The sequence below is a fragment of the Sinomicrobium endophyticum genome, assembly GCF_052983315.1.
This window is the reverse complement of the sequence record NZ_JBRKIS010000002.1, coordinates 1-115,343: the sequence shown is the minus strand read 5'-3', so window position 1 is coordinate 115,343 and position 115,343 is coordinate 1. Positions and strand designations below refer to the sequence as shown.

Here is a 115,343-nt window from a genome sequence, read left to right as displayed (position 1 = left end):
AAGGACATCCCGGAAGAAGCTATAAACATGATCCTTTACGGGGGAAACGAAAAATTCTCTGTCGTTTCCAAAACCCTGGGAATCACACGCGATTACAGAATAGACTTCGAGGGTATTTTAAACTTTATTCAGAACCAGTACAAGGAAAACCCTTCGGCTTCTGTAAAACGATGGGCCAAGGAATACATGGACAAAGTTGTTTGCCCGGAATGTGAAGGATCGCGTCTGCGCAAAGAATCCCTCTATTTCAAAATAAACGAAAAAAATATAGCGGAACTTGCTTCCATGGATATTTCCGACCTCGCGAAATGGTTTGAAGAACTCCCCGGACAGCTCTCCGAAAAACAATTTAAAATTGCGGAGGAGGTCATAAAAGAGATCCGATCCAGGTTACAATTCCTCCTGGATGTGGGACTTAATTACCTTACGCTCCATCGTGGTTCCAAATCCCTTTCGGGTGGGGAAGCCCAACGTATCCGTCTGGCCACACAAATAGGCTCACAACTGGTAGGTGTACTATACATACTCGATGAACCCAGTATAGGATTGCATCAACGGGACAATGAACGGCTTATAAACTCCCTGGAATCGCTTCGGGATATTGGCAACTCTGTTATTGTGGTAGAGCACGATAAAGATATGATTGAAAGGGCTGACCATGTTATCGATATAGGTCCGAGGGCAGGAAGACATGGCGGAGAGATCATTTCACAAGGGCATCCGGACGAAGTGAAAAAACACCACACCCTCACAGCCGACTATCTGAATGGCTCCCGAAAAATAGAAATTCCGAAAAAAAGGAGAAAGGGCAACGGTAATACAATTGTTCTGAAAGGATGTACCGGGAACAACCTCAAAAATGTGGATGCGGAATTCCCCCTAGGTAAAATGATCGGGGTAACCGGCGTATCCGGAAGCGGAAAATCTACTCTCATCAACGAAACCTTGTACCCCATTCTTAACGCGCATTTTTTCAATGCTGTTAAAAAGCCAATGCCATACAAAAGTATTCAAGGGCTGGAGCACATAGACAAAGTCATAGACATCAACCAATCACCCATAGGAAGGACCCCTAGATCCAATCCGGCTACCTATACCGGTGTTTTCAGCGAAATACGCAGCCTGTTTGCCAAAACACCGGAGGCAATGATCAGAGGGTACAAACCGGGCCGCTTCAGCTTTAATGTTGCAGGCGGAAGATGCGAAACCTGCCAGGGAGCCGGGGTAAAAGTTATTGAAATGAACTTTCTGCCGGATGTATATGTAGAGTGTGAAACCTGCCAGGGCAAACGGTTCAACCGGGAAACCCTGGAAATAAGGTACAAAGGAAAATCCATTTCGGATGTCCTGAATATGACCATCAACGAATCTGTTGCGTTTTTTGAGAATATCCCCAAGATATACCGGAAATTAAAGACCATCCAGGATGTGGGCCTCGGTTACATTACCCTCGGGCAACAGTCCACCACACTTTCCGGAGGTGAAGCACAACGTATTAAACTGGCTACCGAACTTTCCAAAAGAGACACCGGAAATACCTTTTATATCCTGGACGAGCCTACAACAGGTTTGCATTTCGAAGATATCAGGGTATTGATGGAAGTACTGAACCGACTGGTAAACAAGGGAAATACCGTTCTTATCATTGAACACAACCTGGATGTGATAAAAATAGCAGACCACCTTATCGATATCGGTTATGAAGGAGGAAAAGGAGGAGGAGAGGTAATAACCACCGGAACTCCCGAAGAAGTGAGCAAACACCCCAAAAGCTACACGGCAAAATTCCTGAAAAAAGAGCTGGAATAAAAAATCTTTGAAAAAGACCGGAAACCCTGTCTTTTCCGGAGATATCCGCTACCTCTCCAAACAGTTATGGGACCCCGAAAAAAAACCGGCAGACTACCTCCTGTCCCCACAACATCGTTTTCGGATGGTAAATTTTAATTCCATTATACTATAGATAAAAGTAAAATTATCTATGTTTACAATCCGAAATACAAGTCGCAAAGTGACGGCCTGAAAAATAAATACCGGGAAAACCGGTATTGGAATAAAAAAACAGAATATTATTTAATATGAGTCAAAAGCACCACCACAAAAGTTGGAATGAAATAAAAGCCAATGATTCCTGGGCAATTTTTAAAATCATGGGGGAATTCGTCGGCGGATTTGAAAAAATGAGCCAGATAGGCCCCTGTGTATCCATCTTCGGATCCGCCCGAACAAAACCGGGAGAAAAATATTACGACCTCGCACAAAAAGTTGCCTTTAAAATAGTCAATCACGGTTACGGCGTTATCACAGGGGGAGGCCCAGGTATTATGGAAGCCGGAAACAAAGGAGCCCACCTAGCGGGCGGCACCTCGGTAGGCCTGAATATTGACCTGCCATTCGAACAACACGACAACCCGTATATAGACAGCGATAAAAACCTTCATTTTGATTACTTCTTCGTACGAAAGGTAATGTTCGTTAAATACGCCCAGGGATTTGTAGTTATGCCCGGTGGTTTCGGCACGCTGGACGAACTTTTTGAAGCCATCACCCTGATACAAACAAAAAAAATCGGTAAATTCCCCATTATACTCGTAGGTTCCGAGTTCTGGAACGGACTCTTCGAATGGGTTCGCACCTCTCTCCTGGAACAACACGGAAACATCAGTGCCCCCGATATGGACCTTGTAAAAATTGTGGATACCGAAGACGAAGTGCTGGAAATCCTGGACTCCTTTTATAAAGAATCCAACCTCAGTCCAAATTTTTAAGACCGATATGCCGCAACCTAATAAAAACATTAAATATCCGGGAACAAGGTGTGTCCGGTACATACCTTTGCGATATTTTGCCCGGCCCTGCGGCTTTTTCTTTCTGTTTCTACTGGCAACAACGCTACAAAGTCTCCGGGCGCAAAACAGCCAGACCATTGTAGCAAGGTTTCTGCCGGAAAGCAAAACCATTAACATACAACAGGAAATTGTTTTCCGAAACCGCTCCCAGGACACCCTTAACACCATTTACCTAACGGACTGGAACAATGCCTATTCCGGAAAAAACACGGCATTGGCCAAAAGGTTCGGGGAGGAATTCGACAAAGGTCTTCACCTGGCCAAAAGCAGGGTACGCGGAAACACCAAGGTGATCTCCATTGTAGACAAAAACTTCACCCCCATCCAATGGGAACGGATGAAATCCAAAGACATTATTAAAGTCCAGCTTAATTTCCCCGTCTATCCCGGTAAAGACCTGCTGCTGAAACTCTCCTATTCCGTTAAGATTCCTTCGGCGGAGTTTACCCGGTACGGCTTTGAAGAAAATGGAAATTTTACCCTGCGGTACTGGTACATTACGCCTGCCGTCTATAATGACGACTGGGTTTTATACAGCAATAAGAACCTGGATGATCTCTATACGGACAAAACGGATTATAAAGTGGTTTTCAATTACCCTGAAAACTATGTCCTGAATACCGACCTGGATGTCACCGAAACCAAAAAAGTAGGAGATTTGCAACAGGTTGTACTCACCGGTAATGAAAGAAATGACGTAAAACTATACCTGGAAAAGCAAAATTCTTTCCAAACCTATACCAATACACAACTCTCTCTGACCACCAATATTGCCTTTAAGGAGATTGGCCCGGAAATAAGAAAAATAGCTGCGGACAGGGTTATACATTATATATACGAACACCTGGGGACATACCCGCATTCTAAACTCCTGGCCACCGAAACCGAATACAGGAAAAGTCCGCTTTACGGACTCAACCAGCTCCCCTCTTTCCTCCGGCCGTTCCCGGAAGAGTTCCAGTATGAACTGAAGCTACTGAAAACCACCCTCAACAATTACCTGGAAAACACCCTGTTCCTGGACACCAGAAAAGATCGCTGGATTACCGATGCCATACAAACCTACCTGATGATAAAGTATGTAGAGGAGTTTTATCCGGACATGAAACTGATGGGTAAGCTTTCCGATTTATGGCTGGTAAGAAGTTTTCACATCGCACAGAAAAGTTTTAACGACCAATACCCGCTTCTGTTTATGCTTATGGCCAGCAGAAACCTTGACCAGTCTCTTGCCACCCCAAAAGACGAACTTATTAAATTCAACGAAAAAATAGCAGGAAAATACAAAGCCGGGCTGGGACTTGTTTACCTGGAAAACTATCTGGAAGATAGCAGTATTCCCGAAAAGATAAAAGGTTTCTACCGGGACAACTCCCTCCGATATGTCAATGCCCTCGATTTTGAACAAGCACTCAAAAAAGACGTACCCAAAGAGATAGACTGGTTTTTTGATGAATATGTAAGCACCAGGCACAAAATAGACTTTACCATAAAAAAGGTAAAAAAGACAGAAGATTCCATCTACGTGACTATAAAAAACAAACGACGGACGAACGTTCCTATTTCCCTGTTCGGAGTACGTAATGACAGTATTCTTTCCAAATACTGGTTTGAAAATATCACCGGGGAAAAAACCTTTCGCATTCCGTATAACCAGGAAAAAAGACTGGTGCTGAATTACGACAAGATAATCCCGGAATTCAATCAGCGGGACAACTGGAAGTCCCTGAATGGTTTTTTCTCGCAAAACCGGCGGATAAAGCTGCAATTCTTTAAAGATGCGGAAAACCCTTACTACAACCAGGTATTCTTTGTTCCCACCGCCTCATACAACTATTATGACGGTGTTGTACTGGGAATGCGCCTGCACAACAAGACCATTACAACACAGCCGTTTTTATACGACATAGTGCCTTCTCTGGCCACCAAAGGAAAATCCCTCGTTGGTTCCGGGCTCTTCGCCTACCGGAATTATATGGACCAGGACAACCTGTATTTAAGCACTTTTTCCGTAAGCGGATCCAGTTATCACTACGCTCCGAATCTCAGATACAGCACCATAACCCCGGCAGTAAGTCTCGGTTTCCGTACCGATGATTTCCGGTCGAATAAAAGAGAATCCCTTACCTTTCGTTTCGTCAATGTTATCCGGGAGAAAGATGAAACCATAGACCCGGATAATACCAATCCCGATTACAGTGTTTTCAACACCAGGTATTCGTATTCCAATAACGGTATAATCAATTATTTTTCCTGGTTTACCGACTTTCAACTGGCCAATAATTTCTCCAAATTATCCATTGACCTGGAATACCGGAAACTCTACCAGAACAACAGGCAGCTCAACCTCCGCCTGTTTGCGGGAAAATTCATCTACAACGATACCAGTTCCGATTATTTCAGCTTTGCCCTGGACCGTCCTACAGATTACCTGTTTGATTTCGGCTACCTGGGAAGATCGGAAACCTCCGGGATACTGAGCCAGCAGATCATCATTGCCGAAGGAGGATTCAAATCCAAATTCAAAGACCCCTACGCCAATAACTGGATGGTAACGGCCAATGCCAGTTTCAACGTCTGGAAATGGGTAGAACTCTATGGGGATGTAGGCTGGGTAAAAAGTAAACTGGAGCCGGAACGCTTTGTTTATGACTCCGGCGTCCGGCTGAATCTGGTAACCGATTATTTCGAATTATACTTTCCCCTATACTCCAATAACGGATGGGAAATCGGACAACCCCAGTACAATGAAAAAATACGTTTTATCGTAACCCTGTCTCCCAAAACTCTGGTTAAGCTGTTTACCAGAAAATGGTTTTGACCCATACCTGTTTTCTTTCCGGAAATCCCCCAAAACAGAAATATCTGTTAGTTCCTATAAAGTCGGGACTTTCCTTATCCGAAACTTTAATTCTTCTATATTTGCTCTGAAAAAAAAGAACAATGAATATAGAAGAACAACTACGTAAGAGAAGTGGCTCTGTATGCGAGTTAAGCGGAGTTACGGAAAATCTGAAAGTCTACCAGGTACCTGGCTCCCCTTCGGAAGGAGCGGAAGCGCACATACTGATAAGCGATACCTGCCTGCAACAGATAGAAAATCCCGAAACCGTTGATCCCAATCACTGGCGGTGCCTGAACGACAGCATGTGGAGTACCGTCCCGGCAGTCCAGGTTATGGCATGGCGTATGCTCAACAGGTTAAAAACCGAAGGCTGGCCCCAGGATCTGCTGGATATGATGTACCTGGACGACGAAACTTTGAAATGGGCCGGGGCTACAAATGAAGCCAACGAAGAAAATACCCTGAAACACGTAGATAGCAACGGTACTGTCCTCGAAGCCGGAGATACCGTAGTACTTATTAAGGACCTCAATGTAAAAGGCTCGTCCCTGACAGCAAAAAGAGGTACTGCCGTCCGGCGAATTTCCCTTGTACATGACAACCCCGACCAAATAGAAGGCAAAGTAGAAGGGCAACAAATCGTTATATTGACAAAATTTGTAAAGAAGGTATAATATTTCCATGCAGAAAATTTCAATGCCTTTTCTTTAGAAGAAACGCAATAAAAACCTTAATAATAAAGATTATTTGATTTTTCATTAAAAAAATGCGTTTCAAATTATCAATACAACACCTAAAGACCCCTTTGCGGTCTTGCAAAAGCGGAATGTTTTACCTAATTTTGTAAACCTTAAAACAACAACATGCATACCGAAACAGATTCTCAAAAAGATATTACTTTCAACGATTTCAAAGACCAGGTCCTGCACGACTATAAGATAGCCGTAACAAGCAGGGAATGCAGTTTGCTCGGAAGAAGGGAAGTCTTGACGGGAAAAGCTAAGTTCGGTATATTCGGTGACGGAAAAGAAGCTCCTCAGCTCGCTATGGCCAGGGCCTTTAAAAACGGTGACTTCCGCAGTGGCTATTACCGCGATCAGACCTTTATGATGGCTATAGGAACCCTTAGCCCGAAACATTTCTTTGCAGGCCTGTACGCCCACACAGACATAGAAAAAGAACCCATGAGTGCCGGAAGGCAAATGGGAGGCCACTTCCTGAGCCACAATCTGAACGAAGACGGAAGCTGGAAAAACCTTACCCAACAGAAAAACAGCAGTAGTGACATTTCCCCTACCGCAGCACAAATGCCACGGTTACTGGGACTTGCACAGGCATCCAAAATCTACCGGCAATCCGGTGACATGGACAGCACTAATTTCTCCGATAACGGAAATGAAGTGGCCTGGGGCACTATCGGGAATGCCAGCACCAGTGAAGGCTTGTTTTTTGAGACTATAAATGCCGCAGGAGTACTACAGGTTCCCATGGTGATCAGTATCTGGGACGATATGTACGGAATATCCGTACATGCAAAACACCAGACAACCAAAGAAAACATATCCGAAGTACTGAAGGGCTTTCAGAGAGATGATAAGCCCGGCTTCGAAATTATAGTGGTAAAAGGATGGGATTACCCCGCCCTCGTAGAGGCTTACGAGAGCGCCGGAAAACTGGCCCGGGAAGAACATGTACCTGTTCTTATCCACGTAACGGAACTCACCCAGCCACAAGGACATTCGACTTCCGGTTCCCACGAAAGATATAAAGACAAAGAGAGGCTGGATTGGGAAAAAGCATATGACTGCAACCTAAAAATGAGAGAATGGCTTCTGGAGAACGGCTTTGCAACCGAAGAAGAGCTCACTGTACTTGAAAAAGAAGTAAAAAAAGAGATTCGTGAAGCGAAAAAAGAAGCCTGGACCGAATTTACATCGCCTGTAAAAAGTAAAAAGAAGGAAGCTGTTGCTCTTTTGGACAACCTGGCCAATAAAAGTGCGAGCAAGTCTTTTGTAAACAAACTGAAAAACGATCTTATAGCTATAGACGAACCGGCTAAAAAAGATATCCTCTCATTGGGCAGGCGTGCATTGCGCTATGTAATACACGAAACTTCCGAAGAAAAAGACAAACTCATTGCCTGGATAGATACTTACCTGGCGGAAGAACAACTAAAATACAGTTCTCACCTGTATAGCGAACTCCCCGGAAAAGCCACTGCCATAACGGAAATACCACCGCAATACGGTGAAAACCCGGAATTGGTGGATGGACGTATTGTGATCCGGGATAATTTTGACAAACTTTTCTCCAAATACTCCAACGCCCTTGTTTTCGGGGAGGACAGCGGTAATATCGGTGACGTAAACCAGGGGCTCGAAGGGCTTCAGAAAAAATATGGAGAAATCCGGGTAGCCGATACCGGAATACGGGAAGCCACAATTTTGGGCCAGGGTATAGGACTCGCCCTCAGAGGGCTCCGTCCTATAGCCGAAATACAATATCTCGACTACATACTATATGCCCTGCAGACCATGAGTGATGATCTTGCATCCTTACATTACCGAACCCTAGGAAAACAAAAGGCTCCGGTAATCGTAAGAACCCGCGGACATCGCCTGGAAGGCATATGGCATGCAGGATCGCAGATGGGCGGACTCATACACCTGCTCCGGGGTATATACATCCTCACCCCTAGAAACATGACCAAAGCCGCCGGGTTCTACAACACCCTTATGGAAAGTGATGAACCCGCCCTTATCATAGAAAGCCTTAACGGTTATCGCCTGAAGGAACGCCTGCCGGAAAACCTGGGGGAACTCCGGACTCCAATCGGAAAAGTAGAAGTAGTAAAAGAAGGAAAAGATATCACCCTGCTGTCTTACGGCTCCACTTTCCGAATTGTGGAACAGGTAGCCAAAGACCTTCTCGAAGCAGGCATCGACGCAGAAGTTATAGATGCCCAGACACTTTTACCTTTTGACATCTACCACGAAAGCGTAGAAAGCGTAAAAAAAACAAACCGACTACTTATTATAGACGAAGATGTCCCGGGAGCAGCTTCGGCTTACCTGATGCAGGAAGTAGTGGAAAAACAAGGAGCATACAAATACCTGGACAGCGCTCCGCAAACCCTCACCGCACAACCACACAGACCGGCCTACGGCACTGATGGAGATTACTTATCCAAACCGAACGCAGAAGATATTTTTGAAAGGGTTTACGACATTATGCACGAAACCGATCCTGTAAAATATCCGAAACTAAGGTAATTTTGTTCCCCCTATTATTCTTAATAAACTATAACCGAAAAAAATTACCGGAGTAATCGTATTGTGCGACAAAAAAATCATATCCCGCATAGGATTTTTTGGCCATTATTCTTTTCTTTATTAAAAATTAAGGAAAGGTACCTGTCATGCGAATAGAAAGCGATATAAAACTGGGATTTAAAGATGTAATGATACGCCCTAAACGGTCCACCCTGAATTCCAGGGCGGCTGTTAGCCTGGAAAGGGAATTCAAATTTATGCATACGGGTAAAACGTGGAACGGAGTTCCCATTATTGCCGCGAACATGGATACCGTAGGAACCTTTGAAATGGCTTTTGCCCTTGCCCCTCACAAACTCATAACCGCCATCCACAAGCATTACAGTTCAACGCAATGGGAAGACTTTATGACAAACGGCGGAAAGAAGATCGCAGATCACATTGCAATAAGCACCGGTACCGGGGATAAAGACGCCCGGAAATTGCATACACTCCTCGGGAAATTCCCTCAGATTTCTTTCATATGCATCGATGTAGCGAATGGTTATTCCGAACACTTTGTCTCTTTTGTCAAAAAGACCAGGGAACAATTCCCCGATAAGGTTATTATTGCCGGAAATGTGGTTACCGGAGAAATAGTAGAAGAACTTCTGCTGTCCGGGGCCGATATTATCAAGGTTGGCATAGGCCCGGGAAGTGTTTGTACCACAAGGATAAAAACAGGGGTTGGTTACCCGCAGTTATCCGCTATTATAGAATGTGCTGATGCCGCTCACGGCCTTGGAGGCCAGATCATTTCGGACGGTGGATGTAAAATACCGGGAGATATAGCCAAAGCATTCGGCGGAGGAGCCGATTTTGTAATGCTAGGAGGCATGCTGGCCGGACACTCCGAAAGTGGCGGGGAAACCGTAGAACGAGATGGGAAGAAGTACAAGCTATTTTATGGCATGAGCTCCGAAACCGCAATGACAAAACACACCGGGGGCATGGCCGAATATCGTGCCAGCGAAGGCAAAACCGTGGAAATTCCGTATAAAGGAGGGGTAAAGGATACGGTGAAGGACATTCTCGGAAGCCTTAGGTCCACCTGCACCTACGTAGGCGCCCAACGTCTTAAGGAACTCACCAAAAGAACTACTTTTATCCGCGTTGCCGAACAACATAACGAAGTTTTCGAATAGATGCCAATTATACCGGGAATGGAATTCCGTTCCTTACATTCAGACAATTAACAATTATGAATATAACTACCGAAAACATTTTACTCATAGGCTCTGCCCTGCTCTTTATAAGTATAATTGCCGGAAAAACCTCCTATCGCGTTGGGCTCCCCACCCTTATCCTATTCCTTGCCATAGGAATGCTGGCCGGCTCCGAAGGCATCGGGGGAATTCACTTTGATGATCTGGGAACAGCGCAGTTCATCGGTATTGTTTCTTTGAATTTCATTCTTTTCTCGGGGGGACTGGACACCAGCTGGAAATCCATTAAACCCGTCTTCTGGCAAGGGATATCATTGTCTACCCTCGGGGTGCTTCTTACTGCTACATCCCTGGGCTTGTTTGTATGGGCCATCACTGATTTTACGATCTACGAAGGGATGTTACTTGGTGCGATCGTTTCATCAACGGACGCCGCAGCGGTTTTTTCCATTCTCAGGTCCAAAAACATAGCCCTCAAAACCAACATACGCCCCACACTGGAACTGGAAAGTGGTAGTAATGACCCTATGGCATATTTCCTGACTATTGCGTTTCTGAGCCTGGTTATAAACCAGGATGAAGGCATATGGTCCGTCGTACCGATGTTCCTGAAACAGATTTCCCTGGGCCTGCTATTGGGTTTTTTCTTTGGTAAAGCAGGTAAATTTGTCATTAACAAGATCAATATCGATTTTGAAGGACTATACCCGGTATTGGCAATAGCCCTCATGTTTTTTACGTTTTCGGCAACCGACTTCATAGGAGGCAACGGGTTTCTTGCGGTGTACCTGTGCGCCGTATATCTCGGTAACCAGGATATCATTCACAAGAAGACCATTATGCGAATGTTTGACGGACTGGCCTGGCTTATGCAGATAGCCCTGTTCCTGACGCTGGGGCTTCTGGTTTATCCCAGTCACATTCCACCTATCTTCGGCATAGGCATCCTTATTTCACTCTTTCTGATCTTTATTGCACGCCCATTCAGTGTGTTTTTAAGCCTCGTATTCTTCAGGATGAAACTTCGCAGACGCTGGTATATTTCCTGGGTAGGACTACGGGGGGCCGTTCCGATCGTATTTGCTACGTATCCCCTACTAGCCGGTATAGACAAAGCAGGTATAATTTTCAATATTGTGTTCTTTGTTTCCGTAACCTCCGTACTCGTACAAGGGACCACTTTATCGGTTGTGGCCAAATTGCTTCATGTAGCACTTCCGGAAAAAGCCAAACGGAAAACGCCGGTAGACCTCTTTTTGTCTGACAGTGCTAAATCCGCATTAGAAGAAATACACCTGGAAACGGACAATCCTTCCGTAGGCAAAAAAATCGTAGACCTGCATTTTCCGAAGAACGCGATCATTGCCATGATAAAAAGAAACGGGAAGTATATAACACCAAACGGGGCTACCGTATTGGAAAACGGCGATTTTCTGGTGGTCCTGGCCGAAAATAAAGACGGACTGGAACAGGTATATGACTCCCTTCAAATACGTGATACAGAGCATAAATACGAAATGGACTAGATCACTACGGATTAAGGGATACTATTAACGTGTATTTGTGACTAGAAAACTTCAGTGATCCCTGGTAAAAACGGGAACTTGCTGTTTAGCGCGCACTCCTGCCTGAAACAATAGTATGTACAATCTTTACCGGGTGGCCCCACCTTACCGGTTGAGTTCCGTATCCGCGAAGTGGTGTATCGCCTTTTGCAAAAATTCTGCAAAACAAGGATTGGGTTTACCGTTTACCTTCGTATACCTGTTATCCTGTACATAAAGATCTCCTAATCCTTTATACGCTTCCGCCTTGGTAGCTTTGGGACTCCCCCAGAAGCGCATGATATACCCATAGTGTCTCCGGATCTCCGACTGTACTTCTGCCTCCGCCGGATTCCTGTCACTAAGCTGTAACAACTTTTCGGTATTCGCTTTGAAGCCGTCCTGCAATGCCTGAAAACTCTCTTTGTCCATTTTCAGCAGTTGTTTTTCCGCATGCTCTACCTGGCCCGGCCATTTTTCCATGGCTTCTTTTCGCCAGATCCCGGCCTGCTCCCTCGGCAGGCCCTTGTATAAATCTTCCGGTTTTATCATTTTTTTGTTTTTTAAATTTGTGATGGTTTGCTGTAACGTAGACATCATAGTATGTATCCGTTTTTTTTCGGCAACAAGCCGTTTTCTGTGATCTTCCAACGTCTTCAAAATATCAAATTCCGGATCATCCAGCAGCTCCTTTATATCCTTTAAAGGAAATCCCAGTTCCCTGTAAAAAAGTATCTGTTGTAAGCGAAGGAGATCCTTTTCACCATACTCTCTGTATCCCGCAGCAGTACGGACCAATGGTTTCAGCAAGCCGATATGATCGTAATAGTGTAAGGTACGTACACTCACTCCTGCTATTTTGGCCAGCTTTTTTACCGAATGATACTTCATGACTGTACTTTTAAGATTAACAGGGACAAAAATAGGCTATGACGTAAGGTAAGGGTCAAGGATTTTTTGTTCTTTTTCGGGAAATAAAACATAAAACATTTATATACAATATTTTAAAATCATATTTTTCATTCCTATTTATCCCCGGGCCCAGCATAAAAACAAAAACTGTCTACGTTTTATCCCAACAAGCGAACCTTGGTTCATTTCAATGCAGAGCCCTTCGATATCCCGATAATATCAGGATATCCTGTCCCGTTTTCTCTGTGCATAATAGATTTTTTCGGTCCTTCCGTCGTGAAAGAAACCTGGTAAGGTCACGGTGTACCCTTATCAGGTTTTGTCTCCCTGCACGCAACCTTTGTTTCCTTTATCGATCTATCCATAAACCCTAAAATTTACTGTTATGGTATCAAAATTCAAATGCTATGTCTGGCTTATTCTTGGTCTTCTTTTCTTTCCTGGCTGTTCTGATGACGACAACGGAAATGACAAACCCCAAACCTTCGATTTCTATTTTTCCCAGGATGCGGAGGGATGGAGCGGTGATTTTGCCGATTACCCGGAAGGAGAGGAAGATTTCTACGAGCTGGGGTTCGATTATGCAACCCTTCCCGATCCTCTTGACGATTCTGAGGGAGCTCTCAGGCAAACAGGGAATAACCACAGCGACGACCTGTTCATGTTTATAAAACGGAAAATAACAGGGCTCGATCCCAACCGGGAATACCGTATTTATTTTGATATCCGCATAGCCTCCAATGCTCCGCAAAGGTCAGTTGGAATAGGTGGAAGTCCCGCAGAATCCGTATTTATAAAGGCCGGTGCTGTAAAAGAGGAGCCGAAAAAAAAGGTAGGTGAAAACGACTATTACGAGATGAATATAGACAAGGGAAACCAGTCACAACCGGGAAAAGACATGATCAACATAGGTGATTTCTCCAATGAAACAGACGAGGATACCTATGCCATCGTACAAAGAGGCAATTCCGAAGCCTATACGGCAACGAGCAATGCAAACGGCGAATTATGGCTGGTATTAGGTACGGATTCCGGCTTTGAAGGGATCACTACCATCTATTACGATAGTATATCGGTGACATTCGAATAAAAAACAAAAACCTGGCGGGATCATAATGATCTGCCAGGTTTTTATCCTACTATTATGAACAAAAAAGTTATTTATTCTCTTTATCCATTTTCTCTTTAAGTTCTGCAAGAGCATCCAGGTCACCGAGAGTTGTTTTCTCTACATTGGTGTTGGTAGCAGACTTAACATTCTTCTCTTCCTGTTCTTTGAAGATAGCTGTATGAGAAGCTACAACCCTTTTGAATTCTTTGTTGAACTCAATCACTTTGAATTCGGCTGTTTCTCCTTTTTTCAGTTTTTTACCATCTTCTTTTTCCAGGTGACGGGAAGGAACGAAAGCAACGATATCCTCATTGAGGTTTATAGTAGCTCCTTTGTCTACGATCTCACTTACTTCTGTAGTGTGAACCGTACCTACACCGAACTCGGTTTCATATTTATCCCACGGGTTTTCCGTAGTTTGTTTGTGACCGAGACTCAGTTTACGTCCTTCAACATCCAGTTCCAGCACTTCTACTTCCAGTTTGTCCCCAACGGTAACGAACTCAGACGGGTGCTTGATCTTTTTGGTCCAAGAAAGGTCTGAGATATAGATAAGACCGTCGATACCTTCTTCCAGTTCTACGAATACACCAAAGTTGGTGAAGTTACGTACGATACCTTCGTGTTTGGAACCAACAGGATATTTGCTGGTGATATCTGTCCACGGATCCGGGGTCAGTTGTTTGATACCGAGCGACATTTTGCGCTCCTCTCTGTCGAGAGTAAGTACAACTGCTTCTACTTCGTCTCCTACGGAAACGAAATCCTGAGCGGAACGCAGGTGTGTAGACCAGGACATTTCAGAAACGTGAATAAGTCCTTCCACGCCTTCCGCTACCTCGATAAAGGCACCGTAATCGGCGATAACAACTACTCTTCCTTTTACTTTGTCTCCAACTTTAATTTCATCGCTAAGGGCTTCCCAAGGATGCTTCTGAAGTTGTTTCAGACCAAGTTGAATTCTTGATTTATTGTCGTCGAAGTCCAGGATTACCACGTTCAGTTTCTGATCCAGTTCCACAACCTCGCTCGGATGGTTGATCCTGCTCCAGGAAAGATCGGTAATATGGATAAGACCGTCAACACCTCCAAGGTCGATGAACACACCGTAAGAAGTAATGTTTTTAACCACTCCTTCCAGTACCTGACCTTTTTCAAGCTGACCGATAATCTCTTTTTTCTGTTCTTCGATATCTGCTTCGATAAGCGCCTTGTGCGATACCACAACGTTCTTGAATTCGTGGTTGATCTTTACCACTTTGAACTCCATGGTCTTGCTTACGTACTGATCGTAATCACGGATAGGTTTTACATCTATCTGTGACCCCGGCAAGAATGCTTCGATACCGAATACATCCACGATCATACCACCTTTAGTTCTGCATTTTACAAAACCGTTTACGATTTCACCGTTGTCGTAAGCAGCATTTACTCTATCCCAAGCTTTTATCGTACGGGCTTTTCTGTGCGAAAGCACCAACTGTCCGCTTCTGTCTTCACGAACATCGATAAGTACTTCTACTTTATCACCAACTTTCAGGTTGGGATTGTAACGGAATTCGTTAAGAGAAACAACCCCTTCGGATTTAGCGTTGATGTCAATGATAGCTTCCCTGTCTGTAAGGTGCGCCACAACTCCTTCTACTACTTCCTCATCGGCAGTATCTACGAAATTCTCCTCAACGAGTTTTTCAAACTCTTTCAGCTTATTATCTTCAACTTTTTCAATACCTTCTTCGTAGTTGTGCCAGTCAAAGTTCGCTAAAAATTCCTCAGGACTCTTTACATCCTGTTCTGTTTTTGTTTGTGTGTCAGCCATTGCTGATTTAAAATTTGTATTCCGAATCCGTACAAGAGGTGCAGCAATAGGAATTCAGAAGAATTAATAATTTAGTTTTTACACGCCTTTCCCTCCTGGGTCTGCTTAAAAGGAGTGCAAAATTACAATTATATTTTTGATTTTCAAAAGTTTGTACCGTAATAATTTACACATTAACGTAACGGACAGCATGGTTTTCTCTAAAATTGTGACAAACAAGGAAAATATTGTGTTTAAAACGTCCGTATCTCGCTCCGCTCCTGACATTTTTAATACCTTTGTGCCAAAATTACACGGTTTAAATTATATGGCAATGCTGCAACCTATTTCCTGCAACGGTTATAACATCTATTTCAATGAAAACGGATACGGGAAACTCCGGGAGTACCTCGAAGACAAAAAACATTCCAAGGTTTTTATCCTTACCGACGAAAATACACATCAGTACTGCCTTTCCCGTTTTATGAGCAAAATGCCGGAAAATTTCACAGCAGAGGTCATTGAAATAGAAGCCGGGGAAATACATAAAAACATAGAGACCTGTAGCCAGGTATGGCAGGTACTTTCGGATATGGGGGCCGACAGAAAAAGTGTTGTGATCAACCTGGGGGGCGGTGTGGTTACCGACCTCGGCGGCTTTGTTGCTTCTACTTTTATGCGGGGCATAGATTTTGTGAATGTCCCCACCTCCCTTCTGGCCATGGTAGACGCTTCCGTAGGCGGGAAAACCGGTGTAGACCTGGGGCCGCTCAAAAACCAGGTAGGGGTAATCAATGTTCCCGATATACTTATCGTAGATACCGACATCCTCGAAACCCTTCCGGCGGAACAAATGCGCAGCGGCCTGGCCGAAATGCTTAAACACGGGCTTATCTATGACGAGAATTACTGGAAAGAATTCCTGGACCTCTCTTCCCTGGACCTGAATGACCTGGACGTCCTGATAAGGGATTCCATACTTATAAAAAACAACATAGTAATGCAGGACCCCCGTGAAGCCGGTCTTCGCAAAACCCTGAACTTCGGCCATACACTCGGCCATGCCATAGAATCGTATTTTCTGCAAAACCCGGAAAAACCTACATTACTGCATGGAGAAGCCATTGCCATAGGCATGATACTGGAGACTTTTCTTTCCGTCGAACTGGAGCAATTCCCGCAGGAAAAACTGGATCAGGTAACTTCGGTTATCCTTTCCTACTTCCGGAAAGTAGATATAGAAGAAGCAGACATAGAACACATCATATCTTATCTGAAATACGACAAAAAGAATTCCCACGGGAATATCAATTTTGTATTACTCAAGGACATAGGAACTCCTGTTATAGACATCCGGGCTGATAACGAAAAAATAATCCGTTCATTCGCTTATTATAAGGTACAGAAAATTTAGAAGGGTTTAATCCATTTTTTCATAGCGGTACAGGCACGTCTCTATACAGAAAACAGGACCTAAAGGACTAAACACAAGATCCCCGCCTTTGAAATAGAATCGCATAATCTGCGGTTCAACCTCATAATTGCAATTGAAATCCAGTTGTAAGGAATCCCCTTTCACTGAAAACTTTCCCTCCTGGCAATCCGTTGCATTCGAGGTAAAAGTACTATCCGCTTTAAATTGATAGATTCCCCCATCTTTCACGGTCTCCCATCGAACATTGTCACCTCCCGGGCTAACATATCTCCGGGTCATTTGCCATTTCCCGATAACAGAAACCTCGTTAATGTCCGTATCCTCCGAACACCCCAGGGCCAGGGACACCACGAAGAACATACTTAAAATAGTTTTCATTTTTGTTTTTGGCAGTTTGTACATTATACGACTCTTTAAGGTGTGTGCTTGTTTTTAAGATACCCTGTCCCGGTAAAGGTTGCGTGTTCCGGTATTAATCCGTCTTACGAAAAGTGTATTTTTCACCCTTTATACGGATAAAAACCACGCCTCATTTTTTACCGCAAAACCTTTACGAAAACGTTTGAAATACATATTTTTGCCCCCGAACACTAAACTTAGGATATCCTTCCGGATAAAAACGGGCGGTATTACACAAAACACAGAAAAATGAGTTTTACAAAAACTTACGAAAAGGAACTCGCTTTTCAGGCAGACCGCCGGAAAGCTTCCGTGGAATTCAGTAAAATCGTGAGCGATCTATGGTATGACAAAGCCATTGAGCTTGTTCTCTTCCGAAACCAGCTTATAGACCGCAATGTCAGTGAGATCATTAACCTTCATGAGTACGCCGGGGAATTCGTACAGAAGCCTATCTCTATTTTTGATACGGTAGAAATAGCGCAGGCCATTAAACAAATGACACTCCCCCCTGCCAAACTGGATATCGGTAAGCTCACCTACGAATACCACCTGGAAGATGATAAATACACCAATGCCACCGCTTTTATTTACGACAAACTCCGGGATGCGCAAAACAGCAAGGAAATACAGCCGAAAGATGTTATATTATACGGTTTCGGGAGAATAGGAAGGTTACTGGCCAGGGAACTTATGGCCAAAACCGGGAAAGGGAACCAGCTTCGCCTTCGCGCTGTAGTCACGCGGGGAAAATCCGATACGGAAACGCTTGAAAAAAGGGCTTCCCTGCTCCGTAACGATTCGGTACACGGCAATTTTCCCGGGACCGTAGCCACAGATCCGGAAAACAACGCACTTATTATTAATGGCACCACCGTTCATATGATATCTGCCAATGCCCCCGAAGAAATAAACTATACGACTTATGGTATAGACAACGCCCTGGTCATGGATAACACAGGGGCTTTCCGCGATAAGGAACAACTTAGCCGTCATTTGCTATCCAAAGGAGTAAGCAATGTTTTACTTACCGCTCCCGGAAAGGGCATCCCCAATATCGTTCACGGGGTGAACCACAGGGAATACGACCCGGAGAACATACAGATATTTTCCGCCGCTTCCTGTACCACCAATGCCATTACCCCGGTTCTTAAAGTTATCGAAGATTCCCTCGGTGTGGTAAAAGGGCACCTCGAAACCATACATGCCTATACCAACGACCAGAACCTCGTAGACAACATGCACAACAAATATCGGCGGGGAAGGGCCGCTGCGCTGAACATGGTTATCACCGAAACCGGTGCAGGCAGTGCCGTTGCCAAAGCACTGCCTTCGCTTGAAGGAAAACTCACTTCCAATGCCATTCGTGTTCCCGTCCCTAACGGGTCATTGGTCGTACTGAATCTCGAAGTGGAAAAAACCACATCAAAAGAAGGGCTCAATACCATCATGAAAAAATATGCACTGGAAGGGGAACTTGTAGAACAGATAAAATACTCCCTCAGTAACGAGCTCGTCTCATCGGATATTATAGGCACCTCTGCCCCGTCCATATATGACAGCAAAGCCACTATTGTTTCCCCGGACGGCAAAAATGTTGTACTCTATATCTGGTATGATAACGAATACGGCTACAGCCATCAGGTTATACGACTGGCCAAATATATTGCCAAGGTCAGAAGATACACCTACTACTAATTTTTAAACAAATCCGGATAATTATAATTACAAATATTATGTATCCATTCTCTCTCTTCAGATACATTAAAAAAATAACAAAAGGTTAGATTATTGTCTTTCAATTTGTTATAAACTCATAATATTCTATATATTTGCAGCCTCACTTACTGTAGTGAGGCTTTGCCTTTTTTCACCTCTGGCTACAATAAGTAGGTTATCTAAACGTTACGAACCATAAACAACTATAACAAATATCAAGTACAGTCCGAAATGAAAATGAAAAACGTATACCTTACGTGTATTGCACTTACCCTTATTCAGCTTTTTACCAATGTCATATATGGGCAGCAAACTACAGACGAGGAAGACCCCGGAAACAAATTATCACTTACCGAAGGCAACATCGACAACCAGTTTGAATTTGTCATACAGCGTTCCAACAATTACCAGGATTATAAAGTAGTTAAAAAGAACTGGCTCCATACGCTTAAGAAGAACACCCTCGATTCCCTGGCACGGGTAGAAAAAGAACTGGCCGAAGCCATAAATCTCACCAAAACCCAGAACACGGAAATCGAATCTTTAAAAGGGGAACTGGAAGAAAGTAACGATCACGTATCTACTCTTACCAACGAAAGGGACAGCATTTCCTTTTTCGGGGCACTTATCGATAAAACCACCTATAAAGCTACCATGTGGGGAATCGTAGGTCTGCTGGCCGTGGTGCTTTTCTTCTTTATCTACAAGTTCAGAAACAGCAATGCCGTGACACAAAGCGCCAGGAAAGCCCTTTCCGAACTGGAGGAAGAATACGAAGACCATCGCAAAAAAGCATTGGAAAGAGAACAAAAAGTAAGGAGACAGTTACAGGACGAGATCAATAAACAAAAAATTTCCAAGACAAAATAGGTTCGGGAAAAATTCCGGATTACGATGTAAAAACGACAAAGGTTCAGGGCCGGTATACAACTATTGGCTCTGAACCTTTAACTTTGCAGTCTAAAATTTACCGAAAAACAATGCGCATTGATATTATAACCGTACTCCCCGAACTGCTAAAAAGCCCTTTTGAAGCCTCTATTCTCAAGCGGGCCATAGACAAAGGACTAGTAGAGGTACACACACACAACCTTCGCGATTATACTACGGACAATTACAAGACCGTAGACGACTACCAGTTTGGCGGCGGTGCCGGAATGGTAATGATGATAGAACCTATCGATAAATGTATTTCCCGGTTACTATCGGAAAGGGATTACGACGAAGTCATTTATATGACACCGGACGGGGAAACCCTCAACCAAAAGACCGCTAACTATCTTTCTCTTAAGGAAAATATCATCATACTGTGCGGCCATTATAAAGGCGTAGATCAAAGAGTGAGAGATCAGTTTATCACCCGGGAGATATCCATAGGAGATTATGTACTTTCGGGCGGAGAACTTAGTGCTGCCGTATTGTGCGATACCATCATCCGTCTAATCCCCGGTGTTCTCAATGACGAAACGTCAGCCCTCACCGACTCTTTCCAGGACAACCTCCTCGCCCCTCCCGTTTACACCCGGCCTGCGGAATACAAAGGATGGAAAGTCCCGGATATCCTGCTCAGCGGCAACTTTCCCGAAATTGAGAAATGGCGCGAAGAACAGGCGTACCTGAGAACTACGGAAAGAAGACCGGACCTGTTGAACGATTAAAGCGGTAAAAAGGAATCCCGGACAGGGATTTTCCCGATCAAAACCCTTAACTTTGAACGTATATTCACACCTTCGTCATATATAAAAAAATGAACAGACGGGATTTCATACAGCACACTGCAGCCTCCTCAGCTCTTCTGTCCCTCGGTGGACTTTCTTTATCCTCCTGCAATACCACAACGAAAAAAAAACACATCACTATACTGCACACCAATGATGTGCATAGCCATATTGATGTATTTGCGCAAGACGACCCGCGGAACCCCGGCCAGGGAGGAATAGCGAGAAGAGCCACCCTCGTGGAAAACATACGCCGTGAAAATCCCAATACCCTGCTTCTGGATGCCGGCGATATATTTCAGGGCACTCCTTACTTCAACTATTACGGCGGAGAACTGGAATTCAAGCTGATGAGCATGCTCAAATACGACGCGGCAACACTGGGCAATCACGATTTCGATAACGGTATTGACGGCCTGTATGCCCAATTGCCGAATGCAAAATTTGATTTTCTCATAGCCAACTACGATTTTTCCAATACGGTTATGGACACACACACCAGGCCGTACAAGGTATTTGTAAAAGACGGGGTTAAAATCGGTGTCTTTGGTCTGGGGATCCGTTTAAAGGGACTGGTTAATGACAATCTTTACAAAGAAACCAGGTACCTGGACCCGATTGAGATAGCCCAGGATATGTCGGCTACACTCCGCGAACAGGAAGGGTGTCATGTGGTTATCTGCCTGTCACATATTGGTTATCAATACCGGGATCCTGAAACTACCTGCGACATCAAACTGGCTGAAAACACCGAAAACATAGACCTCATCATAGGCGGGCATACACATACTTTTATGGACAAACCCGCCATACACCGCAACCGCAAAGGAGAAGAGGTCCTGGTAAACCAGGTAGGTTGCTTTGGTATTAACCTGGGCCGCATAGATTTTTACCTGGACAACCAGAACAACCTTGTGAAGCAGGGAGGCAGGTCTATAATAGTCTGATAAACTTACTCTTTAATCTGTTCCGTTTGCCTCATCTGTCAGATCAGGTATTCTATATTGCGCCTGTCCTAAAAACGGAATGAGTACTACACAATGGCAGGTGCCGACCCCGGTCATTTTTTCCCGTTGGAAAAACAAAAGTCCTTCATTTTCCCTATCTTTGATATGAAAGTACCGCTTTTTAACAAAGTAAAGCTTCCTCGATTTTAAACGAAAAATAACAAACACCCAAAACCATGTATACCAAGCCCTTATTCTTGCTAGGCATTTTATTGCTATTCATCGCTCCGGGTAAAACCGTAGCACAGTCCGAAACTATTTCCGTAGATTCTTTTGACAAGGTTATTATAAACCCGCACATACAGGTTACCTTCCGGGAAGGCAACTCGGAATCCGTAGCCGTGGAAATGATAAGCGAACCGTTAGAAAAATTACATGTGGAAGTAAAAAACAAAGTATTGCATATGTATCTGGACGGTGCCAGGGTGGTTACCAAAACGGAAAAAATCAAGGGAGAAGGCCGGAAAGAAAAAAAGCCCATTTACAAAGGTACGGTAGTAAAAGCCGTGGTTACGTATAAAAAAGCCGGCACCTTCTCACTGAGGGGCGATGAAACCATCGTTTTCGAGAGCCCGATACACCTAGATAAAATGAGACTTAATATCTACGGGGAATCCGAAGTATTTCTCAATGAAGCCGTCATAAAAAATCTCAGGGCAACTATTTACGGGGAATGCCACCTGGAAATCAAAAAAGGAGATATCGCAGAACAAAAGTTCACCACCTACGGAGAAAGTGAGGTCAACACCCTTAAGGTCAGCAACAGATCTACAAAGATCGTAGCCTATGGTGACAGCAATTTTGAATGCAGTGTTTCCGAAAGACTCAAAGTAACTTCTTATGGTGAAGCTACCGTGAAGTACAAAGGAAACCCCGAAGTTCGCAAAGGTATTGTCATCGGGGATACTACAATATCTTCGCTCCCCTGACCTGCCATTTGTAGGGCGGCACGAGAACTTTCTGGACTGAAGACAAAGAAATACGAGAAAAACAAAGTATAAATTTGGCTGGCAAGATAAGGCTAAGTAATTTTAAACTTTAAATAAATCATCTTATGAGAAAAGTAGCATTATTAACATTATCCGTTTTGTTCTTGTCTGTTTCCTGTAAAGACAAGGCAAAAAAAGAAAAGGAAAATGTACTGGACAAAGAACCGGCTCCGACAGAGACTAAAACAGAAACTTCCAATGAACTTACTGTTGTCATGGAGCCCAAAAGTGAGTCGAACGTAAAAGGAACCGTAATATTCAAAGAAGAAAACGGCGAGATTACCATGACCGCTACCTTTGAAGGTATGGCTCCCGGAGAACACGCCATTCACCTGCACGAAAAAGCAGATTGCTCTGCTGCAGACGGTACTTCTACCGGCGGACACTGGAACCCTACCTTTGAAAAACACGGTAAATGGGGAGATGCCGAAGGATACCACAAAGGAGATATCGGTAACTTCACCGCAGATCAAGACGGTAAGGGGTCTATCACTTTCTCCACCGATAAATGGTGTATGGACTGTGATGACGACACCAAAAACATTGTGGGTAAAGCAGTAATTGTTCACCAGGGTGTAGACGATTTCACTACACAACCGACAGGTGATGCAGGCGGACGAATAAGCTGCGGCGGTATCATACAGTAGACTCTATTACAAAATCCAATCCGTTATCAAGGGCCCGGGCCATATTGAACTACTATTTACATAACGCACATTTATCACTATGAACCCTTCGGCTGTAGGTTGGATAGGTAAGTTGAACACTGTTTTAAGTAAATCTGATGTCTTTCCTGTAGAGAATAATCTTCTGTACGACAAACTCAGGGATTCGGGTTTTATTTACGGTACCAACGTAAAACTGGCCTTCCCCCTCGACATCGACAATAAGCTTACAGAGGAAGAACTGTCCAAAACCCATTTGTACATTTCTCTCCTCACCGCAAATTATACCTATAAGAAAACTCTCGTTTACGAGAAAGCCATAGATTCCATCATTGCTTTCTACACAGAAATGGAAAGCAATGATGTTTCTTTCTTTCACAAACTACTCTCCGGTAAAAAACCATCTTCCAAACTGGAAAAGATCATAGGTAACCGGATACAGTTTGACGAAAACATACTCACCAAGAATTTTAACCGTATCCTTACTAATGTATTGCTGTATACAGATGTACTCACGTACCTGCAATTTCTCGAAGGCAATACCGACTGTATAACCTATGCCAGAAACCTGGAAACTTTTGTCATTAATACCATGTACCGTGCGCTGGAAATTAAACCGGAAAAAAACGAATTCGACATGCAGTTGGTAAAACTTTTCGAATCGTCCGCAAGGTACACCGGTTCTTTTGATAAAGAAATGATTATCTCTTCCGGAGAAGAGCAACATTCTTTTACTTCCGGACTGGAGAAAAAGTATCTCCTGGACCTGGCCTGCCTTACCGTCTGGAATGATAAGGTGATAGATAAAGAAGAAAAACAATTTGTTTTTGACTTTGGCCGTACCCTGGATCTCGGAAAAGAAGAAATCGAAAAGTCCATTGTCCTTGTCCGCGACTTTTTCCGGGCGCATAAGGATGAAATTTCCATCCTCAACTTTTCTAATCCGGTAAAGCATTTTTACGACAATTCTTCGCGAATGGTAAGCAACCTGATCCTAAGAAATAAAAAACGTCTGCAACAGGAACTTCTGCTGAGCAGGGAACTGGTAGTACTCCTATCCAAATCTACCGTAAAGGAACTCACTAAAGAGGAAAAACAAAAAGTAAAAATCCAGTTACTGGACATCTGTAAATCCATCCCCTCCCTGGCCATTTTTCTTCTTCCCGGCGGAGGTATATTACTCCCCCTGCTGGTAAAATTTATTCCTCAGCTATTACCTTCGGCTTTTGATGACAATAAAATCTCCTGATGTACGGATATCCCCATAATCCCCCTCCGTCTGCCCCTTTCAATCCGGATCCGATAATCTTTTTAAACAATCTTTCTCTTTCTATCTTCAAATCGTCTCATCCTGCCCCCGGAAACAGTATATATACCCTTCAAAACACCCCCGATTCTCTCCTGAAAAACAGTATTGTATTTCTCGTAACTACCGTATTTCCTGCCATCAGCAACTTAAGCTGTGTTTTTTTAACGATTTCGTTATATTACACACAACATTCTTTCATAAATAAAAAAAATCTGTACTTTTAAGCGGCCATTGGCATCCAGGATAGATTCTTACCGGGTCTCTTAATTTATAAGAGGTAAAATCTATCTTTTTTTTGTGCAATATCAATCTGAACCCAATATGAATTTTTCAACTGTAGACATCGTTATTTTTATCGGTTATCTGATCGTATTATGTGCCATCGGGCTTTGGCTTTCCTTTAAAGATAAACAGGAAGGCGCCGAAGATTACTTTCTGGCGAGTAAGTCATTGCCGTGGTGGGCTGTGGGAGGCTCTCTGATAGCTTCCAATATCTCCGCGGAACAATTCATCGGAATGTCCGGCTCCGGCTATGTGGTAGGAATGGCCATAGCATCTTACGAGCTTATGGCAGCCATTACCCTGATCATCGTAGCCAAATATTTCCTTCCCATTTTCATTAAAAAAGGGATTTATACCATGCCCCAGTTCCTGGAAGAACGTTTTGACAAACGGGTACACACCGGGCTGGCCATTTTCTGGGTCCTCCTTTTCATCTTTGTAAACATAACCTCCGTGCTTTATCTCGGCGCACTGGCACTGAAAACCATCATGGGTATCGACATGATCTACGGTATCATAGGACTGGTGATCTTTGCTTCCACTTTTTCCATTTTCGGAGGTTTGAAAGCCGTAGTGTGGACAGATGTCATACAGGTAGCAGTACTTATTTTCGGCGGCCTGCTGGCCAGTGTCCTGGTATTGAGTGCCATCGGGGGAAGCACCTGGGAAGGTTTTTCCACCCTGCTCGAAAGGGCCCCGGAAAAATTTGACATGATCCTCGACAAAACGCATGAAGAATACAAAAACCTCCCGGGAATAAGTGTCCTTGTGGGAGGCATGTGGATAGCCAACCTTTACTACTGGGGAAATAACCAGTATATCATACAGCGTGCCCTCGGTGCAAAAAGTCTTAAGGAAGCACAAAAAGGAACCGCTTTTGCCGCCTTCTTAAAAGTCTTGTTACCCTTAATCGTGGTTATACCCGGCATTGCCGCTTTTGTACTGGATGCGGACATCAGCAAACCGGACGAAGCATACCCCTGGATCCTCGATAATTATGTACTTACCGGTTTTAAAGGTCTCGCTTTTGCCGCATTGATCTCTGCCATTGGCTCTTCTTTAAGCTCTATGGTAAACAGTACGTCTACCATATTTACAATGGACATATACAGGCCACTGGATAAAAAGGCAAGTAATAAGAAAATAGTAACCATAGGGCGTATTGTGGCAGCAGTGTCTCTTGTCATTGGAGCTATAGTAGCCCCTCTTTTAGGGAACCTGGACCAGGCTTTCCAGTTTATCCAGGAATATACCGGGTTCATAAGCCCCGGCGTGGTGGTAATTTTCCTTTTCGGGATGTTCTGGAAAAGAACATCGGCAAACGCGGCTTTCTGGGTTGTACTTCTGTCTATTCCACTGTCCGTAGCCTTAAAATACTTTACCCCGGAAATCCCGTTCATGAACCGTATGGGATTGTGCTTCCTGATTCTTTCGGCTATTATCATTGCCATATCTCTCATTGAAAATAAAACCGATGACAAAAAAGCGATCTACCTGGAGAAAGGCCTGTTCAAAACCTCGCCTGTATTCAATACGGCAGCGATCCTGATTATGGGAATACTCGCTGTTATTTATGCCGCCTGGTGGTAAAATGGCTGAAAACTGAAATAATAATACCTAACAAACTTTATCCTTATACCGGGAATAAAACCTATGACAACAGAAGCATTAACGAATAAAATACGATCACTTTTCACCGAAAAACACAATACTACACCTGTTGTGGTACAGTCCCCCGGACGTATCAATATAATAGGAGAACACACCGATTATAACGATGGTTTTGTGCTTCCCGGTGCCATAGACCGCTATATCATCTGTGCTGTTGCCAAAAATGACAGCACGGACAAATGCTCTGTCTATGCCGCTGACATGGAAGAAAACTGTACTTTCAGTCTCACCGATGTGAAACCTTCCGAAAAAGGAAGCTGGAAGAATTATGTACTCGGTGTCGTGGCAGAAATACAAAAGCTGGGCAGCAAACTAACCGGTTTCGATATCGTGTTCGGGGGAAATATCCCCAATGGCTCAGGCCTGTCCTCTTCTGCCGCCCTGGAAAACAGTATTATATACAGCCTGAACGAATTGTTCGGCTTGCAACTGTCCCGAAAAGAAATGATGCTGCTTTCCCAGAAGGCAGAACACAATTTCGTCGGGGTACAATGCGGTATTATGGACCAGTTTGCCAGCATGCAGGGGAAAGAGGATCATGTGCTGTTCCTGGACTGCCGCACCCTCGATTTCACCCCGGTTCAGATCGATTTCGGAGATTACGAGTTACTCCTTATTAATTCCAACGTAAAACACAGCCTTGCCGATTCGGCTTATAACGACAGGAGAAATGCCTGCGAAACCGGGGTAAAAGTATTACAGGAAAAGTTCCCGGAAATCAAGGCCCTGCGCGATGCTACGGAAAAAGATCTCCTTCAGGTGAAAAACCTGCTGCCCGGATATATATATACCCAGTGCCTGTATGTCATACAGGAGAACAACCGGGTTAAGCAGGCTATTGAAGCTATAGAACAAAATGATATTGGTAAACTGGGCGAATTGCTTTTTGCATCCCACAACGGTTTGCAGCATCAATACCAGGTCAGTTGCCCGGAATTGGATTTCCTGGTGGAAAAAGCCCGGGAAACCCCCGGTATACTCGGTAGCAGAATGATGGGGGGCGGCTTCGGCGGATGTACCATAAACATTATCCGAAAAGGAGAAGCCGATACCTTTGTAGAATCCGTGAGACAGGAGTACACCCGTACGTTCGGCAAGGAACCGGATACGTATCGCGTTTCGTTAACGGACGGGACCAACCTCAGGGTCTCCTGACGGGCTTATAAGGCTTCCCTCCTACTAAAAATACTCAGGAAAATCTCATGGCGGCATCAGTCCTCCGGAAACTAATAAAAAGTCCGTACACATTATGAAAGATGGTGTTTTATACTGGAACATGGACCCGGTTATTATTCAAATAACCGATACTTTTCCGTTGAAGTACTACGGACTGCTCTTCATATCCGGTCTTTTCCTGGGATACCTGGTGGTAAAAAGAATTTACCAAAGGGAAAATATCCCGGTAACGCAACTGGACAAATTGCTCACCTACATTGTAATAGGTACGGTAGCAGGTGCCAGACTGGGACACTGTTTCTTTTATGAACCCGGATATTACCTGCATCACCCGATTGAAATATTTTTACCCGTACAGGAAATTAACGGTTCGTACAGGTTTACCGGATACCAGGGGCTTGCCAGTCATGGCGGGGCTATCGGAGTACTTTTGGCCATTATGCTCTATTGCAGGAAATATAAAATACGGCTCTTATGGGTGCTGGACAGGATTGCCATAGCCGTTCCGCTTACCGGGGCATTTATCCGCTTCGGTAATTTTATGAATTCCGAAATATACGGTAAACCTACCAATGGTAACTGGGGCGTGGTATTTATGAGAGACGACCTCCTTGCCCGGCATCCCACGCAGCTTTACGAGGCCCTGGCCTATTTATCCATTTTCGCAATACTCACCCTGCTCTACCGATCGCAAAACGTACGGCAAAAAAACGGTTATCTATTTGGGCTGTTTCTCGTTTTATTATTTGCGACAAGGTTCCTTATCGAATTCTTTAAGGAAAACCAGGTAGGATTTGAAGATAATATGACTATTAATATGGGACAGATATTGAGTATTCCTTTTATTTTACTGGGAATATTCTTTATTTTCCGCAACCGCATGCAAAGCGTGAAAACAACAAATTAAAACAGTAAACACACCATGATCCAGAAAGAAGTTTTGCAAAATCAATCTCATAAGAGATTTAACATACTAACCGGGGAATGGATACTGGTCTCACCCCATCGGACCAAACGTCCCTGGCAGGGACAACAGGAAAAACAACCGGCAGCGGACAGGCCTTCGTATGACGAAAGTTGCTATCTATGCCCCGGAAACAAAAGGGCAAGTGGCGATATAAACCCGGAATATACGGATACCTATGCTTTTACCAATGATTTTGCCGCCCTGCAAAACGAATCCGACCCCTTTGTTATAAACGACGGGTTGCTCCGGGCGGAGAGTGAACAGGGCACGTGCAGGGTTATCTGTTTTTCCCCCGATCACTCCAAGAGCCTCGCAGATATGGAAACCCCCGATATAGAAAAGGTAGTTTCCTTATGGCAGGAAGAATACAGGCATCTCGGCCAGCAAAAAGACATCCGTTACATACAAATATTCGAAAACAAAGGGGCTGTGATGGGATGCAGCAATCCGCACCCGCACGGACAGATCTGGGCCCAGAGCTCCATCCCGAATGAAGTGATCAAAAAAGACAAGAGGCAAAAGGAATATTACCAGAGCAACCGGAAGAGCCTGCTGTCTGATTATATACTACAGGAAATAAGCAATAAGGAAAGACTGGTATACGAAAACGACCATTTTGTAATACTTATCCCTTTCTGGGCGGTATGGCCTTTTGAAACGATGATATTGCCCAAAAAGCACCAATCCAGCATCAGGCAATTGTCCGGAGCAGAAAAAACAGCTTTTGCAGATGCCATCCATTTTATAACCGCTACTTACGATAAACTCTTTGATTGCTCCTTTCCGTATTCCGCAGGTATCCACCAGGCGCCAACGGACGGAAAAGACTATGACCACTGGCACTGGCACATGAGTTTTTATCCGCCGTTACTCCGCTCGGCAACCGTAAAGAAATTTATGGTCGGTTACGAAATGTTTGCCATGCCACAACGGGATATTACTGCCGAAAGTGCGGCACAGCGGTTACGCGAATTAGCCTAACCAGTCTTTAAAATCTTTAACCCGTTCCCGGCTTACGATGATTTCCTGCCCGTTATACCGATGCAGTTTCACCTGGAGCCGGGCATTGGTATATGCTATAATATCGCGTATAGCTGATACATTGATATAGAATTTACGGCTCACCCGATAAAAGGAATCTGGGGGTAATTCGCTTTCCAGGGAATCCAGCGTAGTGTCCAGAAGGTAATCCCTTCCTTCGGAAGTGTGTATATAGGTACCTTTATTCTCACTGTAAATGCACTCTATCTCCTCTATTGGAACCATTTTCAGACGTTGGCCTACCTTCACCGTAAAACGTTTTTTGTACTGGCGGTCCAGTGGGTTTACGAGCATTTTTCGCACCTCTTCGAAATCCAGTTGTATACGGCTGGACGGAATGCGGTCGCGATACTTTTTCATGGCTTCTTCCAGTTCTTCATCGTCTATGGGCTTTAACAGGTAGTCTATGCTATTCAGTTTAAACGCCCTCAGGGCGTATTCATCATAAGCCGTGGTAAAGATCACTGCGCTCTTTACCTCTATAGCTTCAAAAATCTCAAAAGACAGGCCGTCCGATAATTGTATATCGAGGAATATGAGATCAGGATGCTCGTTCTTCCCGAACCACTCCATGGCTTCCTCTACGGAATGAAGCATGTCACTAACTGGTATTCCCAGTTTTTCCACCATACGTTGTAACCGTCTCGCCGCGGGTTTTTCGTCTTCTATGATAATAACTTTCATGTATATGAGCTACAAATGTTGATATATTTTTCCTTATTCCCAGCGTTGTCTCTTTCGTTCCTCTTTTTCCATATAGCGCCGTATCTGTCGTTTTTCCCATTCCTTGCTGAGAAAAAGGTTAGGTATAAAAACAGACATACCGTGTATAACCACCCCTATACCCCAGAATATAGCCGTAGAAAAGGTGCCGAAAGTCCAGAACTCTTCTCCGTCCTTGTATGTTTCCACTCCTATAAATCCTATGAGAAACAGGTTTATGACCGAATACCAAAGTAAATGCCTGTAAAATGCCTTTTCTCTGTCCAGCCTTTTCTTTGCCCGGAGGTATTTCTCTTCTTTTGTGTAGATTTCCATAGTCGAGTTCTTTTAGAATTACGTGATGAAAGCTACTCCCACCTGGTACTTTCTTCTTCCTCCCTCATATATTCCCGTATCTTTTTCTCCTCCCACTGTGCTCCGAAGAAACCATTGACCAGGAACACTCTTGTTGCATGAAAGGCCAGGCCTACGCCCCAGCCCACGGCCGGAAAAAAGAACCATTTAACGCCCCAGAACGTCCAGTAATTAATCAGGAGCAGTATCAGGTTTACAACCACATAACAAAATAAATGCCTGTAAAACCGCTTTTCTCTATCCAGTCTTTTCCTGGCACGAAGGTATTTTTCGTCTTTTGTCATATTCATAGTTGGTTTCTTTAAAAATTGGAAACAAAATTACTTACTGCCACCGGGTACCTTTTTCTTCCTCCCGCATGTATTCCCGGATCTTTCTTTCCTCCCACTGCCTGCCGAAAAACCCCCTGTCCAGGAATACCCGGGCAGCGTGAAAAGTCAAACCTATTCCCCAGCCAAAAGCCGGGAACCAGAACCACTTATATTCCCAGGAAGTCCTGTAGTTTATGAAGATCAGAAAAGGGATTACAATGCAGTAAGACATTAAATTCCAGTAAAACTCCTTAAGTTCTTCCACCCGCCTTTTAGCAGCCATGTATTTTTCATCCATTTCCTCATTTTCTGTTTGTATCATTTCTATTTGTTTGGTTAGCATTGGTATTTTTACTTCAAAAGAAGTTGCATTTTCGTATACTTCCACTTTCCTTTCGGTAAGCAGCTTATAGCGTTGTTTTATATTCGCCAGGCCTACGCCACTACCTTTTTTTATGACTTGTTTGCGTTGTACGTTATTGCGTATGACGAGATCTCTCCCTTCTTCACAGATAGTTATACGCAAAGGGTTCTTTGCCGTCACCGTATTGTGCTTTACGGCATTTTCCAGTAACAATTGCAGGGACAGGGGCACTACTTTTGCTTCCGGATTACCGGATTTCTCCGGCATTTCGAATTCTATGCTGTCCTCAAAGCGCATCTTTAAAAGGCTCACATAAATCCGGGCAAATTGTAACTCTTCATCCACGGACACCAGTTCTTTGTTTTTCTGTTCCAGTACATAACGGTAGATCTTGGACAGGGAAGTCGTAAACTTCTGGGCAGACTCTGGTTTTTCATCAATAAGACTGGTCAGTACATTAAGGCTATTGAACAAAAAGTGCGGATCGAGCTGATTTTTAAGCGCGTCGAACTGTGCGGATGCCGTACCTGCAATGATCTTCTGTTCCTTTACCCGTTTTTCCTGGAATGCCCGATAAAAAAAGAAGGCGTGAAAAAACAGGGATATAAGCAGGGTAATGATGATCACCCCGAAATAAAATCCGCCGTTCTCCGACATCAAAAAATCCCGGAAAGACAATCCGTCCAGGTAGACCCGGTGAAAAATCCGAAGGGCAAAAACACAGGGAAGCGTTACCAGTACCGTTCCGAGTATTCCCGTAACCAGGTTGTACTTTTTTCGTTTCCTTTTATATATATTACTGATATACTTTACGATAAAGGAATTAACAAAAGTAAGCGGTATCCCATATAATGCGTAATAGCCATAAGACAAGAGGATATCCCCGTTAAAGGCCGTAGAAAAGCCGGATAAAAACCTATAGGTCTGTTCCACCAGAAAAAGTACGGCGCTTATCAGTGCTCCTATAAGTACCAATCGGAAATATTCTTTCATGAATTCGTTTTTATCATTAATTTCGTGTCTCTCTTTTGCTGGGGCGGGAAGCCAAAACATAACCAAAACCGGCTTTCCCTGACTGTTAAAGTTACAATTTTCCTCGGCATATCCATTTACACAGGAACAAATTTCCGCTTTGTATCTGTCTTCCGGAAAAGCAACTGTCCGAATTGTAAAAATCACCGGATGAACTGTCTTTTATACCGCAAAAAGAGATCATCCGAAAGGCTTTTTACGTTATTTTTCCTGATCTTATCCGGATGAGATGAAGGAGACCTTCTCCTGCCCTGTGGTCTATCGTCAGCCGGTAAGGTAAGGTCATATACGGGTATCCGGAGGGTACAAAAAATCCCATCTCCCTGTTCCGAAGTGCAGGAAAACGGGATATCCGGGAAAGATTCCCTTATTCTTTAATAAAACGTTTCGTAACCTTTTCTGTATCCGAAAGTAACCGGATAAGATATACTCCTGGCCTTAACCTGTCCGTACGTACGGCATTCCCGCTAAGCACCCCTTTATCTACCTGTCTGCCGGAAAGATCTATAATAATATAGTTCATCATTTTCCCGGGATTTTCAATATATAAAAGGCTTTCCCGTACCGGGTTGGGATATAGTTTTATTTCGGGGACATCCCGGGCTTCTCCTCTTCCCATATCGGAAAAAGCAGGTAAAGACGTTTGAGCAGCGCCGGCACTTCCTATACAAAAAGCAGTAGATTCCGAAGCGTTGAAGTCCCCTCCGGAAGCCAATACCGCCCCGGTTTCCGTATTGGTGAGAGTATACGAGCCATTGCCATAAGAACAGCAAATGCCATCGCCATAACTGTCGCGTATAATAAAAGTATAGCAACCGTCTTCCAGAGTTTCGTTCAGCAACAGGGTAGTTCCTCCGGTTTCCCCGTTATACGTACCGCCCTGGGCTATTATATCGTTACCGTCATCCAGTATTTCCCAGCTCGTCTCTGCCGGGTAATTGTCAAACGTAAGGGCCAGTTCCACATCGGCCGAACCGGTCGGGGGTGTAGTAGTACCCATGCAAAAATCCGTAGATTCTTCATTGTTAAACGATCCGCCGGAAGCAAGGGTATCGCCGGTGGTTATATCGGTTAGTGTATAGGAACCGTTGCCATAGGAACAGCAAATACCGTCTCCATAGACATCTTTAATCACAAAAGCGTAACACCCGTCCGGCAGGAATTCTTCGATTACCAGCGTAGAACCGTCCGGCTGGCTGCCGTATGTACCCCCGGAGAGAACAACCTGCCCTGTTCCGTCCAGAACTTCCCAGCTGGTCTCTTCGGGGTAATTGTCAAAGGTGATACTCAAGCGGATATTGTTGTCGTCTCCGCCGCCCGGTTCATCGGAAATGGTGAAATTCGTATTGGAGATGTCATAGAAAATATTGCCGGCCGCTTCCACTTTTATCCGGTTCTGGTTACCGGGACTATCCGGTACGGTAATATCTGCCGAACCGGTATTCGGGACACCGGAAGCGAGAACGGAAAACGTATTGCCACCGTCGGCAGACAGCAGTATGTTTACATTCTGGCAATTCACCGGTGTGCTGTTGCTCCCTGCAACATCCCATGTCACGGTTTGTGTTGTTCCGATCTCCCAGTTCACATTACTGTTTGGGGAAGTAACGGCAAACGGACCGGAATTACCGTCTACGGTCACTGACATGTCATCGCTGTTATTCGCTGCTCCCCCGGCGCGGTTATCCCTGACGGTCAGCCTGAAATTCATTGTTCTCCCTACATTGGGAACTACTTCCCATTGCGAAGAGGTGCTCCCGGTCAGAACCGTACTTAGTGCGGGAAAATACCTTTCTCCGGAGGCAGAGGGTATTACGGAGCGAAAAGCAACCCCTGAAGTGGCTGTAGCGGTCGGGAAGGTGTGCACGGCATTATTTTCATCCATTTGTTCCCAGCAATAGGTAAGTACATCTCCTGCATCGGCATCCGTTCCGGCCCCGGTAAGTACAAAGGGCGTCCCTTTAGGTATGGTATAGTTTGCCCCGGCATCGGCCGTAGGGACATTGTTGCCCGTAGTTGTCTCACCCTGGCAACTGGTAGATTTCACATAATTGGTGATCTGTTCTATGGTAAACGCGTGAAAATAGGGATCGCTGTGTGGCTGTACATCCGTACTGCCGGTAATTCCGGCATATCCCATGATAGTAGATCCGCTTCCCGGTTCGAAATGTGCATCCGTACCCTCGTTACGTATGGTAAATGTGTGATTCCCGCCGAACTGGTGCCCTATTTCATGGGCTACATAATCCACATCAAAATTATCTCCCTCCGGGGTGGAATGGGAACTGAAGCCGCTTCCTTTCCGGTTATTCACACAAACGCAACCTATACATCCCGCGTTACCATTATTTCCTCCCCGTTGCAACAGGTGTCCCACATCATAATTGGCTTCTCCTATAACACTGCTCAGTGTAGATTGTAACTGGCTGTTGTAGCTTCCTGTATACGGATCGGAAGAAGCATTGGTATAGATAACATCATCCGTATTGGCTATAAGTTGCATGGTAACGCCAAAGTCGTTTTCAAAAAGACCGTTAACCCGGGTCATCGTTGCATTGATAGCCGCAAGGGCATCTGCCTTTGTTCCTCCGAAATACTGGGTGTATTCCCCCGGGACGGAAACTGCCAGCCTGAAGGTACGCAGTATACCGTCATCTGCATTGGGCCTGGCCTGAACAGTAGCAGTTTTCTTTGTCACCTGGTCTTTTACCATACATTCGAAAGGCTCCGGGGCCGTATCCCTGTCTTTTCTGTCGTATACCGTATAATATGTACGGTCCGAAGTATACGGTTCTATAAATACCGTTCCGTTTCCCGCGGAAAGCCGCATACTCTGCAAACCCAGATGAGATACACTGAAACGGATCACCATGGACGGATCGTCTATACCTTGTCCGGCATAAGAATGTATCCCGGGATACCTTGCCGCAAGGTCCGGATGCATGACAGAAGCTTCCGTTACCCGGAAACTTTCCAGTTCGCCTTCGGCATTGGGGAAACGAACGACAATTCCGGAAGACACGGCACGTCCCCTTTGCGGGGCCGTCTGCAGTGCCTGTTGCAATCCGTTTACATCCAGCTTGTAAATTTTCCCGTAAGAGAGTGGTTCTTTGGCAGGCATTACCTGCGATTTTCCTGTTCCCCCGGCCAATGACCAGAAAGAATCCTGTCCGTAACCATACCACAGGCTACACAGAAACGTAAAAAAAAGTAGTTTTTTTCTCATAATAAGTTAAGTTTAAGATTATGGGCAATACGTTAAAATTAACAATTTTTAAGAAAAAATACATGAATTATAACACATAAAATTCTTCAAACCTTAAAACATAACTGTATATATTCGAAATCCAGAAGAAACAATCGTTCTTTTATAAAGGTTCCCAGAAAACAAAAAACCGGAAGAAGATCATCTCCGGAAGGCTCTTTATTATCTGGTTAAAGATTAAAATCCTGCTCCCGATGATCTCTATCGGGAGCAGTTTTTATAAATTTTAGCCACGGACACACAAATGATTATACATCGGTGTATCCGTGGCTAAAAAGGTTTTGTAATCCGGGTATTTAGTTGAAAACAACCTGTTTGTCCGAACGCGGAAGTTCTGCAAAAATAAACGGGTTGGTAATGGCCATACTGGTCATATCCCCTTCTGCGGGTTGTATGTTCCGTACATATACCTGCACGGCACCCCCGGCTTCTTCTATCTTTTCTATTTCTACCCGGTTTCCTCCGGACGACCGTTGCCCCATAAACATCGCAACGACCATGCTTTTGGTGAAATCCACCTTCGGGACTTCTATTCCGGGTCTCCGGGTACGGTTTATAATGCCATATACTTTTTCCAGTTCCTCCTGGCTGGTTATCACCCGATTTTCTGCTGTATCCGTACCGCCATAACTGTCTTCAAGGAGGATTTTATAATCCAGTGATTTTTCTCCGGTATCGCCGCTTTGTGCCTTACCATCCTGTTTTGCCCCCATACAGGCACAAAATAATATGATTACACCGATAAGTAATACGTTTTTTTTCATGTTTCTCAGGGCTTAAATATATAATTAGTTCAAAATCGTGCTAATGGCAACGGGTTATCTCATTCCTGTTTTTCTTTGTCCGTTTCTTCTTCTTTACCTGTTTGTTTTTCTTTTTTCCTATCGTAATAATTATCGCGAAAACTCTTCCCCTTGCGATTCTTCCACTTTCGCACACTCCTTCGGTTGTTCCACATGACCAAGAGGAATAAAATAACAATCACTATTACCCAGCCGATACTTTTCATACCAATAATCAGACAAATATGGTTTATAATATATTATGAATCTTTCGATTGATGCTCCCAGACTGATTTTCAGATCAATTCTTTATTTCTTATAAAGTTACGTTTTTAAGGGCGAATTACGAAATGTTCCCTGGCCTGCCCTTCCCGAAAGAATACTACTCCCACATAAAAAAGGTCTACGGTAACGGTCACCTGCTCGTTTTTTTTTATTTCCTCCCAGGCCATTTCAGATGTAGTATTTCTATGTATACCCTTAATTATCAACACATCATCAATTCCAACTTTTTCCTCTTTCAGAAAATATTTCACAGCATCCGGCCGGAGTTCCTTGTTGTAATAAGTGATTTTTTCTTTGGTATCGTATGCGGATATAACCGGAAAGTAATTCCGTAACGCATCGGTTAACTCCTTATCCGGCCGCAGAATACGCACACTATCCGCATGGAAATACGCAATGGTACGAAGCAGCAATTGTTGCGCTTTGGTCCCCCGGAATTTTTGTTTTCCGTACAGCCCCCTGGTGACATAAGCATACACAAAAGGCGAATGTATCCCGTGTTGATTGGTAGATTTAAGCAGAAATTTCAGGTACCTGAGCATACATGTGCTTTAGTCTTTATACGAAAGTTCCAGCCAACGGTTGGTCTTATCCTCTATTTCCGACAAAACCTTTTTGAGCCGTACGGAAAGTTCGTCAATACGTCCTCCCCTCATACTTTCATCGGCAAACATAACCTCTATTTCTTTCTTTTCTTCTTCCAGTTTACGTATATCCTTTTCCAGTCGGTTGTACTCCTTCTGTTCATTATAGGAAAGTCCCTTATTAGCATCTTTACGCCAGGTGTTCTTTTCCTTACCGGAATTGGTATCTGTAGTTTTAGTGTCGTTCGCCACTGTCGGTATGCTATCTTCGTAAATCCTGTAATTCGTATAATTACCAGGAAAATCCTCTATTTCAGCATCTCCTTTGAACACCAACAGGTGGTCTACTATCTTATCCATAAAATACCTGTCGTGCGACACTACGACAAGACAACCGGGGAAATCCAGCAAAAACTCTTCCAGGACGTTGAGGGTAATAATATCGAGATCGTTCGTAGGCTCATCGAGAATAAGAAAATTAGGGTTGCGGATAAGTACGGTACACAGGTAAAGGCGTTTTAATTCACCTCCACTCAGTTTCTCAACAAAGTCGTATTGCTTTTTCCGGTCGAACAGAAAGCGCTCCAGGAGTTGAGCAGCAGAAATCTGTTTGCCTTTCATTAAAGGAATGTAATCTCCGAAGGCGCGGATAACGTCTATTACTTTCTGTTCCGGCTTTACTTCTATTCCGGACTGGGTATAGTACCCGAATTTCACGGTTTCGCCGATAACGACCTTACCCCCGTCGGGAGCAATATCCCCGGTAAGCAGGTTCAGAAAGGTAGATTTCCCGGTACCGTTTTTACCGATAATCCCTACGCGCTCTCCTTTCCGGAATACATACTGGAACTTTTGAAGTATTTTTTTCTCTCCATACACTTTGGACACATTGTGCAACTCTACGATCTTGCTTCCCAGCCGTTCCATGTTGATCTCCAGTTGCACCTGGTGGTCTTTACGGCGCTGATGTGCTTTTTCCTTGATGTCGTGAAAATCATCTATCCTGGATTTGGATTTGGATGTCCTCGCTTTCGGTTGACGGCGCATCCAGTCCAGTTCCTTAACATAGAGGTTCTTCGCTTTTTCTACGGAAGCTTTCTCCGCTTCTACCCTGGCTTCCTTTTTTTCGAGGTAGTAGGAATAATTTCCTTTGTACGTATACAACTTACCATCTTCCAGCTCCACGATCTCGTTACACACCCGTTCCAGGAAGTACCTGTCGTGAGTGACCATAAAGAGCGTGATGTTCTCTTTGGCAAAATAGGACTCTAACCACTCTATCATTTCCAGGTCCAGGTGGTTGGTAGGTTCGTCCAGAATTAGCAGGTCCGGACTATTGAGCAATACAGTAGCCAGTGCAAGTCTCTTTTTTTGTCCGCCCGAAAGCGAAGACACCTTTTGAGAAAGGTCATCGAGTTTCAGCTTGGAAAGTATTTGTTTATACCTGGTTTCGAAATCCCATGCCCGGTGCAACTCCATTTGTTCAAAGGCACGCTGGTATGCCTCTGCTTCCTCCGGGTTTTGCAATGCGTCTTCATAGGCTCGGATAACTTTCAATATCTTGTTTTCGGAAGCAAAGATCGTTTCTTCTACGGTAAGTCCGGATTTCAGATCCGATTCCTGGGGCAGAAACCCTATATATATCCCATTCCTGGAAACTACCTGCCCGCTATCCGGTATGTCTTTTCCCGTTATAATGTTCAACAGGGAAGTTTTCCCGGTGCCGTTTCTGGCTATGAACGCAATTTTCTGATCTTTGTTTATCCCGAAAGATATATCGGTAAACAGTACGCGTTCTCCGAAAGATTTGGATATATTTTCTACTGACAGATAATTCATTGTATCTCTTTTAGATTTGAGATATTAGATCTGAGATTTTAGACTCTATACACTAATAACTCCTTAACTCCGGGATTTCTGATGCCTAAACGCCTGCGTCCAGTATCTGGGCCGCGTGGTCTTTGGTTTTCACTTTCTCTATGACCCGTTCCACTTTTCCTTTTTCGTCAATAATAAAAGTCATGCGGTGTATTCCGTCATAGGTTTTACCCATAAATTTCTTTTGTCCCCAAACACCGAAAGCTTCGATCACTTTCTTATCCACATCGGCGAGTAAAGGAAAAGGAAATTCGTATTTTTCCTTAAAGTTGGACTGTCTTTTTTCGGAATCTGCACTTACACCCAGCAACTCATATCCTTTCTTTTTCAGTTCCTGGTAATTGTCCCGCAGGTTACATGCTTCGGCAGTACATCCCGGGGTACTTGCTTTCGGATAAAAGAATACGATCCATTTTTTGCCCAGGTAATCGGAAGAGGAAACTGCATTTCCATCCTGGTCGGTGACTGTAAATTCCGGTACTTTATCTCCTGGTTTCAGTGTTTTCATTTTTGATATAGATTTTAGATTCGAGATTTTAGATGTTAGATTTGGGATATTGGATTATGACTTCGTACTTCGTACTTTTTTACATATTTTAGTCGGCCAAAAGTAATGTAAAAATGACCAAAACCCAAAAAGTGGCGTTTGTCATGGAAACGCTGGAAAAGATATACCCGGAAATCCCGATACCTCTTGACCATAAAGACCCTTATACCCTGCTTATTGCCGTATTGCTGTCGGCACAAAGTACGGATGTCCGGGTCAATCAGATCACCCCTTTGTTATTTGAAAAGGCCGATAATCCTTATGCCATGATACGGCTTACCCGCGAAGAAATCCAGGATATAATCCGTCCCGTAGGCCTTTCTCCCATGAAATCCAAGGGGATCTACGAACTGTCGCATATCCTCATAGACAAATATAACGGCGAGGTCCCTGCGGATATGGATGCTTTGGAAACCCTTCCGGCGGTAGGTCACAAAACGGCCAGTGTTGTGGTTTCGCAGGCTTTCGGTATTCCTGCTTTTCCGGTAGACACCCATATTCACCGGCTTATGTACCGTTGGGGGCTCAGTAACGGCAAAAACGTTATCCAAACGGAAAAGGATGCAAAACGATTGTTTCCTAAAAAAAAATGGAACAAACTGCACCTCCAGATCATCTGGTATGGCAGGGAATACTCTCCGGCCCGGGGGTGGGACCTGGAAAAAGATATTATTACCCGAACCGTAGGAAGAAAAACGGTAATAGACGAGTATTATAAAAAGAAGAAACCGTCTTCTAAGCTATAACCTGTCCGGGAAACATCACCCCACGGGGGTGAAGGGCAGTATCGCCGGAAGAGGTTTTCTTTAAAAAACGGTTTCTCTATAACTACGTGTTCAGTTCAGCAGAGTCTCGAACTGTATTTCCTCATAATCCACAACACGAAGTGCTTTGGAATAATTGAGCAGGAAATTAATGGTTTCCCGCTTAGGTCCGATTTTCTTATAATCCGCTGATTTCTTGGTGTAAAGATTTGCCATGCCGTTTATAAAATTTCAGGGTTGTTTTTTTAAAAACGTGGCAAAACCTCTAATATTGCATTACTGGTTTGTTAAAACTATGTTATTTTTTTCCACGATTTTCCGGAGATTGATAATCGCATAGCGCATTCTCCCCAAAGCAGTGTTTATACTTACCCCGGTGATCTCGGAAATTTCCTTAAAGCTCATATCCTTGTACATACGCATGATCAGTACCTCCTGCTGGTCTGTCGGAAGTTCTTTTATAAGGTTCCGCACATCGTCTTCCACCTGGTCTTTGATGATCTGCCTTTCCACATTCAGTGTGTTATCGCTTATCACTGAAAAGATGTTAAAATCATCATTCCCCTCAAATTTGGGCATTCGCATATTTTTCCTGAAATGGTCTATAATCAGGTTATGCGCTATACGCATTACCCAGGGAAGAAACTTTCCTTCCTCATTATACGCTCCTCTTTTCAGGGTTCGTATCACTTTTATGAAAGTATCCTGGAAAATATCCTCTGCGATATCCTTATCGAATACTTTGGAAAAAATAAAACTGTAAACTCTTTGGGAATGACGGTTGATAAGTGCCTCTAACGCCTTTTCATCACCACACAAATATTGTTCTACCAAAGCAGAATCCTGAAGAAGTTGCTCCATAATTTATTACTTTTTAATCGAAAGTGATGCACTTCCCATAAGGGAAAATGCCATATTCTATTTTTCAGTTCTCAAAAGTAATTTTATGGCCTATGCGATGTTTTTTTAACGTTTAGCTGGCCAAATATAATAACATTCCTTAATTAAATGCAAATATTAAATTGAATTTTCTACAAATTGCCAAACGTGCAACATGGTTTCAAAGTGGCTTAAATCCCATTAAACCGGGTAATATGCCAGGATAACAGTCAAAAAGTAAAACAGGCTTTTCAGTTGTTTTATTATCCTTTATCTTTGTATTTTTCCTTTTTAAGCTATGACGGACATATCCCTATTAAGCCCTAAACAGAATATACTTATTAAAGGTGCCCGGCTCCACAACCTGAAGAACCTGGATGCCGCTATTCCCCGAAATAAGCTGGTTGTCATAACCGGACTTTCCGGTTCCGGTAAGTCCAGCCTTGCTTTTGATACCCTTTATGCCGAAGGGCAGCGCAGATATGTGGAAAGCCTTTCCTCCTATGCCCGGCAATTTCTGGGCAGGCTGGACAAACCTAAAGTCGATTATATCCGTGGGATAGCCCCGGCCATAGCCATCGAACAAAAAGTAAATTCCACCAATCCGCGTTCTACCGTAGGTACCACTACGGAGATATACGACTACCTGAAACTGCTTTATGCCCGTATAGGCAGAACATTTTCTCCCGTATCCGGGGAAGAAGTAAAAAAGAACACCGTTACTGATGTAGTGGATTTCGTAAACAGCTACGAACCCGGCAGCAGACTATTGCTTTTATCTCCGGTACATATACCGGACCACCGCAGTGCATTGGAAAACGTCAAAATACTGGCACAACAGGGCTACGCACGTATAAAATACCGCGGTGAGATAATCCGTATCGATGAAATCGAGGAAGAAATAGAGCCGGATTTTTACCTGGTGGTAGACAGGATCATAACCAGGCCGGATGACGAAGATTTCATAAACCGTCTCTCCGATGCTGTGGAAACTTCTTTTTTCGAAGGAAAAGGCCAGTGTATTATTGAAGAAATAGCAACCGGAGAGCAAACGAATTTCAGCAACAAATTCGAAAGGGACAATATTCAGTTCCTAGAACCTAACATACACCTGTTCAGTTTTAACAACCCTTTCGGCGCCTGCCCGAAATGTGAAGGGTACGGAGACATAATAGGTATAGACGAAGACCTGGTGATACCCAATTCGGGCTTATCCGTATACGAGAATGCCATCTTCCCCTGGAGAGGTGAAAGCATGGGCTGGTACAGGGATCAACTGGTCAACAATGCCTATAAGTTCGATTTTCCCATCCACAAACCCTGGTTTGAACTTACCGAGGAACAAAAACAATTGGTTTGGGACGGAAATTCCTATTTTACCGGACTCCATGATTTTTTTGCGGAACTGGAAGAAAAGAATTATAAAATACAAAACCGGGTGATGCTCTCCAGGTATCGCGGAAAAACAAAATGCCCGGAATGCAAAGGGAAAAGACTGCGAAAAGAGGCCGATTATGTAAAAGTAGATGATAAAACCATATCCGAACTGGTGGAAATACCTCTGCACCGCCTTGCGGATTTCTTCAAAGATATAACCCTTACGGAATACGAACAGAAAGTAGCCGGAAGATTGCTTAAAGAAATAAACAACCGCTTGCTGTTCCTTTCGAATGTTGGATTGGAATACCTTACCCTCAACCGTAAATCCAATTCCCTTTCCGGTGGGGAATCGCAGCGTATCAACCTGGCCACTTCCCTGGGGAGTAGCCTGGTAGGGTCTATGTATATCCTGGATGAGCCCAGTATAGGACTGCACCCCAAAGATACCGAAAAGCTCATATCCGTACTGCAATCGCTCCGCGACCTGGGCAATACGGTTATTGTGGTGGAACATGACGAGGATATTATGAAAGCCGCCGACACTATTCTGGATATCGGTCCGGAAGCCGGTACACTCGGAGGAGAAGTCGTGGCCACGGGTACTTATGACGAAATACTTAAAGCCCATACGCTTACCGGCGATTACCTCAGCGAAAGAAAACAGATAGAAGTCCCTAAAAAAAGACGGACTTCCAAAAATTATGTCCATATCAAAGGGGCCAGGGAAAACAATCTCAAAAATATAGATGTCACTTTTCCACTGAACATGCTTACCGTGGTTACCGGGGTATCCGGAAGCGGAAAAAGCTCGCTGGTAAAGAAAATCCTCTACCCGGTGATCCTTAAAGAAACCGGCGGATACGGAGAAAAAGCCGGGAAATATACTGCTGTTGAGGGAAATTACAGTTCCCTGAAGTCCGTAGAATTTGTCAACCAGAACCCCATAGGGAGATCTTCCAGGTCCAACCCGGTTACTTATATCAAGGCCTATGACGATATCCGGGCCCTGTTCACTTCCCAGAAATTGGCCAAAATGAGGGGATATCAGCCCAAACACTTCTCTTTTAACGTGGATGGCGGACGTTGTGAAACCTGTAAAGGAGAAGGCGAAGTAACCATAGAAATGCAGTTTATGGCCGATGTGGTATTGCCCTGTGAAACCTGTAAAGGCAAACGCTTCAAAAAAGAAATACTCGAAGTGACCTTCGAAGGAAAAAATATCAATGATGTGCTGACCCTTACCATAGATGACGCCATCGACTTTTTCGGGGAACACAAACAGAAAAAGATCATCAATAAACTACAGCCTTTACAGGATGTGGGACTGGGGTATGTTACCCTGGGACAATCTTCCTCCACACTTTCCGGGGGAGAAGCGCAACGGATAAAGCTGGCTTCGTTTCTCTCTAAAGGCAACACCGATGAAAAAACCCTGTTTATATTTGACGAACCTACCACGGGACTGCATTTTCACGATATCAAAAAACTGCTCGCTTCCTTTAATGCGCTTATAGAAAAGGGACATTCCGTAGTTGTGGTAGAACACAACCTGGAACTGATAAAATGTGCGGACTATATTATTGATCTCGGTCCGGGCGGTGGAGAAAAAGGTGGTACCGTCATTGCCGAAGGTATCCCGGAAGAGATCGCCAAAAACAAAGAATCGTTTACGGCACAATACCTAAGGGAGAAATTATCCCTGAGGGTTGATGATCTTTCCTGAAACCGCAATATTCATATTTTCAATATAGAGACGCACGGCCGTGCGTCTCATTTATTTATCCCGTTAACAGGAATTTAACCCTTTCCATATTCTCTTTTACCGAATTTGGCACGCTATTTGAAATTAATCAAACAGATTAAACGGTTAGTTAGTTTTTTTCATATTTTGGTTGGTTAGTTGAAAGACCCTGTATCACTTGATGGTACAGGGTTTTATTTTGGCGTTTCATGTATATGACAATGAACCCGTCTAAACTTTTGTCATTTTTGTCACTCATATACCTTTTTACGAAACCGAAAAACCTGCCCGGATTTTTTTCCTGTCACAAGCAATAGCATGAAAGAAATAAAGGACATCAGGAATATCAGCAGTACCATAGGAAACTTTGTGCCGTCATGCATCACTCCCATCAGCGCGGAAACAGCGGCTCCCGCTCCCATTTTAAGACTGCCATTCATCGCCGATGCCGATCCTATATTATTTGAAAAGGGTCTGAGAGACAATGCGGTGGAATTGGGATTTATAAAGCCCAGGAGGAATAGTATACAGAACAAAAGTCCGGCAAAGACCGGTAACGGGAGTTCAAACCGCCATACTCCTATGAGAAAGATCACCGTAAGGATAAGCTGTATGAAAGAAGTTTTCCGGGTCAGTTCCACCACGTCAAAACGGTTCAGAAGATACCTGTTGCACTGGCTCCCCGCAATAAAACCGCAGGCATTCATCCCGAACATCCATCCGAAAGTAGATTCGGATACCCCGTAGAGTTTCATCAACACAAACGGTATCCCGGAAACATAGGCAAACATTATGGCCATAGCAATACTACCGGAAAGGCCGTAGAGAATAAAATCGTTATTGCTCAGTACCGAAATATAATTACCTGCTATTTTTTCCGGTCTTAACGACACTTCTGTATCCTGTCCTTTGCTCTCTTCCAGAAAGAAACGGATAACTACCATAAGGATGACGGCAATAACAAAGAGAAAAACAAAAATGGAGCGCCATCCGAAAGCCCCTGTAAAAATTCCTCCCAGGGTCGGGGCCAGTACGGGAGCCACTCCCATTACCAGCAATATGGAAGAAAAGGCCTTAGCTACTTCATCCAACGGAAAACGATCGCGGATAATGGCACTATAAGCCACCATACCCGCACATCCGCCGAGTGCCAGAATAAGCCGCATCCCTATAAGCCACCAGATATTCTGCGACAACGCACAACCTATAGCGGCAAATGCATAGATCGCAAGACCTATCAGTAAAGGTTTCTTGCGTCCGAAACGGTCCAGCAACGGGCCATATATGAGTTGCCCCACCGATATACCTATAAAATAGGTGGTCAGTGTCAGGGATACATGTGCATCATCCGTCTTCAGATCCTCCGCAATAGCCGGAAAGCCCGGAAGGTACATATCTATGGAAAAAGGCCCTAAAGCAGCAATAAAGCCCAGTATAACAATTAAAACCTGCTGTTGTTTCTTTGTCATTTCAGAAATAAATTGTGGATGAACCGGAATTTTGTAACGGGAAGGTGCAAAAGTATATATAATAGGCACGTTTCTTTCCCTTAGCCGATGCTTTAACATCATATTTACATTTCCACAAAAAAGGGATGATCTATTATGATAAAAAAATAACAGCCAACCTGCGGACAGTCTTAATCTGACAAATTATATTTTCCTCCCTGAAAAATATAAAAGAAGCATTTTTAATACAAATTTCTGCCTGATCCGTAAAAAGTAACATTTTTGCAGGCCGGGCGATGAACTTTGGGGAAAAAAGGCTATTTTCGTTTATATGCATGCCACTCAGGGGCAAGAAAAAACAGTTAAACAAACATGAATATCTACCGGCTTTTCTCCCGCTTTACGCACTTCTGCCTTTTTGTCCTCTTTTCCTCCCTAAGCACCGCACAGGAACTGAAATCTCCCGCGGAATTCCTGGGCTATGAACCCGGAACCCGCTTTACCCGTCATTCTCGGGTGGTGGAATATTACAGGCACCTGGCGGAAGCTGCCCCCGACAGGATAAAACTGCAGACCTACGGCGAAACTTATGAACACCGGGAGCTCATTCTTTGCTATATTTCTTCCCCTGCCAATATCAATAACCTGGAGTCTATCCGTACCGAACATTACAAATCTCTGGAAGGAAAATCGGGAAATGACAAAGCTATCGTATGGCTCAGCTACAACGTACACGGTAATGAAAGTGTAAGTACCGAAGCCTCCATGCAAACTACTTATGATCTCATTACCCAAAAGCAGGAATTACTGAACAATACGGTGGTTATCCTCGACCCTTGTGTGAATCCGGACGGAAGGGACCGTTATGTGAACTGGTATAATCAGAATGTAAACTTTCCCAATAATGTAAACCCGGACAGCAAGGAACATCACGAGCCCTGGCTCAACGGGCGGCCCAATCATTATATGTTCGACCTCAACAGGGACTGGGCATGGCTCACCCAAAAAGAGAGCAGGCAACGGGTTGCCATCTTCAATCAATGGCTTCCGCACGTACATGCCGATTTTCACGAACAGGGAATGGACGCCCCCTATTACTTCGCACCGGGAGCAGAGCCTCTGCACGAGGTTATTACGGACTGGCAAAAGGATTTCCAGGTAGCCATAGGAAAAAATCACGCCGCTTATTTCGATGCGGAGGGATGGCTTTATTTCACCAAAGAAGTATTTGACCTGCTCTATCCCAGTTACGGGGACACCTACCCTATGTACAACGGCAGCATAGGCATGACCTATGAACAGGGAGGCAGCGGCAGGGCCGGACTGGGTGTCATTACTTCCAACAAAGATACCCTGACCCTCAAAGACCGGCTGGTACATCATTACACTACCGGAATATCTACGGTAGAGATAGCTTCCGAAAACGCCCGAAAATTAAATGACGAATTCGAAAAATTCTATGCCCGTCGTGATTATAAATACCGCAACTATGTCCTTAGCGGTAACAGCGACCGCATAAATACCCTAACCGGCTTGCTGGATCAGCACAATATAAAATATCACTTCACCGGTCAGACAACAGTTAAAGGTTATGATTATACCACGGGAAAACAAGGAAGTCTGAAAACCAATGAGGGTGACCTTGTTGTACCCTCAGACCAACCCAAAAGCACCCTGGTAAAAGTATTGTTTGAACCCAGGACCAAGCTTAACGATTCCCTTACCTACGATATCACTGCCTGGGCTCTCCCTTATGCGTACGGACTTGATGCTATCGCTACGGAAAGCGGCACGGTTTCCGTCAATGACAAAACCTCCGAAACAAAAACTCCTTCCCTTTCTCCCGATCCAGCTGCGTATGCGTATGTCTGCGACTGGAAAAGTATGGAAGATGCCCGGTTTCTCACGGCACTACTGAAAACAGGCATCCGGGTAAGGTATAGTGAAGAACCTTTTACGGTTTCCGGAAAAGATTTTAAAAGAGGAAGCCTGATCATTGCGAGAAGGGACAATACCAGAGACAAAGACTTCTTCCGGAAATTAACCTCCGCGGCCGGCCAATACAACCGGAAACTCACTGCTACGCCCACAGGTTTCGTAACCAAAGGAAAAGATCTCGGTTCCTCATATGTACGCCCGGTTCCCGACGTAAAGGCAGCACTTTTATCCGGATCTCCCGCTTCTACGCTGAATGTCGGAGAAATATGGCATTTCTTTGAGGAGCAACTGGGATATCCCTTAACCATAATCGATACGGATTATTTTGACCGGATCAACCTTTCGTCCTATGATGTACTGATACTTCCCGAAGGAAAGTATGACAAATATCTGGACGAAAACAGAATAAACCGGTTAAAAGAATGGGTAAAAAACGGTGGAAAACTGATAGCAATAGGAAGTGCGATCCATTCCCTTAAAGAAGAAAAGGAATTCGGGATCAAAGAAAAAGAAGCAGAAGATAAAGAAGATTCGTCTTTTATGCCTGTTCCTTACAATTCCTGGGAAAGGAACCACGTAAAAAACAATATTACCGGGGCCGTTTACAAAGTTAAGACAGATACTACCCACCCCCTGGCTTTCGGTTATCCCGGCACTTATTTTTCCCTGAAACAAAGTAGCAGTGCATTTGATCTGCTGGAAAGCGGTAATGCTTTTTACCTCGAAAAAGACGGGACCCCGCTATCTGGTTTTGCCGGCAGCGAAGCACAGAAAAACATAGCGAACACCCTTGTTTTCGGCGTGCATTCCTGCGGTAAAGGGAATATTGTGTACCTGGTAGACAATCCCCTGTTCCGGGGATTCTGGGAAAACGGTAAGCTATTGTTTGTAAATGCGCTCTTTATGGTGCAATAGTAAGGTTGTGGGGTGGAGGTTTTCACTTACAAGTTCCAGAGCGAAGCCAAAGGACAGTTACAGACAGACAGATCAGACATGCAATTATAACCAGACGATAACTCATCAACTCCAAAACCTTACAACTGCCCCACTAAAAGGACTCCCAACTCCGGAACTAAAAAAAGGGCCCGATATCGGAGCCCTTTTTGTGCGTTTTTACGCCTGCATCTTCTTAGCTTTTTTAGCCTCGCGTTTTTCTTTGATCATCTCCATGATCGCTCCGCTTATCCAGTAAGGAATTGCAAAAGCAGTAAGGAATACCATCAACCAGAATCCCAGAAGGGCTATACCCGCGAATGCTAAAAAGCCTAAATACTGGTCAAATTCAAACATAATTTCCGGAAATTTTCGAATTCAGTGCAAAAGTACCGTTTTTAATTGAAACTCCGAAGGCTTTTCGGAACTAAATCCAAAAACTTCCTGTATAAAAAATCAAAAATCACCAGGTATTACACGGCAAAATAGTAATTTTGTAGATAGTGTAAAATCTTAATAAACATCATGGAATACAGAATAGAAAAAGATACGATGGGAGAGGTTAAAGTTCCTGCGGATAAGCTATGGGGAGCCCAGACCGAACGTTCCAGAAACAATTTTAAAATAGGTCCTTCGGCCTCCATGCCACTGGAAATCATCTACGGGTTTGCTTACCTGAAAAAAGCAGCGGCCTACACCAACTGTGAACTGGGTGTACTCCCGGAAGAAAAAAGGGACCTTATTGCCCGGGCATGTAACGAAATTCTGGAAGGTAAGCACGACGACCAGTTTCCCCTGGTCATCTGGCAAACGGGTTCCGGTACCCAGAGTAATATGAATGTCAATGAAGTGGTTGCCAACCGTGCACACCAGATTGCCGGGAAAACTATAGGTGAAGGCGAAAAAACTCTTCAGCCCAACGACGATGTAAATAAATCGCAATCTTCCAACGACACCTTCCCTACCGGGATGCACATTGCCATTTACAAAAAAATTATTGAAGTTACCATTCCGGGAGTGACCAGGCTCCGCGATACGCTGAAGAAAAAATCGGCCGAATTCCGGGATGTGGTAAAAATAGGACGTACACACCTTATGGACGCCACGCCACTGACTCTCGGGCAGGAATTTTCCGGATACGTATCGCAACTCGACCACGGACTGAAGGCCCTGAACAACACTCTTGATCACCTTTCGGAACTGGCACTCGGAGGTACCGCGGTGGGAACCGGGATAAATACACCCCAGGGATATGCGGAAAAAGTAGCGGAATATATAGCGAAATTTACCGAAATTCCGTTTAAGTCTGCCGAAAACAAATTCGAGGCCCTGGCTTCGCACGATGCCCTGGTGGAAACACACGGTGCACTGAAACAACTGGCCGTTTCCCTGAATAAAATAGCAAACGACATACGCATGATGGCTTCCGGACCGCGCTCCGGTATCGGGGAGATACTCATACCTGCCAACGAACCGGGAAGTTCCATCATGCCCGGGAAAGTAAATCCTACACAGTGTGAAGCGCTAACCATGGTTTGCGCACAGGTTATCGGTAACGATGTTGTCGTATCTGTAGGTGGAACCCAGGGACATTACGAACTGAATGTTTTCAAACCGGTAATGGCGGCAAACCTCCTGCAATCCGCACAACTCATTGGTGATGCCTGTGTAAGCTTTGAAGAACACTGTGCTTCGGGGATAGAGCCAAACCACACCAGGATCAAGGAACTGGTGAACAACTCCCTCATGCTGGTTACCGCTCTCAACCCCAAAATAGGATACTATAAAGCGGCGGAAATCGCCAACACCGCTCATAAAAACGGAACTACCCTCAAAGAAGAAGCCGTCAACCTCGGGTACCTCACCCCCGCGGAATTTGACGAGTGGGTAAAACCGGAAGATATGGTGGGCTCCCTGAAGTAGTCCTCTGCAAGTAAAGATGCACCCCATGCATCTCAACCGGATAAAAGCCGTGTATCTCCCTAAGATCCCGTTACGTAAGGATCTCCAAAGAAAGAGTACACGGCTTTTATCACACAAAAAACAGACTCGTGAACATACTCATCAAAAATATTAAACAACTTCTCCAGGTAAGGGACACCCCCGTTAGGAAAGTATCCGGACCGGAAATGAAAGACCTTCCCGTAATAGAAGACGCCTTTCTTCTTATAGAAAACGGCAACATAGCGGACTACGGAAAAATGAAGGACCTTCCGGATTTGGCAACAGGCAGGATTATCGATGCATCTGGTAAAGTGGTCCTGCCGGCATGGTGCGACAGCCACACGCATATTGTATACGCCGGAAACCGGGAACAGGAATTCGCAGACCGTATCAACGGACTTTCTTATGAAGAAATAGCTAACCGTGGTGGTGGTATCCTCAACTCTGCAAAAAAACTGGAAGAAACTTCCGAAGACGATCTTTACCGGCAATCAGCAAAACGACTGGAAGAAGTAATCGCCATGGGTACCGGTGCCGTTGAAATAAAAAGCGGTTACGGGCTCAGCACGGATGCCGAGTTGAAAATACTGCGGGTCATAAAAAGGCTTCGGGAAAACTATGACATTCCCGTTAAATCCACTTTTCTTGGAGCTCATGCGATTCCGGCAGCGTACAAATCGGACAGGAAAGGCTATATAGACCTCATCATCAATGAAATGATCCCTGCCATAGCGGAAAAAGGTCTCGCAGAATATGTAGATGTATTTTGCGAAAAGGGATATTTCACCACAGAAGAGACCGAAAGTATTCTCGAAGCGGGAAAAGCTTTTGGTATGATACCCAAGATACATGTCAACCAGTTTAATGCCATAGGTGGTGTCCAGGTTGGGGTAAAACACAACGCGCTCTCCGTGGATCACCTGGAAGTAATGCGGGATGAAGACATAGAAGCATTGAAAGGATCGGAGACCATGCCTGTAGCACTGCCTTCGTGTTCTTATTTTTTGAGTATCCCTTACACTCCCGGCCGTAAAATAATAGATGCCGGGCTTCCCCTAGCCCTGGCCACCGATTATAACCCGGGATCAACTCCCAGTGGCAATATGAATTTTGTTGTTGCCACCGCATGTATCAAGATGAAGATAACCCCCGAAGAAGCCATTAATGCCGCTACGATAAACGGGGCTTATGCTATGGGATTGTCGGATACTCACGGAAGTATTACACGAGGAAAAAAAGCCAACCTGATCATTACGCGGGAAGTGCCGAGTTATTCTTTCCTTCCCTATTCCTTCGGGAGTAATTCCATAGAACAGGTACTTGTTAACGGTAAGACTTTTACCTGTAATTGATTGATATAAGGATTTCGGTGGTTACACAAAATTATACGGCACAGTATCCTTTGTTATGCTTTGAGCCCACTCCGTGTGTCCTGTGTCTTCCCTGCGGGTCTCTGTGTAATGATTTTTTCACCCCGACGATGCGAAAGAGATCTGCCCAGCAGGTTAAAATCCATAAAAAAACCACTATCCGAAATACAGATAGTGGTTTTTTGATAAATTTTATCAGGATGCTATTTCAACTCGAAAGATGAAGATCCTAACTCCCGCAGCTTACTGTCAAAAATTTTAACCTCGTAATTACCTCCTTCAAAGCCATCACCTTCCTTATCTAGGTAATCGCATACATCAAGAGCGGCATTTTCGTAGTAAAAGTTAGATATTTTACTATACGTTAAATTCCTGGAAGCGGACTCCTGTACAGATTCTATTTCTTCCGCTACTTCTTCCGCAATAACGGAATCGCCATCTATGGATGCAACCCCATCGGCTACTGCATTTTTGGCTTCAGACATACTTTTCACCGCCGGAGGTGTGTAACTGGCTACGGCATTTTCTCCCATAACAGACCCGCCAGGTCCGGTTACCTGCACATAAAACTGGGTATCTCCGGCAGATGCTATCCGGTTTGCAGCAACAGTATAACATATTTTAAGCTTATCTGCTCTTCGGTGACGGTTTACGGAAACCAGTTTTCCGCTGTTGCGTTCTTTCACGGCTTCCACAGAAAATTTTGAAAGGCTGAGTGCCGATCCCGCGTCTACTACTTTTGCCAGCTGAACGTTCTGTGTCAGGATAGAATCGGCATATTCCGCTTGCCTCTCCAATGTCGTCCTAGTGCTGTCTCTCTGCATGGTCAGCACTTCATTGGATCGACGGAGGGAGTCGTTCTGAGCCAGGAGAAATTCTCTTTCCTTGGTGAGAACATTTACCTGCCTTCTGTAACGATACAACGCAGAAATATCCGCCTTCATACTTTTCACGGAATCTATATACTGGTCTATCCTTGTTCTGGCATCCAGTAACTCCTGATTTGTAGAATCACCCTCCTGGATCGCTCTGTCATAATCCGCTTTCAGATTATTCAAATCTTCGACCACCAGGTTTTTCTGATTGGTGAGTTCATTTTTAGTCTTTTTACTATCGCTATACAAACTTGAAGTATAGATAATTGTCCCTATGAGGGCCACCCCAAGTAACGCAGCTATTACTTTTAAACCGTTATTACTCTTTGATTCAGTCATAATGATTTCTTTTTAACTGTTAACGCCTGATTTTAATTTTTGTTATATGGCCAGTGAATATATATACGAATAAATTTAACAAATAGATTTTTTATTTTCATATTTGCTTTTAGATTTAAACCTGGTATATGCGAAATTTTTTGTGTTTATACACCCTCAGGGATATGGAAAAAATCGTTTCCCGAAGAAAAGGAGAAGTTAAATTCGGGGAACGGATAAGGCTGCTTAACGAAGGACAGGAACTGGAAGAACAACTCCTGGAATCCAAGGCCAAATATGTTCTTTTCGGAATTCCGGAAGATATTGGTATCGTTGGTAATCACGGTCGTAAAGGAGCCCGGTACGCATGGAATGCCGCACTGCAACAGCTTCTGAACACACAAAACAGCATGCACAACAAGGCAAAAAGAATTTTATTGCTGGGACATCTGGATTTTTCGGAAGAGATGAAAGAGCTCGACGCTATGGACTCTTCAAAAACCACATATACGGAAAGAGCCAGGGAGCTCACCGCACAAATAGACGCAGAGGTAACCGACCTGGTCCGGAAAATTGTACTGGCAGGTAAAAAACCTATCGTAGTTGGCGGAGGACATAACAACTGTTACGGTCTACTAAAAGGTTGTGCCCTTGCCCTGGGTAAACCCGTGAACAGCATTAATATAGATGCGCATACCGATTTCCGTCCGCCGGAAGGAAGACATAGCGGCAATGGTTTTTCTTACGCCTTCCGGGAAGGTTTTTTGCAGCGCTACTTTATTTTCGGACTGCACAAAAACTATACTTCGAAATCCATTTATAAAAAGCTGGAAGAACAAACAGAGCATATACGGTTTGCCACCGCGGAAGACCTTTTACTCTCTTCCGAAAACAGTTTGGACTACCAGATGGAACAGGCTCTTAATTTTATAAAAAGAGAGCCTTACGGTATAGAAATAGACTGTGATGCCATCAGTAATGTTGCCAGCAGTGCCATAAGTCCTTCGGGGTTTACCCCGGAACAGGTACGAAGGCTTATACATCACTGGAAAAACAATAAAAACGTACAGTACCTGCATATATGCGAAGCAGCACCGCAGCCGGAAGATGAAAAGGAAACACGCTTAACCGGTAAACTCATCTCTTACCTTATTACCGATTTTATCCGGAAATAAACCACTTCGGGCTAGAAATCCATAGGTTTCCGGGAGACGCAAAGTCTGTTTTGCCACGGATACACGGAAAATTTTAAGGTAATTCTTAATATATCTCCGTACATATACAGGTTCGGAAACCGGTTCGGAATCTTTTCGTAATTTTAGAAATCGTATAACCTGTAATCTATAAATTCATGAAAAGATATATTGTCTTACTCGGCTTTACCGCTCTTGGCTGTTTATTCACCTGTAGCGTATTTTCCCAGGTAAATCCGGATACTCTTATTACAGAAAAGGGAAATAACATTGTTATCCGACCCGTATTCCACGGCACTCTTGCCCTGCAATGGAAAGACATCTCCATCTATTCCGATCCTTATGGCGGTGCTGAAAAGTTTTCCGGTATAAAGGCTCCGGATATCGTTTTCATTTCGGATATCCACGGGGATCACCTGGACAAAAATACTTTGGGGGATCTGGATACCTCCAGGACTACCTTTATAGTACCACAGGCCGTTGCAGATCAGCTTCCGGAAAGCTATAAAAGCAAGATGATAATCATGAAAAACGGGGAAAAGAAAAAAATATCGGGTATTACCGTGGAGGCCTTACCCATGTATAATCTTCCGGAGAGCAAAGAGGCCCCACATGTAAAGGGACGGGGAAACGGTTATGTACTTACCCTGGATGATAAAAGGATATATATAAGTGGCGACACGGAAGATATTCCTGAAATGAGGGCCCTTAAAAATATCGATGTCGCTTTTGTATGTATGAACCTCCCCTACACCATGACGGTGGAACAGGCAGCCGATGCCGTTCTGGATTTTAAGCCCGTCATCGTATACCCTTATCACTATCGTGGCCGGCCGGATATGAGCGATACGGAAAAGTTTAAAAGACTGGTAGATGCGGGAAATAAAGGTATTGAAGTCAGACTGCGAGACTGGTATCGGTAAAAGCCTGGTTTCCCGGATAAAAATAGTTGCCCGGGCATATACTGCTTTTCCGTATACACCCGGGCAATTTTATTATGGCTTGCACCACTGATAATTATTTACTGAGGTACATCTTTCTTCTGGTGTACAGTTCATAGAACTGATCGTCCTTAAGACTGTCTATAAACAGGATGCCCTCTCCCGTACTTTTCATTTCAGGCCCCAGGTTCTTGTTCACATTAGGGAATTTATTGAAAGAGAAGACCGGTTGTTTTATAGCATATCCGCTCAGTTTCGGGTTAAAATCAAAGTCCGTAACCTTATTTTCCCCCAGCATTACCTTAGTTGCATAATTCACATAAGGTTCTCCGTAGGCCTTGGCGATAAACGGTACCGTCCTGGACGCTCTCGGGTTAGCCTCAATGATAAACACCACATCGTCCTTGATAGCGAACTGTATATTGATAAGTCCGACGGTATTGAGCGCCAGCGCTATTTTATGGGTGTGGTCTTTAATCTGTTGTAAAACAAATTCTCCGAGGTTAAACGGTGGCAATGTTGCATTGGAGTCGCCGGAGTGAATACCACAGGGTTCTATATGCTCCATTATACCTATGATATAGACATTCTCCCCGTCGCATATAGCATCTGCTTCGGCTTCTATGGCACCATCCAGGTAGTGGTCCAGCAATAATTTGTTGTTAGGTATCTTACGGAGCAGGTCTACAACATGCTCTTCCAGTTCTTCTTTATTGATCACGATTTTCATTCCCTGTCCTCCGAGTACATACGAAGGTCTCACCAGGATAGGGAAATTCAGTTCGTCCGATAGCTTAAGTGCTTCTTCCGCTGTCTCCGCAACACCAAATTCCGGGTAAGGAATATCGTTGTCTTTAAGCAGTGTGGAAAAACTTCCCCTGTCTTCCGCCAGGTCGAGGGACTCAAAACTGGTACCGATGATCTTAATACCGTACTTATCGAGTTTTTCCGCAAGTTTAAGTGCGGTTTGCCCCCCTAACTGCACGATTACCCCTTCCGGGTTCTCGTGGCGGATGATATCGTAAATATGTTCCCAGAAAACCGGTTCAAAATAGAGTTTGTCTGCCGTATCAAAATCCGTGGACACCGTCTCCGGGTTACAGTTTATCATAATAGTCTCGTATCCGCATTCCGCAGCTGCCAGAACACCGTGTACGCAACAGTAATCAAATTCAATACCCTGCCCTATACGGTTGGGTCCGGAACCGAGCACCACTATTTTTTTCTTCGGGGTAACTTCGCTTTCGTTATCGACAAAACGTTGCCCGTCCGCAGTTTCTATTTCATCTTCGAAAGTAGAGTAATAATAAGGTGTCTGTGCCTTAAATTCGGCAGCACAGGTATCTACCAGTTTATAAATACGTTTTACACCGAGTTCTTCTCTTCTTTTATACACTTCGCTTTCCCAGCAATCCAGCATATGTGCTATCTGCCTGTCGGCAAAACCTTTTTGCTTGGCTTCGAGCAACAGTTCTTTGGACAGGGATTCTATGGTATAGGTGGATATTTCCTTTTCCAGATGGTGCAGCTCTTCGTATTGCTTGAGGAACCACATATCTATTTTAGTAATTTCATGTATCCTGCTAAGCGGTATCCCCATTTGAATGGCATCGTAAATAACAAACACCCTGTCCCAACTGGCATAAGTCAGTTTTTCGATGATCTGATCGTAATTCTTATACCCTTTCCCGTCGGCACCAAGTCCGTTTCTCTTAATCTCCAGAGACTGCGTAGCCTTGTGAAGCGCTTCCTGAAACGAACGTCCTATCCCCATTACCTCTCCTACGGATTTCATTTGCAGCCCCAGGGTTCTGTCGGAACCTTCGAACTTGTCGAAGTTCCATCTCGGTATCTTTACAATAACATAGTCGAGGGTTGGCTCAAACAGGGCCGAAGTGGATTTGGTAATCTGGTTATCCAGTTCGTCCAGGGTATATCCAAGGGCCAGCTTGGTAGCAATCTTTGCAATAGGATACCCGGTAGCCTTGGAAGCCAGGGCAGAAGAACGGGATACCCTCGGATTTATTTCAATGGCAATTATATCTTCTTTCTCATCAGGGCTCACGGCAAACTGTACATTACAACCGCCAGCAAAGTCCCCGATGCTACACATCATTTTAATGGCCATATCCCGCATTTTCTGGAATGTGGTATCCGAAAGTGTCATGGCGGGCGCCACGGTTATGGAGTCTCCCGTATGGATGCCCATAGGATCCATATTTTCTATAGTACAGATGATAACCACGTTATCATTTCTATCCCGGAGCAGTTCCAGTTCATATTCTTTCCATCCCAGAAGGGCTTTATCTATGAGCACTTCATGTATCGGGGATGCTTCGAGCCCCCTGGTAAGCAATTCGTCAAAGTCTTCTTTTCTGTGCACAAAAGAGGCCCCGGTACCTCCCAGGGTAAAGGAAGGCCGGATAACCAGCGGAAATCCGAATTCCTGTGCTATCTCTTTTCCTTTCAGATAGGAAGTAGCCGTTCTGGAGGGAGCTACGGGAATATCTATCTGCTCCAGTAATACGCGGAATTTCTCCCTGTCTTCTGTAATATTAATGGCATCGATATCTACTCCGATGATTTCCACATTAAAGTCTTTCCAAATTCCTTTTTCGTCAGCTTCTATACAAAGGTTCAATGCTGTCTGCCCTCCCATAGTGGGCAGTACGGCATCTATATTCGGGTGCGCCTTGAGTATGTCTATAATGGATTTTGTAGTGAGCGGCTTCAGGTATACGTGATCTGCCATGGACGGGTCTGTCATAATGGTAGCCGGATTACTGTTTATCAAAACAGTTTCCACTCCGTCTTCTCTCAGCGAACGCAGGGATTGCGAACCGGCATAGTCAAACTCACACGCCTGTCCTATGATGATAGGCCCCGAACCGATAATCAGAATACATTTTAGATCTTTTCTTTTTGGCATTTCTTTGGTATTGTGTTATTTAAACGAATTATGAGCAGATCAGGTATAAAAAAAGGTGTCACTCTTTAAAGTAACACCTTTATATGAATAGAATTTCAATAGCATTATTTCTTATGCCTTGGTTCGGAAGATACGGTTAATTTCTTTCTTCCTTTTGCCCTTCTTCGGGCAAGCACTTTTCTACCGTCCACAGACGCCATTCTCTCTCTAAAACCGTGCTTGTTCCTTCTCTTTCTCTTTGAGGGTTGAAATGTTCTTTTCATTGTCTAATATCTTAAAACTTCTTTAAAAATACCTAATTCATTATGCACGAGATTCCTCCACAAAAGTGCGGCGCAAATATACGAAGAGTTTTTATTTAGACAAACCATTTAAAAAAAATATTTTCCGTCACTACCTTTCGCTCCTGATGCCGGCAACCGTTTGATATTCCGTATATCCGAAACCCGACAATTCCGCTCATAGAATCCGAATGTGATGTTTCCGGTATTTATTACATGGAAATTTGATATATACGATACGTGCTCCATGACTTTTTTTTAACTTTGCATCCTTGTTCGCCACAGTGCATTCTTAAAAAACTATAACATGTTCAATAAAAATCTAAAATTAGTTATCGCGGCGCTTATCATTGGCTATGCAGTTTATCAGTTTATCGAAAGTAATATAGGTAACGGTATATTCCTGATATTACTTTCGCTGGTGTTCATTTTCCTTTACTTCCGAAATGAAATGATACTTCTTGCCTTTCTTCGCATGCGTAAACAGGATTTCGAAGGGACTGCCAAATGGCTGAACAAGATCAAAAACCCCGAAGCAGCCCTCATCCGAAAGCAGCAGGGGTATTACAATTACCTCCATGGTATCATGGCTTCTCAAAATAATCTTACCCAGGCAGAAAAACACTTCAAAAGGGCTCTGAAACTAGGGCTTTCCATGAACTATGATGTTGCCATGGCCAAACTGAGCCTTGCAGGAATAGCCATGCAAAAACGCAGAAAGCGCGAAGCTACCACCCTGCTCAATGAAGCCAAAAAACTGGACAAACAGAACATGCTTGCCGATCAGATAAAGATGATGCAACAGCAAATGAAAAAGATTTAAGTTTGAAGTTCGAAGCCCGAAGTTCGAAGTTTTTTCATCTTCGTGCTCCGAACTCTTTTCTAACTTCGTACATTATAGTATCCTTTCTCAGGGATCTCTATAAAGTATTTCTTTCCGGATTTATTATTGAGTTTGGTTTCCCGGAGCCACGGATTGTGTATTTTAAGTATTTTGTAGTTGATCCCCTGTTTTTTGGCAAAATCTGCAAGATCTGCTATTTCATAATTCACTTCCACTTTACGTGTGGGGATATGGGTATACATGTGTTTGGGTTCTATATTAAATCCGTATTTCTGCGGATTGGACAGTATTTCTTTAATAGCGAGTATTCGAAAAAGATATCTGCCGGTTTCCTCGCCCAGTAAAATATCGTAATAATCGCTTTCGTTTTGTCTTTCCAGTTGCCTGGATACTCCGGTTCTTCCGGCATTGTATGCCGCCGCCGCCAGCGTCCAGCTTCCGAATAAATTCTTTGCTTTCTTAAGGTAATCGCAGGCCACTTCGGTAGATTTCTCCAGGTTATAACGTTCATCCACATTCCCGTTCACCTCCAGCCCGTGTTCCTTACCTGTAGCACTCATGATCTGCCAGAACCCGGTAGCTCTTGCAGGTGATACCGCATTCTGCAGTCCGCTTTCAATAACCGCAAGGTATTTAAAATCGTCCGGTATGCCGTGTTTCGCCAGTATAGGCTCGATAACCGGAAAATATTTATGTGCTCTTTTTATAAGCAACAGTCCGTTAGATTGCCAGTAAGTATTCACCAGTATTTCCCGGTCCATACGTTCCCGTATATCGGGTTCATCCAAAGGCACTACCTCCCCGGCAAAATTCATATTATCCATGAAATCGATAGCGTATACGTTGTAATCACCTACAGCTTTATCACTTACCTCCGGAGCTTTTTCCACTTCCATGGCATCTTTCCCTTCTCCTTGCACCGAACTCAGAAAAAAACCTGCCAGCGCTACAATCCCTATGGCCATAAGACCTTTTTTCAACCATTCCATAACTTTCATTTTGATCTCTGTTACTCGTTAACACTAACGCAGATATTTCCGCAATCATATAAAAACAACTACGGATATCCCCATAAACACACTGTAAAGGTAAAAAAAATCCCTGTTACAAAATCCGAACAAACAATTGTTTTTAATTCGCAATGAGCGAAGGAAGATGCTCATTAAACCATTTATACCGATTTATAATCATAATATGCGTACCCCGTTCAATACGGATACAATCTTTGATCCTGCCAATAGGAAATACAGGATCTTTATCCCCGTTAATATGGATAATCCCCGGAAGAATGTCTTCCCTGTCCCAACGGACAATGGCATCAATAGCCCAATCGATGTATTTTTTGTTGCGGACAGATAAATATTTCTCATAGAGTTGCAATCTTTTGGTTACCGCTTCACCAAAAGCGTACCTGGCCAAAAGTTCCACATTGTTAACCAAGCCCGTAGGGAGCAGTTTATACGCCTTGGTATACCGTGCAAATAACATCCTGGCCGGCAGTTCTTCCCTGCACTTGACACTAGATATGACAATTACTTTTCGCGGTTTCACATATGCCGCCATCTCCTGTACCAGCATACCACCGAATGACACGCCTACAAGCACCGGTGCTTCGTGTTTTATATTGGCACTCATCCTCAGGGCATAATCTTGTAATGATTCGTTTTCCAGGGGTAATATCCATTCCAGGTAATACACATCAAAACGGTCTGCCGGCAACCGGATATTCTCAAATATAAGCGGACTTGCGGCCATGCCGGGCATAAAGTAAACAGGTATTCTGGGCGTATCCATCAATTTGTTATTTGTTTGTATAATAGACTCTTAGTATTTTTTCGTATCTTTGTACCCGCAAATCATGAATACCATGGTTTCCTTCCGTTTTTCAGAACGGTTTCGGGAAACGACAATCCAGCGTAAAGTCTGAGGTTTTTCGTAGTTCTCTACAAATTTAGACTTTACGGAAGAAAAAGAAACATTTCTCCTACAATTCTTGCACAGAGAAAAATTTAAGATGAAAAACAAAGGTGTATATCTCATGCACAATAAAACCCGGATCGTCCGGTACCCGGATACTCCCGGATTCCGCTTACGCTTATACTATAATTCCAGTAAATAAAACCAAAAACGATGAGTGAAGTAGCTGTTAAAGACAATGACTTTTTGCGCCAGTTCGAAACCCGTATAAACGGTAAACTGGCCAAAATAGAGTACTCTTCCCAGGATAAAAAGATATTCCTGACCAAACTGGTTCTTCCGGAGAACTTCGACGAGCACCTGAAAGACGACTTTATCGAGTCCGTATTACAAATCGTAGAGGAACGCAATCTCAGAGTAGTCCCTACAAGCCCGGAAATAGCGGGATTTCTGCGAAAACACAAAGAATACAAGGACCTGCTTCCGGTAGGTATACGAATTTGAGATAAAAATCAGACTCCCTGTGCTTTTTCAGTACCGTTGCAAGGATCGGATGGCGTGAAAATACTATACGGACTCGGCTAAAACCAAAAAAGTTTACGGCCGGAATAAGTCTATGGTGTAGTTCAGCAATTCCTTACCTCCCGGGTTACCATGTCCCGGGATAACCTTTTTTAAGCCGGGATATTTTGCCTTTATTTTCCGGATTGTTTCCGGCCACGCAATAACATTGGCATCTTCAAGATTCCCTTTATTTGCCCCGGTAGCTTTGACCAGGCAACCTCCGAATAATACACCGTCATCCGGGAGGTACCCCGTTATATTATCTTTCGTATGCCCTTCTCCCGGGTATTCCACAACTATTTCCTTACTTCCCACCCGGAATGTTCCGGAAAGAAGACCTAAACCATTCTGAGGAACCGGGGAAGCATTAGACGCTGCCAACGCAATAGTTGCATTGCCCGCATAAGAAGGTATACCCCGGCGATGGAATGCTTCCAGTCCGCCAAGACAATCTTTATGAAAATGTGTAGGGATAACTGCTTTGATCTTACAATGCAAGGAATCTTTCACCCAAAAGATCAGCTCTTCCGAGACGTTGTCATCTCCGGGAGTATCGAAGACAATGGCTTCTCCCCTGTCAAAAAATACGGCCCCGTTACAGGCAACCCTGCCAAAACCTTCCACATCCATATAAGATGTATGTATATAGGCATGATCGGAAATCCGGCGTACATCCAGACTATCTGAACTGTAGTTTTTATCGGCGATCACCGATTTTCCGGTACCACACCCTAACAATACCAAAGTAAAAAAGGAAAGCAAGCTATATCTCATCATAGTTACCGGGAAAATGTTTTTTTAACAGCTACAATTCAGGAAGCATAAACTTCTTCGTTGACAAAATCAAAACGGACCAATCCGTCTTCATCTATATCTTTAAGCACGATCGTATGCAGGGTATTCACCAATTCCGGGTTCCAGGGAGCCTTGACCTTTACGTAGTTCTCCGTAAATCCATGTATATACCCTGCCTTGTTCTCCCCTTCGAAAAGTACAGTCCGGGTAGTTCCCAGTTGACTTTCATAAAACGCACGGCGTTTTTTCACGGACAAACCCCTTAGCATTTTACTTCTTTTGGCCCTGACTTTTTTAGGCACCACACCGTCCATTTCCACCGCGAAGGTATTATCCCTTTCGGAATAAGTAAATACATGGAGATACGATATGTCCAGTTCATTTAAAAAGTGATAGGTTTCCAGGAAATGGTCGTTCGTTTCTCCGGGAAATCCTACGATAACATCCACCCCGATACACGCATGCGGCATCACTTCTTTTATTTTCCGTACCCGCTCCACATAAAGTTCGCGAAGATACCTGCGTCGCATTTTTTTCAGGATATTGTTACTTCCGGATTGCAGGGGAATATGAAAGTGCGGAACAAAAGTCCTGCTGTCCGCTACAAATTCTATAGTTTCGTTCTTCAGCAGGTTGGGCTCTATCGAAGAAATACGAAGGCGTTCTATGCCTTCTACTTTATCCAGCGCCTGCACCAGGTCCAGAAAGGTGTGTTCGTGTTTCTTGTTTCCGAACTCTCCTTTGCCGTAATCCCCTATATTGACCCCGGTAAGAACGATCTCCCGGATATTCTTCCGGGATATTTCCCTAGCATTGTGTAACACATTTTCCAGCGTATCGCTTCGGGATATTCCCCGTGCCAGCGGAATGGTACAATACGTACACTTATAATCACAACCATCCTGTACTTTTAGAAAAGCACGGGTACGGTCGCCTATAGAGTAACTTCCTACATAAAAATCCGCTTCCTCTATTTCACAGGAGTGCACCTGTCCGAAGTCATTTTTGGACAGGTCGTTTATATAATCGGTGATCTTGAATTTTTCCGTAGCTCCCAATACCAGGTCTACACCATCCACAGCAGCGAGCTCTTCCGGCTTCAACTGGGCATAGCAGCCCACAGCGGCCACAAAAGCGTTTTCGTTATTTTTCAGGGCTTTCTTTACTACCTGTTTAAACTGCCGATCGGCATTTTCCGTCACCGAACAGGTGTTTATAACATAAATATCCGCTGTTTCTTCAAAATCAACACGGTCAAACCCTCTATCCCCGAAATCCCGGGCAATGGTAGATGTTTCCGAAAAATTCAGTTTGCATCCCAATGTATAAAAAGCCACCTTTTTCCTTTGATCCATGTTCCTGCCTGATTATAAATTCCACGCTTCCCCGAAAACACTAGAAATGAATCGTTTGTGCTTATTTCGGGAGTGCAAAGTTACTTAAAGTATTTAGAACCAAGTTAAAAAAAATCTGTAGATTCGTGGACTGCGTTTAAAACTGTTTACTCATGTTACAAAAAATTACCTTGCCATTCCTTTTTATTTGTATTTCCTGCTTCGTTAGCGCACAGACAAGCAGTCTCAGTGTCGAAAAGATCATGCAGGACCCCCGCTGGATGGGCACTTTCCCTTCGGACGTACGATGGGACGAACACGGTGAAACACTCTATTTTAAATACAACCGGGATAACGACCCTTCGGACTCTCTTTACCGAATAAAGATAAAGTCGCCCAAAACCATCGAAAAAGTCCACGCCAAAGAAGCTAAGGCCCTGATCCCGGAAAACGGAAGCTACAATAAAACCCGGACAAAAAAATTATTCATTAAGGACAAAAGTCTCTTTATCTACGACTTAAAAAAGAGACAACAAACCGAACTTTTACAAATGGAGAGCCCTGTAGGATTTCCGGAATTTCTTGCTGACGAAAGCAAAATAGCCTTTTATGCCGGCAGTAATCTTTTCACCTACTCCCTGGCAACGGGACAAACAAGACAGGTAACCAACATTAAAGAAGGGGAAGCGGACAACAAAAAAGAAAAAGGAGTTTCTCCCAAAGAAAAATGGCTTCGGGATGACAACCTGGAATTGCTTCGGGTGGTACGCGAAAGAGAAGAGAAGAAAGAAGAAACCAAAGCATACCGGGAAATGATCACGGAAAAAGAACCTTACACATTCTATTCGGGCGACAAACAAGTCTTAAACCTGAAATTGTCCCCCGATGAACGATTCGCCGTTTTCAGCCTTCGTGCCCGCGGGGATTCCAAAAGCACCATTGTTCCCAACTACATTGATGCTTCCGGGTATACCACCGATCTGAATACCCGTACCAAGGTAGGTGAAGAAAATACAAAGACGGAACTGGCAGTATACAACCTGCAAAAAGACACCGTATACCTGGTAAAAACAGGAGACCTTCCGGGCATCGGGGATTTACCGGATTATGTAAAGGATTACCCCGACAAAGACCGGGAATCTACCGAAAGAGAAGTTATGGTCTCCGGGGCTTCTTTTTCTCCGAACGGCAAGTATATTGTTGTAAATGTACGTTCCAAAGACAATAAGGATCGCTGGATAGCATTGCTGAACCCGGAAGACGGCAGCCTGAAAAGCCTGGACCGTCAACGGGACGAAGCCTGGATAGCAGGCCCCGGTATCGGGTGGAGCATGGGTGGTGGCGTACTTGGCTGGCTACCCGACAACAAACACATTTATTTCCAGTCCGAAGAAACCGGGTATTCACACCTTTACCTCCTGGATGTAACTACCAGGAAGAAAAAAGCACTGACTTCAGGTAGTTTTGAAGTGTTTAATCCATTCGTATCCAGGGACGATAAAAGCTGGTACCTCACGACTTCCGAAGTACATCCCGGAGAGCGCCATTTCTACAAAATGCCGCTCTATGGCGGAAAGATGGAAAAACTGACTTCCAGCACAGGAAACAATGAAGTATCCCTGTCACCGGACGAAAAACACCTGGCTATTCGTTACGCCTACAGCAATAAGCCCTGGGAACTTTATCTCAGTAAAAATACAGCCAGTGCAAAGGAAATACAACTCACCTCCGGACAATCGGAAGATTTTGCAGCCTATCCCTGGCGCGATCCGAAACTAATACATTTCACTGCTGCCGACGGCACGGAAGTCCCCGCCCGGTTATATGTTCCGGAACAGGGCGTAAAAAACAACGCAGCGATAATATTTGTGCACGGTGCGGGATATCTGCAGAATGCACATAAATGGTGGTCATCTTATTTCCGGGAATACATGTTCCACAATCTGCTCACGGATCTGGGCTATACCGTTCTGGACATCGATTACCGGGGTAGCGCCGGGTACGGAAGAGACTGGCGTACTGCCATTTACCGGCATATGGGAGGAAAAGACCTGTCGGACCAGGTAGACGGGGCCGGATACCTCATTAACGAACATGGGATTGCCCGGGAAAGCATAGGTATTTACGGAGGCAGCTACGGTGGTTTTATCACGCTGATGGCCATGTTCAAGGAAGGTGACACTTTTACTTCGGGGGCCGCTCTCCGGTCTGTTACGGACTGGGCACATTACAATCACGGGTACACATCCAATATACTCAACGAACCTTTTAATGACCCGGAAGCATACCGGAAATCCTCTCCTATCTACTTTGCGGAAGGACTTAAAGGCAATCTGCTCATAGCCCATGGCATGGTAGATGTCAATGTCCATTTCCAGGATGTGGTACGACTTTCACAACGCCTGATAGAACTCGGGAAAGACAACTGGGAAATGGCCGTTTACCCTGCGGAAGACCACGGATTTACAGAACCCAGCAGCTGGACAGATGAATACAAACGAATCCTGAAAATATTCAATACTACCCTGTTGAAAAACTGAATTCTGACCGGGCACCACATAAAGCAAAGCCGGAAGCATTGATGCTTCCGGCTTTGTTTATATCCATAAAATATCTTTCTGAAAAAGTCTTTAGTCCCAGCGCCATTTCTTTGTAGTTTCAAAAACGTATTCCAGGATCCTGGCGTCTTCCTCCGTAAATGTCACGTTACGTCTTATCGAAGCTTTTTGTGCAGAAGCTATTGCCTTGGATAGGGTATACACGGTAAAGCCACTTGCCCCTCCCCAGGAAAAATCGGGAACAAAATTACGCGGCAGGCCGCTACCGTAAATATTGGTATTGACCCCTACGACCGTTCCCGTATTGAACATCGTATTGATACCACATTTACTATGGTCTCCCATTATCAGTCCACAAAACTGCAACCCCGTTCTTTTAAATTCCTCTTCCTCATAGCTCCACAGTTTTACATCATCATAATTATTTTTCATGTTGGAATTATTGCTGTCTGCCCCGATATTGCACCATTCTCCCAAAACAGCATTTCCGAGAAAACCTTCATGTCCTTTATTGGAATAAGAGAAAAGAACCGAATTATTGATCTCTCCCCCCACTTTACAATAGGGTCCTACGGTAGTAGCTCCGTATATCTTAGCTCCCATTTTTATGATACTTCCTTCGCAAAGCGCAAAACCTCCGCGAATATGGCAACCTTCCATAACCAGGGTATTCTTCCCTATATATACAGGTCCGTCGGATGCATTAAGGGTAGAAAAATACATTTCCGCACCTTCTTCTATAAAAATATTTTCCGGGGCTATCACCTGCACTCCATCCGGAATGGGCATACTCTTCCTGCCTTTGGTAAGCAGCTCAAAATCCGCCTGAAGAGCCTCCCTGTTCTTTGAAAATATATCCCAAGTATTTTCTATTCGCACCGGGCTCCCTGTATATTCCTTTTTCCGGAAAACCGAAAAATTTGTTTCTTCACGCCCTTCCTCGCTGTAGTAGGCTATTATATTTCCTCCTCCCGATACCGCTTCACCGGGTTGTAATTGTTTTATCATATCAACCAATCCGGGTTCAGGCAAAAAAGAGGCATCGATAAGAATATTCTCCTCTTCACGTACCAGGGGAAATTTAACGGAAAGATAATCCTCCGTAAGCGTCGAGACTGCCTGGCTAAGGAGATTTTCCCATTTTTCCTTTATGGTCAGTATCCCGATCCGGATATCCGCTACCGGCCTTGTAAATGTAAAAGGCAGGAGCGCATTGCGGACAGGGCCGTCAAAAAGAATGTAGTTCATAGTGTGTGAGTTTTGTGTAAAAATAAAAAAACCTCTGATTTCTCAGAGGTTTGTATATTTTTAAGTTCGCAAAAATTATTTCTTGAATTTTGCGTATTTGTTCTTGAACTTATCAATACGTCCGGCAGTATCCACCAATTTGGATTTTCCGGTGTAATAAGGATGTGATGTCCTGGAAATTTCCAGTTTTACCAATGGGTATTCCACACCTTCTAATTCTAAAGTCTCTTTAGTATCTGCGGTGGATTTGGTGATAAAAACATCGTCGTTTGACATGTCTTTGAACGCTACCAATCTATAATTTTCCGGATGTATGCCTTTTTTCATCGCCGTTATATTTATTTCTTTCTCCTAAAATTCGAGGTGCAAATTTAAGTATATTTACAGAATATACAATACCATTTCAAAAAAAAATATGCCCTTATAAAAATATTGTATGCAAATATGTAACAAAATGCGGGGTTACGGCCACTAATTAAGTACTTTTAACCAAAATTTTCAATCATGGAAGAAACTAAACAACCAACAACAGGGAAATTTGCACTGATCTATGGATTACTTATAGGGGTTGCAGGTATCATTTTTAGCTTGATGCTACACTTTATGGACATGCAATATGACCAAAGTGCCAGTAAACAGATCATTTCTACCTTAATTCTGGTAGTTATTATCTTTTTTGCGATTTATCAATTCAAAAAAACCCAACACGGCTTCCTTACAATCAGCGATTCCCTCAAGATCGGTATAGGTGCTGCTGCTATTTCCGGGATTATTACGGTACTTTATTTATTATTATATGTAAATGTCATTGAACCTGATTTTCATGAAAAACTCGCAGCACTGAGTCGGACTACTATGGTAGAACAAAATCCGGCCCTAACACAAGACCAAATAGACAATGCCATTCAAATGCAACAAAAATTCTTTTGGATTACGTACCCTATAATACTAATTTTTAATATGTTCATAGGATTTGTTGTTGCTCTGATTGTTGGTGCTATTCTCAAAAAAACAGAACCCAAACATTAATTCATTAAGCAAATACCCTCTCAATACATACCCGAAAAATCTCCAGTGAAACAATTTTACGTAAATTTGGGAAGTATTTTAATATTTGCCCATGAACATATCTGTAGTAATACCACTACTGAACGAACAGGAGTCTTTACGGGAATTACACGATTGGATTGCACGGGTAATGCAATCCAATCGCTTTTCTTATGAGATAATTTTTATTGATGACGGTAGTACGGACGGCTCCTGGGAAACCATAGAGGCTCTTGCCGCGGAGAACAAAGCGGTAAAAGGTATACGTTTTTTCCGCAATTACGGCAAGTCTCAGGCATTGCACGCAGGATTTCGTATGATACGTGGCGAAGTAGTGATAACTATGGATGCCGACCTGCAGGATAACCCGGAGGAGATCCCCGGACTTTACCATCTTATTACCGAACAGAAATACGACCTTATATCGGGATGGAAAAAGAAGCGGTACGACGATATCCTTACCAAAAACATCCCCTCCAAACTGTTTAACTGGGCAGCGAGGAAAACTTCCGGACTAAAACTTCACGATTTTAACTGCGGCCTCAAAGCTTACAGAAAAGAAGTAATAAAAAACATCGAGGTGTACGGGGAAATGCACCGCTATATTCCTGTTCTGGCTAAAAATGCAGGGTTTACCCGGATCGAAGAAAAAATAGTACAACACCAGTCGCGAAAATACGGAAAGACCAAGTTTGGTATGGAACGCTTTATTCACGGCTTCCTCGACCTGATCACCATCTGGTTTCTCTCCCGTTTCGGTAAACGTCCCATGCACCTTTTCGGAGCGTGGGGCGTCGTGATGTTTCTCATCGGTCTTTTGTCTGCCGGTTACATCGGGGTAGATAAACTCTACAAGCTTTACCACTACCAGCCCACCATACTGGTAACACAAAATCCGTGGTTTTTTATAGCTTTGGCTACAATGATCATCGGTTCGCAATTATTCCTGGCCGGATTTCTCGGAGAAATTATACTTCGAACAAAAACAAATAACGACAGGTATAAGATATCGGATATCCTGAACGTTGATATTCGGAAAGAAGAACAAAAAGAAGAAGGGCGGGCAGTATTCCCGGGTAAAAGACAGAACTGAAAATACATTTATTTGAGGCAAGGCAATCCAAGTAATGAACTTCCAATACATCGAAAAAATGCAAGTAAACGAAAAAATTCTCGAAAAGGTAAATGAGTGGCTCAGCCCGGCATTTGACGAGGCTACCAAAGAAAACATACGACAACTGATGGAAAACTCCCCGAAAGAACTTACGGAGAGCTTTTATAAAAACCTGGAATTCGGTACCGGTGGAATGCGCGGTATTATGGGAACAGGAAGTAACCGGATCAATAGATATACCCTTGGGAAAAATACGCAAGGGCTAAGTAATTACATTAAAAAGACCTACCAGGATGAAGAATTAAAAGTAGCCATTGCCTATGATTGCCGCCATAACAGCGATACCCTGGCCAAAGTAGTGGCCGAGGTATTCTCTGCCAACGGTATCAAGGTATACCTGTTTTCGGCCCTGCGCCCTACTCCGGAACTTTCTTTCGCCGTAAAACACCTTGGATGTCATTGTGGTATTGTGCTTACCGCATCGCATAACCCGCCGGAATACAACGGTTATAAAGTGTACTGGACAGACGGCGGACAAATAGTGCCCCCGCAGGATGCGGAGATCATTGCGGAAATTAACAGCCTTTCTTTTGAGGATATACGGTTTTCGCCCAAAAACGAACTCATTACCTATATAGATAAAGAGGTAGATGAAGCGTTTATTGCCGCTTCGGTAAAAAACGGCAGCTTTAACGCCAAAGGAAAAGACGATTTTAAAATAGTGTTTACTTCCCTGCACGGAACATCTATTACCATCATGCCCGAAGTTCTTAAAAGGGCCGGTTATAAAAATGTATATCTAGTGGAAGAACAAGCTACTCCGGATGGCGATTTCCCTACGGTAAAATCTCCTAACCCGGAAGAGCCCGAAGCCCTGACCATAGCCATGAAAAAAGCCGAAGAAATCGGCGCCGATATGGTTATTGGTACCGACCCCGATGGTGACCGCCTGGGAATTGCGGTGAGGGACAGGCAGGGAAAACTGGTTTTACTCAACGGTAACCAGACCATGGTATTGATGACCCGGTTTCTACTGGATCAATGGAAAAAAGACGGAAAGATTACCGGGAAAGAATTTATTGGTTCTACCATAGTATCCACTCCTATGATGAGCCAACTGGCCGAAGCTTACGGTGTGGAATGTAAAACCGGGCTGACCGGGTTCAAATGGATCGCCAAAATGATAAAAGACCATCCGGAACAACCCTTTATAGGTGGTGGAGAAGAGAGTTTCGGCTTTATGGTGGGCGATTTTGTACGGGACAAAGATGCCATAACAGCTTCATTACTGGCATGTGAAATAGCCTCGCAAGCCAAAGCAGAAGGCAGCTCCCTCTACGAGAAATTGCTGGAAATGTATATAGATTTCAAGCTCTACAAAGAGCATCTCGTTTCTCTGGTAAAGAAAGGCATGGAAGGTGCCGAAGAAATAAAACAAATCATGACAGACCTGAGAAACAAACCCTTACAACAGATCAATGGATCCCGGGTTACCCTGGTAGAAGATTACCAGAGTTCCGTAGCACGAAATATGATAACAGGAGAAGAAAAAACTATAGACATCCCTAAATCCAACGTGCTTATTTACTATACCGAAGACGGCAGTAAGATTGCTGCAAGACCCAGCGGAACCGAACCTAAAATAAAATTCTATGTAAGTGTCAATACCGATCTGGACTCTACAGACCGGTTTGAAGCAACTGAAAAAGTATTGTGCCAAAGGATAGATAATATTCTCCTTGACCTCGGTATAGAGGCTTAATTTCAGTCCGCCTATTTTTGATCTTTCCCGGTGGCAAGCCACCGGGAAAACATGTTTAAAAACAACATATTTGAATGGATTATTTTAAAAAGATTTTTCGCTTTGCCCGGCCTTACCGGAACTACGCAGTGCTCAATGTTATCTGTAACATTCTGTACGCGTTGTTCGCCACACTTTCTATGGTATCCCTGATACCCATGATTACCGTATTGTTCGGCGAAGCGGAAAATATCACCACCCCCCCTGTTTATGAGGATATCGGACATTTGAAATCGTTCCTGGAAAATTACCTCAATTATTACATTACCACCACCGGGAACGAACGGGGAGCCGAATACACACTCGGAGTAATGGTCGCCATCATTATTTCTTTGTTTTTATTAAAAAACCTTTTCAATTACCTGGCGATGTTCTTTATTACCTTTTTGCGAAACGGTGTATTGAAAGACCTGAGAAATGCCATGTATAAAAAGGTAGTGGAACTGCCTATAGCATATTTTTCGGAAAAGAGAAAGGGCGATGTTATAGCACGTATATCTTCGGACGTACTGGAAATACAGCATTCTTTTCTTTCTATTCTGGAACTGATCGTAAGGGAACCCCTTACTATTATTTTTACCATTATAACCATGTTTGCACTGAGCCCCAAGCTCACCCTGTTCGTCTTCATTTTTGTTCCCATATCCGGTTTTATTATATCCATAATCGGTAAAAGACTGAAAAAACAGTCGGACCAGGCACAATTGGAACAGGGATATTTTTTATCGATCATAGAAGAGACACTGGGAGGCCTTAAAGTTATCAAGGGGTTTAATTCCGAAAATTACTTCTACAGACGTTTTCGGGATTCTACAAAACGGTTTTACCAGTTATCCAATTCCATACTCAATCGCCAAAACCTGGCTTCTCCTACCAGCGAATTCCTGGGAATAATCGTTATTGCCATATTATTGTGGTATGGTGGGCATATGGTATTGGTAGAAAAAAGTCTGAACGGGCCCACATTTATTGCCTATATAGGACTGGCATATAATATACTCACCCCTGCAAAAGCAATTTCCAAAGCCTCATACGGTGTAAAAAAGGGAAATGCCGCAGCCGAAAGGGTATTGCAAATCCTCGAAGAAAGAAACCCGATCGCAGATGCGCCGAGTGCCATATCCAAAAATAATTTTGAGAAAGAGATCCGGATAGATCATATTAACTTTCAATACGAAGAAGAAAAAGTACTTAAAGACTTCTCCCTGCATATTCCGAAAGGAAAAACCGTAGCCCTGGTAGGGCAATCCGGCAGCGGAAAAAGTACGATAGCCAACCTGCTTACACGCTTTTATGATGTGCAGGAAGGAAGCATTTCCATAGACGGTACGGATATCCGCGATATGGAACTCCATTCGCTCCGGGGATTAATGGGATTGGTAACCCAAGACTCCATCCTGTTCAACGATACCGTAAAGGCCAATGTCTCCCTCGGGAAGGAAAACGCTGCGGACGAAGAGATCGTTGAAGCTCTTAAAGTGGCCAATGCCTATGAATTTGTGTCGCTTTTGCCGCAAGGCATACATACCAATATAGGAGATAGCGGAAACAAACTTTCCGGAGGACAGAAACAAAGGCTCAGTATTGCCCGGGCCGTATTGAAGAACCCGCCCATAATGATACTGGATGAAGCTACCTCCGCACTGGATACCGAAAGTGAAAAACTCGTCCAGAAAGCCCTGGAGAACATGATGAAAAACCGGACTTCGGTAGTTATTGCACACCGGCTCTCCACCATACAGAGCGCCGACCTCATCGTAGTGATGCAAAGAGGGGAAATAGCCGAACAGGGAACACACGGCGAATTGATTGCCAGGAACGGAACCTATAAGAAACTGGTGGATATGCAGTCGTTTGAATAGATCGCTGCGGGTATAGAAAGAGTGCAAAAAAGCATAAAAAAACATCCGCCCTTTCAGACGGATGTTACTTCCACAGTAAGATTTGGGCTTTTTTCACCCTATATAAGCAAAAAAAGAATTGGTTGGTCAAAAAGCTGCCCCGAAGGTAATTATATTTTTTCATATTTATTTATAAATAACACAAAAAACAATCATTAAACATAACTTTCATTTGTTTTTTTGTTAATTTAATATTTTTAAACTTTTCAATACATCTATGGTCTAATCCATAATGATAATGGTTTCAGATTCAACATTAGTACACCAGTTAAAAGACAGCGATACGCGTGAGCAGGCTTTCCGAGAATTGGTTTCCCTGTATAAAGAGAGACTGTACTGGCATATCCGGAGAACAGTAATTGATCATGATGACGCCGACGATGTGCTTCAGAACACCTTTATAAAAATATATCGGAATATCGATAAATTCAAAGGAGAAAGCAGCCTGTTCTCCTGGATGTACCGCATAGCTATAAACGAATCCATAACCTTTCTCAATGCCAAAGCAAAAAGAAAAGGTATTGATAATTCGGAACTGCAGGAATCACTGGTTGCAAACCTTCATGCCGATACGTATTTTAACGGTGATGATATACAACGCAAGCTGCAACAAGCCATAGCTAAATTGCCGGAAAAACAGAAACTGGTATTTAATATGAAATATTTTGAAGGAGTAACTTATGAGGAAATGTCTGAAATACTGGATACTTCCGTAGGTGCCCTGAAGGCTTCGTATCATCATGCCGTAAAAAAAATAGAGCACTTTTTAACACGAGATTAAACCTTCTATCTCTAAAACAGTCAAATAGTTATGAACCCGAAGAAAAAAAATAACAAAAGTGGATTCCGAACCCCGGAAGGCTATTTTGACATGCTGGAGGAACGGATCATACAATCGGTTTCCACAAGCCGAAACATTCCGGAACAGGATGGTTTTGAGGTTCCGTCCGGTTATATAGAGGGGCTGGAAGACCATATCTTTAATGCTATCGGAGAAAAAGAAGAAAGAAATAAAGTTCCTGTTTTAACACTTCGAAGAATCGTTTATTCCATATCGGCAGTAGCTGCTGTTGTTTTGATACTACTGACCGTGTTTCCGAAGATTCTCTCTTCCCCCGAATCCGGAGATATGTATTCCATAGCCAGTATAAAGCCGGAAGAAGTGGAATTTTATATTGAGAACCATATGCTGCCCGTGTATGCCGAAGATATTGCTGATGTATTTGACAGCACAGACCTTAACTCCATAAGCTTTTCCTCTCTTAATGAAGAAGACCTTATCCATTACCTGGAAGAAAATATGATCAATTATTCCGAAATAAATTTTAACCAATGATCCCCCGCCAATCCTATATTTATAAAAATCGAAGATCAATGAAAGCACCTAAAACCCTGTTTTTTACTCTCTTCCTGCTACTTTTCTCCGTAGCCGGACACACACAGGAAAAGAGCAAAAAAGAACGTATAAGAACCCTTAAAGTAGCTTATATAACCGAAAAGCTTTCCCTCACTACGGAGGAAGCCCAGAAATTATGGCCCATCTACAATACGTATTATGACAATGTTTCCGAGCTGTGGCACCAGGAGCACAAAAACATCAAAAAACCCATAAGAAACGGGGATATTGACAATATGTCCGAAGCGGAAGCCAATCTTTTACTGGCTGAATTGGAAGATATCGAAAGTAAAATATACAAAGAAAACGTACAGCTTACCCGAAACCTCAAAGGGGTTTTGCCCGCTAAGAAAATCCTGCTCTTAAAAAGGGCGGAAAGGGATTTCAGCAGAGAACTGTTACATAAGCTGAAACGGCAGGAAGATCATAAAAAACAGTAAAATATCCGGTTTATAGCAAAAAAATGAGGTTGTCTAGAAGTCTTAAAAATAGTTAAAACCACAAAGGGCACGGAGTAGGCACAAAGTACTCAAAGCGATAAATATATTATAATCATACACTTACAACTTTGCGCTCTTTGTGTATTCTTTGTGATCTTAGTGGTTAAAAGGCTTTTTAGACATCTCCATTTACTTTCTCCGCCGTACACCAATAGTTCCTCCACTTCACAATAAAAAAAATGACAGGAAACATCTTATCCGGAAGATATATAACTCTCATATAAGCTGCGCGAAACAAAACCAAAGGGCGTAATAACAAGGAGAGAAGAGATAAAAAATCCCGTTGTCCTGTTCTGAAACACAGGACAACGGGATTTCCGGAACTCCGGATTTACAGAGATCGGAATTCAGACAGCCTCTGGTTAGATTTCTCTCCGGAATATTTTATCCGATAGAAATCACAAATACCAAACCATGTTACTCCTTTCCGAAGCTATAGGTGGTAAAATGCCATATAAACTCGTACTCCTTATCTTTGTAGGTTCCGGGAACCTGTTCTTTATAAGATGTTTCCACTACATATGTATTTTTCCATGGCAAGGAGAAAGATACTTTACCATGTTCATCCGTATGGAGAGTTTTGGACCATCCTTCCGGAAGGAATATCTTTAATTCATTTTCCGCCAAAGGTTTTCCGTCATAAACAACCTGCAGGATAATCTCTTCTCCTTCCTTTTCCGGTACAATTTCCAGTTTGGACAGAGATGATATTCCGGTATCACTTTTACCTTCTTTACCTACATGTACCGTAGCAACCGATGCGTATTCGGTTTTAAAAATTCCCAGGTCGTATTGGGTATAATCCACTACCTCCAGGTTGTTATTGGTAAGGATCACACGATAAACACCGGCAGTTTCCGGAGTAAAAGACGCGCTGTAATGGTCTGTTGCCGCTTTTTTATCCAGTGTGGTTTTATTTCCGTCCGGGCCGATCAGGTGCAGGGTAAAATCCTCGGCAAAGGTGAAATGTCCGTCGGTCTTCTCCCGCTCCCCGTAACTGTACTCTCCGAAGAATACTTTTACCTCGTGCGACTTGTTCAGTTTTCCCGTAGCTTTTGTCTCCAGCCACAGAAAGTGAGCGTTTGCCTGTTGCAATGTCAGAACGGCTACTAATGCCAAAATTATTTTTTTCATCTTTCTACTTTTTGATTACGTTATTGTTATAGAACTTCATTACATATTTAAAAATGATACCCTAATGTCAAACGGAAATTTCTTCCGGGCTCGTTCTGTTGCGAATAGTAAAAACGGGTATCTTCTCCTGTACCTGCCTGGTAAGAAGAACCGGTAAACAAGTATTCGTTGAGCAGGTTGTTAATATTCAATGCCACGGAAAATTTGTCATTTGTCCAGCTCAAAGCACCGTCCAGGCGAAAGTAATCCGGTAAGGTTTGTGCCCCGGTTACACCCCATACGGAATCCCAGGACGCCCGTTTTGCCATATACAGGTATCCTCCGGAAATGCTTAATCCCTGGAGTTTGGTATCCTGTAATGTATATTTAAGCCATCCGTTTGTCATATGTCTGGCATGGCCGCTTACCCTGTTTCCGACCAGGTTTTCATTGGTGTCCTTGCTTATTTTTACATCCGTGTAGGCATAGTTGAGGATGACGTTCAAACCGGGTATTATCTCCCCCTGAAGGTCAAATTCCCCTCCCATGGATTTTACTTCTCCCAGTTGTACGGAACTGTTTAAAGGATCGTCAGGATCGGCAGTAAGCATGTTCTCTTTGGTTATCCTGAAATACGAAAATGATGTATTCCACTTTCCGTCGAACCATTTCTTTTTAATTCCACCTTCAATATTATTACCTTCTATCGGATCGAAAGCTTTACCGCTCCTGTCCGTTCCTGCCTGAGGCAGAAAAGCCTGGTCAAACAATCCGTATACCGAAGTATTGTCATCTATAGAAAAACTCAGTCCCACGCGAGGTGTAAATTTACCATCGGAAGTCTTCTGGCTATACATGCTTTCCTGCAGGTCGGTATAGCGGCCTGCCAGCGTAAGACGTAGACGGTCTTCCAGAAAACCGAGTTCGTCCTGGAGGTAATAAGCCGTATATTGCTGTTGCCCGAGTGTCCCGGCCATTCCGGCTCGTTTACGGATACTGGTTTCGTGGTCCAGTTCCGGAATTACGGCCTGGGAATTGTCCGGATCATAAATATTAAAAGGCTGGTTAACATCGATAAGATGTGACTCTGCCCAATCGTACCATACATCTTTGGACCCCACATCAAGGCCTGCAAGTATACGATGTGAAACAGGTCCGGTTTGTACTTCCCCGTTCACAAAAACCTGTCCGAGTTTGTGTTCTTCCAGTGCGTCAAAAATATAAAGTCTCCGGTATACATCCCCGTTTTCTTCTACTGCATCCGGCCAGATATCCGAACTGATCTGGGTGCCGTGCAGGTAACCGAGTTGTGCTGTCAATTTCCAATTTTCATCCAACCCGTGTTCAAAAGTCACAAAAACGGAATGCTCCTTGTTCACGGAAGGGTCTATCCCGGGATGCGTCAGGCTGAAATCCCTCGGCAGGTCTTTATACCCTTTGGGCGAAAAAATATAGGGCGATCCCAGATCCGGTACCTTGGAATGGTAGTAAGTATACTGTGCCGTAAGACTTGTATTTTCGTTAAAGAGGTATTTCAGAGAAGGTGCCAGAACGTATTTATCTTGAAATCCGTATTGCTGGTTGGTTTTCTGGGTATGTCCTACACCGTTGAAACGGTAAAGCAGTTTTCCGGCCTTATCCGCTTTTCCTCCTATATCCACCGTGGCTCTTTGCAGACCGTAACTACCGGTAGAAAGCGTTACTTCCCTCCTGGGATTTTCGGTCGGGGTCTTGGTCACTACATTATATAACCCGGCCGGTTCTCCTGCAGAAAGCATAAAGCCTGCAGGGCCTTTTATGATCTCTATGCGTTCCACCGTTGCCATGTCTTCGGCAACAGGGCCCCATTGTGTGGTAAAGTTCATTCCATTGCGAAATGCCGGAATACGGAAACCGCGCATATTTACGCGGGCATAGTTACCCCAGTGCTCCAGAAGCATGACGCCACTGACATTTCTTCCCACCCCTTCGCGCATCCCGAAGATCTGCTGGTCCCGGAGAATATCGTCGGTAATCACTTGTATATTCTGGGGTATTTTCAGGAGTTCCTGGTTAAGACGAAGACTGGAAGAGACATCCTCCACCTTGTACTTTTCTTTTCGATGCCCGGAAAGGACAACTTCACTGAGCTGGCTCACCTCCGGTTCCAGTTCAAAATTTACCAGGTTACTCCCCGGTTCTAGTTCTATATACTGTTGTGCAGTCTTGTATCCTACTACGGAAACCTTAACAATATAGGACGCGGAACGTAAATTCTTTATCTCGTAGTATCCATCCGCATTCGAGGAAACCCCGCGACCGGAATTTTCCAGAACAACATTTGCACCTTCTACAAGGTTACCCTCCGTATCTGTAATATACCCGCGTAATAAAGCCTGATTTTGCTGTGCGGTAGCCCAGAGCGAGATTGCAGTGAAACAGACAACAAGTATGGATTTGATTTTCATTTCAATTTATATTTATTTAGACTGAATTAATGAAATGCAAATCTATTTAAGGAAATGTTAACAACAAAACTCTTTCTGTTGTTTTTTATCATCCAGTTATATTTGAAACTAAAAACATATCTTATCAGAGCTTTACACCGTTCCACAGGTAATAATATTGTTCCGCTTTAATCCCTCCCTATTCGGCATGTGCAAGGTTTTCCTTACGCATTATTTTTTTCGGGCCCTTGGATCTGGGTGCAACAGGCACTGTTTTTTGTTTTTTGAGTTTCAGGGCAACTACCAGTGCCGTAGCCGAAAGCAATATCCAGAATACATCGACAAAGAAAATCCCGTAGTACCCTGCCCGAAGCGTAACCCATATCCAGTTACCGGATACCACCCCGTTTACTACCGGGACCAGGAATCCTACCAGCGCCCCGCCGATAAGTGTGTACTTATTCGTAAAGTAATTATCTCTTTTCAGGGTAAACAATACGGATAGGAGCAACCAGCTATAAAAGAATATCTGGTAAATACGGGTCATCCGTGACGCATCGAATTCCGGTACAAATACTTTTACGCCTACAAACGTAACAGCCGTTGCGGGGAACATGCTAAGGCACACAGCCAGGTATATCCATACCAGCCAGGAGTTAAAACGCCTCTTTTTCCCGGAAACACTCTTTTTATCCCTGGCTACAAGCCATATCATTACCCCTGAAATAATGACAAAACAGGAAACCAGCCCCAGAATAAAATAAACAATACGCAACCCCATACCACCATAGTCCCCGAAATGCAGTTTTGCCAGTACATTGGTGGCACCATCCAGGTAAGAAGTATGGTTAAAAGGATCTTTTTCTTCCACAATTTCGCCTGTTGAAGCTTTGAGTATCATTTTCCCCTTACCGGCAAAACTCCGGTGGTTCAAGGGTAATCCTTCCACAGCAACGTGCATATTGATATCTCCGTAATTGAATACCGTAACGGACCGGATATCAAAATCCTTCCACTTATTACGCACCTTATTCACCAGTTCATTAATATGTACAGGTTCCTGCTGCTTTTCCATAAGCATAGGATACCCGTTACCACCTCTACCGAAATCTTCATACATGCTGGCCGCATCGTTTTCATAGAACAGGGCCACCACCGGAGGGGCCATTACCATGGTACTAATTATCAGGTAAGTGCCCGTAAGCGCAAAGACAAACTGGTAGGGTAATCCTATAATTCCCAATGCCGTATGTGCGGCGGTCCAGACCGTCTTCCATTTTGCTCCCGGCCGGAAGACATAAAAGCCGGATATGATTTTATTCCAATGTACCAAGACACCCGTTATTACAGCAAACAAAAAGAAAAAGGCCACGAGACCTGCCAACAGGTAACCGGATGTTCCGAAAAAGTTAAGCTGTGCAAAGAAATGCAAGCGGTAAAGAAATTCCCCGATAGAATACGAACCGGGATAACTATAACTCTTAAAGTTCTCTTTATCCATATAAAAGAAAGCTCCCACTGTCGCTTCTTCCGGCGCCAGGGTATCCCTGGATGGGGTCAGGCTTACGGCCACCCTTCTTTCTTCGTAATGCTGGTTAAAGGTAATATCCCGTCCGTAGGCTGTATTCCTTTTGTTTATCGTGTCGAGCAACAGGTCGAAATTCACCTCGGTAAGCCCTCTTTCCTGTATGGGTTCGTTTCGTTCCCAGCTTATGATCTCGTCGCGAAAAAAGGAAAAAGATCCTGCAAAAAATATTACGTATAGGGCAGCGCTGATAATAATCCCGCTTATCGTATGGGTATTAAAAAGAACGTTATAGATTCTGTTGTTCATCAGATCCTCAATTGTAATTACGGCGTTAATAGCTATTCATATCCCCGGCTTCTCCCTAGCCGGCAAGGCCATATGTTTTCCCCAGGTAAATACCTCCCGAAAAAAGAAGGGTCAGTAACAGGTAAACTCCCCATATTTTCCAGCCGTTTTTCACCAAAAAAGCGAGAAGGAACAAAACACACCAAAGCAAAAAACCGGCATATCTCAGGGTCATCAGCACGTTGACGTGATTTACCCAGTAAGCAAGGGCGACGTGGAGAGATATGGTAACCATATATCCGCCAAGAAACCCCGCACTTATTTTAGCGAAACGCTGACTGACGGATGTTGTCAAATATTTTTTGTTGGCAGGCATAGTCTCAAAGGAATTCGAAAGTTATCGAAAGTAACAGGATCAGGATAAGTGCCTGATAACGCAGAAAACGCAAGGGAGCTACAATTACGATAAGGCTTCCCAAGGTCATCAGTATTACAAAAAAAGCAAAAATACCTGCCGCGGTCCCGTAATGAAGTACGGAAAGTACCAGGGCTACAAACAGCAGAGATAATCCGCCCGCTTTACTTTCCTTTCCGTGAGCCTGCATCCATCTCTCTATTTTTAAGGAATGGCTTAATATTGCTCTCTTTGAGGTATTGTAGAGTGCGTAAAAACCAAAAAAGGTTATGGCGACAACCAGGGTAGTCATATTGCTATACGGTTTATTTTGACTAAATCTAAACAGTGGCAAATATAATAATGGAAAATACACCATCCAATTTTATTTAGATTAATTTCAAATGGTGTGGTATTTTAATTCTTTGGAAAACCAACATACTCTCCACACCTGGCCCGCCACTTCCGTTTTTTCGTCCGGATAAATTCCGTTTCTTTACTTTATGGTAACTTTTTTCCGAAAAAAATCATCTGAAGTGTAACAATTGATATTCATCTTCATCCTTATACTGAAAACGATTACTTTTTGAGCCAACCGGATACACATATAGAGCAACTGCTTGTGCAGTGCAAAGAGGGTAACTCCAAAGCACAGATGGAGGTTTATAACCGCTATTACAAGGCTATGTATAATACCGCCTTCCGTATTGTAAAGGACGAGTATGAAGCCGAAGACATTATGCAGGAATCCTTCTTAAAAGCATTTACCAAGCTGGATACTTTCCGCGGAGAGGTAACTTTCGGGGCCTGGCTGAAACGGATCGTTGTAAACGACAGCATCTATAGTTTCCGGAAACAACAACAAAACCGGGAAATTTCGATCGATGAAACATTGCATAAGGTCGAAGATAACGATGGCATTGCGCCGGATCATGAGTTTACAAACGTTCAGGCTCAAAAAGTTTTGGAAACCATGAAAACACTAAAGGACAATTACAGAGTTTCTTTGACCTTACATTTAATTGAGGGTTATGATTATGAGGAAATAAGCGAAATATTGCAGATCAGTTATGCTAATTGTCGGACCACCATAAGCCGGGCCAAGGAGAGCCTGCGAAAAAAACTGGTACACATAAGCGTGAACTGACTATGAAAGTAACAACAAAAAACAATGTCCTTTAATACCGATTTATTATGAAAAAGGATAATATAGACAAATTATTCGGGCAGTTACAAGGCGAATTCGATACGGAGACACCCGCTGCAGGGCACCAGAATCGTTTCCTGGAAAAACTTGCGCAGCAAAACAAAGCTCCCGAAAGGAAAACTTCCCCCGGAAAATGGTGGAGAAACCTGTCCGTTGCCGCCTCCGTAATACTGCTGCTGGGCATAGGCTGGATTTTTTATAATACCCCGCAACCGTCTCCGGACCCCGTCGCGGAAACCGAAGAACAGGTTACCTATCCGGAACTTGAAAAAACCCGGTACTACTTCTCTTCGCTCATACAGAACGAATTGAAAAAAATAAAAGATGAAGCGGACACGGAAGACACCAAAGTTATTGTAAACGATGCTATTGTACAACTGGAACAGATAGAAAACGATTATGAAAAACTGGAAGCGGAACTGCAAAAAAACGGTTACAGCAAACAATTATTAAACGCCATGATCACCAACTTCCAGACCAGGATAACCCTGTTGCAGAATGTTATGGAACAAATAGAAGACACCAAACAATTAAAAAGAGATAATCATGAAGAAAGCAGGATATAGTGCAGTTTGGGTACTGCTGGCCGTAGTATTTCCCTTCCTGGTAATGGCATCCGGCCCCGCCGGTAAGCCGGACCCAAAGTGGGGTGGCCGCTATAGTAAGGAAAAAAGGATAAAAAAATCTTTCGAGGTCAGTTCGAATGCGCTTTTACAGGTAAACAACTCCTACGGGAATATCCACATTACTTCCTGGGACCAGAACAGGATAGAGATCGATGTCCTCATAAAAACCAACGGAAATAATGAAGAGAAAGTACAACAAAAACTCGACGAGATCGATGTGCAGTTCGAAGCGGGCAGAAGTGCGGTTTCTGCCAAAACCATTTTCGGAAAGAAAAAATGGGGATGGGGTTCCGGAAATAACAATGTGAGTATGGAAATAAACTATACCATAAAGCTTCCTGCAAATAACAGCGTTGACCTCAGTAACGATTACGGCGGTATTCGCCTGGACCGGATAAACGGTAAAGCCAAAATAAGCTGTGACTACGGAAAACTGGATATAGGCGAACTTCGGGCAGATGGTAACGAACTGTCTTTTGACTATACCTCCAAGTCTACCATAGGCTACATGAAAAGCGGCTCCATTAATGCCGATTATTCCGGATTTGTACTGGAAAAAGCCGGACACCTGAAGTTGAATGCGGACTACACGTCCTCGGAAATCGGTGACATGGGTAGCCTGGAGTATTCCTGTGACTACGGTAGTCTGGGCGTGGAAAAGGTAAAAAACATTCACGGTGGCGGGGACTACCTGTCTACCAAACTGGGTATCATTCACGGCAACCTGGATATAACCTCGGATTACGGTTCCATTAAAATAGAACAATTGGCAGCCGATGCAGGAAACGTTAATATACGGTCCGAGTATACCGGTGTAAAAATAGGTTTCCACCAGAACTACAGTTTCAACTTTGAGATCAAACTGGACTATGCCGGTTTTAAAGGCGAAGATAATTTCGAATACAGTATAAGAAGGGAAAAGAGCACGGAGAAATACTACAAGGGATCTTATGGTAACTCTCCTTACAAAAACCTTTCCATTACTTCGGAATACGGCGGGGTAAGTTTATACCGGAATTAAATTTAACGGGATGAAAATAGTATTTCCCGGGACAAAAGAAGCAACAACCATATACCATTAATCCAATGAAAAACACTAAAAATAAACACATGAAAAAAATCATCACACTTTGTATCGGACTGTTATTTATTTCTACCATTCATGCCCAATGGTTTGGAAATAAAAAAGTAACCGGAAACGGAAATGTGGTTAAGACCGACCGGAATACCGGAGACTACGACGAAATAGGTGTCGCCGGAATGTTTGATGTTATCCTGGTATCCGGAAAAGAAGGCAAGCTTACCATAGAAGCCGAAGAAAACCTCCTGGAATACATAGAAACAGAAGTAAATGGTAATACGTTAAAAATCAAGACTACAAAAGGTATTAACCTCAGACCGCGTAAAAAGATCCTCATTACCATTCCTTTCGAAGATATTTCGGCTGTATCCCTGGCTGGTTCCGGTAGTATTACCGGGAAAGATCTCATCAAGGCCTCCGCTTTTGAGACCAGCCTTGCCGGATCGGGAGACATAAACCTCGCCGTGGAAACAGATAAACTGGAAAGCAACATTGCAGGTTCCGGCGACATAAAACTCAAAGGAAAAGCAAGAGTTTACGAAGGCAGGATATCCGGTTCGGGAGATATTCACGCATATGAACTGATAGCCGATGAAGTAAACACTGCCGTATCCGGCTCGGGAGATATACAGGTACATTGCAACGGAAAATTAACAGCAAGGATATCCGGTTCAGGAAGTGTTCTGTACAAGGGAAATCCGAAAGAAGACTCCAAAGTATCCGGATCCGGAAAAGTAAAAAAAGCCAGTTAACCACCCATTATTTTTCCAGATATAAGAACAGGTTCCGCAACGCAAATTGCGCAACCTGTTCTTATATGTAAAACCTCCGTATCAGCGAAAAAATCTATCTTCGGACTTCTATCTTCGGGCTTCTAACTAAAAAGAAATGCCAATCAATCTTCCTTTACCATACGTTTTTCCAGTTCTTCCAGGGAAACTCCTTTGGTTTCCGGCATCAAAAAGATCGTAAAAAGCAATTGCAGAACCATCATAAAAGCAAAAAAGGCGAAGATAGGCCACGGATTGTCCCGGAACATTTCTATGAATACCGGGGCCAGTAAGGTTATCAGGGCTGCAAATACCCAATGTACCCCGCTTCCGAAAGCCTGTCCGTAAGCCCGGACCTTATTGGGGAATATTTCGGAGATAAACACCCAGATCACTGCCCCTTGTCCTATGGCATGAGATGCTATGAACAACAAGATAAAAATGAGTAGTACCACAGGGCTGGCGGAGGCATAAAACGACCATGCCACCATGGTCAGACTAATAATATACCCCAGTGAACCTATGAGCATCAGTTGTTTTCTTCCCAGGTTATCAATAAGCCTTAATCCCAAAAGCGTAAAAATAAGATTGATAACTCCTATGGATATAGCATTCATCAGGGAGTCTTTGGATGCAAGTCCGGCCATTTCCAGGATTTCCGGGGCGTAATACAGAATAAAATTAATTCCGGATAACTGGTTAAAAAATGCTATAAGGAATGCCAGTAAAAGCGGCACCCCGTATTTCCCGGAAAACACATTATCCGTTTTTCCCGGGGTATTGTCCAGGCGGATCTGGTCCAGGGCTTTTTCTGCTTCGTCATTATCATACATTTTCCGTAACACTTCCCTTGCCCCGTCTTCATCCTGTTTTTGCAATAAAAGCCACCTGGGGCTATTGGGCACACCCAGAACCATTAAACAGTAAATGGCGGCAGGAATAGCTTCCACGCCCAGCATAAATCTCCAGTCGCTGTCCCCCCCTACTCCCTGTAACAAAAAGTTGGAGATAAAAGCCAGCAGAATACCGAATACAAGGTTAAACTGGTATAAGGCCACCAGCTTACCCCGGTTTTTTGCACTGGAAATTTCGGAGATGTACGTAGGTGCCGCTACGGAAGAAGCTCCTACGCCCAGCCCGCCGATAAAACGGAAAAAGGAAAACGAATACGGATCGGATGCCATACCGGAGCCCAGGGCAGATACCAGGTATAATATTCCTATCCAGAAAAGGGTTTTCTTCCTGCCGTACTTATTACATGGGATCCCCCCGCAAAGGGCACCGATCACCGTTCCCCATAAGGCCATCGACATGATAAACATACCATGAAACCAGGCAGAAGTATCCCAAAGTTCCCGGATGGGAAGATTGGCACCGGATATAACCACGGTATCAAAGCCAAACAAAAATCCGGACAAAGCCACTGCCACGGACCAATTACGCATATTATTCATTCTGTAAATATTGGGGTTGGAAAAACAGATTAGATTTTGGTAAGATCCTCTATAGCTAATTCTTTAACCGATTTCACAATACGGTTCGGCTGAAATGCATAGTGTTTCAGATCTTCTTTTTTCGAAACCCCGGAAAGTGTAAGTATGGTATGGTATCCCAATTGTATACCTCCCAGAATATCCGTATCCATGGTATCTCCTATTATAATGGTTTCCTGTGCCGTAAGCCCCAGGGTTTTTCTTGCCGCCCTCATCATTACCGGGCTGGGTTTGCCTACGGAAAAAGCCTTTTTTCCCGTAGCTTCTTCTATCATGGCTACGATGGCTTTGATCCCCAGGTTATTCCATCCTTCTTTTTTAGGTGAAGGATCGAGATTTGTCGCTATGAACTTGGCCCCTTCCAGGATCATATCCACCGCACTGTTTACCATCTCCAGGGTAAAATTTCTTCCTTCCCCGACAACTACATAATCCGGATTCTGGTTAACCATCACGTATCCCTGCTGGTGCAGGCTGGTTATTAGTCCGCCTTCTCCCAGGACGTAAGCGGTTCCGTTGGGTTTCATAAACGAAAGGAACCAGGCCGTAGCCATGGCACTGGTATAGACATTCTCTTCCTTTATTTTTATTCCCATCTTCGCCACTTTGTTTACCGTGTCGAGTGGGGAACGCTGACTGTTATTAGTCATAAACAGAAACGGGATATCATTTTCCTGTAATGATGCTATAAAGGCATCTGCGCCTTCTATCATGGTGTCCCCGCTGTAGATGACACCGTCCATATCTATTAAAAATCCTTTTTTCATTCGTATGTATGTTTTTATATAATTCCGGCAGGTAAGGAGCTAAGATAATAAAAACCTCCTCTTTTGCCTGTACACCGGGCTATCTTAACGTTATATTATCCTCATAGTCTTTTTTTGTCTTCTCTACCCGGAGCAACAGAAATATCCCGATTACAAAAAGCGCTCCCAGGAACAGAACGGAATTTCGCATGCTTCCTGTTACCTGTGCTATAAAACCGTACAGGAACATTCCTATAACAATCCCGATCTTTTCTGCCACATCATAAAAACTGAAAAATGAAGCCGTGTCTTTCGTTTCGGGCAGAAATTTGGAATAAGTGGACCGGGACAAACTTTGTATTCCTCCCATGACAAGCCCCACAAAAGCTGCGGCTATGTAAAACTGAACGGGGCTGGTAACGAAATAGGCATAGACACATATAATTACCCAGAACATATTTATTCCGGTAAGGGTTTTTATGTTTCCCATACGTGCCGATATTTTAGATGTAATCCAGGCTCCGCCTGCTGCTACTATTTGTATTAACAAAATACTGACAATAAGCCCGGTGGTCCTTTCATCGGCACCGCCCCACTCCAGTTCCTCCTCCCCGAAGTAAGTAGCTGCCAGCATTACGGTCTGTACGCCCATACTATACACGAAAAATGCCCCCAGGTACCGTTTTAATTTCGGGGAATCCCCGAGGCGGTTCCAGACTTTCTTCAGTTCTTTGAACCCGTTGAACAAAACATCTTTATGATATTTGCCGTTGGAAGTATTTCCTCTGGGCAGGTGATAAAAGGTATACTGGCTAAACCCGATCCACCACAACCCGGTGAGTATAAAAGACATTCTGGTAGGTTCTCCGGCACCGGAAAAACCGAACCATTCGTATTTCAAAATCATAACCAGGCACAGGAGCAGGAGAACAACGCTTCCTATATATCCCAGCGAATATCCTTTAGCACTTATACTGTCCTGTTGTTCCGGATACGCAATATCGGGCAGATAGGAATTATAGAAAACCAGGCTTGCCCAGAAGCCTATCAAAGCCAGGAAATAGCAGGTAAGCCCAAGATATATATGTTCCAGGGAAAACCAGTATAAGCCTATACAGGAAAAAGCGCCGAGATAACAGAAAAACTTCAGGAATATCTTCTTGTTACCGGTATAATCGGCAATACCGGATAGCAGTGGAGAAATGGCGGAAACCACAAGAAAAGCCACAGCTGTTACATAGCTGATCAATGGGGCCCGTGCAATGTCGCCACCAAATACGTGTATTTTTTCCAGGTTGGCTTCCCTGAAAAGGGCTCCGTAAAAAATAGGAAAAACAGCCGATGCGATGACCAGGCTGTAAACAGAGTTGGCCCAGTCGTAAAACGCCCAGGCTCCAAGCAGTTTTTTACTGCCTTTTTCTAATGTTCTTCTCATGTTTTGGTTGATTGAGAAAGGTTGTTGGCAAACAATAAAAAAGCTGTCCTTTAAAAGAACAGCTCCTAATATAGAAATTAATTTTAAATCGTTTGTTATTTCCGGATTAAAGATCGGTATATGGATCGAACTGCCGCCGATTTCTAATCTATTGAAAACTGGTGACTCCGAATTTTCGTGCCTCCGCCCTGGCTCCGGGGGCCAGTTGTGTCAGGTTTCTGATACGTGTGTCACTCGATGGGTGTGTACTCAATAATTCGGGAGGAGCTTCTCCGCCCTTCGCTTTCATCCGCTGCCATAAGCGGGCGGCCTCACCGGGGTCATACCCTGCAATGGCCATAATCTGTATTCCGATAGCATCGGCCTCACTTTCATGGCTCCTGCTAAAAGGAAGCATCCCGCCTACCTGCGATCCTACCCCATAGGCCTGTGCCCATAATTCCTGGGCCTGCGCACTTTTACCACTGGTAGCCACCGCAACACCTACGGCTCCCAACTGTTGCAAAGTACCCGCACTCATACGCTGAGCTCCGTGATCAGCCAGCGCGTGAGCCACCTCGTGTCCCATGACCACTGCCAGTCCGCTTTCCGTTTTGCTTACAGGTAACAATCCTGTATATACAACAATCTTTCCTCCGGGCATACACCACGCGTTCACCTGATCGTCATTAACGAGATTGTACTCCCACTTGTAATCTTGTAAATATCCTTCATATCCATTGGCATTCAGCCATCGTTCCGCAGCATTCGAAATACGCTGCCCTACCTTCCTGACCATCTGTGCATCGGCCGTACCGGTAACAACCTTGTTCTCCTTCAGAAACTCATCATACTGCTGAAAAGCCATCGGAAAGATAGAACTGTTGGAATGAAAATTGAGTGTGCTCTTGCCCGTAAACGGATTCGTCTTGCAGGAAAGCACAAAAAACAACAGAAAAAATGACAACCAGATTTTTCTCATAACCGTAAATTATATAGTATAGTAAAAATACAAAATTAACAGTAAAAATCGACAGTTGGCTGACAATTTTCCGCAATATACGGAAAAGCATACATTGAAAAACTGTTTAAATTTTATCCTTCGGAATCTTCTTTTTCTTTTTATTTGCCGGGAGCTGACAATACTGTTTTAATAAGCGGCAGTAAACCGTTCCCTGTGGTGTTTCGGGGTTTCCAGTTCATCCGCTATTACTACCCCGACATCTTCCCCGGACAAAACACTTCTCCGGTCCTTATCAAAAACGGGGCTTTCCAGACCCAACCGGTATTTACCTGTTCGCCCGATAGTTATTCCCTGGTGCATCTCCAGTGCAGGGCTGAAAAACGCCCAGTCCAGCACTTTTTCTTTGCGTATCTCTTCCAGGTAAATCCTCGCTGCATCTGCTCCGGGTTTTATCTCTGCCGGGAATTCCGGGGTGTCCACTACCTGTAATCCGGGTTCGAGATAAAGACTTCCCCCGCCTCCGACAACAATAAATCTGCTTACCCCCGATTTTTTTACCGCTTCCTGTATGGCTCTCGCTCCACGAAGAAAATCGTCGTAAATCGCAGGATTAGTCCAGCCCGGATTAAAAGCGCTTACTACCGCATCGTGCCCACCGAGTATTTCCGCAAGTGCATCCGTATCCAGTACGTCGGCTTTTGCAGGAGTGATCTTCTCGCTTTTTACTTCCGATCTTTCAGGATGTCTCGCTATGGCGGTTATTTCATGCCCACGATTTGCCAGTTCCTTCAAAATGTTGCTGCCTACAAAACCTGTGGCACCTATCAACGCTACTTTCATTTTATTTGAATTTAAGGTTAAACTTCACTTACTGTATAAAAAATAATTACAGTTTAAGATAAAAAAATATTATTTGAACTTCTTCACAAATTCCTCCAGGGTTATGGCCGATAATTTTTGCTTTAGATAATTATCTGTATCTTCATACAAGCTTTCCAGGTGTTTATTCACGTCTCTTCCTACCGGACATCTTGGATTGGGCGTATTTGATCTGCCCAATACGTGTACCTGTTTCACGGCCTCATAGACTTCCGATAGTTTTATCTGCGATGCAGGCCGTGCCAGGGTACTCCCCCCTCCTTTTCCTTCTTTACTCTCTACCAAATGACAAGCCTTAAGATTACCTATTTCCTTTCGTATCACTGCCGCATTGACATTCACACTACCTGCAATAAACTCCGATGACAAGTATTCATCTTCCATGGTGGCAAGCAACGTTAGTATATGTAAAGAAGTAGCGAAACGAACATTATTCATTCTGTAATAATTTTTATTACAGTACAAATATACTGCGTTTTTTTCAAATAATTTATAATTCGTGATATTATTCAAAAAAAAGCCCCCGTTCCCTCCTTTTTATATTATTCGGAATAAAACGGGGCTGTTCAGTTTTAGAAACTGTCTAAATTTTATGCTTCGGTTCCTTTATGCGTCATTCTTATTCCTTCAATAGCGCTTGGCATACCATTTGCACCGAACCCGGCTGCTATGGCCCGGTCAAAAACACTCTTCACGGCCTGAGGGACTCCTGTGTGGATACCTGCATCTTTGCCTGCCTCCATAATATGCTTTACCCCGGCAGCTTCCATGGTTATATTGTCCAGGTCTCCCGGATAGTGCTGTTTGTCCGCACTCACGGCAAAGTCTTCGAGGAAGTATTCCGCTACACCGAATATTTCCCGGGCAAAGGGAAGAAATTTCTCTGCCTGCTCCCCTTCTGCGTTCAGTAGGGCATAAGAATGCAGTACCCCTGTGAGGCTGGTAAAGAAAATATTCATCATGGCAATGTCGTACAATGCAGCCCGCCCGGGTTCTTCGCCCAGGTAGGTACTCTTTCCTCCTAAAGCCTTAAGGACGGAAAAGTGTTTGTCAAAAACACTACGGGCTCCGCTATACAGTAAAAGGGCTTCCGCCTTTCCCACTTCGGGAACGGGGACCAGGACCGACCCGTCCAAATAGTCTATTCCCTGCTCTTCAGCCCAAAAAGCCATTTGCCTTGCTCTTTTCGGGGTATCGTTGGTTAAACTTACCAGTGTCCGCCCCCGGAGTTCTTCCGCAACAGGTTTTATGATCTTTTCCAGTATCTCATAGTTAAGTACACAAATCACTATCAGCTCACTTGCAGATACTGCCACGGAAACCGTGGATGCCGCAACAGCACCTTTTTCCACCAATGGAACCGTTTTATCCGCAGACCTGTTCCACACCGTGGTTTTATGACCTGCTTTAAGAAATGCTTCCGCCAATGCGGTACCCATGGCCCCGAGTCCGATTATAGTTACATTTTTAGATAGATTATCTTTTTTATTCATCTTAGTATGGTTTAAAGAATTAAATTTTATGCTGATCAGGCACTTATTCTTCTGTTCTATTACTTATTGCCGCCATAACAGATCTTTAAGTCGATGATCTATTTGTACTACAAAGTTCTAATTAACTGTTATTTCCTGCAATAAGGGAAAAAAGATTCAGGCAGGGAAAATTTTTTCCCTATGGAAAAACAGTGGGATAAACGAATAGTATGCCGGCTAAAAGGTTTGTCCCGAATTGTTTATTTTTGTAGAAAGCTGTTTCAATTATGTACGAAAGAAAGATCCCCGAAGACCTGGAATGTGGTATTACCCTTACGAGCAGAGTTTTGGGAGGTAAATGGAAACCTTGTATTATCGATCCCATCCGCAGGGGTGTCAGACGTCCCAGTGAGCTGCACCAGGATATAGATGAGGCCAGTCCGCGCGTGCTGAATATGCAACTCCGGGAATTACTGGACCACGGTATTATCGACAAGAAAGTATACCCCGGGCTTCCCCTCAAAGTAGAATACGGTCTCACTCCCATAGGAGAAAGCATTTTATTCATCCTTGATGCGATGGATAAATGGGGAGAGGAAAATCGCGATCACATATTGCAGGTTATGGAAGAAACTGTGAAATAAGACTGCTTTCACTTCCATACCCCGGTCCGCCAGTACCATATATGACAAACCTCCTTTTATTGATGAAAGAAATCCGGGAATATTTTAAAACCTTAGTTCCGCTTACCGATGCGGAAGGGGACTATTTCACCTCTAAACTCATTACGAGGAAATTTAAAAAAAATGAATTGATCCTGTCCTGTGGAAAAACGGAAAATCACCTTTCCTTTATCGAAAAAGGCATCATACGGTTTTATACGGAAAAGGGAGAAAAAGAGATCACCTTCAGTTTTGCCTTTGAAAATTCCTTCGTCAGTGCTTACGATTCGTTTTTAATGCAAATTCCTGCACAATACCACGTGCAGGCCCTGGCAGATACTATTTTGTGGAGTATCCGTTATGAAGACTTGCAGGATGTATACAAAGAAACCCGGGTCGGTCAGCAAATAGGTCGCAAAGCTGCCGAAGAATTGTTCATCAAAAAGAGTAAAAGGGAAATGTCATTTCTCAGACAGAGTCCGCAGGAACGCTACGAAAGCCTGTTTTCGGAAAATCCCGAATTCCTGCAAAAAATCCCTCTGAAGTATATTGCGTCTTACATAGGTATTACCCCGCAGGCACTAAGCCGTATCCGAAAGCGTATTTCTTAACCCGGGTTCATTGACATGCCTTGTTTCCTGACATAGCTTTGTAAGCTGTTTATTTTTAATCTTATAAAATATGGAAACCGTCATTGTTCTTATAACAACCTTCGTCATTACCCTTCTCATTTCCCGGTGGAGAACAGGAAATACAGATATATTCTTATCCGGACGTATAGCTATGGCCTTTATGCTGATACTTACGGGCACCGGGCACTTTCTTTTTACGGAAGGCATGGCACTGATGCTTCCCGGCTTCATCCCCGCCAAAGAAGCTGTTGTTCTGATTACGGGGGTTCTGGAGATCATTGCGGCTATTGCACTTCTCATTCCCTTTTTCCCGGTTTTGACAGGATGGTTGCTTATCGTATTCTTTTTGCTTATCCTACCCTCCAATATTTACGCGGCCATACATCACGTAAACCTAAAAACCGCTACTTATGACGGTGAAGGTTTGTCTTACCTATGGTTCCGGGTGCCGTTGCAAATATTCTTTATAGCCTGGGTCTACTTTTTTATCGTCCGGTATAAAAAGAAAGCTCCGGTTAACGGCTAACCACTTTTTGTGTGGTATTCTCCAGAAGCGTCAGAATTTCCTGTTCTACCTCTTCACTTTCCCATCGTTCTTCAATATCTTCCATTTCCATGATCCGGTCCATAATAGCCCGCTGCCTGTCTCCTTCGGCCAGCGCTTCGGCATAAGGACGTTCTGAAAAGGTTACCCTGCTGTATAAAGGCTGCCATTTATCCGGATGCTTCTCCGCGAAACGGTTTTCTATTTTCTTGCGCAATATAAACCCGGTATCGGCTGTCTTGGTGCCCATTTCCATAAAATTGCGAAAACTGAGTTCGGCTATAGCATCCGCATTAGGTTTGCGTTCGGCTTCATACTGCCTGAAAATAGCATACCAATCGTCCTCATGTATATTCATCAGATGGTTCAGTGTTCGGATATCCTCGAAGCCTGCATTCATCCCCTGGCCGTAAAAAGGCACTATAGCATGGGCGGAGTCTCCTACAAGCGCTACTTTATCCGAGTAGGTCCAGGGAAAACACTTAATGGTTACCAGTGCGCTGGTAGGGTTTCGGAAAAATTCCCCGAGCAGGCTCGGTATATCTTCTACGACATCGGGAAAATAGTGTTCGAAAAACTGCTGTACTTTATCCTTTGTATCCAGCATTTCAAAAGAATTTTTCCCTTCAAAAGGCATAAACAATGTGCATGTAAAACTGCCATCGAGGTTGGGAAGTGCTATAAGCATAAACTCCCCTCTTGGCCATATGTGAAGGGAATGTTTTTCCAGTTTATGGGTACCATCCTGGTTGGCCGGTATTGTCAATTCTTTATACCCTGTGTTCAGGAACTCCTGGGAATAGTTAAACCGGCTCTGCCGCTGCATTTTATGACGTACTCTGGAAAAAGCGCCGTCTGCTCCGAAAACACAATCGTATTTACGGGATTCCCGGGCTTCATTCTCCGTTTCTCCGGTATGGATGGTAGCCTCGTTCAGGTTTATGTCCCACACTTTGGATTCAAACATAAAATGCGTGCCCGCTTTCTCGGCAAGGTCAATCATTTTTTTATTGAGCACTCCCCTGGAAATGGAATAGATGGCTTCTCCTTTCTTTCCATATGGTTGAAAATACAGGGGCTTCCCGGGTATATGAATCGCTCTTTTATCCATCCGTATAGCCAGTTTTTTCACCTCATCCGCTATTCCTACTTCTTCCAGTGCCTGCCAACCGCGGAGCGACATGGCCAGGTTTATGGACCGCCCGGAAAATTCTATCGTCCGTATATCGGGACGCCGGTCGTATACATCTACTTCATGCCCCCTGTTCCTGAGATATATAGCCAGTAACGATCCCACCAGCCCACTGCCAACAACAGCTATGTTTTTTGATTCCTGCATTCGTTTGATTTACGATTTATATAGGGCATCTCTCCGGGGAAAAGTACTATTATCACCCGTCCTTAACATACCCGTCGGTATTATATTCCTCTTTTATTTTGCCTGTAAAGTATCTATTCCTTTTTTGAGTATCTGTCCGAATTCATACATATCTTCAAAAGAGCAGTAAAACGGCACCGGGGCAAGACGGATTACATTAGGCTCCCTCCAATCCGTAATCACCCCGTTTTTCATAAGATAATCGAACAATGGTCTTCCCTGTCCGTGTAAAAAGACGGAAAGCTGGCACGCTCTTTCTTCCGGTTTTTTTGGTGTGATCACTTCAAATTCACCGGCGGTCTGCGCATCTACCTGTTCCAGTATATATTCGAGATATGCCGTGAGAACATCTCTTTTGGCGATCAGGGCATCCATACCTGCTTCGGCAAACATCTCTACCGATGCCAGGTAAGGCGCCAGGGACAATACGGGGAGGTTGCTTATCTGCCAGCCATCCGCTCCCCGAACAGGATCGAATTCCGGCTCCATCAAAAAGCGGCGTTCTTTGTTGTGTCCCCACCAGCCGGCAAACCTGGGAACATCGGTATTATCGTGATGTTTTTCATGTACAAATGCTCCGGATGCATTTCCGGGGCCGCTGTTCATATACTTGTAGCTGCACCATGCGGCAAAATCGACGTCCCACTCGTGCAGTTGCAATTTTACATTTCCGGCGGCATGGGCAAGATCCCATCCCACAAAGGCTCCTGTACGGTGCCCGGCACGGGTTATGGCTTCCATGTCAAATACCTGGCCGGTATAATAATTCACTCCTCCTATCAGCACCAAAGCCAGTTCATCACCGATTTCTTCTATCCTGGCGATAATATCTTCGGTCCGTATCTTGTGTTCTCCTTCCCGCCTATGTACTTCCACTATAGCATCTTCCGGAGAAAACCCGTGAAATTTCACCTGGCTTTGCAGCATATACTGGTCGCTGGGAAATGCTTTGGCTTCACAAAGTATCTTATAACGTTTCGGAGTTGGCCGGTAAAAAGACACCATTAACAGGTGCAGATTTACGGTAAGTGTATTCATTACAGTGACTTCCGAAGGCTTTGCCCCCACTACACTACTCAATGGCCCTGCAAAACGTTCCTGGTAATCCCACCAGGGTTTTTCGGCATAAAAGTGCCCTTCTACGGCCAGTTCGGCCCAGTCCTTCATTATCTCGTCTACATATTTCCGGGTCCTTCTGGGTTGTAGCCCCAGGGAATTTCCGGTAAAATAAATCACCGGTTTCCCGTTTATTTTCGGAAAGATAAACTCTTCTTTATATGCTTTAAGAGGATCGCGGGCATCCATTTCCTGTGCAAATGCCCTCGTATTCTGAAATTGCATTCCTTTTTGTTTCGGTAAAAGTACGCATTTCTTGTAAATTGTAACATTAATGGCCCGGTAAAGTAAGGACTCATCAACTACAAAATTCTTTTTTCTTCTCACTTAGGGACTGTGTATCTAATGCGTTTGCCCTACCTGGAAAATGACATATTTCCGTACAGACTAAGAAACTGACGAAGTGACTAACGAAGAAAATCATTCTATCCATTATCTTTGTAAAAAAAATACCATGCACTTCATATCGGAAGTTTTAGAAAACTACGTAGAAAAATATACAGAAGACGAGCCGGAACTCCTGCAGGAGCTCAGCCGCGAGACCCACCTCAGAGTATTGAGGCCCAGAATGCTCAGTGGTCATTTCCAGGGGCGTTTCCTCAGTCTTATTTCCAAACTCGTATCGCCGAAGTATATACTGGAAATAGGTACCTATACCGGGTACTCCGCCATATGTATGGCAGAGGGCCTTCGGAAAGAAGGCGAACTGCACACCATAGATATCAATGAAGAGCTCCACGACCTGCAACGCAAGTATTTTGACCGTAGCGGTTATGGGGAGCAGATAAAACAACACACAGGAGATGCCCTGGACATTCTCCCCGCCCTGGATATAAAATTCGATCTCGTTTTTATCGATGCCGACAAGGAAAATTACCTCCGGTATTTTGATCTTATTATAGGTAAAATAAACAAAGGTGGCCTTATACTTTCGGACAATGTCCTTTGGAGCGGAAAAGTGGTGGAAGAGGTAAAACCGAATGACAAAAGCACGCTTGCCTTACTGGAATACAACAAAAAACTGAAAGAAGACCCAAGGGTGGAAACTCTATTGCTTCCTATTAGGGACGGTCTCACGATATGTCGCGTAATCTAGAAGAATCCGCCCCATATACCGGTATATGGCTATGGCTATAACAAAGCCGGCAATCCAGCCGACAAACACATCTATGGGATAGTGTACGGCAAAATACAACCTGCTGACACCGAAAATAAGAGGCCACAGACAGATTGTGTACACCCATTTCTGTTTTTTCCGCATAAAGCAGATAAAAAGTGTAGTAATTGCCATGGAATTTGAGGCGTGACCGGAAAAGAAGCTATACCCGCGAGCCTTAATAACAAGCCGGAGTTCTTCCGAAACCAAAGGATCATTTACAGGCCTGGGGCGTTGTATGATTTCTTTTACTATTTCCGTAAACAGGAGGGTAAAGGCGAGGGCAAATAATATAGTTGTAATTACGGCGAGCGCTTTTTGCCGGGTAAAACTTTTCAGGGCAACAAACAGGAAAGCCAGGTATAGCGGAGTCCATGCCACAATACTGGTAGAAAAGGCCCAAAACATATCCCACTGCGTATTTCCCAGTTGATTAATGTATAGCAGCAGGCCCTTATCGTATTCCGGCCAGGGAATAATCATCAAAGTTGTCTTTTAATAGACCCGGAGATATCGTCTATATCGTCTTTTACTTTGTTTATTTCTTCATTCAACTCTTTGGTGAGGCTACCGTCTATTCCCTGTTTTTCGGCACTTTTCTGTATCTCAGCTTTTATGTCATTTGTGGCATTTCTGAGCTGCTGCATGCCCTTACCGAGCCCCTTGGCTATTTCGGGAATCTTATCGGCTCCGAAAACCATCACTACGATAAAGAGAATAAAAAGTATTTCCGGTCCGCTGATAAATAAAAACATAAGCTTGTTTAAATATATAGATACAAATATAGTGAAGTTTATATTCCTTTTGCCCTATAGATGTCAAAAGTTATCCGTACAACCCGGGAAACGGGAATTTAGCACCGGGCTCTGTTCATGGTAAAAGCCCGGCACTTATCTTCCTTCTTTTAAATTTTACACCAACGGTTTCCGGGTCATTTCTTCCGGTTGCGGTATGCCTATCAGTTTTAATATTGTAGGTGCAATATCTCCCAGGATTCCGTTTTGAACTTCTGTTATGTCCTTATCCACCAGAATAATCGGTACCGGGTTGGTAGTGTGCGCCGTATTCGGGCTTCCGTCGGGGTTTACCATCGTATCACAGTTTCCGTGATCGGCTATAATTATGGAGGTATATCCGTTGTCCAATGCTGTGGTAACTACTGCTTTGGCACATTCGTCCACCGTTTCGCAGGCCTTGACCGCTGCTTCCATAACCCCGGTATGCCCAACCATATCCGGATTGGCAAAGTTCAAACACACAAAATCCACTTCCCCTTTTTGCAATTCGGGCACAATGGCATCACGGATGTCATAAGCGCTCATTTCCGGTTGCAGGTCATAAGTGGCTACTTTCGGAGAAGGACACAATAATCTTGTTTCTCCTTCAAAGGGTTCTTCCCTTCCACCGTTAAAGAAAAAAGTAACGTGCGGATACTTCTCGGTCTCCGCTATTCTTATCTGTTTCTTTCCTGCCTCAGAAAGCACTTCACCGAGGGTTTTCTTTATGTTCTCCTTATCATAAATAACATGAATATTCTCGAAAGTGTCATCGTAATTCGTCATGGTTACGAAATACAGATCGAGTTTGTGCATGTTCTGCTCGTGGAAGTCCTGTTGTGTAAGGGCCTGGGTCAGTTGCCTTCCCCTGTCGGTGCGGAAATTAAAGAAAATAACCACATCGCCCTGTTGTATGTTGGTTACGGGTTCTCCTTTACCATCATCGGCTATCAGGGGTTTAATAAATTCATCGGTAACTCCTTCGTCATAACTTTTCTGCATTGCTGCCACAAGGTCTTCGGTAAGGTAACCTATACCATTTACCACAGCATCATAAGCAAATTTCACTCTCTCCCAGCGCTTGTCCCTGTCCATAGCATAGTAACGCCCGGTTACTGTGGCCAGGGTAGCATTCTTTTTCCTGCAATACTGCTCTATTTCCGAGACAAAGCCCTTTCCGCTTCGGGGATCTACATCCCTTCCGTCCGTAAAGGCATGTACATATACTTTTTCCAGTCCGAAAGCATCGGACGCATCCAATAATCCCTCGAGGTGTTTAATGTGCGAATGCACTCCCCCGTCACTAAGTAACCCCAGGAAATGAACATTTTTCTCTTTTTCTTTAGCGTAAGCAAACGCATCTGTCAGGACTTTCTCTTCCGAGAGTGTCCCTTCTTCCACAGCCAGGTTGATCCTGGCCAGGTCCTGGTACACTATCCTTCCCGCACCGAGGTTCATATGCCCTACTTCACTGTTTCCCATCTGCCCTTCCGGCAAACCTACATTCATACCATCGGTAAGGAGACTGGCATTCGGATATTTCTGGTAAAGGGAATCTATAAAAGGTGTATTCGCATTATCTATTGCGGAGATCTTGGGGTCCGGGGATTTTCCCCATCCGTCCAGGATCATCAGTAAAACTTTTTTGTTCATGTTCTGTATTTCTCTGTTTAAACCAATTGACTTATGAAGTATAAGGCCGCACAAGCCTGGTGACAAAGGTACGAATACTATCTATAAACAAAAGGTGTATTGCTGTTAAGATATACACAGAAAACGATAAAGTTTTTGATATATATCATCAAAAAATTACTGCCCCGGCTTATCAGATAAATAATACCCTGTACAGATCACGTCCTCTGTTTGTCAATATAATAATACACAAGGTTATTTTTAATATTCTGACAATATTAACCCTGCTAATTTGTTAATTTTTTGTTATAAAAAAACAGCAGGTGTAACAAAAGTTTTTTCTTCCCGTCTTTTAAACAAAAGCGCTTTTAAATTTTCAATACACAATTTTTATAAAAAGATTTTAATCGTATTTAACGCAATAAACATCATGAAAAAAACAGCTCTTATTTTAGCAGGAATCGTTATGATAACGTTTGGTAACACTACTTTCGCATCTAACGAAGGACCTTATGACAACTACAAAGTGGAAGCCACCAAAATAACCAACGTAAGTCCGCTTTGCCTGGCCATTTCCAAAGGAGATATGGAAACCGTTAAAAAATTCATTGAACTGGGAAGCGATGTAAATGAAAAATCGAGAAGCATGACCCCGCTTATGTATGCCGCAAGATATAATAAAACGGAGATCATAAAACTGCTCATCGCCAATGGGGCCAAACTAAAGGTTAAAGATGACAAGGGTTTTACTGCTCTCAAACATGCCGAATTATCCAACGCAACAGAAGCCATTTCCGTGATTGAAGAGGCATTGAAGGCATGAGGACTTTGTTCTCGTTTTTTATTATTTAATTAGCCATAAAACCCTGCCCTTCCGGCGGGGTTTTGATTTGTTACACTTTCCGGTTCCGTCTGATATTAATAATGTTATTGAGTTATACACATAGATACTATTTGTATTAATCTCATAAACAAATAGTTAAATATTCGTATACGTATAAAATGAATAGGCATTTCAAAAGAGCCTGACTTTGTGGGCTTTGTGAAAAACTTTGAGCCCTTTGTGGTTTTCCCTGTCACGGGGCTTATTTTATCACAGAGATTCACAAAGTAGACACAGACCTGCTACCGGCATAGACAGGGTTGCACAAGGTATTGTAGAGAAATTAAATGTATAACTCAATTAGGCTATTTAGAATAAACAGGATCACAACAATTTCCGAGAACCAGCATTTTCTAACGAATACACAATACAAAGCCATCCTTTTAATGTTTTGATAATATCCCCCCTGCTATTTGTTAATTTTTTGTTATTAAGAATAAACCGGTGTAACAAAAGAATATTTCCTTCGTCTCTTATACAAAAGCGCTTTTAAATTTCTAAATCAACAATTCTTAAACATAAACTTTAATTTTCAAACTCAACAAGCATCATGAAAAAAACAGCTCTTATTTTAGCAGGAATCGCTATGATAACATTCGGTAACACGACTTTCGCATCTAACGAAGGACCTTATGACAACTACAAGGTGGAAGCTACCAAAATAACCAACGTAAGCCCGCTTTGCCTGGCCATTTCCAAAGGAGATGTGGAAACCGTTAAAAAATTCATTGAACTGGGAAGCGATGTAAACGAAAAATCGAGAGGTATGACCCCGCTTATGTATGCCGCAAGATATAATAAAACAGAGATCATAAAACTGCTCATCGCCAATGGGGCCAAACTAAAGGTTAAAGACGACAAGGGTTTTACTGCTCTCAAACATGCCGAATTATCCAACGCAACAGAAGCCGCTGCCGTGATTGAGGAAGCATTGAAGGCATGAGGACTTTGTTCTCGTTTTTCATTATTTAATTAGCTTTAAAACCCCGCTTCAGGCGGGGTTTTGATTTTATATATCCTTTATTTCAGTACGTCCGTGTTTTTCACAAAAGATAACTTCAGGGCAAAAGATCCGGGTTTATGTCCAGGATATTCTCATTGCGGTACATTTTTATGAAGTCATCCGTAAAATATGCTGCCCCCGCAACTTTTTCGGAAGTAATTATATCTTTCACTTTAAGTTTCTTATACGCTTCGAGCATAGGAACCGAAACCGGGGCATAGCTGTAATGCCAGGGTTCGTATTTAAATCCTTTTCTACCGGGGTTATCGGTGTAGACCAGGTAAAACCCATAGGCATTGACATTTTCGTCCAGCCATTCCTTAAGAGGACGAAAAGGGCCGTTGCCATGGAATTTCTTCGAATCCAGAACATCATTACCGGAATACGTGGCGGCACCGTCTATAATATCCATGTCCGTACCCCAATGATGCCTGGAAGTTCCCGGTATGGTCGAATATTCGATAATCTTACTTATGGCCTGTTGCGGGGTTAGCCCGTCTCCGGTATATTGTTTGTATTTTCTCTCCCATATACCTTTCTGACGGTAGAAATCCCGGTAACTGGATACTATTTTTATATCCAGTTTTTCTTTGGAAGCGGCATTCTTCATTTCCAGAAAGGATTCGTAAGCTTCTTTCCGAAGATTAATATCCTTTCCGAAAAGCTTCGGATTTCCTTTTCCTATCAACTCATCATAGGAATAACCGGAAGAAGCCAGTAAGGGTGACGGCAGCATTCCGATAGCCGCAGTGGTAAGAACGGTAGATTTTACAAAAGTCCTTCTTCTCATACAATATGTATTATGGGGTGATACGTCTGCTACAGGGCGTTTTCTCCATTTTCCGCGAGCCTTCCTTTCCCGGAAGGCCCCTGTTCCCATTGTTTTTGCATTACGTAATGGGGGCCTACGGTTTCAACAATAAATTCATCTCCGGCAATGCGGTATCCTAGTTTTTCGTAAAACTTCACCGCTACTTTCCGGGCATTCATCCAGATAAAACCTCCTCCCCGGCTTTCTACCTCTTTCTCCGCTTCTCTTACCAGCACCTGCCCGAGACCTTTCTTTTGAAACTCCTGTAACACCGCCATTCCTCTTAACTGGAATTGGTGCTCTTCTTCAAAAAGTACATGGTTGTTTTCCAGAATAGTCACTACCCCGGCAAGTTTATCTTCCATATACAATCCCAAATGGAAAGTTGCCGATGCATCATCACCATCAAATCTGCACGTAGAAAGCGGCAATCCCGGACGTAAAACAGGATGCCGTACGGGGTAAGTCTCCTCTCCGCTAATCTCACGGATCGTATACGTAACGGTTTTATCCATTAATTTTCTCTTTGCAATTTTTATCAAAGATAAAATTAATCTTTTTAATGAAATCCCACATGCTGCTAAAACGGCCATAAACAGCTGAATGCAAAAAAGATACTTTTAAAACAGCCATATACACTACAGGGAGACCTGAATTTTCCTTAAAAAATCTCATTTTTTCTTTGGAAGAATGGAATCCGATTATTTATATTTGCACCGCATTTAACCGAAATGCATTCATTGAAATAGCCACCATATCCAGAACGGTGGAATAAGCGGGAGTAGCTCAGTTGGTAGAGCGTCAGCCTTCCAAGCTGAATGTCGCGAGTTCGAACCTCGTCTCCCGCTCTTTTTTTAGATTATCTTATCCTCTATACTTTTTTTAATTTAAAGTCTTTTCGAGGGGAGAAGTTTATCCTGAGCCTGCTGAAGGGAACCTCGTCTCCCGCTCTTTTTTTTAGATTATCACTCCCCCCATAACCATTTTTTTGATTTAAAACCTTTTCGAGGGGAGAAGTTTATCCTGAGCCTGCCGAAGGGAACCTCGTCTCCCGCTCTTTTTTTAGATTATCATTCCCCTTGTAATTTATTATTTTTTGATTCAGAACCAGAGACATTTGTAGGTTTCAGGCAAAACATGCGCAGGTTTCGATACAGGGGTACTTATTTTCCCATTATCCATTTTTTGATTTATAACCTTTCCCAGGTGAGAAACTCACTCTGCTGAACCCGGCAGAAGAGAACCTCGTCTCCCATCCTTTGGATTTCACCGGGAATCCGTCTAAAACATACATGAATCCGTCGCTAACAAACTCCCAAACCAAAGAACTACCTACCAAAATACTTCTCAACTTCGCCATCATTGTAAATTTGGCAAAATGCCCCCTCTCCATTGACGTTTTTACACCTCTTATATATCACCGATATAGCGCAACTTTGTAATGACGATAAACAAAACAAATCGTATTTATTCTTTTTAAACACAAAATGTAACCCTAAAAAAAACAGAAATTATGGAACAGATAACCGTAAAAAACACCATACAGGCTCCGGTTGCCAAAGTATGGGAACTATGGACAAAGCCCGAACACATTACCAAATGGAATTTTGCGTCGGAGGACTGGCACTGCCCGAAAGCGGAAAACGACCTGAAAGCAGGCGGAAAGCTCAACTCCAGGATGGAAGCCAAAGACGGAAGTTTCGGGTTTGACTTCGAAGCGACCTACGACGAAATCGTAGACCACAAAAAAATTGTTTATACTATCGCTGACGGTAGAAAAGTAACCACCGACTTCAAAAATCTGGACGGAAAGACGGAAGTCATTACGGTTTTTGATGCGGAAACCACAAATCCCGTAGAAATGCAACGGGGCGGATGGCAGGCGATCCTGGATAATTTTAAAACCTATGCCGAAACCAGGTAACAGCCATAATCATTTCTCTTACACAAAAAACAAACTTATGAAAACCATACTCTTGTCCGCAAGCACCATTCTATTATCCATTGTACTGGCTTCCGGCCAGACAAAAAACGAACCTTCCGCCTCCGGGTATGCCCCGGTAAACGGGCAGGAGATCTATTATGAAATATACGGCGAAGGCGCCCCCCTTATCCTGCTTCACGGCGCATATATGACCATAGACATGAACTGGGGACAGCTCATCCCGGAACTTTCCGAAAAGAGAAAAGTCATAGCTGTGGAAATGCAGGGGCACGGCCATACTGCCGATACGGAAAGGGCTTTTGATTACAAGAGCCTGGCTTCGGACGTAGCAGGCGTATTAAAACATTTAAATATTCCGGAAGCGGATATCACAGGATACAGTTTCGGTGGCACCATTGCCTTGCAAACAGGCATAGACTATCCGGAAATGATACGGAAAATCATCATTATTTCCAGCACCTATAAAATGGAAGGCTGGATACCAGAGGTCCAGGAAGCAATTAAAACCATGCAGCCGGATTTCCTGGATCAGACTCCGCTGAAAATCGAATACGAAAAAGTAGCCCCCGATCCGGATCATTGGCGAGCTTTTATCGAAAAATTCATTGTATTCGACCGGAAAGGTTACGATCTGGGAGCGGAGAATATCGGAAAACTGAAATCACCGGTGCTGTTTGTTATGGGAGACAACGATGGCGTGGACCTGAATCATGTGGCGGAAATGTACAGGTTATGCGGCGGCGGTGTATCGGGTGACCTCGAAGGTATTCCGAAATCACAACTAGCCATCCTGCCCGGAAAATCCCACATAGGACTAATGATGGACACAAAAGGAGTCCTGTCCGCCATTATTCCTTTTTTACAGGATGCCCCTCCCCCGGCTTCATTTCTGCCCGAACCTCAACATTAATTCATAGTAGCACATGATAGAAACAATGAACTCGTTTAAACTTTTTTGATTGAAGCGAAAAAGTTTAAACGAGTTCTATATATCTACTGGTTACAGCCACCGTCCTTATCCCGGTGAAATATCCAAAGCGGATGTAGCCATGTTTTTACTCATGCAGCTCCATATGGATCAATACCTGAAAAAAACACCAGGATTGTCTTACTAAGACAGGTATCTTTAACACATTTCTGGAGGGATTTATGCCCGCAAAGCCGTAAATTTGTATGGTAAACTTCCCTCCTATGGAAACACTCGACGCAGCCCGTCTGCAAATGGCCGTTTCAATGATCTTCCACATCGTTTTTGCCTGTATTGGTATGGTCATGCCCTTTTTTATGGTAGTCTCTCATTACAAATGGTTAAAAACAAAAGACAAGGCTTACCTGTCCCTGACCAAAGCATGGCAAAAAGGGGTAGCCATCTTTTTTGTAACGGGGGCGGTATCGGGAACGATCCTGTCTTTTGAACTTGGTTTACTCTGGCCGAAGTTCATGTTGCACGCAGGCCCTATCATAGGCATGCCGTTTTCCCTGGAAGGCGCGGCTTTTTTTGTAGAAGCTATTGCCCTGGGATTTTACCTCTACGGATGGAAAAAAATAAAAAACCAATGGTTTCACTGGTTTACCGGGCTTATCATCGGCATTTCGGGCGTGGCTTCGGGTATACTGGTAGTCTCTGCTAACGGCTGGATGAACTCGCCCTCTGGCTTCGAATATGTCAACGGGGAATTCCTGAATATCGACCCGGTTAAAGCCTTGTTTAACAAAGCCTGGTTTTCACAGGCACTCCACATGGTCCTCGCCGCCTTTACCGCCACCGGATTTGCCGTAGCGGGAATACACGCCTGGCAGATATATCTCAAAAGAAATATTGCCATACATCGCAAGGCATTTACCATTGCCATATCTTTTGGTGCCATTGCCGCCATATTACAACCACTGAGCGGGGATATTTCCGCTAAAGACATAGCAGTAAGGCAACCGGTAAAACTCGCAGCCCTGGAAGCCCATTACGAAACGGGAAAAGGGGTGCCGCTGTATATAGGGGGAATAGTCAATGAAGAGAAAAAAGAGGTTACCCATAAAATAGAACTCCCGAAAATGCTCTCTTTCCTGGCTTTTGGCGATTTTGATGCGGAGGTTAAGGGATTGAATGACTTTCCGGAAGAAGACCTGCCCCCGGTGGCCATTACACATTACGCTTTTCAGCTTATGGTAGGCCTTGGCACATTGCTGGCGTTGCTGGCTGTTGTGTTTTTTGTCAGCAGAAAAAAGAAGTCCCTGCTCCGGAAAAGATGGTTCTGGCTGATGTTTGCCCTTGCCGCTCCCCTGGGTTTTATTGCCGTAGAAGCAGGGTGGATAGTTACTGAAGTGGGCAGACAACCCTGGGTGATTTACAATATTATGCGGACAAAGGATTCCGTAACCCCGATAGACGGTATCGAATACAGTCTCTTCATATTCATCCTCATGTATGTTTTGCTCGCCCTGGCTGTCGGCTGGCTGATGGGCAGACAGATCACTGTGTTTAACCGCCAAAATAATTCGTAATGACTGCAGTTGTATTTTTATTCTTGTTTGTTTCGGTATATTTCTATCTTATATTCGGCGGGGCGGATTTCGGTGTGGGTATACTGGAATTACTGTCTTCCGGGGAAAACAAGAAAGTGACCAAGAAAATAGCATACCAGATCATAGGCCCTGTCTGGGAAGCAAATCATGTATGGCTTATCATCGTCATCGTTATCATGTGGATTGCTTTTCCAAACTATTACTATATCATTACCACCCAATTGCACATTCCGCTTACCTTGTTGCTTTTCGGCATTGTGGTAAGAGGAACGGCTTTTGTTTTCCGTCATTACGATGCGGTAGTAGACAGTTCACAAAATGTTTATAACAAACTCTTTCAGTATTCCAGTATCATTACCCCTTTTTTACTTGGTGTGAGTGCAGGGGCTCTTATTTCCGGAAAACTTATCCCGGTAGACGAAATAGAGAACCACAATTTTGTTGAAGCCTATGTTTCTCCCTGGTTTAATATTACCTCTCTTTTAATGGGTGTCTTCGTCACCTCACTCGTCGCTTTTTTATCTGCTGTATTCCTGGTTGGCGAAACTTCCGGTGAGGAGCAAAGGTTATTCGTAAAAAAAGCCAGGAAGGCCAATATATCGGTTGCGTTGAGTTCCTTGTTTATTTTTGGCTACGGTTTTTATGCAGGAGAGGTTTTTATAGATCACTTTTTTGACAATGTACTCAGTGTGGTACTGGTTATTATTGCGGCTTCACTACTCATACCCATATGGGTTTATCTTGGCAAAGGTAAAAAAGTGGTTATAAGGATTATTGTAGCGGTACAGGTATTCCTGATTTTGGGTGCCTGGGTACAATCCAATTTTCCTTCCCTGATCATCACCACGGAAGGTCCGGTAAGTATTTACGAAAATATAGCGGGGGAAACAGTAATTAATTCCATAGCCTATGCCCTCCTCGCAGGTTCTGTACTTATCCTGCCAGGATTATTCCACCTTTTCAAGTCTTTCGGGTTATTCAAGGTATTACAGGCTCCGGAGAAAAAGTAAATCACAATGGGCTGGCTATACGATCTCCGCACTTAATCCGGCATCCAGTAACATGGAACACCGTGGTCTAAGGTCTTCGTAAGGCCCTGTTTTTACTGTGCATCTCCCTTTGTAATGCACGATAATGGAACATTGTTCAGCCTGTTCGGGGGTATGATCGCACACATCGATCAGGGTTTCTATCACATGATCGAAAGTGTTGACATCATCGTTGTAGAGGACTATCTCGTTTTGCTTCTGCACATCCTCTTCCACCAATACCTCTTCTAAAGTCTCTTCCCGGGTAGAGGCATTAAATACCTCTTTTTTATCTCCGGGCATACAGGTGTCTTCTCTCAAGTATATGTTTTCTTCCGTATGCATTGCTATAAAGATAAGATGTAAACGACTTTTATACAAAATTACACAAAATTTATTTTAGTAACACGTCTTCGTCGGCCCTATCCGGCAAACGCATAAAAAAACCATAATTGCAACATTTAATGGTTCCAGGTTTAAAATTCCGGGGTAGGTTTCACAAAACGAGGTGGCTGAGTGTCCCGAACTACGTTCGGGATGTACCGAAGCTATCGGGTTACACATTCGTATCGTTGTACTTCACGGCAACCCAGTGGTTTTTCTCCAGGATATCCATAATATTTAATGAAAATTTTACGCAAAGTTCATTTATAACAGGGATATCGTCTTTGTAGAACCCACTGAGCAGAAGTATTCCTCCTGGTTCCAGGCAAGCCACATAAGCGGGGATATCGTTCAGCAGGATATTCCGGTTTATATTGGCTATAATCACCTCATAGCGCCGCCCTTCCAGCAAAGTGGCATCTCCCTCGTAGACGGAAATGGCGTTACATTGATTTCGCTCTACATTCTCCAGTGAATTCAGGTAGCACCAATTGTCTATATCTATGGCATCGACTGCAGAAGCCCCGAGTTTTTCCGCCAGTATGCCCAACACTCCCGTTCCGCACCCCATATCCAGCACTTTCTTCCCTTTCAGGTTTAGCCGCAACAGGTGCTGTATCATCATATGGGTGGTTTCATGGTGCCCCGTTCCGAAACTCATTTTGGGCTCTATGATAATATCGTATTCGGTTGTGGGTACCGGGTGAAACGGGGCCCTTACAGTACATGTCCCGTCTACTTCTATAGGCTGGAAGTTCTTTTCCCACTCCTCATTCCAGTTTACCTGGGCGATTTCGTTTATTTCATAAGTTATGCGGAACTCCCCACTTTTGAGAATATAGATATCCTCCAGGCAGGAGGGTTCCCATTCGCTTTTCTGGATATAGGCTATAACTCCCTCTTCATTTTCGACAAAACTCTCAAACCCGGCTTCTCCTAACTCGGCAATAAGGATTTCTGTTCCCGGTTGTGCCGGTTTAACCTTAAAATCGCAGGCAATATACAATGTGTCCATTTTCTTGTTCGTTGTAAATTTCAGGTTGCAGGTTAGAAGTTAATCTCAAACTTGCAACCTGAAACCTGTAACTCTAAACCGCGTCTATGATAGCGATAAAATCTTTGGCTTTCAGGGAAGCGCCGCCTATAAGGCCGCCATCCACATCGGGTTGTGAAAATATTTCTTTGGCATTATCGGGCTTTACGCTGCCTCCATAAAGGATAGACACGCCGTCGGCGACTTTTTCGCTGTAGTTGGAAGCAATCGTCTCACGGATAAATTTGTGCATTTCCTGTGCTTGTTCCGGTGACGCCGTTTCCCCGGTACCGATAGCCCAAACGGGCTCGTAAGCCAGGATAATATTCTTCCAGGCAGCAGCTTTAAGATGGAAAAGGGCTTTTCTGAGCTGACTTTCCACGACATCGAAATGCTTTCCTGCCTTGCGGTCTTCCAGTTCTTCTCCGAAACAGAATACGATAGTCATATCGTGATTCAGGGCAGTGTCTACTTTTTTGGCGAGTGTTTCATCGGTTTCGTTAAAATAAGCACGTCTTTCCGAGTGACCGAGTATTACGGTCCGTACCCCTACACTCTTCAGCATTTCTGCCGATACTTCACCGGTATATGCCCCGTTTTCGGCAAAGTGCATATTTTGCGCAATAACCTCCACGGCACTCTGGCTCAGCGTGTCAAAAGCAACCCGAAGGTTGGTAAAAGCAGGCGCCACCATGACCTCCGCTTCGGTATCGGGCATTTTTTTGAGAAGTTTGGACAACAATTCTTCTGTTTGTCCCAAATCGTTATTCATTTTCCAGTTTCCGGCAACAATCTTTTTTCTCATTTTATGGTATGGTTTAAGGTATTTATTAATTGAGTATCATCAGTTTCTATAGCTTTAAATAATTCTATTTTGCCTTCCGGATTTACCACGAGGTATCTGGGTATCCAGTCCAGCTCAATAGATTGACAAAAAGGGCTGCCTTTCCAGCCGGCTTTAATAAAGTAGTGCTGTCCGTAATCGAGCCGGTATTTCTCTCTTCCCTTCTCCCAACCTTCTATACTGCGATCGAGGGACAGAAAAACGAAAGTAACATTATCGTATTTGGTATTGATTTCCTTCAGCTTCGGAACACTTTCAATACAATCTTTGCACCAGGATGCCCAGACATCGATAAACAGTGTTTTCCCCTGGTTAGCTTCCAGTATTTCAGAAAAAGTGATATCTTTTCCTTCCACGGTGAGAAATACGTCTTGCAGGGCTTCTTTAGAAAACTCCTGCGATTGGGCGGAGAGCACCAGCGTAAAGGCCGTAAAAAGTACGACCATAAAATTCTTTTTCATTGCAGTTTTATTTTTATGAACCCGTTTAAACGGGTTTTATCAATCAGGCCCCTTAAACTTCTACCGACCCGAGAAAATAGTTGTCATTCTTCCCCGAAAAAGAAAGTAGCTTTCTTCTGAAAAAGACAACCTTACAAATTTAATATAATATTTGAGAGCCCGGCTATATTTTACTTTGTTTCCAATGCGTCCGCATCGTTAAAATGCAGTTTTTGTACTATGGTGCCCCGGTGAAGTTTCAATATTCCGGGATTGGAACGAACTATAGTTTTCAAAGTGGTGGCATCCGTAAAGTAAAACTCAAAATGGAGCCCGTATTTCTCCTGTGCAGGCCGGGTAAGTTTCTCATCCGAAGCAGACATGCCGATAACCTTATACCCGTCTGCAATAGCCCTGTCGGTCACTTCTTTTATTTTTTCCAGACCTTCGGGACTGGCTTTACGAAGATCGTAGGCGATCACCATAATAAGTTTATCTTCGGCAAGCATTTCCCCCGTGTAATCTTCTCCTTCCTGTTCTATGGTAAAATCGTGTACCGGGGGTTCGTAACCTTTTTGTATTTCCTCCGTCTCCACATCTATGAATTCCCCGTCTACCGAAGGATAATCGCCATTGGTCTTTACAATCTTCTCCTCCCCGTCCACCCGGAATTTCCAGGAATACTCATAGATCGGTTTGGGAGCTCCTTCGGGAACTATCATGCCTTCTTCTATATTGGCCCCAATTTTATAAGGTCTGAAATCCACCACAGGCAGGTGATTGAGCACATGATTGGCATATAAAACACAGATTACCAAAGCTATAACCGTACCTATAGCCCCGGTTTTCACAGATATAAGAGGACGGATATATTTTCGGCCGAAGAACAATACCAGTATAAGCAGTAGTAACACAATATCCTTACTGAAAGATTCCCAGGGTGTCAGCTTTATGGCATCCCCGAAACAACCGCAGTCGGTGACCACATTGAAATAGGCAGAATAGAACGTAAGGAATGTAAAGAATACGATCATAAGCAACAGGGTCCATACGGTAAATTTCGGTTTATAGCCCAGGAGCAGCATGACGCCAAGCAACACTTCCAGTACCACAAGGAAAAGGGCTATACCCAGTGCGTATGGTGTAAGGAAAGGAAGATTAAGGACATCCGCACCGAAATATTCTTCCAGTTTGAAAGAAAATCCCATCGGATCATTCAGTTTTATAGCCCCGCTGATGATAAACAAAATACCGACGACTATTCTGGAGAAGTTTATGATATATTTCATGTGTTCACTTTTATTGCTTTTTCAACAATCGCATGTAACCCCTTGACTAAAATAATCGTTGTGCCGTGGTCTAAGGATTATTTTAGTCATGCCGGTTTCATTGCGTTATGTAAATTATAGATTTGGTTTCCGGTGAAACCCCAGTATTTATTCCTGTAATAATATCAATGCAAAAACGGCATAGTTGATCATGTCCTGGTAATTGGCCCCGATACCTTCGCTCACCAGGGTTTTACCTTCATTGTCTTCAATCTGTTTAACGCGCAGTAATTTTTGCAGGATAAGATCGGTAAGGGAACTCACCCTCAGGTCGCGCCACGCTTCACCGTAATCATGGTTTTTGGCCTCCATGAGGTTTTTGGTTTCCCCTATCTTTTCATCATATAACGCAGCGGCTTCATCCACAAGGAGATCGGGCTGATCGGCTATGCCTTTATCGATCTGGATAAGTGCCATCACGGAATAGTTGATAATCCCTATAAATTCCGAAGCTTCTCCTTCATCTACCTTTCGGGTTTTCTTCTCCTGCAAACTGCGTATCCTCTGGGCTTTGATGAATATCTGGTCGGTAAGGGAAGGCAGCCGCAATATCCGCCACGCGCTCCCGTAATCCTTCATTTTATTAACGAACAATTCCCGACAAGTGGCAATCACTTCGTCGTATTGTTTTGAAGTATCCTGCATGCTGTTGATTGTATTTTGTGTAAATTTCGCTTAATTTTTTGAATTGCTCAACTCCTGAAAGGAAATTTCATTCTGCAGTAGGGAAAGTACCTTTGATGTTTTTTAATTATTTGTCCTTTTCTTCGCCACGGATACACGGATATTTTTGTTGTTTTCTATCTGATGACAGACTAAATCACCGGGGTAAAATCCATAAATTTGCAGCAGACGGAAAGTGGGTTTTGCCACGGATACACGAATAATTTTTATGTTGTCATGACAACAATCAACTACCTCGGGGCAAGCCCGCGAGGTATTCAAATGAACAAACCTTGGCCCATTTCGATGCAGAGCATCGGGGAATAAGCCCCATTTAATGGGATTCAAAACCGGAAAACAATGACCATAAACTGTAAAGGAACATTAATCGATCTCTCCACTCCCGCAATCATGGGAATACTCAACATAACTCCCGACTCTTTCTACGACGGCGGAAAATACAAGGACGAAAGCGATATTCTTCTCCAGACGGAAAAAATGCTCAGCGAAGGGGCCACTTTTGTTGATGCCGGCGCCTACAGTTCCCGCCCGGGAGCGCAGCATGTGGATGAAACGGAAGAACTTCACCGCATTGTTCCGGTCGTTTCCCTGCTGGTAAAAGAATTTCCGGATATCCGGATATCCGTCGATACTTTCCGTGCCGCCGTTGCAAGGGCGTGTGTCGAAGAAGGTGCTGCAATTATAAACGATATCGCTTCGGGTAACCTGGATAGCGAAATGATCCCTACCGTAGCCAAATTACAGGTGCCCTATATTATGATGCATATGAAAGGGACACCCCAGAACATGCAGCAAAATCCGCAGTACGATGATATTACCAAAGAAGTCCTGTATTATTTTTCCGAAAAAGTGGCTGAAGCCCGAAAAGCAGGTATCAGCGACATTATAATCGATCCTGGTTTCGGTTTTGCCAAGACCATTGCCCACAACTACGAACTGATGGGCAAACTGGAACTACTGCACAACCTCGGATTGCCCGTCCTCGCAGGTATTAGCCGGAAGTCTATGATATACAAACTCCTGGGAAACACCCCGCAGGAAGCCCTTAACGGTACTACGACGCTAAACACCATTGCATTGCTCAAAGGAGCACATATATTACGGGTCCACGATGTAAAGGAGGCTGTGGAATGTGTGAAAATCGTGACCCAAATGACAATGAAACCAAATTATATTTGACATCCTCATATAGTAGATTGAAGGTCAACTTCCCCAAAGTATAAATATGAACTCGTTTAAACTTTTTTTAAAAATAAAAAAGGGTTGAAGATATTTGTGTTGCGAAACATACAATTATCTAAACCAACCCTTTATGTACTCTGTACTTGACAAAGATACGATAGAATTGGAAATAGTTCCTTACATACCTAAAACTCATCGAGGATTTGCCCCGACCGTTCCATTGGTTGAGATTGTTAACGCCATCCTCTACAAGCTCAAGACCGGTGTGCAGTGGCATCAAGTGCCTGTAAAAGCCCTTTTTGACAGTAAAGTGCTAAGTTGGCAATCGGTTTACTACCATTACCGGAAATGGTGCTTGTGCGGTTTTTGGAAAGACTGTTGGGTGAGCTTCCTCAACCGCCATAAATCAAAACTTGACCTTTCCAGTGTGGACCTGGATGGCAGTCACACCTCGGCCATCAGGGGCGGGGAACAAGTGGAATACCAAGGCCGTAAGAAGCGCAAAACCACCAATGCCCTATACCTTAGCGAAAGGCAGGGACTACCTTTAGCTATGTCTGAACCTGTTGCCGGCAATCATAACGACCTGTATAACATTGAGGTGCAGTTCGAAGTAGTCACTGGTACTCTGGAAGATGCTGACCTCCGTGTGGATGGGTTGTTCCTCAATGCTGATGCGGGCTTTGATTCCAAGGATTTCCGACAGGCTTGTGCCCAAAAGGAAATCAATGCCAATATCTGTTTCAACAGGCGTAACAGTGACAAGGACAGAGATGACTATTTTGACAAAGAACTTTATGACCAGCGATATGCCATCGAGCGAACCAATGCCTGGATGGACAGTTTCCGGTCATTACTAAACAGGTTTGACACCACCGTGGCAAGCTGGACAGGGTTTAACTATCTTGCTTTTATTGTGTTAGCTTTGAAAAAGTTCAAACCCATCAAAAAGAAAAAAGTTTAAACGAATTC

General features: G+C 43.8%; 105 protein-coding genes and 1 tRNA gene (1 of these 106 running past the window's edge). 55 read left to right on the top strand and 51 right to left on the bottom strand.

The genetic code is table 11. From position 1 onward, the window contains the following. The 7 genes from uvrA (ACVBDU_RS00730) to ACVBDU_RS00700 all read left to right on the top strand — a co-directional run. Positions 1 to 1,809 carry the 3' portion of an excinuclease ABC subunit UvrA gene (gene uvrA / locus ACVBDU_RS00730; RefSeq protein WP_447177865.1) on the top strand. 1,023 nt of this gene lie to the left of the window's left edge, so only the last 1,809 of its 2,832 coding nucleotides appear in the window; the start codon falls outside the window, past its left edge; it ends in the stop codon at positions 1,807 to 1,809. A 269-nt stretch (positions 1,810 to 2,078) separates the two neighbouring features. Then, positions 2,079 to 2,768, top strand: coding sequence for an LOG family protein (locus ACVBDU_RS00725; protein ID WP_447177864.1), 690 nt, complete (start codon positions 2,079 to 2,081; stop codon positions 2,766 to 2,768). 7 nt (positions 2,769 to 2,775) lie between these two features. Beyond that, positions 2,776 to 5,670 carry a gluzincin family metallopeptidase gene (locus ACVBDU_RS00720; RefSeq protein ID WP_447177863.1) on the top strand — a complete coding sequence of 965 codons (2,895 nt, stop codon included), beginning with the start codon at positions 2,776 to 2,778 and terminating at the stop codon, positions 5,668 to 5,670. Between the two features lie 122 nt (positions 5,671 to 5,792). Next, positions 5,793 to 6,368 (top strand): PhnA domain-containing protein, encoded by a 576-nt coding sequence (locus ACVBDU_RS00715; RefSeq protein ID WP_447177862.1) that lies wholly within the window; start codon positions 5,793 to 5,795, stop codon positions 6,366 to 6,368. Positions 6,369 to 6,557: 189 nt separating this feature from the next. Further along, on the top strand, positions 6,558 to 8,966 hold the full coding sequence (locus ACVBDU_RS00710; RefSeq protein ID WP_447177861.1) for an alpha-ketoacid dehydrogenase subunit alpha/beta: 2,409 nt from the start codon (positions 6,558 to 6,560) through the stop codon (positions 8,964 to 8,966). A gap of 146 nt (positions 8,967 to 9,112) precedes the next feature. Continuing rightward, positions 9,113 to 10,150, top strand: coding sequence for a GMP reductase (locus tag ACVBDU_RS00705; protein WP_447177860.1), 1,038 nt, complete (start codon positions 9,113 to 9,115; stop codon positions 10,148 to 10,150). Between the two features lie 56 nt (positions 10,151 to 10,206). After that, a complete protein-coding gene (locus ACVBDU_RS00700) occupies positions 10,207 to 11,697 on the top strand; it encodes a potassium/proton antiporter (RefSeq protein ID WP_447177859.1) in 1,491 nt (496 codons plus the stop codon). Positions 11,698 to 11,841: 144 nt separating this feature from the next. On the opposite strand, the gene ACVBDU_RS00695 is transcribed toward ACVBDU_RS00700, so the two are convergent. Further along, positions 11,842 to 12,606 carry a MerR family transcriptional regulator gene (locus tag ACVBDU_RS00695; RefSeq protein ID WP_447177858.1) on the bottom strand — a complete coding sequence of 255 codons (765 nt, stop codon included), beginning with the start codon at positions 12,604 to 12,606 and terminating at the stop codon, positions 11,842 to 11,844. A 406-nt stretch (positions 12,607 to 13,012) separates the two neighbouring features. Here ACVBDU_RS00695 and ACVBDU_RS00690 point away from each other — a divergent pair, with 406 nt between their 5' ends. Beyond that, the gene (locus ACVBDU_RS00690) at positions 13,013 to 13,717 is read left to right on the top strand and encodes a hypothetical protein (RefSeq protein WP_447177857.1); all 705 of its coding nucleotides are present in this window, start codon (positions 13,013 to 13,015) and stop codon (positions 13,715 to 13,717) included. Between the two features lie 67 nt (positions 13,718 to 13,784). Here the strand turns inward: ACVBDU_RS00690 and rpsA are convergent, their stop codons facing one another. Continuing rightward, entirely contained in the window at positions 13,785 to 15,557 is a 1,773-nt protein-coding gene (gene rpsA / locus ACVBDU_RS00685) for a 30S ribosomal protein S1 (RefSeq protein WP_447177856.1), read from the bottom strand. Positions 15,558 to 15,870: 313 nt separating this feature from the next. Here rpsA and aroB point away from each other — a divergent pair, with 313 nt between their 5' ends. Beyond that, a complete protein-coding gene (aroB, locus tag ACVBDU_RS00680) occupies positions 15,871 to 16,950 on the top strand; it encodes a 3-dehydroquinate synthase (protein ID WP_447177855.1) in 1,080 nt (359 codons plus the stop codon). Between the two features lie 6 nt (positions 16,951 to 16,956). Here the strand turns inward: aroB and ACVBDU_RS00675 are convergent, their stop codons facing one another. Further along, positions 16,957 to 17,349: a lipocalin-like domain-containing protein gene (locus tag ACVBDU_RS00675; RefSeq protein WP_447177854.1), complete on the bottom strand. Its 393-nt coding sequence runs from the start codon at positions 17,347 to 17,349 to the stop codon at positions 16,957 to 16,959. Between the two features lie 270 nt (positions 17,350 to 17,619). Between ACVBDU_RS00675 and ACVBDU_RS00670 the strand changes: the two genes are divergently transcribed. The 11 genes from ACVBDU_RS00670 to ACVBDU_RS00620 all read left to right on the top strand — a co-directional run bounded on the left by ACVBDU_RS00670 (position 17,620) and on the right by ACVBDU_RS00620 (position 29,854). Further along, on the top strand, positions 17,620 to 19,068 hold the full coding sequence (locus ACVBDU_RS00670; RefSeq protein ID WP_447177853.1) for a glyceraldehyde-3-phosphate dehydrogenase: 1,449 nt from the start codon (positions 17,620 to 17,622) through the stop codon (positions 19,066 to 19,068). Positions 19,069 to 19,326: 258 nt separating this feature from the next. Then, positions 19,327 to 19,959 (top strand): tRNA (guanine-N1)-methyltransferase, encoded by a 633-nt coding sequence (locus ACVBDU_RS00665; RefSeq protein WP_447177852.1) that lies wholly within the window; start codon positions 19,327 to 19,329, stop codon positions 19,957 to 19,959. A gap of 110 nt (positions 19,960 to 20,069) precedes the next feature. Then, the gene (trmD, locus tag ACVBDU_RS00660) at positions 20,070 to 20,747 is read left to right on the top strand and encodes a tRNA (guanosine(37)-N1)-methyltransferase TrmD (RefSeq protein ID WP_447177851.1); all 678 of its coding nucleotides are present in this window, start codon (positions 20,070 to 20,072) and stop codon (positions 20,745 to 20,747) included. 89 nt (positions 20,748 to 20,836) lie between these two features. Continuing rightward, a complete protein-coding gene (locus ACVBDU_RS00655; RefSeq protein WP_447177850.1) occupies positions 20,837 to 21,754 on the top strand; it encodes a bifunctional metallophosphatase/5'-nucleotidase in 918 nt (305 codons plus the stop codon). 236 nt (positions 21,755 to 21,990) lie between these two features. Continuing rightward, entirely contained in the window at positions 21,991 to 22,743 is a 753-nt protein-coding gene (locus ACVBDU_RS00650) for a GIN domain-containing protein (protein ID WP_447177849.1), read from the top strand. Between the two features lie 125 nt (positions 22,744 to 22,868). Beyond that, on the top strand, positions 22,869 to 23,450 hold the full coding sequence (locus ACVBDU_RS00645; protein WP_447177848.1) for a superoxide dismutase family protein: 582 nt from the start codon (positions 22,869 to 22,871) through the stop codon (positions 23,448 to 23,450). A gap of 79 nt (positions 23,451 to 23,529) precedes the next feature. Next, a complete protein-coding gene (locus ACVBDU_RS00640; RefSeq protein ID WP_447177847.1) occupies positions 23,530 to 24,717 on the top strand; it encodes an LETM1-related biofilm-associated protein in 1,188 nt (395 codons plus the stop codon). Positions 24,718 to 25,098: 381 nt separating this feature from the next. Continuing rightward, complete coding sequence (locus ACVBDU_RS00635; RefSeq protein WP_447177846.1) at positions 25,099 to 26,649, top strand: sodium/sugar symporter; 1,551 nt, start codon at positions 25,099 to 25,101, stop codon at positions 26,647 to 26,649. Positions 26,650 to 26,712: 63 nt separating this feature from the next. Continuing rightward, entirely contained in the window at positions 26,713 to 27,885 is a 1,173-nt protein-coding gene (locus ACVBDU_RS00630; protein WP_447177845.1) for a galactokinase, read from the top strand. 94 nt (positions 27,886 to 27,979) lie between these two features. After that, complete coding sequence (lgt, locus tag ACVBDU_RS00625; RefSeq protein ID WP_447177844.1) at positions 27,980 to 28,813, top strand: prolipoprotein diacylglyceryl transferase; 834 nt, start codon at positions 27,980 to 27,982, stop codon at positions 28,811 to 28,813. A gap of 15 nt (positions 28,814 to 28,828) precedes the next feature. Then, positions 28,829 to 29,854, top strand: a complete 1,026-nt coding sequence (locus ACVBDU_RS00620) for a UDP-glucose--hexose-1-phosphate uridylyltransferase (RefSeq protein ID WP_447177843.1) — start codon at positions 28,829 to 28,831, stop codon at positions 29,852 to 29,854. Here the strand turns inward: ACVBDU_RS00620 and ACVBDU_RS00615 are convergent. The 10 genes from ACVBDU_RS00615 to bcp all read right to left on the bottom strand — a co-directional run bounded on the left by ACVBDU_RS00615 (position 29,846) and on the right by bcp (position 40,000). Then, positions 29,846 to 30,598: a LytR/AlgR family response regulator transcription factor gene (locus ACVBDU_RS00615; protein ID WP_447177842.1), complete on the bottom strand. Its 753-nt coding sequence runs from the start codon at positions 30,596 to 30,598 to the stop codon at positions 29,846 to 29,848. The genes ACVBDU_RS00620 and ACVBDU_RS00615 overlap by 9 nt on opposite strands. Before the next feature lie 33 nt (positions 30,599 to 30,631). Continuing rightward, positions 30,632 to 30,952: a 2TM domain-containing protein gene (locus ACVBDU_RS00610; protein WP_447177841.1), complete on the bottom strand. Its 321-nt coding sequence runs from the start codon at positions 30,950 to 30,952 to the stop codon at positions 30,632 to 30,634. A 32-nt stretch (positions 30,953 to 30,984) separates the two neighbouring features. Beyond that, entirely contained in the window at positions 30,985 to 31,281 is a 297-nt protein-coding gene (locus tag ACVBDU_RS00605; RefSeq protein ID WP_447177840.1) for a 2TM domain-containing protein, read from the bottom strand. A 34-nt stretch (positions 31,282 to 31,315) separates the two neighbouring features. Then, positions 31,316 to 32,659, bottom strand: coding sequence for a 2TM domain-containing protein (locus ACVBDU_RS00600; RefSeq protein WP_447177839.1), 1,344 nt, complete (start codon positions 32,657 to 32,659; stop codon positions 31,316 to 31,318). 406 nt (positions 32,660 to 33,065) lie between these two features. Further along, complete coding sequence (locus ACVBDU_RS00595; protein WP_447177838.1) at positions 33,066 to 35,924, bottom strand: zinc-dependent metalloprotease; 2,859 nt, start codon at positions 35,922 to 35,924, stop codon at positions 33,066 to 33,068. A 335-nt stretch (positions 35,925 to 36,259) separates the two neighbouring features. Then, positions 36,260 to 36,727, bottom strand: a complete 468-nt coding sequence (locus ACVBDU_RS00590) for a protease complex subunit PrcB family protein (protein WP_447177837.1) — start codon at positions 36,725 to 36,727, stop codon at positions 36,260 to 36,262. Positions 36,728 to 36,786: 59 nt separating this feature from the next. Beyond that, positions 36,787 to 36,972: a hypothetical protein gene (locus tag ACVBDU_RS00585; protein ID WP_447177836.1), complete on the bottom strand. Its 186-nt coding sequence runs from the start codon at positions 36,970 to 36,972 to the stop codon at positions 36,787 to 36,789. A 105-nt stretch (positions 36,973 to 37,077) separates the two neighbouring features. Next, on the bottom strand, positions 37,078 to 37,572 hold the full coding sequence (locus ACVBDU_RS00580; RefSeq protein WP_447177835.1) for a hypothetical protein: 495 nt from the start codon (positions 37,570 to 37,572) through the stop codon (positions 37,078 to 37,080). 9 nt (positions 37,573 to 37,581) lie between these two features. Further along, entirely contained in the window at positions 37,582 to 39,453 is a 1,872-nt protein-coding gene (locus ACVBDU_RS00575; protein WP_447177834.1) for an ABC-F family ATP-binding cassette domain-containing protein, read from the bottom strand. Between the two features lie 85 nt (positions 39,454 to 39,538). After that, positions 39,539 to 40,000: a thioredoxin-dependent thiol peroxidase gene (bcp, locus tag ACVBDU_RS00570; protein WP_447177833.1), complete on the bottom strand. Its 462-nt coding sequence runs from the start codon at positions 39,998 to 40,000 to the stop codon at positions 39,539 to 39,541. A 113-nt stretch (positions 40,001 to 40,113) separates the two neighbouring features. On the opposite strand from bcp, the gene ACVBDU_RS00565 reads away from it, so the two are divergent. Then, positions 40,114 to 40,785, top strand: coding sequence for an endonuclease III domain-containing protein (locus ACVBDU_RS00565; RefSeq protein WP_447177832.1), 672 nt, complete (start codon positions 40,114 to 40,116; stop codon positions 40,783 to 40,785). A 90-nt stretch (positions 40,786 to 40,875) separates the two neighbouring features. Here the strand turns inward: ACVBDU_RS00565 and ACVBDU_RS00560 are convergent, their stop codons facing one another. Further along, positions 40,876 to 41,019 (bottom strand): hypothetical protein, encoded by a 144-nt coding sequence (locus ACVBDU_RS00560; RefSeq protein WP_170164588.1) that lies wholly within the window; start codon positions 41,017 to 41,019, stop codon positions 40,876 to 40,878. Between the two features lie 60 nt (positions 41,020 to 41,079). Continuing rightward, a complete protein-coding gene (locus tag ACVBDU_RS00555; protein WP_447177831.1) occupies positions 41,080 to 41,664 on the bottom strand; it encodes an RNA polymerase sigma factor in 585 nt (194 codons plus the stop codon). A gap of 316 nt (positions 41,665 to 41,980) precedes the next feature. Between ACVBDU_RS00555 and uvrA (ACVBDU_RS00550) the strand changes: the two genes are divergently transcribed. Then, complete coding sequence (gene uvrA, locus ACVBDU_RS00550) at positions 41,981 to 44,785, top strand: excinuclease ABC subunit UvrA (protein ID WP_447177830.1); 2,805 nt, start codon at positions 41,981 to 41,983, stop codon at positions 44,783 to 44,785. Positions 44,786 to 45,054: 269 nt separating this feature from the next. Here the strand turns inward: uvrA (ACVBDU_RS00550) and ACVBDU_RS00545 are convergent, their stop codons facing one another. Next, positions 45,055 to 46,272, bottom strand: a complete 1,218-nt coding sequence (locus ACVBDU_RS00545) for a multidrug effflux MFS transporter (RefSeq protein WP_447177829.1) — start codon at positions 46,270 to 46,272, stop codon at positions 45,055 to 45,057. A gap of 351 nt (positions 46,273 to 46,623) precedes the next feature. On the opposite strand from ACVBDU_RS00545, the gene ACVBDU_RS00540 reads away from it, so the two are divergent. Then, positions 46,624 to 49,104 carry a M14 family metallopeptidase gene (locus ACVBDU_RS00540; RefSeq protein WP_447177828.1) on the top strand — a complete coding sequence of 827 codons (2,481 nt, stop codon included), beginning with the start codon at positions 46,624 to 46,626 and terminating at the stop codon, positions 49,102 to 49,104. Between the two features lie 198 nt (positions 49,105 to 49,302). Here the strand turns inward: ACVBDU_RS00540 and ACVBDU_RS00535 are convergent, their stop codons facing one another. Continuing rightward, a complete protein-coding gene (locus ACVBDU_RS00535; protein ID WP_175545744.1) occupies positions 49,303 to 49,479 on the bottom strand; it encodes a hypothetical protein in 177 nt (58 codons plus the stop codon). A gap of 168 nt (positions 49,480 to 49,647) precedes the next feature. Between ACVBDU_RS00535 and fumC the strand changes: the two genes are divergently transcribed. Beyond that, positions 49,648 to 51,045, top strand: coding sequence for a class II fumarate hydratase (fumC, locus tag ACVBDU_RS00530; RefSeq protein ID WP_447177827.1), 1,398 nt, complete (start codon positions 49,648 to 49,650; stop codon positions 51,043 to 51,045). Between the two features lie 128 nt (positions 51,046 to 51,173). Continuing rightward, the gene (gene hutI / locus ACVBDU_RS00525; protein WP_447177826.1) at positions 51,174 to 52,418 is read left to right on the top strand and encodes an imidazolonepropionase; all 1,245 of its coding nucleotides are present in this window, start codon (positions 51,174 to 51,176) and stop codon (positions 52,416 to 52,418) included. A 221-nt stretch (positions 52,419 to 52,639) separates the two neighbouring features. Here hutI and ACVBDU_RS00520 read toward each other — a convergent pair whose 3' ends face one another. Then, positions 52,640 to 53,650, bottom strand: a complete 1,011-nt coding sequence (locus ACVBDU_RS00520) for a DUF8428 domain-containing protein (RefSeq protein WP_447177825.1) — start codon at positions 53,648 to 53,650, stop codon at positions 52,640 to 52,642. Positions 53,651 to 53,778: 128 nt separating this feature from the next. Here ACVBDU_RS00520 and ACVBDU_RS00515 point away from each other — a divergent pair, with 128 nt between their 5' ends. Continuing rightward, on the top strand, positions 53,779 to 54,804 hold the full coding sequence (locus tag ACVBDU_RS00515) for a formimidoylglutamase (protein ID WP_447177824.1): 1,026 nt from the start codon (positions 53,779 to 53,781) through the stop codon (positions 54,802 to 54,804). 176 nt (positions 54,805 to 54,980) lie between these two features. Continuing rightward, complete coding sequence (locus ACVBDU_RS00510; RefSeq protein WP_447177823.1) at positions 54,981 to 55,745, top strand: MBL fold metallo-hydrolase; 765 nt, start codon at positions 54,981 to 54,983, stop codon at positions 55,743 to 55,745. A 94-nt stretch (positions 55,746 to 55,839) separates the two neighbouring features. Here ACVBDU_RS00510 and carB read toward each other — a convergent pair whose 3' ends face one another. Beyond that, positions 55,840 to 58,692, bottom strand: a complete 2,853-nt coding sequence (gene carB, locus ACVBDU_RS00505; RefSeq protein WP_447177822.1) for a carbamoyl-phosphate synthase large subunit — start codon at positions 58,690 to 58,692, stop codon at positions 55,840 to 55,842. Between the two features lie 104 nt (positions 58,693 to 58,796). Then, complete coding sequence (gene rpmH / locus ACVBDU_RS00500) at positions 58,797 to 58,955, bottom strand: 50S ribosomal protein L34 (RefSeq protein WP_447177821.1); 159 nt, start codon at positions 58,953 to 58,955, stop codon at positions 58,797 to 58,799. Positions 58,956 to 59,280: 325 nt separating this feature from the next. On the opposite strand from rpmH, the gene ACVBDU_RS00495 reads away from it, so the two are divergent. Next, on the top strand, positions 59,281 to 59,796 hold the full coding sequence (locus ACVBDU_RS00495; protein WP_447177820.1) for a DUF2892 domain-containing protein: 516 nt from the start codon (positions 59,281 to 59,283) through the stop codon (positions 59,794 to 59,796). A gap of 59 nt (positions 59,797 to 59,855) precedes the next feature. On the opposite strand, the gene ACVBDU_RS00490 is transcribed toward ACVBDU_RS00495, so the two are convergent. Next, positions 59,856 to 60,806: a lytic transglycosylase domain-containing protein gene (locus ACVBDU_RS00490; protein ID WP_447177819.1), complete on the bottom strand. Its 951-nt coding sequence runs from the start codon at positions 60,804 to 60,806 to the stop codon at positions 59,856 to 59,858. Between the two features lie 142 nt (positions 60,807 to 60,948). Beyond that, on the bottom strand, positions 60,949 to 61,611 hold the full coding sequence (locus tag ACVBDU_RS00485) for an alpha/beta fold hydrolase (RefSeq protein WP_447177818.1): 663 nt from the start codon (positions 61,609 to 61,611) through the stop codon (positions 60,949 to 60,951). 336 nt (positions 61,612 to 61,947) lie between these two features. On the opposite strand from ACVBDU_RS00485, the gene ACVBDU_RS00480 reads away from it, so the two are divergent. Further along, positions 61,948 to 62,238 (top strand): GNAT family N-acetyltransferase, encoded by a 291-nt coding sequence (locus tag ACVBDU_RS00480; RefSeq protein WP_447177817.1) that lies wholly within the window; start codon positions 61,948 to 61,950, stop codon positions 62,236 to 62,238. 93 nt (positions 62,239 to 62,331) lie between these two features. Here the strand turns inward: ACVBDU_RS00480 and bla are convergent, their stop codons facing one another. Continuing rightward, positions 62,332 to 63,075 (bottom strand): subclass B1 metallo-beta-lactamase, encoded by a 744-nt coding sequence (gene bla, locus ACVBDU_RS00475; RefSeq protein WP_447177816.1) that lies wholly within the window; start codon positions 63,073 to 63,075, stop codon positions 62,332 to 62,334. Positions 63,076 to 63,110: 35 nt separating this feature from the next. After that, positions 63,111 to 64,448 (bottom strand): tRNA (N(6)-L-threonylcarbamoyladenosine(37)-C(2))-methylthiotransferase MtaB, encoded by a 1,338-nt coding sequence (gene mtaB / locus ACVBDU_RS00470; protein ID WP_447177815.1) that lies wholly within the window; start codon positions 64,446 to 64,448, stop codon positions 63,111 to 63,113. A 152-nt stretch (positions 64,449 to 64,600) separates the two neighbouring features. Here mtaB and ACVBDU_RS00465 point away from each other — a divergent pair, with 152 nt between their 5' ends. Further along, entirely contained in the window at positions 64,601 to 66,967 is a 2,367-nt protein-coding gene (locus ACVBDU_RS00465) for a S9 family peptidase (protein WP_447177814.1), read from the top strand. Positions 66,968 to 67,057: 90 nt separating this feature from the next. Here the strand turns inward: ACVBDU_RS00465 and ACVBDU_RS00460 are convergent, their stop codons facing one another. Together ACVBDU_RS00460 and ACVBDU_RS00455 are read right to left on the bottom strand one after the other, a co-directional pair. After that, positions 67,058 to 68,233 carry a GlmU family protein gene (locus ACVBDU_RS00460; RefSeq protein ID WP_447177813.1) on the bottom strand — a complete coding sequence of 392 codons (1,176 nt, stop codon included), beginning with the start codon at positions 68,231 to 68,233 and terminating at the stop codon, positions 67,058 to 67,060. A gap of 75 nt (positions 68,234 to 68,308) precedes the next feature. After that, positions 68,309 to 68,560, bottom strand: coding sequence for a type B 50S ribosomal protein L31 (locus ACVBDU_RS00455; protein WP_447177812.1), 252 nt, complete (start codon positions 68,558 to 68,560; stop codon positions 68,309 to 68,311). A gap of 177 nt (positions 68,561 to 68,737) precedes the next feature. Here ACVBDU_RS00455 and ACVBDU_RS00450 point away from each other — a divergent pair, with 177 nt between their 5' ends. From ACVBDU_RS00450 to ACVBDU_RS00420, 7 genes are all read left to right on the top strand, one after another. Further along, complete coding sequence (locus tag ACVBDU_RS00450) at positions 68,738 to 69,262, top strand: DUF4199 domain-containing protein (RefSeq protein ID WP_447177811.1); 525 nt, start codon at positions 68,738 to 68,740, stop codon at positions 69,260 to 69,262. Positions 69,263 to 69,353: 91 nt separating this feature from the next. After that, positions 69,354 to 70,373 carry a glycosyltransferase family 2 protein gene (locus ACVBDU_RS00445; RefSeq protein WP_447177810.1) on the top strand — a complete coding sequence of 340 codons (1,020 nt, stop codon included), beginning with the start codon at positions 69,354 to 69,356 and terminating at the stop codon, positions 70,371 to 70,373. Positions 70,374 to 70,431: 58 nt separating this feature from the next. Continuing rightward, positions 70,432 to 72,156 carry a phospho-sugar mutase gene (locus tag ACVBDU_RS00440; RefSeq protein ID WP_447177809.1) on the top strand — a complete coding sequence of 575 codons (1,725 nt, stop codon included), beginning with the start codon at positions 70,432 to 70,434 and terminating at the stop codon, positions 72,154 to 72,156. Between the two features lie 74 nt (positions 72,157 to 72,230). Further along, positions 72,231 to 74,057: an ABC transporter ATP-binding protein gene (locus ACVBDU_RS00435; RefSeq protein ID WP_447177808.1), complete on the top strand. Its 1,827-nt coding sequence runs from the start codon at positions 72,231 to 72,233 to the stop codon at positions 74,055 to 74,057. A gap of 277 nt (positions 74,058 to 74,334) precedes the next feature. Further along, positions 74,335 to 74,877 carry an RNA polymerase sigma factor gene (locus ACVBDU_RS00430; protein ID WP_447177807.1) on the top strand — a complete coding sequence of 181 codons (543 nt, stop codon included), beginning with the start codon at positions 74,335 to 74,337 and terminating at the stop codon, positions 74,875 to 74,877. A 30-nt stretch (positions 74,878 to 74,907) separates the two neighbouring features. Further along, positions 74,908 to 75,432, top strand: a complete 525-nt coding sequence (locus tag ACVBDU_RS00425) for a hypothetical protein (RefSeq protein WP_447177806.1) — start codon at positions 74,908 to 74,910, stop codon at positions 75,430 to 75,432. Between the two features lie 38 nt (positions 75,433 to 75,470). Next, a complete protein-coding gene (locus ACVBDU_RS00420; protein ID WP_447177805.1) occupies positions 75,471 to 75,932 on the top strand; it encodes a sensor of ECF-type sigma factor in 462 nt (153 codons plus the stop codon). 477 nt (positions 75,933 to 76,409) lie between these two features. Here ACVBDU_RS00420 and ACVBDU_RS00415 read toward each other — a convergent pair whose 3' ends face one another. From ACVBDU_RS00415 to ACVBDU_RS00395, 5 genes are all read right to left on the bottom strand, one after another. Further along, entirely contained in the window at positions 76,410 to 77,126 is a 717-nt protein-coding gene (locus ACVBDU_RS00415) for a DUF4198 domain-containing protein (RefSeq protein ID WP_447177804.1), read from the bottom strand. 47 nt (positions 77,127 to 77,173) lie between these two features. Then, a complete protein-coding gene (locus ACVBDU_RS00410; RefSeq protein ID WP_447177803.1) occupies positions 77,174 to 79,552 on the bottom strand; it encodes a TonB-dependent siderophore receptor in 2,379 nt (792 codons plus the stop codon). Positions 79,553 to 79,730: 178 nt separating this feature from the next. Beyond that, positions 79,731 to 81,365 (bottom strand): PepSY-associated TM helix domain-containing protein, encoded by a 1,635-nt coding sequence (locus tag ACVBDU_RS00405; protein ID WP_447177802.1) that lies wholly within the window; start codon positions 81,363 to 81,365, stop codon positions 79,731 to 79,733. Between the two features lie 55 nt (positions 81,366 to 81,420). Then, positions 81,421 to 81,699 carry a hypothetical protein gene (locus ACVBDU_RS00400; protein WP_447177801.1) on the bottom strand — a complete coding sequence of 93 codons (279 nt, stop codon included), beginning with the start codon at positions 81,697 to 81,699 and terminating at the stop codon, positions 81,421 to 81,423. A gap of 25 nt (positions 81,700 to 81,724) precedes the next feature. Then, on the bottom strand, positions 81,725 to 82,051 hold the full coding sequence (locus tag ACVBDU_RS00395) for a hypothetical protein (RefSeq protein ID WP_447177800.1): 327 nt from the start codon (positions 82,049 to 82,051) through the stop codon (positions 81,725 to 81,727). A 273-nt stretch (positions 82,052 to 82,324) separates the two neighbouring features. Here ACVBDU_RS00395 and ACVBDU_RS00390 point away from each other — a divergent pair, with 273 nt between their 5' ends. From ACVBDU_RS00390 to ACVBDU_RS00375, 4 genes are all read left to right on the top strand, one after another. Next, positions 82,325 to 82,885 carry an RNA polymerase sigma factor gene (locus ACVBDU_RS00390; protein WP_447177799.1) on the top strand — a complete coding sequence of 187 codons (561 nt, stop codon included), beginning with the start codon at positions 82,325 to 82,327 and terminating at the stop codon, positions 82,883 to 82,885. Between the two features lie 47 nt (positions 82,886 to 82,932). Beyond that, complete coding sequence (locus ACVBDU_RS00385) at positions 82,933 to 83,511, top strand: hypothetical protein (RefSeq protein ID WP_447177798.1); 579 nt, start codon at positions 82,933 to 82,935, stop codon at positions 83,509 to 83,511. Further along, a complete protein-coding gene (locus tag ACVBDU_RS00380; RefSeq protein ID WP_447177797.1) occupies positions 83,492 to 84,592 on the top strand; it encodes a hypothetical protein in 1,101 nt (366 codons plus the stop codon). Before ACVBDU_RS00385 ends, ACVBDU_RS00380 begins: the two co-directional genes overlap by 20 nt. An 89-nt stretch (positions 84,593 to 84,681) precedes the next feature. Continuing rightward, positions 84,682 to 85,404, top strand: a complete 723-nt coding sequence (locus tag ACVBDU_RS00375; RefSeq protein WP_447177796.1) for a head GIN domain-containing protein — start codon at positions 84,682 to 84,684, stop codon at positions 85,402 to 85,404. Positions 85,405 to 85,547: 143 nt separating this feature from the next. Here ACVBDU_RS00375 and ACVBDU_RS00370 read toward each other — a convergent pair whose 3' ends face one another. From ACVBDU_RS00370 to ACVBDU_RS00340, 7 genes are all read right to left on the bottom strand, one after another. After that, the gene (locus tag ACVBDU_RS00370) at positions 85,548 to 86,876 is read right to left on the bottom strand and encodes a sugar porter family MFS transporter (protein WP_447177795.1); all 1,329 of its coding nucleotides are present in this window, start codon (positions 86,874 to 86,876) and stop codon (positions 85,548 to 85,550) included. A 29-nt stretch (positions 86,877 to 86,905) separates the two neighbouring features. After that, positions 86,906 to 87,682: an HAD-IIA family hydrolase gene (locus ACVBDU_RS00365; protein WP_447177794.1), complete on the bottom strand. Its 777-nt coding sequence runs from the start codon at positions 87,680 to 87,682 to the stop codon at positions 86,906 to 86,908. A gap of 79 nt (positions 87,683 to 87,761) precedes the next feature. Further along, entirely contained in the window at positions 87,762 to 89,096 is a 1,335-nt protein-coding gene (locus tag ACVBDU_RS00360; protein ID WP_447177793.1) for an MFS transporter, read from the bottom strand. Positions 89,097 to 89,244: 148 nt separating this feature from the next. Continuing rightward, the gene (locus tag ACVBDU_RS00355; RefSeq protein WP_447177792.1) at positions 89,245 to 90,057 is read right to left on the bottom strand and encodes a M48 family metallopeptidase; all 813 of its coding nucleotides are present in this window, start codon (positions 90,055 to 90,057) and stop codon (positions 89,245 to 89,247) included. A gap of 168 nt (positions 90,058 to 90,225) precedes the next feature. After that, complete coding sequence (locus ACVBDU_RS00350; protein WP_447177791.1) at positions 90,226 to 90,879, bottom strand: NAD(P)-dependent oxidoreductase; 654 nt, start codon at positions 90,877 to 90,879, stop codon at positions 90,226 to 90,228. Between the two features lie 69 nt (positions 90,880 to 90,948). Next, positions 90,949 to 91,356 (bottom strand): RrF2 family transcriptional regulator, encoded by a 408-nt coding sequence (locus ACVBDU_RS00345; RefSeq protein ID WP_447177790.1) that lies wholly within the window; start codon positions 91,354 to 91,356, stop codon positions 90,949 to 90,951. A 152-nt stretch (positions 91,357 to 91,508) separates the two neighbouring features. Continuing rightward, positions 91,509 to 92,411 (bottom strand): NAD(P)-dependent oxidoreductase, encoded by a 903-nt coding sequence (locus tag ACVBDU_RS00340; protein ID WP_447177789.1) that lies wholly within the window; start codon positions 92,409 to 92,411, stop codon positions 91,509 to 91,511. Positions 92,412 to 92,677: 266 nt separating this feature from the next. On the opposite strand from ACVBDU_RS00340, the gene ACVBDU_RS00335 reads away from it, so the two are divergent. From ACVBDU_RS00335 to ACVBDU_RS00325, 3 genes are all read left to right on the top strand, one after another. Then, positions 92,678 to 93,034 (top strand): winged helix-turn-helix transcriptional regulator, encoded by a 357-nt coding sequence (locus tag ACVBDU_RS00335; RefSeq protein ID WP_447177788.1) that lies wholly within the window; start codon positions 92,678 to 92,680, stop codon positions 93,032 to 93,034. Between the two features lie 62 nt (positions 93,035 to 93,096). Beyond that, the gene (locus ACVBDU_RS00330; protein ID WP_447177982.1) at positions 93,097 to 93,663 is read left to right on the top strand and encodes a Crp/Fnr family transcriptional regulator; all 567 of its coding nucleotides are present in this window, start codon (positions 93,097 to 93,099) and stop codon (positions 93,661 to 93,663) included. A 70-nt stretch (positions 93,664 to 93,733) separates the two neighbouring features. Continuing rightward, the gene (locus tag ACVBDU_RS00325; RefSeq protein ID WP_447177787.1) at positions 93,734 to 94,210 is read left to right on the top strand and encodes a DoxX family protein; all 477 of its coding nucleotides are present in this window, start codon (positions 93,734 to 93,736) and stop codon (positions 94,208 to 94,210) included. On the opposite strand, the gene ACVBDU_RS00320 is transcribed toward ACVBDU_RS00325, so the two are convergent. Together ACVBDU_RS00320 and kynU are read right to left on the bottom strand one after the other, a co-directional pair. Beyond that, entirely contained in the window at positions 94,200 to 95,567 is a 1,368-nt protein-coding gene (locus tag ACVBDU_RS00320) for an FAD-dependent oxidoreductase (protein ID WP_447177786.1), read from the bottom strand. The two genes, ACVBDU_RS00325 and ACVBDU_RS00320, sit on opposite strands and share 11 nt — an antisense overlap. A gap of 93 nt (positions 95,568 to 95,660) precedes the next feature. Beyond that, the gene (kynU, locus tag ACVBDU_RS00315) at positions 95,661 to 96,947 is read right to left on the bottom strand and encodes a kynureninase (RefSeq protein WP_447177785.1); all 1,287 of its coding nucleotides are present in this window, start codon (positions 96,945 to 96,947) and stop codon (positions 95,661 to 95,663) included. A 229-nt stretch (positions 96,948 to 97,176) separates the two neighbouring features. Between kynU and ACVBDU_RS00310 the strand changes: the two genes are divergently transcribed. Beyond that, positions 97,177 to 97,818 carry an O-methyltransferase gene (locus ACVBDU_RS00310; RefSeq protein WP_447177784.1) on the top strand — a complete coding sequence of 214 codons (642 nt, stop codon included), beginning with the start codon at positions 97,177 to 97,179 and terminating at the stop codon, positions 97,816 to 97,818. Here the strand turns inward: ACVBDU_RS00310 and ACVBDU_RS00305 are convergent. From ACVBDU_RS00305 to gpmI, 3 genes are all read right to left on the bottom strand, one after another. Beyond that, a complete protein-coding gene (locus ACVBDU_RS00305; RefSeq protein WP_447177783.1) occupies positions 97,771 to 98,361 on the bottom strand; it encodes a phosphatase PAP2 family protein in 591 nt (196 codons plus the stop codon). The genes ACVBDU_RS00310 and ACVBDU_RS00305 overlap by 48 nt on opposite strands. Beyond that, complete coding sequence (locus tag ACVBDU_RS00300) at positions 98,361 to 98,633, bottom strand: Sec-independent protein translocase subunit TatA/TatB (protein ID WP_123218361.1); 273 nt, start codon at positions 98,631 to 98,633, stop codon at positions 98,361 to 98,363. Before ACVBDU_RS00300 ends, ACVBDU_RS00305 begins: the two co-directional genes overlap by 1 nt. A gap of 156 nt (positions 98,634 to 98,789) precedes the next feature. Next, positions 98,790 to 100,307: a 2,3-bisphosphoglycerate-independent phosphoglycerate mutase gene (gene gpmI, locus ACVBDU_RS00295; RefSeq protein WP_447177782.1), complete on the bottom strand. Its 1,518-nt coding sequence runs from the start codon at positions 100,305 to 100,307 to the stop codon at positions 98,790 to 98,792. Between the two features lie 409 nt (positions 100,308 to 100,716). Here gpmI and ACVBDU_RS00290 point away from each other — a divergent pair, with 409 nt between their 5' ends. Together ACVBDU_RS00290 and ACVBDU_RS00285 are read left to right on the top strand one after the other, a co-directional pair. After that, complete coding sequence (locus ACVBDU_RS00290) at positions 100,717 to 101,109, top strand: ankyrin repeat domain-containing protein (protein ID WP_447177781.1); 393 nt, start codon at positions 100,717 to 100,719, stop codon at positions 101,107 to 101,109. Between the two features lie 610 nt (positions 101,110 to 101,719). Then, positions 101,720 to 102,112 carry an ankyrin repeat domain-containing protein gene (locus tag ACVBDU_RS00285; protein ID WP_447177780.1) on the top strand — a complete coding sequence of 131 codons (393 nt, stop codon included), beginning with the start codon at positions 101,720 to 101,722 and terminating at the stop codon, positions 102,110 to 102,112. A gap of 115 nt (positions 102,113 to 102,227) precedes the next feature. Here ACVBDU_RS00285 and ACVBDU_RS00280 read toward each other — a convergent pair whose 3' ends face one another. Both ACVBDU_RS00280 and ACVBDU_RS00275 read right to left on the bottom strand, forming a co-directional pair. Next, a complete protein-coding gene (locus ACVBDU_RS00280) occupies positions 102,228 to 102,962 on the bottom strand; it encodes a M15 family metallopeptidase (RefSeq protein WP_447177779.1) in 735 nt (244 codons plus the stop codon). 29 nt (positions 102,963 to 102,991) lie between these two features. Then, entirely contained in the window at positions 102,992 to 103,498 is a 507-nt protein-coding gene (locus ACVBDU_RS00275) for a GNAT family N-acetyltransferase (RefSeq protein ID WP_447177778.1), read from the bottom strand. 260 nt (positions 103,499 to 103,758) lie between these two features. Between ACVBDU_RS00275 and ACVBDU_RS00270 the strand changes: the two genes are divergently transcribed. From ACVBDU_RS00270 to ACVBDU_RS00245, 6 genes are all read left to right on the top strand, one after another. Next, positions 103,759 to 103,831, top strand: a tRNA-Gly gene (locus tag ACVBDU_RS00270). Between the two features lie 665 nt (positions 103,832 to 104,496). Then, positions 104,497 to 104,907, top strand: a complete 411-nt coding sequence (locus ACVBDU_RS00265) for an SRPBCC family protein (RefSeq protein WP_447177777.1) — start codon at positions 104,497 to 104,499, stop codon at positions 104,905 to 104,907. A gap of 37 nt (positions 104,908 to 104,944) precedes the next feature. Further along, a complete protein-coding gene (locus ACVBDU_RS00260) occupies positions 104,945 to 105,838 on the top strand; it encodes an alpha/beta fold hydrolase (protein WP_447177776.1) in 894 nt (297 codons plus the stop codon). 49 nt (positions 105,839 to 105,887) lie between these two features. Next, on the top strand, positions 105,888 to 106,043 hold the full coding sequence (locus tag ACVBDU_RS00255; RefSeq protein WP_447177775.1) for a hypothetical protein: 156 nt from the start codon (positions 105,888 to 105,890) through the stop codon (positions 106,041 to 106,043). Positions 106,044 to 106,119: 76 nt separating this feature from the next. Beyond that, positions 106,120 to 107,427 (top strand): cytochrome ubiquinol oxidase subunit I, encoded by a 1,308-nt coding sequence (locus tag ACVBDU_RS00250; protein WP_447177774.1) that lies wholly within the window; start codon positions 106,120 to 106,122, stop codon positions 107,425 to 107,427. Next, positions 107,427 to 108,458 carry a cytochrome d ubiquinol oxidase subunit II gene (locus ACVBDU_RS00245; RefSeq protein WP_447177773.1) on the top strand — a complete coding sequence of 344 codons (1,032 nt, stop codon included), beginning with the start codon at positions 107,427 to 107,429 and terminating at the stop codon, positions 108,456 to 108,458. Before ACVBDU_RS00250 ends, ACVBDU_RS00245 begins: the two co-directional genes overlap by 1 nt. 15 nt (positions 108,459 to 108,473) lie before the next feature. Here ACVBDU_RS00245 and ACVBDU_RS00240 read toward each other — a convergent pair whose 3' ends face one another. From ACVBDU_RS00240 to ACVBDU_RS00215, 6 genes are all read right to left on the bottom strand, one after another. Next, positions 108,474 to 108,779: an ATP-dependent Clp protease adaptor ClpS gene (locus tag ACVBDU_RS00240; protein WP_447177981.1), complete on the bottom strand. Its 306-nt coding sequence runs from the start codon at positions 108,777 to 108,779 to the stop codon at positions 108,474 to 108,476. 253 nt (positions 108,780 to 109,032) lie between these two features. After that, positions 109,033 to 109,875, bottom strand: coding sequence for a 50S ribosomal protein L11 methyltransferase (gene prmA / locus ACVBDU_RS00235; RefSeq protein WP_447177772.1), 843 nt, complete (start codon positions 109,873 to 109,875; stop codon positions 109,033 to 109,035). A 73-nt stretch (positions 109,876 to 109,948) separates the two neighbouring features. Then, complete coding sequence (gene tpiA, locus ACVBDU_RS00230) at positions 109,949 to 110,698, bottom strand: triose-phosphate isomerase (RefSeq protein ID WP_447177771.1); 750 nt, start codon at positions 110,696 to 110,698, stop codon at positions 109,949 to 109,951. Beyond that, positions 110,695 to 111,198: a TlpA family protein disulfide reductase gene (locus tag ACVBDU_RS00225; RefSeq protein ID WP_447177770.1), complete on the bottom strand. Its 504-nt coding sequence runs from the start codon at positions 111,196 to 111,198 to the stop codon at positions 110,695 to 110,697. Before ACVBDU_RS00225 ends, tpiA begins: the two co-directional genes overlap by 4 nt. Before the next feature lie 170 nt (positions 111,199 to 111,368). Further along, positions 111,369 to 112,466: a BT_3928 family protein gene (locus ACVBDU_RS00220; RefSeq protein WP_447177769.1), complete on the bottom strand. Its 1,098-nt coding sequence runs from the start codon at positions 112,464 to 112,466 to the stop codon at positions 111,369 to 111,371. 147 nt (positions 112,467 to 112,613) lie between these two features. Further along, entirely contained in the window at positions 112,614 to 113,150 is a 537-nt protein-coding gene (locus tag ACVBDU_RS00215; protein WP_447177768.1) for a DUF1599 domain-containing protein, read from the bottom strand. Between the two features lie 378 nt (positions 113,151 to 113,528). Here ACVBDU_RS00215 and folP point away from each other — a divergent pair, with 378 nt between their 5' ends. Both folP and ACVBDU_RS00205 read left to right on the top strand, forming a co-directional pair. Beyond that, the gene (gene folP / locus ACVBDU_RS00210) at positions 113,529 to 114,368 is read left to right on the top strand and encodes a dihydropteroate synthase (protein WP_447177767.1); all 840 of its coding nucleotides are present in this window, start codon (positions 113,529 to 113,531) and stop codon (positions 114,366 to 114,368) included. A 133-nt stretch (positions 114,369 to 114,501) separates the two neighbouring features. Further along, positions 114,502 to 115,335 (top strand): IS5 family transposase, encoded by an 834-nt coding sequence (locus tag ACVBDU_RS00205; protein WP_447177729.1) that lies wholly within the window; start codon positions 114,502 to 114,504, stop codon positions 115,333 to 115,335. Positions 115,336 to 115,343: the final 8 nt, after the last annotated feature.

Excerpts from the sequence above, each read along its gene's own strand:
- carB (WP_447177822.1), bottom strand. The coding sequence starts at position 58,692 with ATGCCAAAAAGAAAAGATCTAAAATGTATTCTGATTATCGGTTCGGGG.
- kynU (WP_447177785.1), bottom strand. The coding sequence starts at position 96,947 with ATGCAATTTCAGAATACGAGGGCATTTGCACAGGAAATGGATGCCCGC.
- ACVBDU_RS00305 (WP_447177783.1), bottom strand. The coding sequence starts at position 98,361 with ATGATTATTCCCTGGCCGGAATACGATAAGGGCCTGCTGCTATACATT.
- ACVBDU_RS00450 (WP_447177811.1), top strand. The coding sequence starts at position 68,738 with ATGGAAGAAACTAAACAACCAACAACAGGGAAATTTGCACTGATCTAT.
- ACVBDU_RS00710 (WP_447177861.1), top strand. The coding sequence starts at position 6,558 with ATGCATACCGAAACAGATTCTCAAAAAGATATTACTTTCAACGATTTC.
- ACVBDU_RS00595 (WP_447177838.1), bottom strand. The coding sequence starts at position 35,924 with ATGAGAAAAAAACTACTTTTTTTTACGTTTCTGTGTAGCCTGTGGTAT.
- ACVBDU_RS00445 (WP_447177810.1), top strand. The coding sequence starts at position 69,354 with ATGAACATATCTGTAGTAATACCACTACTGAACGAACAGGAGTCTTTA.
- ACVBDU_RS00215 (WP_447177768.1), bottom strand. The coding sequence starts at position 113,150 with ATGCAGGATACTTCAAAACAATACGACGAAGTGATTGCCACTTGTCGG.
- ACVBDU_RS00410 (WP_447177803.1), bottom strand. The coding sequence starts at position 79,552 with ATGAAAATCAAATCCATACTTGTTGTCTGTTTCACTGCAATCTCGCTC.
- ACVBDU_RS00580 (WP_447177835.1), bottom strand. The coding sequence starts at position 37,572 with ATGCTCAGGTACCTGAAATTTCTGCTTAAATCTACCAATCAACACGGG.
- ACVBDU_RS00360 (WP_447177793.1), bottom strand. The coding sequence starts at position 89,096 with ATGAGAAGAACATTAGAAAAAGGCAGTAAAAAACTGCTTGGAGCCTGG.
- ACVBDU_RS00655 (WP_447177850.1), top strand. The coding sequence starts at position 20,837 with ATGAACAGACGGGATTTCATACAGCACACTGCAGCCTCCTCAGCTCTT.
- ACVBDU_RS00460 (WP_447177813.1), bottom strand. The coding sequence starts at position 68,233 with ATGAACTACATTCTTTTTGACGGCCCTGTCCGCAATGCGCTCCTGCCT.
- ACVBDU_RS00355 (WP_447177792.1), bottom strand. The coding sequence starts at position 90,057 with ATGAGAAAAATCTGGTTGTCATTTTTTCTGTTGTTTTTTGTGCTTTCC.
- ACVBDU_RS00420 (WP_447177805.1), top strand. The coding sequence starts at position 75,471 with ATGAAAGCACCTAAAACCCTGTTTTTTACTCTCTTCCTGCTACTTTTC.
- rpmH (WP_447177821.1), bottom strand. The coding sequence starts at position 58,955 with ATGAAAAGAACATTTCAACCCTCAAAGAGAAAGAGAAGGAACAAGCAC.
- ACVBDU_RS00485 (WP_447177818.1), bottom strand. The coding sequence starts at position 61,611 with ATGGATACGCCCAGAATACCTGTTTACTTTATGCCCGGCATGGCCGCA.
- ACVBDU_RS00585 (WP_447177836.1), bottom strand. The coding sequence starts at position 36,972 with ATGAAAAGTATCGGCTGGGTAATAGTGATTGTTATTTTATTCCTCTTG.
- ACVBDU_RS00610 (WP_447177841.1), bottom strand. The coding sequence starts at position 30,952 with ATGGAAATCTACACAAAAGAAGAGAAATACCTCCGGGCAAAGAAAAGG.
- aroB (WP_447177855.1), top strand. The coding sequence starts at position 15,871 with ATGCTGCAACCTATTTCCTGCAACGGTTATAACATCTATTTCAATGAA.
- ACVBDU_RS00425 (WP_447177806.1), top strand. The coding sequence starts at position 74,908 with ATGAACCCGAAGAAAAAAAATAACAAAAGTGGATTCCGAACCCCGGAA.
- prmA (WP_447177772.1), bottom strand. The coding sequence starts at position 109,875 with ATGGACACATTGTATATTGCCTGCGATTTTAAGGTTAAACCGGCACAA.
- ACVBDU_RS00640 (WP_447177847.1), top strand. The coding sequence starts at position 23,530 with ATGAACCCTTCGGCTGTAGGTTGGATAGGTAAGTTGAACACTGTTTTA.
- ACVBDU_RS00600 (WP_447177839.1), bottom strand. The coding sequence starts at position 32,659 with ATGAAAGAATATTTCCGATTGGTACTTATAGGAGCACTGATAAGCGCC.
- ACVBDU_RS00675 (WP_447177854.1), bottom strand. The coding sequence starts at position 17,349 with ATGAAAACTATTTTAAGTATGTTCTTCGTGGTGTCCCTGGCCCTGGGG.
- bla (WP_447177816.1), bottom strand. The coding sequence starts at position 63,075 with ATGATGAGATATAGCTTGCTTTCCTTTTTTACTTTGGTATTGTTAGGG.
- ACVBDU_RS00715 (WP_447177862.1), top strand. The coding sequence starts at position 5,793 with ATGAATATAGAAGAACAACTACGTAAGAGAAGTGGCTCTGTATGCGAG.
- folP (WP_447177767.1), top strand. The coding sequence starts at position 113,529 with ATGACCATAAACTGTAAAGGAACATTAATCGATCTCTCCACTCCCGCA.
- ACVBDU_RS00240 (WP_447177981.1), bottom strand. The coding sequence starts at position 108,779 with ATGCCCGGAGATAAAAAAGAGGTATTTAATGCCTCTACCCGGGAAGAG.
- ACVBDU_RS00370 (WP_447177795.1), bottom strand. The coding sequence starts at position 86,876 with ATGAATAATATGCGTAATTGGTCCGTGGCAGTGGCTTTGTCCGGATTT.
- ACVBDU_RS00430 (WP_447177807.1), top strand. The coding sequence starts at position 74,335 with ATGGTTTCAGATTCAACATTAGTACACCAGTTAAAAGACAGCGATACG.
- ACVBDU_RS00560 (WP_170164588.1), bottom strand. The coding sequence starts at position 41,019 with ATGGCAAATCTTTACACCAAGAAATCAGCGGATTATAAGAAAATCGGA.
- ACVBDU_RS00260 (WP_447177776.1), top strand. The coding sequence starts at position 104,945 with ATGAAAACCATACTCTTGTCCGCAAGCACCATTCTATTATCCATTGTA.
- ACVBDU_RS00510 (WP_447177823.1), top strand. The coding sequence starts at position 54,981 with ATGAAAAGATATATTGTCTTACTCGGCTTTACCGCTCTTGGCTGTTTA.
- ACVBDU_RS00250 (WP_447177774.1), top strand. The coding sequence starts at position 106,120 with ATGGAAACACTCGACGCAGCCCGTCTGCAAATGGCCGTTTCAATGATC.
- ACVBDU_RS00630 (WP_447177845.1), top strand. The coding sequence starts at position 26,713 with ATGACAACAGAAGCATTAACGAATAAAATACGATCACTTTTCACCGAA.
- ACVBDU_RS00665 (WP_447177852.1), top strand. The coding sequence starts at position 19,327 with ATGAAAAACGTATACCTTACGTGTATTGCACTTACCCTTATTCAGCTT.
- ACVBDU_RS00620 (WP_447177843.1), top strand. The coding sequence starts at position 28,829 with ATGATCCAGAAAGAAGTTTTGCAAAATCAATCTCATAAGAGATTTAAC.
- ACVBDU_RS00495 (WP_447177820.1), top strand. The coding sequence starts at position 59,281 with ATGTTCAATAAAAATCTAAAATTAGTTATCGCGGCGCTTATCATTGGC.
- ACVBDU_RS00555 (WP_447177831.1), bottom strand. The coding sequence starts at position 41,664 with ATGGAGCAACTTCTTCAGGATTCTGCTTTGGTAGAACAATATTTGTGT.
- ACVBDU_RS00650 (WP_447177849.1), top strand. The coding sequence starts at position 21,991 with ATGTATACCAAGCCCTTATTCTTGCTAGGCATTTTATTGCTATTCATC.
- ACVBDU_RS00330 (WP_447177982.1), top strand. The coding sequence starts at position 93,097 with ATGAAAGAAATCCGGGAATATTTTAAAACCTTAGTTCCGCTTACCGAT.
- ACVBDU_RS00670 (WP_447177853.1), top strand. The coding sequence starts at position 17,620 with ATGAGTTTTACAAAAACTTACGAAAAGGAACTCGCTTTTCAGGCAGAC.
- ACVBDU_RS00220 (WP_447177769.1), bottom strand. The coding sequence starts at position 112,466 with ATGAAATATATCATAAACTTCTCCAGAATAGTCGTCGGTATTTTGTTT.
- tpiA (WP_447177771.1), bottom strand. The coding sequence starts at position 110,698 with ATGAGAAAAAAGATTGTTGCCGGAAACTGGAAAATGAATAACGATTTG.
- ACVBDU_RS00545 (WP_447177829.1), bottom strand. The coding sequence starts at position 46,272 with ATGACAAAGAAACAACAGCAGGTTTTAATTGTTATACTGGGCTTTATT.
- ACVBDU_RS00605 (WP_447177840.1), bottom strand. The coding sequence starts at position 31,281 with ATGAATATGACAAAAGACGAAAAATACCTTCGTGCCAGGAAAAGACTG.
- rpsA (WP_447177856.1), bottom strand. The coding sequence starts at position 15,557 with ATGGCTGACACACAAACAAAAACAGAACAGGATGTAAAGAGTCCTGAG.
- ACVBDU_RS00265 (WP_447177777.1), top strand. The coding sequence starts at position 104,497 with ATGGAACAGATAACCGTAAAAAACACCATACAGGCTCCGGTTGCCAAA.
- ACVBDU_RS00205 (WP_447177729.1), top strand. The coding sequence starts at position 114,502 with ATGTACTCTGTACTTGACAAAGATACGATAGAATTGGAAATAGTTCCT.
- ACVBDU_RS00405 (WP_447177802.1), bottom strand. The coding sequence starts at position 81,365 with ATGAACAACAGAATCTATAACGTTCTTTTTAATACCCATACGATAAGC.
- ACVBDU_RS00490 (WP_447177819.1), bottom strand. The coding sequence starts at position 60,806 with ATGGAATGGTTGAAAAAAGGTCTTATGGCCATAGGGATTGTAGCGCTG.
- ACVBDU_RS00465 (WP_447177814.1), top strand. The coding sequence starts at position 64,601 with ATGTTACAAAAAATTACCTTGCCATTCCTTTTTATTTGTATTTCCTGC.
- gpmI (WP_447177782.1), bottom strand. The coding sequence starts at position 100,307 with ATGAACAAAAAAGTTTTACTGATGATCCTGGACGGATGGGGAAAATCC.
- ACVBDU_RS00690 (WP_447177857.1), top strand. The coding sequence starts at position 13,013 with ATGGTATCAAAATTCAAATGCTATGTCTGGCTTATTCTTGGTCTTCTT.
- ACVBDU_RS00575 (WP_447177834.1), bottom strand. The coding sequence starts at position 39,453 with ATGAATTATCTGTCAGTAGAAAATATATCCAAATCTTTCGGAGAACGC.
- ACVBDU_RS00615 (WP_447177842.1), bottom strand. The coding sequence starts at position 30,598 with ATGAAAGTTATTATCATAGAAGACGAAAAACCCGCGGCGAGACGGTTA.
- bcp (WP_447177833.1), bottom strand. The coding sequence starts at position 40,000 with ATGAAAACACTGAAACCAGGAGATAAAGTACCGGAATTTACAGTCACC.
- ACVBDU_RS00440 (WP_447177809.1), top strand. The coding sequence starts at position 70,432 with ATGCAAGTAAACGAAAAAATTCTCGAAAAGGTAAATGAGTGGCTCAGC.
- ACVBDU_RS00375 (WP_447177796.1), top strand. The coding sequence starts at position 84,682 with ATGAAAAAAATCATCACACTTTGTATCGGACTGTTATTTATTTCTACC.
- ACVBDU_RS00480 (WP_447177817.1), top strand. The coding sequence starts at position 61,948 with ATGAGTGAAGTAGCTGTTAAAGACAATGACTTTTTGCGCCAGTTCGAA.
- ACVBDU_RS00720 (WP_447177863.1), top strand. The coding sequence starts at position 2,776 with ATGCCGCAACCTAATAAAAACATTAAATATCCGGGAACAAGGTGTGTC.
- ACVBDU_RS00325 (WP_447177787.1), top strand. The coding sequence starts at position 93,734 with ATGGAAACCGTCATTGTTCTTATAACAACCTTCGTCATTACCCTTCTC.
- fumC (WP_447177827.1), top strand. The coding sequence starts at position 49,648 with ATGGAATACAGAATAGAAAAAGATACGATGGGAGAGGTTAAAGTTCCT.
- ACVBDU_RS00365 (WP_447177794.1), bottom strand. The coding sequence starts at position 87,682 with ATGAAAAAAGGATTTTTAATAGATATGGACGGTGTCATCTACAGCGGG.
- ACVBDU_RS00565 (WP_447177832.1), top strand. The coding sequence starts at position 40,114 with ATGACCAAAACCCAAAAAGTGGCGTTTGTCATGGAAACGCTGGAAAAG.
- ACVBDU_RS00310 (WP_447177784.1), top strand. The coding sequence starts at position 97,177 with ATGCACTTCATATCGGAAGTTTTAGAAAACTACGTAGAAAAATATACA.
- ACVBDU_RS00275 (WP_447177778.1), bottom strand. The coding sequence starts at position 103,498 with ATGGATAAAACCGTTACGTATACGATCCGTGAGATTAGCGGAGAGGAG.
- ACVBDU_RS00225 (WP_447177770.1), bottom strand. The coding sequence starts at position 111,198 with ATGAAAAAGAATTTTATGGTCGTACTTTTTACGGCCTTTACGCTGGTG.
- ACVBDU_RS00700 (WP_447177859.1), top strand. The coding sequence starts at position 10,207 with ATGAATATAACTACCGAAAACATTTTACTCATAGGCTCTGCCCTGCTC.
- ACVBDU_RS00415 (WP_447177804.1), bottom strand. The coding sequence starts at position 77,126 with ATGAAAAAAATAATTTTGGCATTAGTAGCCGTTCTGACATTGCAACAG.
- ACVBDU_RS00725 (WP_447177864.1), top strand. The coding sequence starts at position 2,079 with ATGAGTCAAAAGCACCACCACAAAAGTTGGAATGAAATAAAAGCCAAT.
- ACVBDU_RS00345 (WP_447177790.1), bottom strand. The coding sequence starts at position 91,356 with ATGAATAATGTTCGTTTCGCTACTTCTTTACATATACTAACGTTGCTT.
- ACVBDU_RS00535 (WP_175545744.1), bottom strand. The coding sequence starts at position 49,479 with ATGTTTGAATTTGACCAGTATTTAGGCTTTTTAGCATTCGCGGGTATA.
- ACVBDU_RS00645 (WP_447177848.1), top strand. The coding sequence starts at position 22,869 with ATGAGAAAAGTAGCATTATTAACATTATCCGTTTTGTTCTTGTCTGTT.
- ACVBDU_RS00635 (WP_447177846.1), top strand. The coding sequence starts at position 25,099 with ATGAATTTTTCAACTGTAGACATCGTTATTTTTATCGGTTATCTGATC.
- trmD (WP_447177851.1), top strand. The coding sequence starts at position 20,070 with ATGCGCATTGATATTATAACCGTACTCCCCGAACTGCTAAAAAGCCCT.
- ACVBDU_RS00435 (WP_447177808.1), top strand. The coding sequence starts at position 72,231 with ATGGATTATTTTAAAAAGATTTTTCGCTTTGCCCGGCCTTACCGGAAC.
- ACVBDU_RS00350 (WP_447177791.1), bottom strand. The coding sequence starts at position 90,879 with ATGAAAGTAGCGTTGATAGGTGCCACAGGTTTTGTAGGCAGCAACATT.
- ACVBDU_RS00395 (WP_447177800.1), bottom strand. The coding sequence starts at position 82,051 with ATGACTACCCTGGTTGTCGCCATAACCTTTTTTGGTTTTTACGCACTC.
- ACVBDU_RS00695 (WP_447177858.1), bottom strand. The coding sequence starts at position 12,606 with ATGAAGTATCATTCGGTAAAAAAGCTGGCCAAAATAGCAGGAGTGAGT.
- ACVBDU_RS00385 (WP_447177798.1), top strand. The coding sequence starts at position 82,933 with ATGAAAAAGGATAATATAGACAAATTATTCGGGCAGTTACAAGGCGAA.
- ACVBDU_RS00340 (WP_447177789.1), bottom strand. The coding sequence starts at position 92,411 with ATGAATAAAAAAGATAATCTATCTAAAAATGTAACTATAATCGGACTC.
- ACVBDU_RS00515 (WP_447177824.1), top strand. The coding sequence starts at position 53,779 with ATGCGAAATTTTTTGTGTTTATACACCCTCAGGGATATGGAAAAAATC.
- ACVBDU_RS00320 (WP_447177786.1), bottom strand. The coding sequence starts at position 95,567 with ATGCAGGAATCAAAAAACATAGCTGTTGTTGGCAGTGGGCTGGTGGGA.
- lgt (WP_447177844.1), top strand. The coding sequence starts at position 27,980 with ATGAAAGATGGTGTTTTATACTGGAACATGGACCCGGTTATTATTCAA.
- ACVBDU_RS00455 (WP_447177812.1), bottom strand. The coding sequence starts at position 68,560 with ATGAAAAAAGGCATACATCCGGAAAATTATAGATTGGTAGCGTTCAAA.
- ACVBDU_RS00705 (WP_447177860.1), top strand. The coding sequence starts at position 9,113 with ATGCGAATAGAAAGCGATATAAAACTGGGATTTAAAGATGTAATGATA.
- mtaB (WP_447177815.1), bottom strand. The coding sequence starts at position 64,448 with ATGGATCAAAGGAAAAAGGTGGCTTTTTATACATTGGGATGCAAACTG.
- ACVBDU_RS00290 (WP_447177781.1), top strand. The coding sequence starts at position 100,717 with ATGAAAAAAACAGCTCTTATTTTAGCAGGAATCGTTATGATAACGTTT.
- ACVBDU_RS00245 (WP_447177773.1), top strand. The coding sequence starts at position 107,427 with ATGACTGCAGTTGTATTTTTATTCTTGTTTGTTTCGGTATATTTCTAT.
- uvrA (WP_447177830.1), top strand. The coding sequence starts at position 41,981 with ATGACGGACATATCCCTATTAAGCCCTAAACAGAATATACTTATTAAA.
- ACVBDU_RS00285 (WP_447177780.1), top strand. The coding sequence starts at position 101,720 with ATGAAAAAAACAGCTCTTATTTTAGCAGGAATCGCTATGATAACATTC.
- ACVBDU_RS00380 (WP_447177797.1), top strand. The coding sequence starts at position 83,492 with ATGAAGAAAGCAGGATATAGTGCAGTTTGGGTACTGCTGGCCGTAGTA.
- ACVBDU_RS00520 (WP_447177825.1), bottom strand. The coding sequence starts at position 53,650 with ATGACTGAATCAAAGAGTAATAACGGTTTAAAAGTAATAGCTGCGTTA.
- ACVBDU_RS00540 (WP_447177828.1), top strand. The coding sequence starts at position 46,624 with ATGAATATCTACCGGCTTTTCTCCCGCTTTACGCACTTCTGCCTTTTT.
- ACVBDU_RS00280 (WP_447177779.1), bottom strand. The coding sequence starts at position 102,962 with ATGAGAAGAAGGACTTTTGTAAAATCTACCGTTCTTACCACTGCGGCT.
- ACVBDU_RS00335 (WP_447177788.1), top strand. The coding sequence starts at position 92,678 with ATGTACGAAAGAAAGATCCCCGAAGACCTGGAATGTGGTATTACCCTT.
- ACVBDU_RS00300 (WP_123218361.1), bottom strand. The coding sequence starts at position 98,633 with ATGTTTTTATTTATCAGCGGACCGGAAATACTTTTTATTCTCTTTATC.
- ACVBDU_RS00590 (WP_447177837.1), bottom strand. The coding sequence starts at position 36,727 with ATGAAAAAAAACGTATTACTTATCGGTGTAATCATATTATTTTGTGCC.